This is a genomic window from Caballeronia sp. PC1 (assembly GCF_021353155.1).
Lineage (GTDB): Bacteria > Pseudomonadota > Gammaproteobacteria > Burkholderiales > Burkholderiaceae > Caballeronia > Caballeronia cordobensis.
The window spans coordinates 1-115,343 of the sequence record NZ_JAJUBH010000006.1; the positions used below are offsets into that span (position 1 = coordinate 1).

Sequence of the window (115,343 nt, forward strand, 5' to 3'; positions counted from 1 at the left end):
ATGGTGGCGGCCGATGCGTTTGAACGCGTGTACTGGCGTCAAAGCGCCAGCGAGCTCAAGCCTTTCCCTCCATTGCATGGTGATAGTCGATGCGACGTCACCATCATCGGTGGCGGCATCATGGGACTCGCTTGTGCAATTGCATTACGCGAACGTGGCGTCGCGGTGATATTGCTCGACGCTGCGCAGCCAGGCATGGGGGCGTCCGGCCGCAACGGCGGACTAGTCGTGCCGAGCTTGCCTCGACTGGGGCCTTTAGATGTCGTGCGCTTGTTGGGCGAACCGCATGGCTATCGCTTGAACGCGATGGTCGCCGGCAGTGCCCAGCGGGTCTTCGACACTGTTGCGCGATTTGGCATCGCATGCGAAGCAGAACAGGCGGGCTGGATCAATCCGGCGCACGGCGCCGGGCTTGTCGAGGGCTTACAGCGTCGCGTGGCGGACTGGCAAGCCGCAGGCGCACGATCGACCTGGCTCGATGCGGTACAGACTCGCGATATCACAGGTAGTCCACATTATTTCGGCGCATTGTTCGATGCCAGTGGCGGACATTTGAATCCGCTGGCGTACACACGCGGTCTGGCAAGCGTCGCCCAACGCCTTGGTGCAGAGGTCTATGGCGACAGTACCGTTGAAAATGTTGCTCGGCACGGCAACCGATGGCGGGTCGACACCGCATCTGGACGCGTGAGTTCCGACGTCATCCTGCAATGTACCAATGCCATGGAAAGCGCTGCGAAATCGTCACTTTCCGGCGACGTTCAACGCAGCTTCGTGCCATTGCACGTCTATCAACTTGCGTCCCGTAAACTTACGAAAGCCGAACGCGCCACCATCTTACGGACACGCTCCGCACTCTCTGACACACGCAACAACTTGTTCGCCTGTCGTTACACTGCCGATCATCGGCTGGTGACCGGTGGAATGGCACCGATGACCCATTGGCGCGCCACGCAATGGCTCAAACCCTTGCTGTCCGGTCGCATGGCAAAGATATTTCCGCAGCTCGACGGAATAGAGTTCGATTTTCTGTGGCGGGGCACCGCGGCACTGACGCCTGACTTTCTTCCCCGGCTGTTTCAGGTAGCCGAAGGATGGTTTGCACCGTTGGGCTGCAATGGTCGCGGCATTGCCATGTCAACGTCGATAGGCGCGACACTGGCTAATTATGTGGTCGACAACGACTCGGGATCCTTACCGCTTCCAATCACGCGCGCTGCGCCGATCGCGTACCATGAATTGGCCCGCTTTGCTCCGCAATGGCTCTTGGTGCCGGGCATGATTCAAGACTCAATTCGCGCGCGGGTGCCATAAGTCGACTGAGCAGGTTTGGTCAAACCCTTGACTTATCACGGGCCACGACCAACGGCAACGGCACGCTCGTTCGGCACGGACAAGTACGAAGGAATCGGAGGCCGTTTCGACTGGCAGCAGTTGAAGGCGCGGTACTCCGACGAGAAAAACTATAACTACATCGGCAAAAAGACGGGAAGCTATCGCATACCGTGATACTGCCCGCCATCAGCGGGCCTCGGCGTTTTCTACGACAGGCGCATCGGCGAGAATCTCTTGCACGGTTTCCCTAATGAGATGCGCCGCCCGCGAGCGCAACCGGCTCGCCTGACGACTGACGGACTGCGCCAGGGCAATCTGCGTCGTCAGCGCCGGCTCGACGATCCGGCTCACCGGCAACAGATCGGCATAACGCGTTTTGGCGATGATGGTCGCGCCCGCAATCGCCGAGCCGAAGCCTTCCAGCACGAGTTGCAGGATGGCGTCAATGCCGTCGATCTCGTAGCGGATATCGAGTGCGATACCGCGCAGCGCGGCCGCCTCTTCGACTGTGCGGCGGATCGGGTTCGGCGCGCACGGAAAGATCAGCGGCAAGGACCCGATGTCTTCGAAAGGCACGGCCGCCGGCGCGGCAAGCCGGCCATCGCGCGGAGAGATCAGACACAACGGCTCGGAGGCGATGACTTCGACTTCGATGGACGGAGCGGGCTTGCGGTCATGCAGCAGGACGATATCGATCTTGTCATTGAGGAGCGAGTCGTACAGCGTACGCGACAACCCTTCGACCATGACGGCCTGCGCATTCGGAAAGCGCGCCGCGAAGGCGCGAATGAACGGCACGGTCAAGACCCGCCCCAAGGAAGGCGGCATACCAATCACTACGCGGCCGCGCAGTTCCCCGTCCACGTCCGATACGTTGTTGGTGACCGCTTCGAGCTGCTGGAGGATATTGCGCGCGGTCGCCAGCAGCCGCGCGCCGGCATCGGTCGGCCGGACGCCGCGCCCGGTCCGCACGAGCAGGACCGTTCTCATCTCCGTTTCGAGGCGGCGAATCTGCCGGCTGAGCAAAGGCTGATTGACACCCAGAAATGAGGCCGCGCGCGTAAAACTGCCTCGTTCGACAACCTCGACGAAGTGCCGGAGCTGCTCCAGTTCCACGGTTCGATTCCTTCAGGAAGACGCCAGACCTCATTACACCATGGCCGCCATGCGCTGCACAGAGCACGCGGAGCAGGCTTAAGCGCGCTTCTGGTACGGAGGTAGGAACATCATCGTGAGCGCGGACACAACAGACATGCCTGCGGCGAACATGAAAACGTGTCCGTAGGAACCGAACATGGACCGCGCAGAACCGTACATAAGCGGGCCGATCGACACACCGCTGAGAAACAGGATGATGAGACAGCCGTAGATCGCGCCGAAGTGTTTCTTGCCGAAGTACTTGCTGGTGAGATAGCTGACCAGATCACTTTCCGTCCCATAGCCGATGCCAACGAACGCCACCCCGATCACCAGCGCGAACAATGGCAGCTTCACGTACACGCACGACGCCACCAGCGCGCAGCCTACGCCGGTCAGCAGAAACGCGAGCGCGCCGATGCGTGGCGCGAACGCGCGGTCGAGCAGCCATCCGATCGCCAGCCTGACGGTGAGCGTCACGACGCCGAACCCCGTCGAAATGAGCGTGACCGTCGTCGCCGGATAGCCCAGATCGCGGGTCAGCTTGGAGATTTGCGGCACCACTCCGGTGACGACCGCCGAGGTCACGAGAATGGCGAGCGCCAGCAGCCAGAATGCCGGCGTGCGCACCGCTGCGCTCAGCGTCATGCCTTCGATGCCCGTGCTGTTGCGGCCCGCGCGCTTCGTACCCGGACTGACCGCGCAGAAGAAGTTGACGCCGAACGGCAGCACGACGAGAATCGCCGCCATCACGTAGAAAGTGCCGCTCGCGCCGTAATGCCTCAGCGAAAGGCCGATGACGCCCGGCAACGTGACATACCCCAATCCCAGCCCGGCCGACGCCGCGCCGATGGCGAGCCCCCGTCGTTCGTCGAACCATTCGGTGATGAGTTTGTTATAGGTCAGCGACTGCGCGCCGTAGCCGAGAAAACCGAACAAGAAGCACACGGCATAGAAGCCTGCGAGCGTTGAGACCAGCAAGCCGAAGGCGGCCAGGCACGCAGCGGCGAGCAGAATGGATGGCAGCATGACGCGCCGCACGCCCAGGCGGTCGGTGAGCCGACCCGCCACGGGCGCCGCCACCAGCGACGCGATACCGAACAGCGTGAGCCCGAACATCACCTGGCCGATCGACCAGCCGTAAGTGCGCTCGAACTGCGGCGCGAGCGTGCCGATCAGCAGCAGGATCATCGGTCCGGGACTAAACAGCAGGCCGACGATCGCCGCTGCCACGATGCGCCAGCCGGCGTATCGCGGGCTGCTTTCGTTCGCCGCGCCGACGTGCACTGCATCGGTTCTATCGATGGCGTCCGGCGGCTTGTTGAACAACGCGCTTTTGGCGTCGATCGTCTTGTCTTTCATGTGCCACTCCGAAGGATTGGGATCGTCGACAGGCTAGAAGGAATGGTGGATGCCGATGCGCGCCGCCACCTGATTCGGCGTCGACGACAGACCGCCACCGTAGATGAACGCATCGGTGTTGCCGGTCGCGCGCTGATAGGCGACATTCGCGTAAAGCTGAGTCGATTTGGATAGCGAATAAATATCGCCAAGCATCGCCTGCGTCCAGCGATGTCCGGAAAGGGTCGTGGTGAACGCGCCGAACACGATACTGTTGTCCGGTGCCGTAGCGTAGTTGACGCCTCCATCGTAGGCCTGGTAGGTATCCGCGAAAGACAGGCGTTCGAGTCTCACATGCGTATAGAGCGCATGAAACAGGAACGCGCCAACCTGATAGCTTGCGCCCACGCCGAAGTTCTTCACCTTGTCGGCCACATACGTATTGCTGCCGGTTACGCCCTGAAACGGATAGACACCCAGCGTATTCACCGACATCGTCCGATTGTTTTCATCGGCATAGGTCACCGCCACCTTGAGCGCCTGATTGGCATAGCGCAGCGCGAAACCGTAATTGCGGCTCGTTGCGAAGTTGCTCGTGTTGCCGAACGCGAACTGCGCCGCGAACTGGAAGCCGTAGAGCACCGGCGAAACATAGCGGACGTTGTTATCAATCTGATCCGCCGATGTGTTCGACAGCTCGTCCACATTGCCCGGATGGAACGTGATGTAACTCGACGCCAACACTGCCGTATTCAGCGGCCCAAGCCATTCATAGCTGAAGGGCGTCTGATGGCCCGCCGTGAACGTGCCGAAAGTCTTCGACGCCAGGCCGACATAGGCCTGCCGGTTGAACATATAGCCATTGCGGACCATCTGCCCGGTGAGCGTGGAGAACCCGTTCTCCAGCCTAAAGATCACCGACATGCCGCCGCCGAGATCCTCCGTGCCCAGAAAGCCCCAGCGGTCCGGCTGGGAATTGCCCTGCTCCGCCGCCCACTGGGCGTGTCCGCCGACGTTGTTGATATAACTCAAACCGGCATCGAGGCTGCCGTACAGCGTGACGCTGCTCTGCGCCATGGCCAGACCCGCGTGCAAAGACGTCATTGCGACAAACCAGCCTGCTCGCTTCAGTGTGTTCATGGGGCGTTTGGAATTATCGTGGTTATCATCTTCGATGGCTGCCGCCTGCGACCCTGCGGCAGCCCAGCGTCGTCACCCCGCAACCGGCGCGTCGGTCCCCTCGACTTGCACCCGAAATCCCGAGCGCACATTCGGCCAGTAGTCCCAGATGGCTTTGTGATGCGTGCAGCGGTTGTCCCAGAAGGCGATCGAATGCGGCTCCCAGCGGAAACGGCAGGTCCACTCGGGCTTGTTGCAGTGATCGACGAGAAACGCGAGCAGGCGCTCGCTTTCGAGGCGCGGAAGGCCGTTGATGCGGCTGGTGAAATCCGTATTCACGAAGATGAGTTTGCGTCCAGTCTCCGGATGCCTGACGATGACGGGATGGGTCGAAACTGGCGTGCCGGGACCGAACACGCGCGTGCCGTCGTGCACGGCGGTGAGGCCTTCGAGATAGATTTTCATGCGCGGCGACAGCGCATCGTAGGCGCTATACATGCTGGCGAACATGGTGTCGCCGCCGCCATGCGGCGGGACCGTGTGGTTATAGAGCATGCTGCCGAGCGGTGGCACCTCGGCGCAGGACTGATCGCTGTGAAAGTTCTCGCCGGAGATCTGCTTCGACGTCTCGTCATAGTGGAAACGCCGCACGAGGTCATTATCCGTGGGCTTGCTAATGGTCTGCTTGCCAACATGCCGCCCTAGCGGTCCGAAATAACTGGCCACGCGAATCTGATCGTCAAAGCTGATTTTCTGATCGCGGAAAAATACAACCTGATACTGCAGGAAGGCGGCCTTCAGTTCGGTAACCTCCTGCGGCGACAGCGGCTTCGTCAGATCGACGTTGCCGATGATCGCGCCAACATGGGGCGAAAGCGGTGTTGCAGTGATGCAATCGAATTGCACGGCAATCTCCAAAAATCGATATCGGAACCGAATTTTCGATGGCGGCGGCTTTCGCTTGCCATCGAACGCGTTGGAGATCGTAGGATTAAACGTTTCCCGAAGGTAGTCGCTCAAAAATCAAGCAGATATACAGTACGGGTATATCGCGAGTCGGCACTGACCGTCCGAAATCGCCGACAGCGGGTGGCAACGGTGCGTGCGGCCGCCCTCGGCGAAAGCATTGAACCGGTGTCTTCGAGTGGATGATGGAGGACAACGGTGCGCGCAAGAGCGCGCTCCAAGAGAGGAAAATCAGTTGAGCACGCCCGGTTGTCATCCAAGACCATGGCTCTTGTGTGAGCAAAAAGCCTCATAAAAGAATGTTTACGCCGACCGAAAATTGAGCCACTTGTAGGGATCGCGCCGACTGAAAAATGAGCCGGGCAATCAACCTATCCTGCTAGTTTTTCAGGCAGGGTGTTTGGGGATGATCCCGATGACAATGATTGGAAAGGTGCGGCGGATGTTCCACCGCCAAAACAAGTCGGTACGCGAGATCGCGCGTCTCACAAGCCTGTCGCGCAACACGATTAGCAAATACCTGAACATGGATGTTCAGGAGGAGCCGAAGTATCAGCGACGTTCGCAGCCGACCCGACTAGCACCGTTTCATGAGACGCTGGTGCAGGCACTCTGCGTGGACGCACGGCGGCCGAAGAAGGAGCGACGCACGGCCTGGATGCTGTTCCAGGAGATCAAGGCAAGCGGCTACGACGGTTGCTATTCGCGGGTGACCGATTTCATCCGGGCTTGGCGGCAAGGCGAAGGCAAGGCGGCTTCGAAGTCGGCGTTCGTGCCGTTGCAATTCGAGCTGGGCGAAGCGTTTCAGTTTGACTGGTCCGAGGAAGGACTGGTTATCGGCGGCATTTACCGTAAGCTGCAGGTGTCGCACATGAAGCTGTGCGCGTCGCGGGCGTTCTGGCTCGTGGCCTATCCGAGTCAAGGTCACGAGATGCTGTTCGACGCCCATACACGCTCGTTCGCGGCCTTCGGCGGGGTGGCCCGCCGTGGCATCTATGACAATATGAAGACGGCGGTCGACAAGGTCCACAAAGGCAAGGGCCGCACCGTCAACTCGCGCTTTGCGGTGATGTGCGCGCACTACCTGTTTGACGCGGACTTCTGTAACGTGGCCAGCGGCTGGGAGAAAGGCGTCGTCGAGAAGAACGTGCAGGACAGCCGCCTACGTATCTGGATTGAAGCTCGCGAGCAGCGATTCGGCAGCTTCGCCGATTTGAATGCGTGGCTCGGGAGCCGGTGCCGGTCGTTGTGGGAGCAGGTGAAACATCCTGACTATCGCGACCTGAGCGTTGCCGACGTATTCGAGCAGGAGCGCGCCCATCTGATGCCGATGCCGACACCGTTTGACGGCTACGTTGAACGCGCGGCCCGCGTGTCGTCGACCTGCCTGGTGGTAGTCGGACGCAACCGCTACTCGGTACCATGCGAATTTGCAGGCCAGATGCTTAGCACGCGGCTCTATCCGGGGCGTGTCGTTGTGGTGGGCGATGATGCCGTGGTGGCCGAACACGAACGGCTAGCCGACGAGGGTCTGGTGCGATACGACTGGCAGCATTACATCCCACTGATCCAGCGCAAGCCCGGCGCACTGCGCAACGGTGCGCCGTTCCTGGATATGCCCGAGCCGCTGCAACGCCTGCGCCGGGCGCTGCTGCGCGAGATGGGCGGCGAACGCGTGATGGCGAAGGTCCTGGCGCTGGTGCCGGACAGCGGCCTGGACGCTGTGCTGATCGCGGTCGCGTTGGCACTCGAACAGGCACCTCCCTCCGGACGCGTCAGCGTCGAGCACGTGGTGAATGTGCTCTCGCGCATGCGAAGTGTGCAGATGCCGCCTACGATCGATACAGCGCTACAGCTGAGCACCCCGCCGCTTGCCGACACATCGCGCTACGACGGGCTGCGCCCGGCGCTGCAACAGCCGGAGGCCGGTCATGCGTGATCTGATCGTCGAACTCAAGCAGTTGCGGCTGCACGGCATGGCCGCCGGCTGGGCCGAACTGCTTGAGCAGAATAACGTGGAAGTGGCGTCGTCGCAGTGGCTGCTTGAGCGGTTGCTGCAGGCCGAGAGTGCCGATCGGGCCGTGCGTTCGGTCAGCCATCAGATGAACGCCGCGAAGTTCCCGGTGCATCGCGATATCGCCGGCTTCGACTTCGATGGCTCGCCGGTCGATCGCCAGCTCGTCATGCAACTGGCCAGCATGACATTCACGGAGGGCGCGCACAACCTGGTTCTGGTCGGCGGGCCGGGGTCCGGGAAAAGTCATCTTGCGACGGCCATCGGCGTATCCGGCATCATGCACCACGCCAAGCGCGTGCGCTTCTACTCGACCGTAGATCTGGCCAACGCATTGGAGCAGGAAAAGGCGCAGGGCCGCGCCGGACGAATCGCCGCGAGCTTGCTGCGTCTCGACTTGGTCATTCTGGATGAACTCGGATATTTGCCCTTCAGCCAAGCCGGCGGAGCACTGCTGTTCCATCTTCTAAGCCGCCTGTATGAGCACACGAGCGTTGCCATCACAACGAACCTGGACTTCGCTGAATGGTCCAGTGTGTTCGGCGACGCGAAGATGACCACGGCATTGCTGGATCGGCTGACGCACCACTGCCACATCGTGGAGACTGGAAACGAAAGCTATCGTTTCCGGCATAGCAGCGCCAGTGCAAAGAAACGCATCCGGTCGCGCGAAGCAGCGCGAAAAGGCGATGCCGCTGGCGTTTCCGAATCCGCCTGACCTCGTTCGCCGCGCAGGGGAAGCTGCTACGAGCTACGCCCTCCGCAGCTTCCCCTGCGCCACGCACTCTCATACGAAGGAGGACAACGACCACGGAAACCCATACACTTATCCACAACCGGTCCCACTTCAGACCGGTCTCCACCCCGGCTCAAAATTCAATCGGCGCGGTGGTTCAAAATTCAATCGGCGCGGACATCATGTTCAGCACGAACGCGTGTGTGTGCAGGTCGGGATCGACTTCCCGCGAGGTCTCATGCCGAAACGTCGCGGCGACGAGCTTGTTAGTCTGTTCGACATGTGTCTTGCCGTTCACCGTATGACGCGCCGCGGTGAGCATTTCGGCCTCGCGCAACGCTGCGGCCACCGCCCGATCGTGAGCCGCGATCATGCGCTCGTCACCGTGCACGAGCGCTTGCAAGGACACCCCCTTGGGCGCAGAAAACGTCAGGTCGTACCCGAGGCGCTCCCTACGCGCCTCAGACGGCTTCGTGCGACGCAGTTGCGTATACTCGTCGATCCGCCCATCCAGCAATTCGGCAAAACGAGCCTGCTCGACCGGACCGCTCAGCCCCAGGGCTTCTGCACCCTTGCCCTGCCATTGCATGGCGCTGCCGTCTTTCGCGTAATAGTCGTCGGCGCTGTCGGCGTAATAGCTCACTACCTTGCCGACATTCTGGCGCTTGATCGTCGTGATATTCAGCATCAGGACGCCCCCAGAATTTCGCCGTCGAGGGACACGATGCCCGGGACCCGGGACTTGCGCATGTAGGTGACGGATTCGGTCTTGAATTTCGCGATCGGCAAGTCACCGGGAAAGGCGAGATAGCCCTCAAGATTCGGCAGGCGCATCAATTCGGACGCGAGCACCACCGATTCAGGCTTGATTTCCTCGTTCTGGCTGTTGGTGCCCATGCCGCCAAAGGCCCTGCGGCTACGACCGGAGCGTTGCCGCATGATTTCGTGCTGACCGAGTGCGCGCGACATCTTCTCGGCGGTCTTCTCACCCATGCGGCCGACACCGAGTGCGACCATTGTTCGATGGTTACCAAGCATCGTCTCCGCGAGGTTCTCCCCGTACACATCCACCAGTTGCGTGTATGTCTGGTAGCCAGACACGACGCGCAGTCCCTTCTTGCGCCCCTTGGTCAGAGCGTCACCCAAAGTCGGCAGGCGTGCGAGGGATTCGAGTTCGTCGAGATACACCCAGAGCCGGCGGCTCAGATCGGCGCTCATACCGAGCACGCTACTGAAGATCGTGTCCGCAAAGCACGAGATCAGCGGCACCAGTGCCGCGCGCATGTTCTCGTCCCACGTAATGTAGAGATTCCCGCCGCGAGGATCGGCAATCCAGTCGCGCAGCGAGAAGTCACCGTGCGGCATCTCGAGGTGCGGCGGCAATTTGTTCGAGAGCACAAATCGGGCGCTTCCAGATGCCCGACTATTTCCTGTGAAAAGCGCCTGCGCGTTTGTCCCTTGAACATACGCTTCGAGTTCTTCCAGCGTTTTTCGGTTCGTCCATTCAAAGACCTCCTCCATCGTCGGATTTCTCGACGTTGAATAGACCTTGCGGGCAACTTCGGTGAAAAGCAGCCGCCCGTAGTCATTCCACTCTTCGGACTCAGCACTGCCCGAGCGCTGAATAATCGACGCCGAATAACGCTTAAAATCAAAATCGGCACGGATTTCGTTAAAAAACGACCAGCCCTCGGATCGCCCATCGTACGGATTGAGGATTTTGTCGCCTTGCCGGTAGAAGTTGGAAAGAAATTCGCCGTCTGGATCGAGCACCACCATACGATCACCGCGTGCCATACTACACACCATCATTTCTTTGAAAAGGGTCGATTTCCCGGTCCCGGTCGACCCGCCAATAGAGACGTGGGTATTTTCAGCTTCGGTTGGCATCGGCACACCTGCAATCGTGATTTGCTTTTTTTTGCTTTCTCTCGTCTTTCTTGCCAGTTCATCAGCCGTGACCACCTCCGTCCCGCGAAAGAACTTGGAGAATGCTGCCCCTTTGAATGGTCTCTTTCCCGCGTTTATCGCCGCTGCTATCCCAGCAATCGCCAACAACTCTCCGAGCAATAACGCGCCCCACAGGGGTAACAAATGAAATGTGTTTCGGATCAAGAGAGGAAGGACTTCGCGAACGGTCTGCGGCGTAAAACCATACACAAGCCTCGCCGTGACAAACCACGCGAAGAGCGGCACGAAAAGTATGGCAGCGATTCCTGCCTGCCGCTTTTGGATATCATCCACGGTAACCCTCCCGCGCCGGTTCCCAAGACGGGATGGCCAAGCGATCATGTTCTGCTCGCGCACTTCGAATCTTTTCGGGCGGCAAGGCCATCCTCAACAGCAACAAGACTTCCATCAACATAGTCGCTGCTGAATAGGAGTGTTCGGGCACCGCTTCATCTCGACCAGTGTTCGGAAATCTCAACATCGCGTCAGTCAACTCGTCCAGGCGTGCTAGAACCTCTTGACCGCTTTCGTGACCCTTCCCAAAGAGCGCATATTTGATGTACTCGGAGACGTTTCCATTGTGGCGAGCGGAGCGCTCTTCGAGCTCAATTCTCTGCGCATCATTGAGTCGAATGCTAATCGTCGGCATGGCTTAGCTCCGGTAGGACGGGTGTAATACACAATAAGCCTTATGCGATAGCACGTTCAATGGTCTCTGTCGGACCCCCGTTTTACATCACCCGAAAACATAAAAGGTAAATATTGCGCAAGATCAACCACTTAGCCAATGCGAAGCATTGCGTATGGTGTATAGCATTTAAGGGCCTAGGCCAGCCGCTGATTTAAGGGGAAATCGGGAATGTTTACAGCCCGTTTGTGCGTCTAAAACACGTTCTTTCCTATCCTTCACGCAGCGCGTGAAGGCGAATGCGCGAACGGACTGAAAGAGGACATAACGGAGACACTTTGACGACGACCCGAGGAATCACCAGATACCGAATGGAGACTTTTACGAGGCAAAATGCTTGCGTTCGATTGCATAGATCACTAGAGTGAAAACTAAGCTCACACGAAAGCGAATCATCGGGAGGGTCGACAATGCCGTTATCGCAACTCAAACCGAAAAGCGATTCGGCTGTCGTGCGCAACATGCTCGCCGAAATTGAAGCTGCGTTAAATTTCGGTGCATCACGTGAGTCAATCTGGAAAATGCTCTGCCAGGAACAAGGACTCAAGCTGACGTTTGATGGTTTTGTTAAAGCGTTATGGCGCGCTAGACGTATTCGGCCCCAGCCGACTCCGAAGCCCGGTCATAGGCGCGAGGCTGATGTCGGCGCGTTGGATTCGATAGGGAGGTCAGGTAATCGTCCCGATACGATCGAGCGGGATCGCGATGCGTCGATTGAATCGCAAGAAGTCGCGGCGAAGCGCAACCGCATTAGAACGACACGGGATTTTGAGCGCGTCCACAGCATGGACTTCAGTGAGTTTGACGATAAATTCAAGTGAGGTGCGAATTGAAGATCGCCGTCTTAAACTACAGTGGAAGCGTCGGCAAAACAGTCGCAGCGCATTACCTTCTCAAGCCGCGCATGCCTAACGCCGCATTCTTTTCCGTGGAGACGATTAACCAATCGGCAAGTGATCTTGGCGCTGATCAAGTCTCTCAACTGCAGGGGAAAAGGTTTGGCGAGTTGCTCGAAGCGCTGGTTTTAGAAGACGACGCCATTATCGATGTCGGCGCCTCCAATATCGAGCCGTTTTTCGAAGCCATGTCACGGTTTTCCGATGCCGAACAAGAATTTGATTTGTACGTGATTCCCGTCACACCGGATCAGAAAGCCTGGCAGGAAAGTTTGAAAACCGTTGAAGCACTGTCGAATGTCGGTGTGGAATCTGCCAAAATTCGCTTGCTGCCGAACAGAATCGCCGCGGAACCGATTGGGGAGATTCCGGCGGTATTTAATTACGTCGAAAAGACCAAAAAAGCATGGATCGATCCGAACGCGTACCTGTTTGAGAGCGACATTTACGGCTATTTGGCGGCAAAGCGGATAGGCTTTGACCAGTTGATCGATGACGGCGTCGATTATCGGGCGCTGGCCAAGTCCGAATCGGACCCGGACAAAGCCAAGGACTTCGCTCGCATGTACCGCTGGAAAAAGCTCGCTATTCCGGTTCGCAACAACCTCAACGACACATTTTCGTCTTTGGTGTCGTGATGGATCGGCCGCCGTCCAAGGAGGAGATTCTCCTCGAATGGTTTCTCGGCGACTCGAAGGAGATCGTCGCGGAATTGAAGGCGGCGGTGGCCGACGCTCAGAAGGTCCGTGAAGGGGTTGTCACGGCGAGGGGGGAACTGGATGCCATAGTCCAGACAGCGACACGGGAGTTGGTGACCGCTCATCGCGAACTCGCCCAAGCTTTTCGCGATGCCAAAGCGGGCAACGCTGATCTAGCGCGAACTGTGTTCGCATCGAGCGAACGGGCGGCAGCGGTGGGCGTGCGCCGGTCCCTGCCTCTGCTGATGGTCTGTTGCGGCCTGAGTTCAACAATCGGCGCCACGATCGGCGCGGCGACAGCCGTCCTGCTGATCCGCTATCTTTTATAGCGTGCCGCGGCAGCTTGGCGGCGACGCTGATTAGAAGACGTGTTCGCCAGAGCGCCGCGCCCGGAGGCACCACGGCGCGAAGTATTGCTCGGTTAGCTGGTTTGTTTAATGCGCGCCCGCGCCTCGTCGGCCATCCGCCTAACTTGCGCAGCGAGTTCCGGCGGTAGCCACACTTCGACCTGCTCCCAGTTCGCCGGAAGGTCTTGCGACACGGCCAGGACCGATTTGATCACCGCGCCCACGCGTTGCTTTGTCAGCCCGCTTTCATTCGCAGCCTCGGTCTGAGACACGCCATCGACCAGCACGCGGCGCGCAACTTCGACGTTGCCAACGGTCATTCGTTTAAGGCGGGGCATGAGCGACTTGAAGTCCTTCGCGGTCATCCTTTCTCCTGCCATGTTTGCGCCCCCATCTGAATGCGTGAAATCGGGGCTCGATTATCTGCTTGAAGTCAATAGCGGTCAACAGCACGCGCAAACACGTTGAGCGCTTGGCGTGCTGTCTTGCTGGGTCAGTGACGGTGCATCTTCTGAGCGATCAGAGGATGAGACAAAGTAGCGACGCCTCGAAATCGCCAGAAGCGCGACCCCTTTCGGGCGTAAATGAGGGTGACGTTTCCAGTTCCGAGTTCGTGACCCTTAAAAGATTCAGCCCCATCGCCCAACTGCCAGACGAGCGGTGGCCAAGGGCCAGACATGGCCGCGTGATATTCGGCCTCGGTGATTTCTTCGGCGGCGGTCGACAACGCCCGCTCCTGCTGCTCGATGAAGCGATCCTCCTCACCTATCACGACGCCCGGATGGCGCTGTGCGAGCTGTTCGAGCGTTTCCCGCGTCCAGTTGGTGACGAAGTGGCCGTCCGCCAGTTCTAACGCATAATCGATCGCGGTCGGCTCGCCAGGAATATAAAAGACCTTGCTCATGGTGTTCTCTCCATGTGTCCGAGGTAACTACCGGGCGAGGCCGGATGCCGCTCGTCCGGTAGCGCCTCCGCGTTAGCCGATCATCTTGCGCATCTCGTCAGCGAGCACCCAGAGCGCCCGGTTCAGTTTTACGTTCTGGTCGATGCCGCTGACCGCTCGGGTGGTCGTCGTGCGGCCGGTCGTGCTGCGTCCGTGAAGGCCACCTTTGACCATGTTTTCCTGCACACGGTTGAAGGTCGCCCACAAGTCGGAGCCCCCGTCCTCCATGCGACGGGGCCGAAGTATCTGCGTCTCGGTGACGGGCGCGGCGGCTTCTTCCGTGTCGTACTTCAATTCGAGGGCTGCGCGTGCAAAGGCGTTCTGTGCGCCTGCATCGAGCGTTACGCCCTGCATACCTTCACGCTGCTCGTCGACAACCTCGAAGTTATCGAGCACGCGGAACGCGCCTTCGATCACCTCCCCGACGACATCACCCTTGTGCGGAACTCGCACCTCGCCCACATTCGTGCCGCAAACCATCCCGTTGCAGCAGACAAAGCGGAACATGCCGGCTAGCATTTGATAGCTGCTCGTGCCGTCGTGGCTGTTCAGCAGGATGATTTCGTTGGCTTCCTTGCCGCTGATCTGGTCCGCATGGCGAAGGCGAATCATGTGCTTGGTGAAATCGCGCTTGTCTTCGTTGCGCACGCGGGTCTGCGCGACCATGAACGGCTGAAAGCCTTCGCGGCGCAGGCCTTGGAGCACATCGATCGTCGGAATGTAGGTGTAGCGCTTCGAGCGGCTGTCGTGCTTGTCAGCGGCGAAGATCGATGGCGCGACGCTTTGGATTTGCTCGTCCGTCAGAGGAACTTCCGAGCGGAGAACGGGCGCGTGGTAACCAAACTTAGATGCGAGTTGCATATTCGTACTCCTAAGTTGCGGTGTTGTAAAGACCCGGGAGCGGTTGCCGCCGCTTGATTCCCGGTATCGAGGCGCTGTGCTGATTAGCGTGTCGATGTATGTATGATAGGACGAATCACAGCAAAAGTCAATATCTGTAAATATAAATATCAATTCTGTTTACCTCTCACTCGCGATAACTTGGCATCTACGGTGCTGCCCCGAGGACGAGGGAGAGAGCGGATCGTTCGATTCAGACAGGCGCGCGAGCGTCTGTCTCATTTCAAGGGGCGTGGAGCACGCGTAGGCCTGTGCTCGGTCTGCTCGTCGGATTCGGTCGGTCGCGGTAAGCCCGTTCTGCCGCACGAACCGGCGCGGTCAAGGGAACGTGGAATACCGCAGGCCGCGCAGCGGTCGAGGATATGCCGCGAAAGTCCCTTGACCGGGAAAGCCGGGGCGTGTGGCAGATTCAAGGACGCGAGCGACTGACCGAATCCGGCGAGCAGACCACCCGACAGATCGTGCGAAACAATCGGCAAGCCCCGTTCGGGGCGCGCAGCGCCGCCAGGCGCGGAGGTCAGTTTGCTGCTTGGTGTTTCACTCCCGCACCGATATAATCGAACTAGTTGGATCCCCGTTCTACTCCTGCGGTGTTGGACGGTAAGGCTCGAAGCGTTGCCGCGCTCCGAGCCTTTGTTTTGTTCGCGACGAACCTGAGGACCGAGCGGTCATGCAACCGCCCTTCCTCGTTAAGCACTGCCTTTCACTGATTGCCTTCTTCGCCGATTTCTTCTCGGCTTTCCTCGTCGTCTAAACTCTGTTCCTCAGACTCGGCAGAAACAAAGCTGTGCTCTAGCGGAACGTCGCGATTGACCAGCACTTCCGGAAGCCAGCCGGTCTCCGACAGTAACCGCTCCGCCATCGACGCAGCTTGGTCCTTCTTGTTCGATGCGAGCGGAGCCGCTGCGTCTGCCGAGACTGCGGCAGTCACCACCTCGGCAATTCGGCCTTTCGAGACGTGATTCAGGTAACTTGCCTGCGTGGCCGTCCAGTACTTGGTCATATCGAGATTCAAGACATCGCACAGGGCGTTCACCGGATGTGCGCTATCGGTCCCGCTCACACTGTCGAGGGTCGCGGCGACGCAAAACGCGAAGAGATTCGACGTGACGTCATCGCTTTGCTGCAACAGCCAAGGCAGAAGCTCGGCACTTCTCGTCGGCAGCATCGCGGACCATTTTGCACGCTCGGCGTCGATCTGTTGCCATGCGCGACTGTCTGCCATATCGTCAGCCTCCCGCAGCAGCTTGTCGTGCGACAAGGCGAATTTCGCCTCCAGCGTCGTTCCATGGAATCCGTAACCGAACTGCTCGGGGAAAATCGTCGGAATCATATGGTGCATGAGCACGGCAAGTGCAACGCCCGGTTGTGCGGCAAGTTCAACTTGAACAGCGGCGGTGCGGTGCGCGGTCAAACGTCGGCAAAGCTTTTCGCTGTGAAGCGGCTTTTCCTTCTTCGTCGGCTCAAGCGTGCCAGTAAGCTCGCCCGTCGTGAAACCCTCGCGAGTGGGCTTGTCGTCCGGCTTCAGAAAACCGCGCTCGATCACGACCTCGCCGGCGATGTTTAGGAACACGAAAGCGCCGCCGCGCGCCAGTTGATCGGACGACCACGCTTCCATGCTGTCGACAAAAGCGTCACATGCATCGCTCGCGGTGTTTGCGGCTTCTTCCAACGCGTCGCGCTTTTCCTCGTCCTCTTCGCCGGACTCGTCATCGTAATAGGCGTTCAGTGCGTCACTGGCGGCATCGCGCGCCTTCTGGAGTTTTGCGAACTCGCGCTCTTCCTTTTTGCTCATATTGCGTGTGTGTGATGCCAGCCGACCATATGCGCTCAACTCACTATAGTCGCGTTTGATCCGCGTTTCGACCCACTTCCACCCTTCCGCGCTGATCGTCTGCGCAATCTCGATCAGGCGGCCCGTCGCAAGTTGCTGCAACAGGTCGGTGTTGCCGATGTATCCCGCATTGTCGTCGTCGCTGAACAGGTCGCGACGCACGAATCCACCGGCGGCCTCGTAGGCGTCGAGCGTGACAAATGCTACGAGCGGATTGTTGCGAACCTCGACTTCTTCCTTGGTGATCGCGGTTCGAAGCTGATGCGGATCGCGCAGCCACGACTGAGCGGCATCAAACCATAGTCGCTCCTGTAGAGCATGGTCATCGGTCAGGGCGAGCGCGACGACCTGCTCTATGCTCATGCCATCATGGCGGAACACTTCCAACAGCCGAGGCGAGACGTTGGCAATCTTGAGTCGGCGCTGTACCGTCAACACCGGGACGGAGAAGAGCGCGGCAATGTAGTCTTCGCTCTTGCCCTCCTCGATCAGCATCCGAAATGCCATCGCCTGATCCGCGCCGTGCATCGGCTCGCGAGCATGGTTTTCGATAAGCGACGCGGCGATGGCTTCAGCCTCGGTGACGACCCGGACCGGGATCAATTCGTCCGGGCCGATCACGCCACGCTCCGCGAGTAATTGAAGTGCGGCGAGTCGACGCTGGCCCGCGCACACGCAGAGCTTCGGCTTTTTGCCACGTGCAGCCTTCATCGGGTGCGCAACGAGATTTTGTAGCAGCCCCTTTGCGGCGATACTGTCTGCGAGGCCCTCGATGCCTGTAGCGGCCTTGCGGCGAACATTTCGCGGCGATGGGCTTAGACGCGATAGTGCGACTTGCTCGATAGTGCTGTCGCCGCCGAAAGTGCTTTCGAGTTCGGTGGGCGACGTTGCCGCACCGCCAAGCTCGACAACGTCGGTTTGAACTTCGATGGCGTCGTTGCGATCATCCATTTTCAAGCTCCCAGAGAGTGCCAGCGACTGAGTAACGCGGCGAAAGGTACCGCTGTGGTCACCGGCCGGTTTAGAACCAAGATTGATGAAGCGGGAGGCAATCGACAGGGCTCGCGATTGCCCTTGGCTTCTAGATCAGTCGATGTCAACGATGCCGACGGGGCCGATCGCTTTCACGGCGCAAAAGCCCTCGCCACAGACGCGGCTATGGCCATCGTCATGCGTCACGAACTTCCGCGATGCGGTGACACTGTGGGCCACTTTGAGGCGGTCGCTCTGCTTGGCGAGCGCCGCGTGGATCATCGTCTGTACGCTGCTCGCACCGTCCCGATGAAGTCCCGCGAGTTGAACGCGGTAGAGTTCGCCCGAGCGGAATTGATCCACGGTCGGCGCAGTGAGGCCGTTCTCGGTGAAGTTGCTTTTGTAGCGTCGATAGACGCGCTCAATAGCGGACTGGACGGCAGCGTCGCTATGCTCGCGGACTGTTGCGATATGGTCCGCACCAAAGCAGACTTGTTGGCCGTCCATCATGTGATAGATCGAACCTTGGTAGTCGATCAAGCTGTCGAAATACGCTGCCTTGAATCCGCCCGTAATGGCTTCCACTTGCGCGGCGTTCGGACCATCGGTCCAACTCACATAGATGGATGCGCCACCGCTATAGGTGCGGCTCCGGACCGAGAACTTCACACCCTTGAACGCCTCCGCGAGCGACTGCCGAATCAGCTTGGCGGTCTCAGCACAGGTAAAGTGTTTGATTGCCATGATCTGGTATCCTCAATATTGAATAGAAAATCAGAGCGTCGTCACCATCACGCTCAACCATCTGCCTTCGTGGTACTTCATCTGGATTCGCGAACGAGCGACGGTCACCACTCGAATGTCGCCCTCGATATATGATCTTTGGTGAGCCTCGGAGGGCGCGGGAGGAACGCCCGCTTCGTTGGTGGGGTCGCTTGTGCGGGTGGTCGTTGCGCTCATCATTACCTCCTTTGTCTGCCGTTCAGTTTCATCTGCTCTTCGGAGCCGCCTCGGCGCATGTTTTGCACGGACCGGATTCGGTGCAAGGGCGCGCCCGGAGGCCGCAGCGAAGCGCAGCCGCAGGCGAGCATCGAACGGGTGAGGACGCGGCGAAGCGAACCCTTGTACCGAATCTGGTTCGTGCTATGCGTCGATCACGGGGCGGCTTTGAAGGGCAGGTGAAACGCGCTTTGAACGGCTGACAAAGGATGGAGCGCAACGACGCGGTTCTCGCGCAAGCAGCCCCACGGCACGGGCACCGCCAGGTGTCGGTGCCCCTTCGGCGCATTGCGCCGCATTCTATTTTTGAGTTTGAAGGGCGCCGTCAGGCGCCCGCCTCGGTTGGCGGGTTTGCTGCTTTCAAGTTGGAAAGCGTTTTGGGTGGGTCGCGTTTTCGCGTCTATGCTGCGCCCGCTGACACTGGATTGGGTAGCTGCAGACGCAGCGTCAGTCGATGAGCGCGGGTTCTGCCTCTTCGGTTCCGCCGGGGTCGTCTTTGCGCGGCGGTGGCTTGAGCCCTGCGAGCGCACGCTGACGGAGGGCCTGTTCATTGAGCAACAGCCGGATCTTTTCAAGGGCCACGAGCTGACCGAGATTTTCCTCAATCCATACCTTGTGCAGGCAACTGAAGTATTCGCCGAGCTCGAGCATCACGGCGCGCGACTGTGCAATCTCAAGCAACATGCGCTCTACGTCGGCGTTGCCGCGATACTTCCGCCAAAGCGCACGCCCCTCGTCCAGTCCGACGGGCTCAAAGCGCGGCAGTTTGCGAGCCATCGAGCGCGGCAGCCGTGAGAATAAGCACGTATATGTACCGCACATGCGCGCGCGCAGGACCGACGGCACGAAGGCCGGTCAGCCCATAGTGAAGATGCACCCCATCGGCGTGTGCGCGATCGGCTGGTGTTGGCTTACGACAGATGCCCATCACGGCTCCCAAGATGTCTTTCGCGACATGCTATTGAGAATCAGGACAACCGGCGTCTGCTTTCGTGGCAAATTCAACAATTCGCGCAAGAAGGCAACATCTCTGGGCGGACAAGCATTGTTGCTCACGGTCGTATGACAGGGGTGTGGCCCGCCATTCTCGGAATTGAGGAGCGCCTGCCCTCTATATCGGACAATCACTCAAGCTGAGCTTCGCCTATGATGGACCTGTCTCCTCGCTCCGTCTCGACCATGAGAGCGATTCGGCGTCATGGGTGCGAGAGCCCATGACGCCTTTTTTCTTCGAGCCTCGCGCTGTCCCCGATGCCAGGCGCCGTCGCCATCAACGCGCTCGCTCATCCGATCGGCTGTTAGCAGATCAGCGAGGTGCGAGCATCGTCCCTCGGCACTTCCGCGCGTCGCATCGGCAAGCGTAGGCAGCCTTCAGCGCCGCGGTCCTGCGCCCTTCGACCTCAAGGCAATAGTCGATGAATATCTCCGTGCCGATAGGGATATCACGAAGCGCGCGAATGAACACGCGGCTCCCATCTTCTTCGGCTTCAGCATTGGGGCGGCAACTGTGGTTGATCCAGCGCGCGGAATTTCCACCGTGAGCGCCGTCGATCACGCTTCCGTCGGCCAGGCCAAAGAAAATGTGTGTCCGTCCTCTGCCGAGCTGCGCTCGAACCTGCGCTGCGCTTCCTTTCCTGATATGACCTGCCCGGCATACTCGATGATCAAGTCGCCTGCGCCGATGCTTTTGAGTGTGAAAACGCCTCGGCCATGAACCGGTGATGTACGAACTGCGATGCGGCGCATGAGAACCTTGAGACTGGAAGTCGGTTGAGTCGAAGTGAGGCCGTCGACGATCCTCTGATCGACGTTGCATCTTCTCATGGATCACGGCATCGCAATCACTTCGGAATGTCCGTTGCGACGGATATTGTTTTCGAGCAGAGGGAATTGTTACGTCGTCGAGGAGACATGAATGCCTTCGGCCGACGCGCCGCTGGTCGCGGTTGACGCCTATCAGTTTCTCGGCGGTCTCCGGCAGTCTCCGATGTGCCGGTCGATGCCCTTCAGCGCGCTGCTTGCGAGGGCCGCGCACATGAACACCGCGGACATAAAAAAGCCCAGTGCGCTGCACCGGGCAAGCCATCGATTCGATCGGTGGCGGAGGTTCCAAAATGCAAACTGGCCGTCTATCTCTCCCGACAGCGGCCAGCATGTTGTACTTGAAGACTAGGCCTTCTCAGGGAATGGATCGGCCCGGCGGCAACTGCTTCGCCAAATCACTGCAATCAGACCCCGACCGAGATTAATGACCGAAGTAGACCGGGGCCACGCTATTGCCCGTGTGTGCCGGAGCACCGCCCGAGGCCGATGAGCCGTCTGCCACACCGCCGTAGCTTTGGCCGTTTTGGGCGGCAACCTTAGCTTCCGCCGCTTGGATCTCGGCCGGATAAGTCGTCCGATCCATACTCGGGTTGTAGCCAGCGCGTTCAAGTTGCACGAGCTGCGCCTTCACTTCAGCGCGGGTCACGGGTTGGTTCGATTGTGCGAACGAGGAAACTGCCGGGATTGCGAGCGCAGCGGCGACGATGATGGATGCGAGTTTCATGATGCTTACCTCCAGGTCTTTGTTTTCGCAAACAGCCCTGTTTGCGTTTCAGTGATTCCAGTCTAAGCAAACTGACCTCTAGCGTTAACCACTAATGCGACAAAGAATTATTGTCGGTTCGCGCAATAAAGCCCCCGCCGGTCACGACGCTGTCGCGTACGCACCTCTCGGTCACGCGCTCAAGTACCCGACCGCCCCGGAAGCAGGACTCGCGCAAGATCGCGGACTCCGCGCGGTCCCGCGGTCCGTGCATCCCAACGCTGACGACGCGCGCGCCGAGCACTCACCGCGAGCGGAGCCGCCGAGCACATTGCACGCAGTCGCGACCCTTTCCATCCCGAAGCATGACGCCTCGTTAGGTTGTCTGGACCGGCCACCAACGGACGGCTTGATTCCAGATCAAGGTGATCAGTACGATGTCATGGATGCGAGCTGATGCTCGACCAAACTGGGGAGGAAGAGTCATGACGCCATCCGATACGGCAAGCGAATGGCGACGAGCGAACGGCTATGTCGGCCGCGGCGGCGTGGTCATTGTGTTTCGGGACAAGGTGCAGAGCTGGGTGAACAGTCTTCGCAATCCCGAACACTGGCAGCCGGGATGCATCGCAGTCGATGAAGAGGGTCACACGTGGACGACCGTCGCTGGCGACGAACGCGAAGGCGCGCTGTTGTGGCTGCCGAATAATCCGCTGTGACGCTGCATCGCGCGTGAAAGACTTCTATGAAGCGAGTCGATTTCGTCACACGGTCGGTCGCGAGCATTGCGACCAAGGCGGGTGCTTGCCAATGCCCGGCTATTCGTGATCGCGAAGGTTGGAGAGCGCATCTTCGAGGACTTCTGCTGCCTCGAAGTGAAGGTCGACGCCGGCATCATCGAGCGGTTCACCGGACGGCATACGGCGACATTCTGCCGAGTCGCGCAGAACGTTGATCGCCGCGCGTAGTGCAAGTGCGGTCGTCAGTTCAGTCATGCGATTTCCTCGTTGTTTCGTTCTGTGCGACCGGAGCACGATCACCTTCCGCGCATGCGCGTCTATGCAGCAAGTCGATGCTCGTAATATGGCCGGTCTCGATCATCGAGAATGGCGTACAAGGCATCTAGATTAAGCGCATCGGGGTTCAACCACGCTTCGACGTTGTCCGGCTTGATCGGAATGATGCAACGATCATGTCCTGCGGCCTCGATCTCTGGCGGAGGCTCGTCCGTGATCGCGGCGAAAGAAAGTAAGTCGGGTTGGCCGGACGTGTCAGAAATCTTGTGTGCTGAGGTCGATTAAAAAATCTCAGCTGATGGCGGAGGTGAAGCGCTCGCCGAACAGAATGGCGAACTGATTGACTGCTTGCCGCCAGGTTATAGGCGGCATCTTCCAGTCCTTCTCGATGTTGCGCAAGGCCAGATACAGCAGTTTGCTGGCAGCTTCGTCGCTCGGGAAGTGGCCGCGATTCTTGACGATCTTGCGCAACTGCATGTGCATGCTCTCGATGGCGTTTGTCGTATATACGATTCGACGCACCTCGGGCGGATAGGCGAAGAAGGGAATCACCTGTTCCCATTGGCGCTGCCACATCGCTGCCACGGTCGGGAATTTGCGGCCCCACTCGCTGCTTGCAAAGGCCTCGAGCGCCGCTGCGGCCGCCTCGGCGGTGGCGGCCTGGTAGATCGGCTTGATCGCGGCCGCCAGCGGCTTGCGGTCTTTCCAGCTCGCCAGATTCAGCGAATTGCGGATCAGATGCACGATGCAGGTCTGGATCTGGGCGGCCGGATAGACCGCCTCAATCGCTTCAGGGAAGCCGCGCAACCCGTCGACCACCGCGATCAGAATGTCGTTCAAGCCGCGGTTCTTCAGTTCGTTGAAAACCTTCAACCAGAACTTGGCGCCCTCGGTTTGCTCGATCCACAGTCCTAGCACTTCCTTGCGACCGTCGGCGCGGATGCCCAGCGCCAGATAGACAGCCTTGTTCTTGACAGTGCCTTCGTCGCGGATCTTCAGTCGCAGCGCGTTAAAGTACACGATCGGATACATCGCCTCGAGCGGGCGTTGCTGCCACTGCTCGACCTCAGCCAGCACCTCGTCGGTGACCGTCGAAATCAGATCGGGCGACACCTGCAGCCCGTACAACTCCAGCAGATGGCCTTGAATCTCACGCACGCTCATGCCGCGCGCATACATGCTGATGACGTGGTCGTCGAAACCCGGCAGCCGGCGTTGATACTTGCCAACCAGTTGCGGCTCAAACGTCGCCTGCCGGTCGCGCGGAATATCCAGCTTCAGTTCGCCGTTGGGCGTCAGGACCGTCTTCGAGCTCGTGCCGTTGCGGTGGTTGCCAGCCTTGCCTTGCTCGCTCTCGGCTTCCAGATGGTGGCTCAGCTCGGCCGCGAGCATGCGTTCGGCCAGCCGCTTCTTGAGTTGGCCGGCCAGACCCGATTCGCCCAGGACCGACTCGGCATCCTTGCCCTGAACTTGTGCAAGCAATTGGTCAATTAGCTCATCGGAAAACAGCTTCGGTGCCTTTGTGCTCTTGTTCTTCTTTGTCACGGTTGCTTCGGTCATAGGACGTTATTCCCGTTATCGTCTCATGACCTCGGCACACTAAAAATCTGACAGGCTCGGTTGGCCGGGCGCGCTCCAGTGCGACCACAGACAAGCGACGTACATTAGCTGACCGTTGCTTGGGCGAAACTCCAAGACGAGGTTTTCGTCTTGCTCGTGCGTCTCAAGAGGTGTGTTCTCGTAACGAGCTCGCTTGACGTTCTCGTAGAAGACGTCGACCAGCATCAAACCATGCGACACGCCAAAGCATGGCTTCCAAAAGCCCTCGAGATTGTCGCGTCGCGCGTTGTACGTGCCAGGAAACCGCGTGTCATAGTTGGCGGGCTTGCCTGCAATGCGACACTGATAGCGCATCGGCTTCACCATGTACTTGCCATCTTCAACGACAAGCACCGGCGCATAATGCCCAGGAAAGATCCGCGAGTCGCGATCCTTGGGTGCCGTTCGACGCAGATCGTCGAGTCGACGCAAAGCAGAGTCGATCTTGTCGGTGGCGATACGCCGACTTTCGGTCGCGGCTTTTGTCACCTTCGTCTGCAGCGCGCGCTCGGCGTCGGCGAGGCGCTTGCGCTGCTTAAAGAGATCCTGTTCGAGTGTGTTCGCCTGCTCGGCGTTGAACCGATCGATGAATTCCTTGATCTGACGATCATCGTCGTTTTGGGGCTCAAGGAACGGGGCGTCCATCGCCTTCGGAATCTTCGCCTTGCTGCCTTCTGCGCGCTCCCAGTACAGACGCGCGAATTCGCGAATGTCCATCTGTGCGCCGTACATTTTGACGTATTTCCGATAGTCCGCCTGGATCTGCGCCGAGTAACACACTGCCGCCTCCTTGCTTTGTGATCGTTCCGCTCAGTCGCCCGGATTTGTCACCCGAATCATCTCTGGTTTCGATCGCTCAGATCAGCAATTAGCTCGCCGTGCCGGTCGCCTCGCGACACAGCTTCATCATCTTCTGGACCACCGTGCTCGCATGGTTCAGTCCCATCTCGCCAGTGAAGAGCACCTGCACGTCCGACTGGCGTACGGCGATGCCCGCACGCTTCAGGTCGCGGCGCGCGATTTTGAGCGCCAACTGGCCGGTGAGAATGCGGTCGAGCCAGTCCATCGTCACGCGATTGCGTTCGATCCATATGCGGCAGCTCGCAACGACGTGATCGACGCGCCATTCCTGCGTGAGCGCGTAAGAAGCCGCCACCGTCGCCACGAGAAAGCACAGTAGATCGGCTCGCGCACCTGTCAGTTCGTCAATTTCCGGTTTCTCCATCTCGCTCCCTGCGTATTTCTCTTTTGCACCGATTCGTCGATCGTCGCATCACCAAAAGCCTTGCGCAACTTGGCGACGAAGGCGGCGACCTCGGACATTGGATGTCGTGGTGCAAGCTTATTGGTCAGATATTTGAGCTGCCAGCTAAAAGGGAGCAATTCACTGGTTCAGTTTTGCGCTAAGATGAGTACTGTATATTTATACAGTATTTGACGGAACCCCTTTCCCGGAATCTTTTCCCGACCATGGCCGCCCTGCCTCAACACATCGAGTCAATCCACCCGTCGATTTGGCGAGGGTCGGCCTTGGCTCGCCCGTACGGCAAGACAATCGACACCGGCTACGCGGCCTTGTCTGCGGAGTTGCCTGGTGGCGGCTGGCCGATTGGCGCGCTGGTCGAGCTACTCGTTCAGCAGCCGGGGATCGGTGAGATGCGTCTGCTCAAACCCGCGCTTCTTGCGGCGAGCAAACGGCCGGTTGCACTACTCCAGGCGCCGCACATGCCGAACAGCCTGGCGTTCGCCTACCTGGGCGTACCGCTGGACAAACTGATGCTACTGCGGGCTTCGAAGACAGCCGACGCGCTCTGGTGCGCCGAGCGCGTGCTCAACGCCCGAAGTTGCGGCGCGCTGCTCTTCTGGCAGCAGCACATCCGCTCTGAGGCGTTACGGCGATTGCATCTGGCGGCTCAAGCGACCGAAACATTGCTGATTTTGGTTCGACCGCTCGCTGCCGCTCAGGATTCGTCGCCTGCGACTTTACGGCTGGGCGTGCGGCCCGCCGACGGCGGAATCGTCGTCGATGTCGTCAAGCGACGAGGTCCAACCCGAACCGATCCACTGTCCATCCACCTCCAACCGACTCCCATTCTGCTCAGCCCTCATGGCCGTGTTCGTCGCCATCTTCCTGCCCCGGCTTTCGCTGGAGGTCTTCCGTCCGAGATGGTCATCTCCGACTGAACACGGCTGCGTGGTGCTTGAACGTGACAAGGTGATCGTGCTGGATCAGGCAGCAAGAGAGGCAGGGGTAATGGTGGGCATGAAGCGCGGTGGCGTCACGACACTGACAGCCGACGCATTGATGTATGACCGCAGCCCCGCGCGCGAGCTCGATGTGCAGCGCGAAGTCGCCTTCGCACTGCTGCGCTTCTCGCCTCAGGTCGCCGTGCGTGAGGAAGAAACCATCGTCGTTGATGTAACGGCGAGTCTTCGACTGTTCGGCGGCATCGTGCACGTCTGTCGACAGATCTGCGAGACGGTCAAAGCCATCGGCGTCACCGCCCGCATGAGCGTGGCCCCTACGGGACAAGGCGCGTGGCTGCTTGCCAAACGCGGTCGCCGGCGCGTGCTCAAAATGACATCGCTCGAACGCTTGCTGGGCGAGCTACCCTTCATGGTCGTCCCCGAAGTTCGCTCATTCGGCGACTGGTTCAACGGACTCGGTTGTCGAGTGCTCAACGATATTCGACGCCTGCCGCGCGCGGGTCTCAAAAAGAGGTGCGGTGTGGATTTACTGGATTCTCTTGACCGCGCCTACGGCCTGTCGCCCGAACTGTACGAATGGCTGGAGTTGCCGCCCTCCTTCAGCGCGCGCACCGAATTGCCGGATCGCGTCGAGCATGCTGAGGCGATCCTCTTTTCCGCACGGCGATTGATCGTGCAGCTGTGTGGCTGGTTGAGCGCACAGCAGCTCGCACTCACGCAGGCGACCATCACGCTCGAGCACGAGCGCGGCCGCCAGGCGATCGACCCGACGGTTATCGAGATTGCACTCGCCGAACCCACATGGCACGAGGAGCACCTTGTCCGCCTGCTCAAGGAGCGGCTCGGTCGGATCGAGCTCGAAGCGGCCGTCATCGCGGTTCGACTCACGGCGTCGAAAGTCCAGCCCGCCGAGCCGCCGAGCGATTCGCTCTTCCCCGATCCGGGCGGATCGGCACAGGATCACAACCGCCTGCTCGAACTGCTGGTCGCTCGCTTGGGTGCGGAAAATGTGCTGCGGCCGGCGCCGACATCCGATCATCGGCCCGAACACGCGAATCAGTGGGTGCCGGTGCAGGCCACGACCAAGGCATGCCCGCCTCCTGCCGAACTTCCACGTCCGACGTGGCTGCTCGACACGCCCGTGCGGCTCATGATCAAGAATCACCGACCGTTTTATGGCTCGCCGCTCAAGCTGGTCTCGACAGGCGAGCGGATCGAAGCGGGCTGGCACGACGGCGAACTGGTGACGCGCGACTATTACGTCGCGGAAGCCGCCGATAAAAGCTGCTACTGGATCTACCGTGAACGACCGAGCGTGAAGACCGAAGAAGTTCGCTGGTTCCTTCATGGGCTGTTCGGATAATCGGTGTCGCCGTGGATCTGTTCTCGTCGGCGCTGCCCGATTACGCTGAGCTCTTTGCGTTTACCAACTTTTCGTTTCTGCACGGCGCATCGCACGGTGAAGAGCTCGTGCTCCGCGCATCACAACTCGGCTACTCAGGTCTGGCGATCACGGACGAGTGCTCGCTGGCGGGTGTCGTACGCGCGCACGTCCAAGCGAAGGAAGAAAAGCTGCCGCTCATCATTGGCTCGTATTTCCGCCTCGTTCATGCCGACAAAAGTCCGGCGTTCGGCTTGATCCTGCTCGCGCAAAATCGCAACGGCTACGGCAACCTGTCCGAACTGATCACGCTCGGTCGCATGAGGGCAGCAAAAGGCTCGTACCTGCTCACGCCGCACGACCTGTCGAAACCCGAGAAAGAGTTCGCGCATCTGCGCGGTATGTCCGATTGCCTGGCGATCCTGGTACCGGATTTTCCTGCGAAGGAGGACGCGCTCTCCGCGCACGTCGAATGGCTCAACGAGGCGTTCCCGGCTCGTGCATGGGTAGGCCTCATCTTGCATCAACGCGCGATGGATGACATTCATCGCGGCAGCGTCGAATACATCGCCGAACAACACCGCGTGCCCGTTGTCGCTCTCGGCAATGTCGTGATGCATGTGCGGTCGAGAAAGCCGCTGCAGGACACCATGACGGCAATTCGCATAGGCAAGCCAGTGGCCGAATGCGGATACGATCTCGCGCCCAACGCCGAGCAGCACCTTCGTTCCCGGCTGCGGCTCGCCAATCTGTACCCCGCGCACGCGCTCACCCAGACACTCAATATCTTAGAGCGCTGCACGTTCTCGTTGGATGAACTGCGCTACGAATATCCCGATGAGCTCGTGCCCGACGGCTTCACGCATGAGGCATATCTGCGGCAGGAGACCTACGTCGGCGCCCACAAGCGTTTTCCCGCCGGCATCCCGCATGACGTGCAGCAGCAGATCGAGCATGAACTGCAGCTCATCCGCGAGATGCGCTATGAAGCGTACTTCCTCACCGTCTATGACATCGTGCGCTTCGCACGAAACCAACACATCCTGTGTCAGGGACGCGGGTCCGCGGCCAATAGCGCGGTCTGCTACTGCCTGGGCGTGACCGAGGTGGATCCGTCGCGAGGGAATATGTTGTTTGAGCGCTTCATCAGCAAGGAACGAGGCGAGCCGCCCGACATCGATGTTGACTTCGAGCATCAGCGGCGTGAGGAGGTGATCCAGTACATCTATCGCAAGTACGGCAGAGATCGCGCTGCCATCGCCGCTGCGGTGTCGACCTACCGGCCGCGAGGCGCGCTACGCGAGACAGGTAAAGCACTCGGCATCGATCCGCAGATCGTCGACAAGGTGGCCAAGTCGCACCAGTGGTTCGACCATTCTCAAGACCTGTTGCGTCGCTTCGAGGAGTCGGGGCTTGACCCGGCGAACCCGCTCATCACGATGTGGGCGAAGCTCGCTGCGGAGATATTGAACTTCCCCCGCCACTTGTCGCAGCACTCGGGTGGCTTCGTCATTAGCCGAGGCAAGCTCACGCGACTTGTACCGGTCGAGAATGCCGCGATGGCCGACCGCAGCGCGATCCAGTGGGACAAGGACGATCTCGAAGCGCTGGGGCTTCTGAAGATCGACGTGCTCGCGCTGGGCATGCTCTCGGCGATCCGCCGCACGCTCGATATCGTCTCTGAACAACGCGGCGAGCGCTTCGAGATGCAGGACATTCCGTCGGAAGACTCCGCAACGTACGAGATGATCTCCCAAGCCGATACGATCGGTGTTTTTCAGATCGAGTCACGTGCGCAAATGAGCATGTTGCCGCGCATGCAGCCGCGGACCTTCTATGACCTCGTGATCGAAGTCGCCATCGTGCGTCCCGGTCCGATTCAGGGCGGTGCTGTTCATCCGTATCTGCGGCGACGTCAGAAGATCGAACCCGTGAGCTATCCGAGTGCGGAACTGGAGACGGCGCTCGGTCGTACGCTCGGCGTGCCGATCTTTCAGGAGCAGGTGATGCAGGTGGCGATTCTCGCCGCGGGCTTCACCCCGGGCGAGGCCGATCAACTGCGACGCGCGATGGCGGCGTGGAAACGCAAGGGCGGACTGCAGCAGTATTACGATCGCATCGTCAACGGCATGCGAGAGCGCGGCTACGAACTAGCATTCGCCGAGGCGATCTTCGAGCAGATCAAGGGCTTCGGCGAATACGGCTTTCCGGAGAGTCACGCGGCGAGCTTTGCGCTGCTGGTGTACGCAAGCAGTTGGCTCAAATGTCACGAACCGTCCGCTTTCCTCGCGGCGATGCTCAATTCACAGCCGATGGGTTTCTATTCGCCTTCACAGTTGGTGCAGGATGCGAAGCGTCATGGCGTCGAAGTCGTGCCGATCGACGTCACCATCAGCGGCTGGGACTCGGTGCTTGAGCAACGTAATGATCGTGCGAAGCCGGTTGTTCGTCTCGGCCTGTCGCTGCTCAAAGGCATGCGTGACGGCGCCGCGGAGCGCATTGAGAACGCGCGCGCAGTAAAGCCTTTTGCGACCGTGAGTGATTTAGCGCGACGCGCTCAGCTCGACCGGCACGATTTGCAGGTATTGGCGGGTGCCAACGCGCTACAGTCACTTGCCGGCAATCGACGCGAAGCGCTTTGGCAATCTGTTGCGGCCGTGCCTGATCAAGACATTCTCGCCGACAGCCGGGTCGATGACGAGACGCCCGAACTCGGCGCGCCGTCTGCGGCCGAAGACATCGTCAGCGACTACAACGCCGCTGGACTGACGTTGGGCCGGCATCCGCTTTCCCTCTTACGCCCGACGCTACTCGGACAACGACTGATGCCCGCCGCTACCTTGCGCACCTATCGAAACGGACGACTCGCGCGCGGCTGTGGGCTCGTCACCGTGCGGCAAAGGCCGGGCACCGCCAAGGGCGTCATGTTCGTGACACTCGAGGACGAAACGGGGAACGTCAATGTGATCATCTGGCCGTCGCTCCTTGAGAAGCAACGAAAGGAAGCGCTAGGTGCCGCGCTGCTTGCCGTGTATGGCACATGGCAATGCGAAGGAGAGGTCCGCCACCTCGTCGCTCAGCGCCTCGTCGACATGTCGCATCTGCTGGGCGGCCTCACGACGGTGAGCCGGAACTTCTGTTGAAAGCAGGCTCCGGGCGTAACGCTCTACAGCGCTTGAAATCGATCGTCTATTCGGCGGAACGCTGCGTCGAGACCTTCGACTCCTCGGACGCTGTCTTGCGACGCTTCTTCGGTCGTGCGGGTACAGGCGGCGTCGTTCCGCTTTCGCTGACCTCACTCCCTTTCCTGGCAGTCTTCGATTTCTTCGCTGCAGTCTTGGGCTCAACGACGGCTTCAAGTGCTTGACCAGAGGTTTTCGTTGCGGCCTTCTTGCTGCCTTTCGCGCTGACTTTGGCCTTCGCTTTGTCGTCCGCCTCGGCGGTATTCTTTGCAACCTTCTTCGCTGCGCTCTTGCCCGCGTTCGACATCTTCTGGGTTTTTTCGACCGCGACTACTTCGGACTCCGCCGACGAACTCAGCGATGGCTGGATGCTTTCCGCCTCAAGCTGAGCGACGGCTTCGCACCAGTAGTGATCGTCGCGGCCGTGCGCGCGACCGCCGGCTTCCCACAAGAGATAGGCGCGAGTTCGAACGTTCTCTTCGGTGAAAGCGTGATTCGTGGCTGGCATTCCGACTCCATGGACTTAAGCATCAGCGCGACCTTATCAGGTTGGCACCGGACGCTCAACTCGCCATTTTCCGAATGACGCTGATCAGCTGCTCAGTCTTCGGTATGCGCTCAGATGTCGAATGAGGCCACGCCGGTCTCCGCGTTTGTCCAGAAGAATAGCCAAATTATGGTGCGCGTCGGCGTAGTCTGGATTGATGGCAAGGCATCGTTCGTAGCCTTGCTTGGCATCGTCGAACCGATCGAGCATGTCCAAGGCGACAGCCCGATTGAAGTGCAGAACAGCATCGTCCGGGAAATGCGACAGCGCTTCCTCGAAGACAGTCAACGCGTCCAGACATTGCCCTTCCATCTCGCACAGCAGCGCCCCCAGATCGACATACGCAGAGTAGAACGGCTCCGGCGACAACTCGATCGCGCGTCGATATCCGTGTTCCGCCCCTGTGGGATCGCTTTTTATCAACTGCTCAGCCAACTCGTACCACTCTTGCGCCTGTGCGGCCGCGGCACCCTTGCGTTCCGGCGTCGCGTCGAAGACAACGACATCGCCCCTCACCTCCGCGACCTCGAAATCCAGCAGCATCTGGCCCGTCACCGCATCCCAGCGCGATGGCCCGGTTTTGACCACAATCGAATCGCCTTCTGCCGCGACGCGGATTCCCGATAGCGGGAGCGTATCGGGCAACTCGCGCTTGAGTCGAGCGAGCGCCTCGCGGATCTTGCGAGGCGAGGCGCGCGACGATCGCAGTTGGAGCGCCGTGCGAAGCATCACGACGTCCTGAAACGAAAAGCGCATCTCATTGCGTGAGCCGCGAGCCGGGGTAACCAGCCCAGCTTCGATCAGCCCTTCGACGACGCGTCGGGACACGCCCAGCATGGATTGGAGCTTCGACAGCGTCACGTCGTGCGAAAGGGTTCGCTTCACTTGCGAGCGCGCACCTTGGCCGGTGCTTCTGTCGCAGCTACCTTGGGAGCACGCGCGGCAGGCTTTCTCGTCTTGGGAACGCTCACCACGTCTGCGACTTCTTCAGCGGGCTTGACGACGGCCTTTCGTTTGGCGGCCGCAGGCTTTGCCGCTTTCGCGCTGGTCTTGGTGAGACTCGCCCGCAGCGCTTCCATCAGGTCGATGACTTCGCCACCCGCTTCGGCTTCCGGCGCCTCAGGCGCAACGATTTCCTTGCCCTCGATCTTGCGGTCGATCGCCGCGAGAACGCGCTTCTTCTCTTCGTCCTCATAGGCCGATGCGTCGTAGTTGTCCTCCGCACCCTGCTCGATTATCTGAATCGCGAGCTTTAACTCGGAGTCCGAGACTGCCACATGCTCGATGTTGAGTTCCCTGAGCGAGCGCACCTCGTCAGCAAAGAGCAGTTGCTGAAAAACCATGCCGTCCTCGGCTGGCCGCACCTGAACGATCCGCGTACGCCCTTTGTACGACCACTTGGCAAGCGCACATCGTCCAGTCTGTGAAAGTGCTTCCTGCAGGAGGCTGTAGGGTTTCCCGCCTCGTTTGTCCGGCGCGATGAAGTAGGCCTTGTCATAGAAAACGGGGTCAACCGACTTCTCGGGCACGAAAGAGACGATCTCAACGACGTGGCTGGCGCTCTCCTCGAGCGCCTTCAGCTCGTCCGCGGTGAAGACGACGTACTTGTCCCGCTCGAACTGGTAGCCCTTCTGCATGGAGGCGCGCTCCACCACCTTGCCGGTAGCCTCCGACACATATTGCTGCTTGACGCGCGAGCCGTCAGGCCCAAGCAGGTTGAAGCGGACGTCAGAGGCGCTTTCGGTTGCCGAGTAGAGCTTGACCGGAATCGAGACCAATCCGAACGACAGCGAAAGCGAGGCGATTGAGCGGGCCGGCATGAGGCTTCTCCTTGGCGGCAACGACCGCAGCCAGTGAAATCAGCTTATCAATGCGTTCGCCCATCTAACCGACAAGCGACAGGGCCAGAGCGATCGACGAGCAAGATGCAGGATAGCACCGCGCGCGAACCGCGTAGTCGCCCGGCCGAAAGCAGATGGATTGCCTATTCTGGAGGATATCGGGCTGGTACGTGCTTTGCACGATGCCTTGACCTACGGAGGCCCTATGCCACTCGCTGCAATATTCGACATCGACGGGACGCTGATCGACTCGGTCGATCTTCATGCGTTGGCCTGGCATGAGGCCTTCGCTCACTTTGGGCATGACGTCAGCTTCGAACGGGCGCGTAGTCAAATCGGCAAGGGCGGGGATAACCTGATGCCGGCCTTTCTGTCCGAAGCCCAACTGCTAGACCATGGCGAACAGCTCGATTCTTGGAGGGGACAACACTTTAAGGCACATTACCTGCCGATGGTGCGGCCTTTCGCAGCGGTGCCGGAACTCCTAGGAAAACTACGCGGTGCGGGCGTGAAACTCGCCGTGGCATCGTCGGCCAAGAGGGAGGACCTCGAAATGTATCTCGATATCGCCGCGATCAAGGATTTACTCGATGCGACGGTCTCTTCTGAAGACGTCGAGCAGTCGAAACCTGCACCGGACGTGTTCGAAGTCGCCCTGCAAGAGCTCGAGGTGCCGCCCGACGCCGCGATCGTGATTGGCGACTCGCCCTACGATGCCCAGGCCGCAGGGAAAACCGGCTTACGCACAATCGGTCTTCTTTCCGGTGCCTTCACTGAGCAGTCGTTGCGAGATGCCGGTTGTATTGCAATTTATCCTGGGCCTGCCGGATTGCTCGCGAATCTCGTCCGTTCGCCGTTACTAGCTTGACCGACGCAGCTCGGACGGGACCCCGAACGTCTTCTCTATTCGACTTAAGTGCGCCCGGGAAGACAACCAATCAGCGCCAATCGCTTCGCGATATCGTGAACAAATCTTATAGACATCGGATAGCACTTTCCGTGTTGGTTCTTCTCAACGGCTGTGTCATCGGTGGTGGCATGCCAAATACTGCTGGCCATCTGAGTCCGACAGAGTGCCGTGATCTGGCTGCGCTCCGAAGCAACGCGTCTCCGACGATGGCGCAACACCAAAGCGAACTAGGAGCGCTGCGCAAAGCAGGCTACGACCCGTCACCGTGGTATGACGATCCGTACTATCCGGATGATTTACAAGCGGCGCAACGACTCGTTGACTATTGGTTCCAAACGGAATGCCCGCAAATACTGTCGAAGTAACAGAAGGGATATTAGCTGGACGTTTTCAGTCTGCACGGAAGTCGCTTTAATCTGCGCCATCCGAGCTTTCTCGAGTTCGACGCAGCTTGCGACGGACCTGCGAAGATTCGCTACCGGACACCGCGACGGCAGGATACTATCGCTCGGGTCGCTACCCATACCCGTTCCCTGTGTAGCTCTATTTCGATAGTCGATCTTATCGAAATAGCGGTTCGGAATGCTAAAACTGCGGCGCTTTAAGCGGCGTCGACGGCCCGAATCGTGGTGTAACAGCTTAAAAGGTTACGGTTACACCGCATGAGGTCAATATCGACGTTCGACCGGCCGTTGCTGATAAGGTAGCGAACGGCGCGATGGGCGTCCTTGGAGAGCCCCCATGCCAACGATCGCCGCCTAACGACCTCTTAAGCGTTACTCGAATGCCGCTGCCGCGACGACTGCTTTTCGAGCGGCACCTGCTGCTTGCCGCGCCAGTTGATCGGCGGATATCCGTTCTGCTGCGCACCCTTTTTCAACAACTGATTCGCCTGCGCTGATGCGCTCGGCGCCTCGCAGCATGACTACGGCGCATTTACTCGGGCAGCACCGGATCAGCAGCCTTACTGGACTGTGCGGGAGTATTGAGCCTGCTGAGCAAGTCGATCGCTTCGTCCTCGACCAGTTCGGGGAACAGAGGAGGCAGATATTTTACTTGCGTCTGTAGTTCTCCATCGCCGGTGACTTCGGCAAGGACGACCCGAACGTTATCGAGCACCTGTTCCAGGCCACGGTCTAGGCTGAGAAAGCGAACCTTGAGTTGAATTGGCAAGTCTCTTGCCACAGCTTTCACAAGCGCGATCCGCGGAATGAGGTGGACGTCGCTCAGCACGTTGTACGTTGCGTCCGGCTTTGTGGGTTTCAGGACCTTGCGTGCATCAAGGTTGCCATACAGGCAGGCGACAAACAGAACCACGATGCCGTCTGTCTTTTCCAGGCCACCCGATATCGCAAGTTCGGCGAGTTTATCTTCGACAGCCCTGCGCGCAGCGGGTGCGACCGGATCAATGAGCAAAGGTGCCGCCTGCGTCCGGAACGCTGCGCGCGCGTCCCAGTCGGCTTCGCGAAGTCCCGTAAAGATTTGAGCGAACATATCCTTTGCAGACTTGAGGTACTCGGAGTCTGTACGTGCAGACCTAAAAAAGCGGGCGACTGCTTCCGTTTCCTTCTCAAGCTGTTTTGCTTTCTCCGCCAAGTTGTCTTCGCGTCCGTGTTCGCCCTCCATAAGCGATGGTAATGGACTGATGGCGTATTGAGGTGCGTCGATTTCTCGAAGAAAATCGAGCATGCGTTGCTCTTTTTCCCCTTTTTGTTCGTTGCCGGCGATCGCGACTTTGATGACGGACACTACGTTGCGATCCAGAAGAAAAAGCGTGTCGGTCTGTATGTTGGTTGAGTTCATGCTTTTTTCATTTAGGTTGGATGGGTAGCTCTTTGATTGTTTACCTACCCCGACTGTATCCTTTTGGGTGTCTGCGAATCCACTCCGGCAAGCAGCCGAAATTGGCAGACTACCGCCTCATGCGTTTCGCATGGATCGCAGCGTGCTTTGTAGCGAACGGCGACCGGCTGAGAACGACCCGTCGCAGCCCCCAAACGGGGGTCAGCAAATGTTTCAATATGCTTGGAAGACGGCCACTGACCGTCCGGAATGCGAAGAGCCGGCCCAGCCTTTGCCTATCTGTCGTTGCTCCTCTCTGGAACAGGGCGCGCACCTAAGTGTTCAGAAAGCCGGAAAGTGAATGCGCGAATGCACGCGCCTGTTCATCATATGTTTCGCACAAGTGTAAGAACATTTCGTCTTCTGACACGATCCTGTTTCGAATCAATGCGGCGTACAAGTTCTTTCCATTTTGATTATTGATCCCTGGATTTTCTTCTATAGACAAACGAGGGCAGTAATTTTTATCAGTGTATTCGATGAAAATTTGCTTTTCGATACTCTCCCATGGAAGAAACTCAATATTGTGTCGATCTCTCGCGTAACGGTGTGGGCGCTGATCGCCGTCGAGAACGGAAATAACATTTTCTTCGGTAGAAAAGAAGTTTTGATCGGCATTTCTGTCCATCAATCTGACGGTATTCGTCCCACCACCAATAAATATAATCTTGTACTTATAAAATGTCCTCGGGAGATATCGTTTAATGACAAATTCTATAAAATTTTCGAGTACGTCATCCTCAGTGAGGATATACTTGTCCCAGCCTGCAAAACCAAATAGCAAGCTCTTTGCATAATTGAAAGAAACGGGCTGAATTTCGAGCGCCCCATCCTTCGATTCGATGTAGTGTAATTCTTCGGCTTGCAGTGTTCCCATCATCGCGAGAGAGTGCGTTGTGAACACGATGTTTACCGCGTACTTTTGGCAATACATCCTTAGCTGCGCGACAAGTTTTGCCTGCGCAGCGGCGTCAAGGGAAATATCAATCTCATCGATAACGATTAACTTTCTTCCGGCAACTATATTGCGGTAGAGAGATATCAAAAAATACTCGCCAGAACTAAAATAATCCTCTCGAATATATCTACTTTCGTTAAGAATTTGACAATAATAAGATTTTTTCTTGATGACAATGCAACGCAAATTATCAAACTTATTATTACCGTAAATTGTGTGAAGAAAATCGATCAACTCGTCGGGGCGCGTGTAATTTTCTAAAACGATGTTACGCCTGATTTCATGGTCTGCATCACTGATACTCTGAAAAAAATTGAATCGATCACCATACGGCATGGGTAGCTCGACTTCGAGGCTGTCGCGGACTTGCTGAGCGACGACTGTCTTACAATTTAGGCTCTGAAGTTTAGGATCGAACGTAAATACATATTCGTATGGATCGCACAAGTAAATAATTTTGCTCGAATTCGAGAAGATGCTATCAACGGCTGTCTTCTTGAACGTGTCTGCTATGCGAAGGTTACGCAGCGCCTTAACGAGGGTCGTCTTCCCAACCCCGTTGCGTCCAACGAGACAGGTAATTCCATTTGCCTCGAGATCGAGAGTCAGCTCTGCGGAGCGGACATGTTGCACGTTCTCAATTTTCAGGATCAGGTTCATCTCGATCCTTGGTGAATAAGTGTGTCGATTACGGTGACGCCGTATTTCTTCTTGAGCTTATCAAGGTATCCGGGATCGACAGTATTCACGTAATTCACATAGCCGGAAAGTTGCTCCGTGGCCTTGGAAAGATCCGTCTCTAAAAAGTCACGGAGTTTCGCCCTATCTGTTATGTAAAAATGAAGCATCGTTTCGATTTGTTGCTTCAACTTAATATCGACAGACACGGTACCGTTCGGCAATATAACTAGGCCGAGAAGCTTGATTTTTCGACCAATGCTGGTAATCTTTGTCTTTTCTGGATTGAGTGTTAGGTGACCTAGGTCGACAGATTTTAGCGTGTTTTCGATGGCAGTCGCGAGGTTGTTAAGGCCATCCCTATTTTGAGACGAGACGATGATATCATCTGAGTATCGCGTGTAGACCATTCCACGATTGACGCAATATTCCTCGAAGCTATCGTCGAAGCGATGCAAAACCGCATTACTTATGAGCGGCGAGGACGGAAAGCCAATTGGCAAGGCCCCGTCGATAGTAACCAGTTCGATAATACGATCAACGTGATCCATGAGGTCGGCGATCGGTGTGCGCGTCGCTGCGCTTTCGATGACCAAGCGAACCATCATTGAATCAATACTGGGAAAAAAGTCCTGAATATCGGCTTGGAAAAAGTGCTTGTTATGGGCGTGCTTCTTCACGGCCTCGACAACATTAACACCCTTTCGGTAGGAAAATACGACCCGCTCATTGACATCAAGGTACTCGAACAGAAACAGTTTGAGGAAGCTGTGATATATCTTCATCGTCTTGTCTGGTGCGTAGACAAGACGTTCCTTCGACGTTTGGGTTCTGCCAACGTTGATCGGTTTATATCGCGCATCCAAGGCTTCGCATATGAAGTCACGATATTCGTATTTACCGTGGTACATCGCCCGAAACAGCTCTGCGAGTGGCTTCTTGGTCATAGAGACGCGTGAATTAAGGTCGATGGGCCCGTTTCGCGACGCGCGAAACCAGCATCCTGATGCATTATGCCGTCAGATGGAAGAGCCGGGGGAGCAGAACAGATAGAGCGAGAAGGGGGTTGCCGGCAGCAGTTACAATTTGGGCGGCGGCCTCGAAGAAGCGCACCGCCCAATCGTAAAGTGGATGCAGAGCCGGGAGAGGCCAGACTTGAGACCGGAGATGCTCCTAGTCGCTGGCATGCAAAGAGCATAACGCAACTCACCTTGAAGTGCAAACGCATAGGCAGATCGTGGGGTCCGACTTCGTGGACTGTTTTGCCACCGCAGAGTCTGCATTCAAATTGTCGGTCCGCGAACGATCACGCCGTCGGTGTGGACGGCTTAGAACCCTTAACAAAATGAACGAAGGGGCTGTTAACCCTCGATGAATCCTGTTAACCTTTTCATTGTTTCGACGGTGAAAAGGACATGGCCAAGCCGCTACTCGACGACGACCTTTGGGCACTCATCGAACAGTTGCTGCCCCCTCCGAAGCCACGCCGGGCCCGTTATCCGGGGCGCAAGCCGCTCGACAATCGTGCGGTGCTCACCGGCATTCTCTTCGTCTTACAGACAGGCCTGCGTTGGGACCTACTCCCTCGCGAGATGGGCTGCGGCAGCGGCATGAGTTGCTGGCGTCGCCTGCGGGACTGGCAGGCGGCAGGCGTCTGGGAGCAACTGCACGAGGTGCTGCTTGGGCGACTGCGTGCAGCTGACCGAATCGACTGGTCTCGCGTCATCGTCGATTCCTCTTCAATCCGCGCTGTGGGCTCAGGTCAAAAACAGGACCGAATCCCACAGACCGCGCGCGACCCGGTTCAAAGCACCACCTCATCACCGAAGCGCAGGGCATCCCGCTCGCGGTGATACTGACCGGCGCCAACCGCAACGACGTCACTCAACTTCAAGCGCTGGTCGAGGCCATCCCGCCTATCAGCGGCAAGCGTGGCAGACCACTGTCAAAGCCTCGGGTCGTTCAAGGCGACAGAGGCTACGACCACGACAAATATCGACGTCCACTGCATGCCGCCGGCATTGCAACCGAAATCGCTCGGCGCGGTCAGCCCCACGGTAGCGGATTAGGCAAAACACGCTGGGTTGTGGAGCGGACCATCTCGTGGCTTCACAACTTCCGCAGACTGCGCATCCGCTTCGAACGGCTCGCTTTCATCCACGAGGCCTTCATGAAAATCGCTTGCTGCATCATATGCTGGCGACACCTGCAAAAGTCATTCTGTTAACGCCTCTTAGACGTGAATACGACCGATCGCGGCTGCGTCAGTTTGCCGGAGTTGTCGACCGTCCGCGGGCGACTGAGCCTGCCTATCGAGCGCGATTTGCACTTTCGTGGGGAGGGACGCCTGATCACCTACGCGAACGATGCGCGGCTGGCAGAGCGGATCTTCGTCGATCGTTCCTCATGGACCTGTTCGTTGCCCACGTTCATGCCTCCATTCAAGATTCTCCATTTTTACCCGAGGGATTCAAATAGGGCATACGCGGTATGCTTGTGAGTCGCCGTCTCTGTCAAGATGGCCTTGGAGATACGCTTACATTGCGGACACATACTCGCTCCCAATAGCGGGACTTTCCTGTCAATGCTGGCTATCGCACTCGGTATCGCCGTGATCCCAACATCCTAGATCCAGTCGGTCGGCACTAGGCCTTGTCCGCGCCACTCTTCAACACGATGGACGTTGGCTAGTCGCCCCCAGACCTCTTCCGCAGCGTGATCAAGTACGACAATCTGCAACCGGCCTGTAGTTTTTGTGATGATGCTATCGAAAAGTGTGAATACCTTCCGCACCGCAGCTATGTCCTCGTTGCCCCATTCTGGGTCTGGGTTCTCATCTAACGCCTTTCCTGCCCGGAGGGTTGGAAAGTAGACTTGGCTTGGTTGATCATAGATTAGCAATCCTGGCACTGGATGATTCAGCTTGCTCAGAAAGTAGCCTTGCAGGGCAAGAGTCAGCGCCACATGGTATGCAAGCCAATTTGCACCGCTACCAATCTCCCAAAGGAAATCATCGCGCGTACCACGAATAACCTTTACCGTCAGGTCTTGGATATTCAGTCGAATAGGGGCATCTGGCCACTCCCCGTCGAGTTGTGGAACTAGCCGCGAACAAATGGACTGAATCGTATCGAGAGCGTTTTCCGTTTTCCGACCAATTTCGTGTTCAGATATCAGCTTGTTCAGGTCCTCAACCTGCATCCTCAGCGCAAATATCTCTTCGTTAAGCGCTGAAGAGGTATCGAGGGTTTCATACAACCTCATAGCTTCTTGCAGGCGGCCTAGGAAACGCGAGATTTCCTCTCCACGAGTTCTCACCTTGCGCGCTTCTTCCGATTGGCCTTCCAGTGTTCGAATTTCTTGGCGCACTGCAGCAAGATCCGCAAGAATCGTATCCACTGCTTCGCGTTGACGAAGCGTCTCTCTTCCCAACGATTCCGTAACCCCCGGGTGCGATCGCAGTCGAAGTTCTATGCCTTCAAGCGCCTCGCAAAGTTGATCTATCCGTGCTCGTCCAGCGTCGCTCGGTTGAAGCACCGCCGCCGGACGTTCAGTCGCTAGTTCGCGAATCCATCTCGACAGTTCTAATCGGTCTCGTTGAACGTGAAGGCCATCCCGAAAAGTGTCACTGCTTTCATCAAGGCGCCGCAATTCGTGCAGCCGACTACGAGACTGATTGAGATCCATCCCAAGCTTGGACTCAGCCGCCCGCAGCTCGGTGAGCCGACCCATTGCGACATCCATGGACGCGAGAGTTGGGGTCGCAGATTGAGCGTCGCTTTGCATTGCGGCTCGCAGAAGGTCAACGATCGCAGGCCAGTCGTTCGGCACAATCGTGTGCGCTGGCAGTAGTCCGTACTCAATCGCAAGACGTACCCAAGCGAAACCCTCTCGCTGCCAGGATGCGCCAGATGCCTTCCGGGCCCTTAACTCGCCTTCCTTTCGGCGAAGCAGCCGTGCGATGCGATCCAACTCGTGGCGTGCCTGCAGAAGCTCTGGGCTAATTGCACCAAGCACATAGGGGAAGATGATTTTTAGCTTTTCGCGATGCTCCGTAGTATCAGCCTTGAAGAACATGACATCGGGATTCGCAACGATGTTCTGAGGCTGAAAAATGAAAGCCATCAAATCTCGAAAGCTTGGCCGTGACTTGAACCGATCCTCGGCGCCTGGCTCAAATTGCAAGTTTGACAGGCCCGCTAGGCGGTTCAAGACTGTTTTGACGTAGTCAACCGTTTGGTTCTTCTCCTGGATGACAGGAGGTGGGTCAACCTCCGTTCCCTCCAAAAGCAGCATGTCGCCGGAGGCTTTCAAATCGCCGGGCTCCCGACGGGCAATCAACTTTTGTCCTTCGAGGGTATCCACCAGCACACCAAACCAGGAACAACTCTCGCGAATCACCCCCACCGGAATAGCGCATTTCTCTGATCCCAGGCAGTAGTCAATTATCGGTATCACCGAAGATTTGCCGGTCTTCGATGCCCCGGTGATGACGTTTACCACACCGGGTTCAAACTTCACTACGCGCGGTGCGCCACCGCGTCGTGGCCACAGAATGACTTGTCGCAGCTGGAAATACATCAAAACTCCACTTTCAGTGTGTGCACTACCTGCTGATCGGTGAGGCCCGCAAACCAGTAGCCGATCCTTCCACACGCCGCTGCCAGACGTCGAATTCGCTCTGGCAGCACAGGTATGCGCAAATCGTCGTACAGACCATTTGACCAGATCGCGGCCGTCATCGGATCGATTCGGATGAGACCGGACTGCTCCGCGGAAACTAGTGAGTCCAAGGTCAGTCGTCTTAACGCAATCGCCCGACTGTGAATCGCAATGAGATCTTCCCGCTTTTCTCCGAGCTTGCCGGCGAACAGATGCAGCCCCGATGCTCTACGTGTGCTCAGAACCATCGCCAAAGTTGGGCTATGCAGGATCAGCGGAAGGACAAGAAATGTGAGGGGCAGCGTCGCCGCGTGGCCGTCACGATCCTGGTATCCAAGGCCGAACTGCCAAAGCGCGTAGGCACCCAGCGCCTCGTTCTGAACCAGTGCCGCCTCACTAAGGCGCCGTGGACGGACGCCCCCGTTCATGCTTCGCCCTCCTCGTCTAGAAGGTCGTCGTGTTCGGGATGCCAGCCAAGCTCTCGCCTGTCGGCCAAATCATTGAACGCCCCATGCGTAAAATAGTTCGGTACGGTCCGGTTGCCTATGGGCACCTCCAAAACCGAACATCGGCCGTAGACGAGTCGGCCTCGCACAACTTCCGGCTTGTCTGAATGGAGATCCGTGATCTCACTGGCAAACGCTTCATACCGACGCAGCAACGATTCCTCCCAATCCTTAAAGCTATCGTCGTAGATGAATCCGGCCTCGGCCCACTTCACCTTGTCCCCGGACGTTCGCATGAGATCACTTGCCGCCCTAAGTTGCTGCGTCTCCGTGGCTTCGATTAACTGCAGTTGCCGAACGAAGATCGGTCTACTCGTGAGCACTGCCTTGGTGTCAGCTGTCGTAGGAACCACGGATAGCGAGGCAAGGTAGCCGGGCATGTTGTTTTGCTGAACGAAGGCGTGAAAGCTTTTCCGAAAGTCTCGGACACCAATCAGAGCCGGCATACCATCACGGATGAGCCGGTCTGCTCTCGCCTGTGCCATACCGATGGCGGCTTCGCAAATGACGTCAATCGCCCCGTCCGGAACAGTAGGCGCCAGCAGAGCTCGCAGAGGTTGTATCGGATCTGCATCGCCACTTACAACCGAGGTCTTGCAAATCACCTGATTGCGAACAGCAATGGTCACATCAAGAAATTTCTGCACGTGCGGCATGCACTTTGGCGGTTCGGCCCTTTTGCTGAGCTTGTCTGCAACCTGTTGAAGCAACAGATCTACGGCATCCGCAGACGTTGCGGCATGAATGGCAGAACTCAACTTACCGGACTTCGGGGGTGTCACGTACAGGCGAAACGCTGCTTTGCTCCCATTCACCTTTTCGGACTCGACCGCAGTAAGCCAATTCCCAATTGTCTTCCAAAGATCCTCGGACCAATCAGAGAGAGCGTTGTGGGACAGTGCGCTCTTGCACTGCTCCAAAAGGACGTTCCCGTCGGAGTAGTGAACGGCGACATCATCCAGAAGCTCTAAGGAAACGCTCGAATCCAGTGGACCACTCAGGAGGTGGTAGCAAAGCCGGACTGGCTGCAATGAGAAGCCCAGATAAGGACCAGGCGCACTGTGCTTGACTAAGGCTGTCATCCATTTTGCCCCAGGTCTGCGCGACTATAGAAAGCTACCCATCCGCAATTCGTAAACTCCATGGTGTCCCCCGATTGTCAGCATAATTCAACGTAAGGCTGCTCTACACGTTTTGTTACGCATAGGGTAGTGGTAACGAAGAATTAAGGCTATATGGCTGGTCATAGGCAACCTGAGCAATCCGTCGACAATCAAACTCGGTCATGGTGCCCCGCAACTGTCGCTGATGACTGTAATCGGCATGTGGTCGATTTCCTGATCAAGGGGCCAAGCGCGGTGTCGTCGGAGCGCCGGCGATCGAAACCCGGAATCCACGTTGGGTGAGGTTTTCGAAGGCCTTCGAGAGGTTGACCTTGCTGAAAAACGGTAAGTTTTCCTTGAGCGTGGCACTATCCTCGCCCAGTATCAGGAAAACAATCTCATAATCCGCGCTCCTGAGGTTGTCCAAGGGCACGAGATCGCGTGCGGCCAAATCTACACCGCGCAGCACCGTTCGCGCCTTCTTGCGGAACGCTTTATCGCCGAGCATGATTTCAGCAGCGACACCGCCCTGAGCAAAGAGATGGCTCAGCCCGGCCGAACCGCCCTTGCGATGCTTTACGTGCACCAGTTGCTTGGCGGGAGTCAGGAGGTCGCAGAGTTCTATTGGCGATGTGGTCCGGTCGGTCTTGACGAGCTTCTTGTCCAGTAGGAAATATCCATGCGCTACGGCTGCTCGGATGTTGTAGTCGCCCTCGGACTCGATTTTTGATTTTCCTCCGTCGTCCCACACTTCAACTTCCGGGAATGCAAGCGTGGAGGTCTGAATCAAGTTCAATGTCGCGGCTATACGACCAATGAATGCTGTATCGACCTCGTACCACTTGCCATCGAAAATGATCTTCGTTTTGTCCCCGTCGACTATCTCGAAGTAGATGCAGCGATACACTGAGTGTTCGTCGATGTCGCCATCGACGTCGTGGACAAAAAGTCGGTCGCGCTTCAAGGCTTCGATGGTTAGGCGCGCTAAATCAGGAATTGTGTCGATGTAGTCGGCCGAATCGATCACGGGACGCACGCCGTCTTTATTCCGCGTAAAGCTGAAGCCTAGGATTGTGTCCCATGCACCGATCTCCGGGAGCGTGACCATAATTCCAGGATTACGCGCGGAAACGGCTTTAACCAACTGCGCGTTCAGCGAATCGATCGAGGCGTCGTCCTTTATCTTGCGGACGTTGTCCACCCACGAGAATGACGTCTTGTAGTCGTCGTTGACATAGTAGCTTTTGACGCGGCGGGCCAACCCGGGCAAATCCGCAGCTTCCATTTCGGCGCCGAAGGAAAACATCGCGTCTCCACCAGCGATATGCCTAAGGTCAACCCCGCGTTTGGGGACACCAGTCACAGCACGAAGAACATCTCGTAGGATGTCGATCCCGAAGACGCCTACTTCCGAGTCGCGAGCAGCCTGAGATTTCTTCTGAACAGGTTGGTCTTCGAGGGTGTGCAGGTCGACGCTACGCAGCGATTTTTCGTCGAGCGTGTTGAGCGCTGTGCGAAGGCCAAAGTCCTGAACGAATCGCGATTGCTCGATCAGATACCGGCCGTAACCGAATGTAAATGCGAAGATGTCGTCGTCCACTCGAAGCAGCAGTACCGCAGAACTCGATCGATTTGCGAGATCTGGTATGACTCGGCCTGCAACTTCGTCGAGCATCGAACCCCAGCTAGGCCTCTTTTCCTCACTCCGCTTTACATAAAGGACCCCGTCTATGCCCAAGTTGTTTGCCATGGGATAGTCGTTCACTGGTGCGTCAGCGAGCAGATCCGCGAACATTTGGCCCTTGTCTGAGGGCTTAGCCATAAAAAGGTTCAGGCGGCGGTAGGTTTTCGCCATCTCATTTCCCTGCTATGTTCTACTCAGGCGCGCTTCCGCATGCTAGGGAGCGTTGCCCATCTTTCAATCATGAGATTCGGAAACCGTTCGCAAATCCAAACACGATTGAATCTGTGGAGGATACGTCTCTGTTATCCGGACGGCTCTGACCGGTTCATGTGCCCGTGCCTAAATTGAACTGCTAAGCGTCAACGCTGGCCGTCTTCGGGACTCCATTCAGGCCCAGTTGGGCGCACACACCGGGACGCAAGGGTCAAGACTGACCCCGGCAGCGTCGCGTTGATCGCGGTTGCAACTTGGTACTGTTTTGTCGATTGCTCAGTTCGCTGAAGTATTCGAGCGCCACATGAACGGCGGCCGTTGCGGAAGGGCATCAGCCGCAAAATCATGACCGATGACCTCCGACAACGGTTTCCGGTTCCATCGAGGGCGAGCCTGTCTCCCCGGACTTTCGACTTGAGGCCTTATTCTCGCGCAGATGTTGCAATGATTGAATCGAGCGCGCCCGTGTTGATCACCTTGTCAACAAAGCTTTCCATCGCGTTTGCGATCGCCTTCTGAGCGGCTAAGCTTAAGGCATCGGCGCCTACCGGGCAGTTTCCGTCTTCACTTGCATGGCCTTGACCGCGGAACGTCGTGGTGATCAGTTCTTTCCCCTGCTTATCGGAAACACGAGCGCGAATTGCGATATCGACGTTTGCATCGGCGGAAGGCACCCAAAATCCGGGCGTGAAGCGAATTCGCGGGTCAAACTCGGAGAGGTCGAACTTGAAGATGATCCCATCCCGCGCGGACGGCACCGCTCCTCCATTGTTCACTACCTGAGGGAAGGCGGCTTCGACCGTCTTCGAAATGGAGCCTTGCAGCGCGTCACCAATGTACATCGGATACTTATGTGCGCCACAGGCAAATCCGGACTTGACATCTTTGCCGGCCGTAACAAGGTTTTCACTGAAAACCACGTAGGCCTTGTCCTGTCTGATCTTCGTGCTCATGACTTCGGAAGCACCCGATTGCGATGCAACTTGGACGTTATACGCACACCCCGAGAACACCGTTACTGCTGACATCACCGCGACTGCTCTAACCCACGCCATAATTCTCCCTCTTGCCTTTGGCTGATTCTTCTTATCCGGGTCACTTTCTCACAGCATGCCGTGAATGATCCCCGATGCACTTAACGGCACTGGGTGAGAATTCTTTAGAGAAGGCTTTTGGGCAGACCTTGCTGACTATCCGACTTCAACCGCCGGCATAATAGGTACCGCGTGCTCAGCCGGCAGATGCGCTTGACCAGGTTGGCGAAGGGGCTCGGCTTTTCGTGGAAGAGTCTGTGAATTGGGCGGCAGATGCGACTTGCATCGCTTTGCTCGCAACTCGGATCTAGGACGAAACTGAGAGAAGTTGCGAAGCTGTGTGCGTAGGTGCCGTTTAGATAAAGCCGCTTAGGAGGCGCGGCGGCTCCGATTGACCGCGGCGGGTCGGGAGTAAGAGTTGGCCGATGGCGGATGCGATCGCTCGGCGACTTTGGTGCCGCCAACTTCCGCAACCCGACATACTGCTGACCTAGAAGTGGGCGTCGTCGACCGTCAGCAACGGCCGAAACGAGGCCGAGAGTTCACGGCCGCCGGGATTTCACCAGCACTTGGTAACATGGTCGCAGAGCAAACTTTCCCTCTCGTCATGATCCAACATCATCCCGACCGCCTCGCCAGTCTCGTACGTGAACTTGCACGTTTGCCCAATGAAACGGAGTGGCTCGAGTTCAAGCGCAACAACGAAAAACCAGAGGCAATTGGTGAGTATATCTCTGCGCTTTCCAATTCCGCAGCTCTTGCGGACAAGGCTCATGGTTATCTGGTCTGGGGGGTGGCGGACGATACTCACGAGATAGTCGGGACCGCGTTCGAGCCACGATCAGCTAAGGTCGGTAACGAGCAACTTGAAAATTGGCTGCTGCGTCTCATCAGCCCAAAAATTCCTTTCCAGTTTCTTGAAGTGACCGTGAACGAGTTGCCCGTCGTTGTGCTCGAGGTCGGCCGCGCCTATCGGCATCCGGTCCAATTTCAGAACAACGAATTCGTCCGCATTGGTTCTTATCGGAAGAAGCTCAAAGATTTTCCTGAGAAGGAACGCGCGCTATGGCGGATCTTTGATGAGATTCCGTTTGAGGCGTTGGTTGCCGCAGGCGATGTGTCCGAAGAGGAAATCACGTCGCTGCTCGACTATCCCGCGTATTTCGACCTCGCCGAGATCCCGCTTCCTGAGAACCGATCGCTCATCGTTCAACGATTGCAGGCTGAGGGGCTGGTCATAAAAAACGCGGCGGGGAAGTGGGACATCACGAATCTCGGTGCAGTTCTCTTTGCCAAGCGCCTGGAAGACTTCCCTCACCTCAAGCGCAAGGCAGTGCGCGTGATCGCGTACGACGGTAACAGCCGAATCAGGACGTTGCGTGAGCAGATTGGCGGCAAGGGATACGGTGCGGGGTTCGAGGGCCTCATCGGTTTCGTCAATAATCTGCTGCCCTCCAATGAAGTCATTGGCCGAGCACTGCGACGTACCGTTCCGATGTACCCGGAACTGGCGATACGGGAGCTGGTCGCGAACGCGCTGATTCATCAAGATTTCTCCGTCGGCGGCGCCGGTCCCATGATCGAGATTTTCGCTGACCGCATGGAGATATCGAACCCCGGGGTCCCACTTGTAGATGTTGATCGATTTCTAGATACGCCTCCTCGCTCACGGAACGAGGCTCTTGCCTCGCTCATGCGTCGATTCGGCATTTGTGAGGAGCGAGGGAGTGGCGTCGATAAGGTGGTGTCCGAGACAGAGGCTTATCAGCTACCCGCGCCCGAGTTCGCGATCGCGCTCGAGAACACCCGTGCTTCCCTCTTCGCCCATCGTCCTCTCGCGCAGATGGATAAATCTGACCGGATTCGCGCGTGTTACCTGCACGCCTGTTTGCGCTATGTCTCGCGCGACTACATGACGAACACATCGTTGCGAGAGCGCTTCGGGATTGAGCAGCAAAATAGCGCGACGGCGTCTCGCTACATCAAAGAAGCGGTCGAGCACGGGGTCATTCGCCCCTACGATGAAGCGGCCGGCCGGAAGTATATGAAGTACGTCCCGCATTGGGCGTGAGCCACTGTCGATCTGTTACTCGCTTATTTGATCCGATATCGCAACAGCGACGCCAAATCGCTCGATCAGCGCCGCAATCCCCTTTTCAATCAACGACTTACGGTTCGACGGTTTATTTGATGGTCATTTGATCGCGGGTGTCTGAAGCAGCTTGACCATCACCCGCAGGGTCGACCAATTAGAAGAGGCCACGCTAGGTCGTGCCCGAGTCCAAACGGGCATAATAGCCTGCCACTTGTTCAAGCATCCGCTTTTTCTCCGCGGGACGTAGATCGTCGTCGTCTGAAGCGACGCGTGACCCAGCACCTTCTGCACGACATCCACCGGCACGTCATCGGCCACCGATTGGGTGCCGAAGGTGTGGCGAAAGGCGTGCGCATTCATCTGTCCAAGGCGCACCCGATCATCTAGATCCAGCGCGTCCATCGTCTCGACCAGTTCTTTCAGCATTCGACCAATCAGCCGGTTCAGCCCGTCGGCCGTGTACCCCGCATTTAGGGCGAGAAGGAGGCGTTCGCCGGTACCGCCTCGATGCCGACGTCGGGAAGCATCAGTCCAGGGAATGATGACGGGCGCGAGGAGTGGTCCGCTCGGTGCGCCGTCTACTTCGCTCGCATCGAACGCTTTGCGTCGATCGGCCCAGTGCGCGCGAAGGGCCGTCAGCGCTGCCGCACTCACCGGTACCGTGCGCTCGCGCTGTCCCTTGCCCACGATAGTCAGTTCCCACACCGGCCGCTCGAGCGTGCCGTAGAACGACGGGTTCAAGTCTTCGCGGCGGGCGATCGCTGCCTCTTCACGCCGTAGACCTGAGTCGCCCATCAACAGAATCGCAGCGCGAACCGCTCGCCACTGTCGCGCTTCGTCGGCCGCTGAACGTGCATCAAGTTCCGCGCGCAACTTGCGCCACAGCTTCGCCGGCAGGGCGCGCTCGATCTTCATCGGGCTGTGCCGTTTGACCACCACCGGATCGTTGACCGCCTTCCATGGGTTGCCGCCCAGGTACCGTACATCGACCCACCAACTGAACGCCGTGCGGAGCACTCGAACCGTGTAGCGTTGGGAATCTGAAGACAGCGCGGCCTTCCCATACGCACCAGCAGCGAAGGGCCGCCACCGCGGCGAGTGCCGCGCAAATCGCTCGCCCACAAAACGTGGGTCCGGGTTTTTCAGGAAATCCTTGTAGGCCTCACAGTCGTCCACGCGCAGATCGCTCAGCGCCTTGCCGCGCAACACGACCGCCCACAACAAAAACCGCTCGAGCTCCTTGGTGTAGGCGCGCAGCGTTTTCGGCTGAATCCCGAAAGCGGTTCAGATAGGCGCGCACCGCATCGAGGTCATGGTTCGCCTGGATGTAGCAGAAGGCTGTCGAGCGGTTTTCGCCGTGAGCGCCCGACAGCGCGCGCGGCACGACTAGCCGCTCCAGGGGAGCCAAGGTAAGTCGCCCGCCCTTCTGCTCCGACGCAAAATCCGGCACCACCTCGACGAGCTCGTCCGCGACCAGCGGCACGCCATCGTGCTCTGCCGAGTCGACGTCGAGGTCGACCGTCAGCTGCAGGGCCGCCTGCTGCTTGCGCAGCCAGCTGACGATCGCGCGCGCCCGACCGCGACCGATGCGCGGGATCGAGCGCCACCAACTGGGCCCTCGCCGGTTGCAGAATGCGATCAGCTCACCGAGCGTCGTGATCCCCTCCCCTTTCAGGCGCCGCGCAATGCGCGGACGCAACCACGCACCGATCGCGTGATCGGCGTGCGGCGCGGCGGCGGCGAGCTGCGCGGCCTCGGTGACCATGCGGAACGTGACCGCGGTGAGCTTCGGCTGGCCGTGCTGTTTGATCGACGCGCGCAGGTGCTCGGCGAGCGCGGTCGAGCCGTGGGCTAGCGCGAGCTGCACCAGCGTGTCGAGCATGTCGGTGAGATAGCGCTCCATCGCCGCGGGCGTCGCCGCATGCGGATCCTCGTCCGGGTCGTAGTAGGTGCGCGCGATGATCGCCGGCGCGATGCGCTGCACGTACGCGCGTAGCGCCGTGAAATCCTTGGTCGTGAAGCCGCGCGGGATCGCGATGTCGGCGACGTCGGTGACGGCGTTGCCGGAGGGAGTGCCTTTTCCGGAGGAGGCGCGACGCTCAGCCATGTCTGCCCTCCCCGCCTTCATCGGGCTCGTCATCGTCATCATCATCGTGGTCGCCGGGACCCGCATCAGTGTCGGCGTCGGAATCGGCGTCGTCAGCCCCGCCCCTCGGCGGCATCCGATCGGCATCCGGCGGACGGACGTGCACGCCAAGCTCGGCGAGCACGGCATGCGCCTGCGCCAGAAACACCTCGGGCCACGTGGCGCACAGAAACTCGAAGGCCACGCGCGCGTCGCGCAGCACGTCGGCCAGTCGCGTGTTCCCCGCCGTGCGCGCAGTGACGTCGAAGTCGGCGCTGTTATCCGAGTCGGCGCGCGCGCCATACATCACCCGCTGCACCAGCGCGACCGCCCCGTCGTCGGCGATGCAGTCGAGCACCGGGAGAAAGCGGGTCTCTTTATATACAGCAGCGCCGTAAGTCTCGGCGAGCGCGATCACGACCGCGAGCTCCATGCGCGTTGGCCTGAGCGGCAAGCCTCGCGGCAGCGACGGCACCGCGTGGTGGTGGGCCGTGAGCCCGGCAGCCGCAGCGGTGCGTTTCAACGCGATCACCTCGTCGACTTTCAGCACGACGTGTGCGACTTCGACGCTCGGCGCCTCGGTCTGCCAGCGATGGGAATCGTCGTGATTCGGGTCGTAATCGGGATGACGATCGGCACCGGGCGAACCGTGCGGCACGCGCTCGCCGTTTTCCTCGTCATCGTCTGCAAACCCTTGTGCCACGGGCCCTCCCCTGTCACGCGTTTTGGAATAGGGCCGATTCTACCCCTAAAACGCTATCCCGATAATATTACATTATCAGGCTTGATTCGTCATAGCTAAATTCTATTTTTGCACAATGATAGGGACCTCCCCTATTACCCGATTTGCCCTGCTTTGGCATGGCCGCTTTAAACGCCCCACGGAAAGCATAGAAAGCGACGCTCCAACTTCGAAGACGCGCTTGATCGCCTCGCGAGTTTTTCCTGGAGACCGTCGTTACGACAAATTCGCGGCCGCCCGCGACTGACCAGAACATCATTCAGCAAGATTTGCCTTCTCCAGGCTGCTTCGTAGGTATGGCGGTTGCGATGCAAGCGTTCGCCGATCCAATAATTTTTTAGGGGACAGGTAACGGACACGACCGAGGCAAACGGAATGCTGAAAGAGGCGACGGGCAAGGTACAAGAAGCCGTTGGAAGCGGCGTAGCCGATGCGATGACGCAGACCAAAGGCAAGGCTGGCCAATTGGCCGGCGCGACGCAGGAATTTGCAGGCAGCATGACGGCCATGGTTCGCGACAAAACCGAGGAAAACCCGCTGGTAGTGCTCGGTATCGTCGCTGTCTCGAGCTTTCTACTGGGCGTTCTTATTGGCAGAGTCGGCCCCAGCAGAAATTTTCTCCAATACGCAACTTCGTCAGCGACTAGCTGACTCAAGAGCGGGTCGCGGCGCTCTGGGACCATTAGACGCACGGCCGAGCGACATATGTAGGATTCATCGCTCGGTTTACCTGGCTTCCTAATCGGCAGCGGACGAGCTCAGGCCACAACTCCCGGTTCAACGTAGGCTCAAACAGTTTCTTTGACCAGAGGAAGAAGGCTGGCGGCGAATGGCGATGGAAGTCACTATATCTCGCTGGGCTCTGTGATGAAGACGGCTACATCCACGTCGTCTCGCAGTTACGAAGGCCTTGGCCTGCCGTACATGTGCTCAACTTTGATGCGAGTGATGCCCTCAAGCTTGCCAACGGCGTCACGCAGAGCGCGTACGCACACATCGCCAAGACCTTCGACGATTATCTGATGGTCGAGGATGCTGCCACAACGAACGATGGTCCATTTATGAACAACTGCACCGAAGCTTGCAAGGGCGATCGATACTGAACCGGGCACGTTACCACTTGCAGTGGTGACAAGACGAATAGTATGCGTCAACTGCAAGTCGGGCAAAACGACTGACTGACGACAGGATATTGATACCTCGTTGGCGTTCATGACTTGCTTGTCTTGGTCTAAATCCAACTAAACCGGTGCAAGCTTCGCCGCACCCGCTTCGTTGCCGTTGAATGGCCGCATCGCCTGATTGAAAGGCTTCCACCTTGCCCGGGTAGGCAGGTTGGCGTCGTGTGACCGACTCTTGATGCATGCACTACTGTTGAGGTTCGATATATCGAAAACCGTTCCATTATATCGACCTTTGCACGCGCGGACAACGCCCGAAGGCAGTCCATTCTTTTCAAGCCGGTTAAGAACTTACCCTGAGGAACTCACGCAGCACATCACAGAGCAACGAAGCTTCTCGCACTGGCCGTCCGTGATGGGTCACACGTTTGTGGCCTGCGCCGTCAGCCGCCAACGTACCAATTCCCTTCGCAAAGCGAAATGAGTTGGTCGCATGTCAAGTCTTGTCGGTTCAAGCTTGAAAGCAGACCGTTTTTGCGAATCTTATCTGCGCCAAAAATCATTTCGGCCATCGTTATGCATGCGTTCGTCGCCGGCATTGATAGATTGACCAGCGTTCCGAGATACGCGAAGAATCCAAGCCCAAAAGGAACGTCCTCGGTAAGGAAGCGTGTTGCAGTGGTCGTCGGTCCGGCCGGGCCACCATTGCGCAATTTTGCTATCTCCGCAGCGGCGTTTGCCAGACCGGTTTTCTGCGCACCGAACGATGTGCAGAAGTGGTCTTCAATGTCATTTAGTAAGTAACCAAAAGCGTCCGCAAGGCGCAGCCGCTCTTCGTCCACCGACATGATCATCTTCGAGACGTTCTCCGTCATCTGCTCGTAATGCAACCAAGCCTCTCCGTGCTCAATACGCGACATGTTCATCAACGCCAAAGGAACATGTACAACCGGGCCAGTGTTTGCAAGCGTCGAAGTCAGTATGGTTGACTGAGGAGTGAATATTGAGCCGAAAATGACCGTTAGCCTGGCGATGGCCTCGTTTATTCGATTTGCCGGAAAACTCGATACGGCGAGCTGTGGGCGAAGCGTCAGCACATCCACGCTTCTCCGATCTTTCTTCCGTGCTGTGACGAACGTTGTCGGGGATGCGCAGATAAGGGGTCTCGCAGACGTTTCCGCTACAAGACGTGCCAAAATCAACGCACTCAAAGAGACGATGGGCGTTATGACGATCATCTGGTCGTCTCGAGCATGATCTGCGATGGCACGAATTACGCTCTCGTGCCCATATCCGGGGATTGCGAAGACGACCAAGTCGGCGTTCTTCATTCCTTCGGCCAAACTAGTGCATTCCTCCACCTCGTATGAACCGTAGACCTTTCCTGATGAATGGATGACCGAAGTGGAGGATGTGAGATCCGTAGCCCCTTCGCCGGAACGCGACCAAATACTGATGCCGTGCCCCAAAGAAGCTAGATAAGAGGCGTAACCGAGCCCTAGAGACCCAGCTCCGAGAATAAGAGACGGAATCAAAAAGACACCGCTGGGGGCTGTTAAGGAAGCTCTGCAAAACTCCTTTTTGCATGGAGGATTAGGAGTACTATTAGATGGTAATGACTTGGAGGCATTGCAATGACGCAACTTCATCTCGGCTTGAACCTATCAACCAAACGTACGCGTAAGCGGGAGTTTCTGGACGAGATGAGACGAGTTGTGCCATGGTCGAGGCTGATCGCATTGATCGAGCCGCATTATCCGAAGGCGAAGACTGGTCGTCCGCCATTTCCGGTGGCGACGATGTTGCAGATTCATTTCCTCCAACAATGGTTCGGTCTGTCGGATCCAGCGATGGAAGAAGCCCTCTACGATGTACCGCTGTATCGCGAATTTGCAGGCCTCGATGGCGGGATGACCCGTCTTCCAGATGAAACGACTATCTTGCGGTTTCGGCACCTGCTCGAAGCGCATGGCATCGCTGCGCAGATCCTGGCGGTCGTCAATGGATTATTGAAGGAGAAGGGATTGATGCTTAAGGCGGGCTCGGCTGTCGACGCTACGTTGATCGCAGCGCCGAGTTCGACCAAGAACGGCTCGGGCACACGTGACCCCGAGATGCAGTCGACCCAGAAAGGCAGGAATTGGTACTTTGGCATGAAGGCGCATATAGGCGTGGACGCGGATTCAGGCATCGTTCACACGGTCATCGGCACGGCGGCTAACGAGCACGACATCAATCCGGCCCTTGCGTTGTTGCACGGTGAAGAAACGGATGTTTATGCTGACGCCGGATACCAAGGCATCGAAAAGCGTAAGCAAACGTGCTCAGCGCGATGGCATGTCGCGATGCGGCCCAGCAAGCGAAGAAAATTGAACTTGAAGGATCCCCTCGATGCCATATACGACAAGATCGAACGACTGAAAGCCGGAATTCGTGCAAAGGTCGAACATCCATTCCGAATTCTCAAGCGACAGTTTGGTTACTTGAAGACGCGATACCGGGGGCTGGCGAAGAACACGGCTCAGATCACCACATTGTTTGCGTTGGGAAATTTATGGATGATGCGCAAGGCGCTGCGCGAAGCGTAAAACACACAACTGAATGAACTCGCTCCCGTACTCTCGATGAGAGGTCACAAAGTGTGGGCCCATCGCCTCTGCCATACACAGCCCTGCTGAGCGAGAACAATCTGCCCAACGCCTATATGGTGCGCAGGCTTTTGAAACCACATTCTGCAGAGCTTCCTTAACCTTTTCGGCAAGCTGTTAACCTTTGGCCATCTGAACAACTGGAGCCAAGGATGGGCGCGCCGATTGTTGAGGACGAACTGTGGGCACTGATCGAGCCATTGCTGCCGATGCCAAAACCACGGCGCAAGAAGTATCCGGGACGGTTGCCGGTTGCGAACAGGGCTGCACTGAACGGCATCCTGTTCGTGCTCAAGACCGGTATTCGCTGGCGCGACCTGTCGACAAAATTAGGATTTGGCTCGGGCTCAACCTGCTGGAGACGGTTGCGAGACTGGCAGAAGGCGGGTGTGTGGAAGCGATTGCACGAACTACTGCTGGCGAAGTTACGCGAGGCAGGCGAACTGGACTTCTCGCGAGCAGCCGTCGACTCTTCATCTGTGCGAGCCGTTGGGGCGGGCGAAAAACTGGCCCGAACCCCACGGATCGCGCGCGACCAGGTTCCAAGCACCACATCCTGGTAGACGCCAACGGCGTTCCAGTCAGCGCGATCCTGACAGGCGCGAATCGCAACGACGTCACCCAATTGCTGCCACTCGTTGACGCCATTCCGCCGATACGCGGCGTACGTGGCCGACCTCTTCAGAAGCCCAAAGTCATCTACGCAGACCGTGGCTATGACTCCGAGACACATCGCCAGAAGCTTCGCAAGCGCGGCATCAACCCGGTGATTGCCAAGCGCCGGACAGAGCACGGGAGTGGTCTGGGCAAATTCCGATGGGTTGTCGAACGTACTCATGCGTGGCTTCACAATTTCCGTCGTCTTCGTATTCGCTTCGAACATCGCGCCGACATTCACGAAGCATTTCTAAAACTCGGTTGCTCCCTCGTCTGCTGGAACATCTTCAGACGGACGGAGCAGCCTTTTTGAATCCGTCTCTAAGAACCCGCATACGGTGAACCGGAATGAAATGCTGCTGGCAAGGGAGAGGTAACGCATCAGAGCCTCAGGGCAACGAGGCCTCTGATGAATCGGGAGCAGAAGAGACCCGCTTGAGGAACGTTTCTACGGTTTGACTGCAGCAGTCACGATGATTTCGACTAGAACCTCCGGCGCGCCCATCTCGCATTGCGCAGTCGCACGAGTCGAAGCAGCGCCCGGTGTCACCCATGCATCCCAGATTTCATTCATAGCCGCAAAGTCTGCCTTAATGTCCTTGAGCCAGATTTGCGCCGTCAGAAGGCGACTTTTGTCGGTGCCCGCCTCGGCGAGGAACTTGTCGATACGCGCCAGCGTCTGACGCGTCTGACCGCCGATATCCTGACCGCGATCTTCGGCGGTCTGGCCGCCAAGAAAAACGATTCCGTTGTACACCACGGCACTGCTGCGTCGGGCGTTCGTGTTGACGCGAACGATGTCGCTCATATTTCTGTTCCTCTCAGAAAAGGTCAAACAGCATTCAAACTGCAAGAAGGTTTCGCTATGCAGGCGAAGACAAACGAAGGCGGCTATTACTGCCTCAGGCCGTGCCGAGCGGCAGGTCCGATCGACGTAGTGTCTCGTCGACCAGCGGATAAAAACACGCCACCGACCGCGATTCGCCCATCTGAACGAGCGGAGGCAGTTGCGACGAGCATTCGGGCTTTGCCCTTGCACATCGAGGATGGAAAGTGCATCCGGATGGCAGGTTCGTCGGCGCCGGAATTTCTCCCTGTATCCGCGTCAGGCTGATCCGGGCTCGCGGATCGGGCACCGGCGAGGAATCCCGCAATATACGGCTATAGGGATGCAGCGGCCGGTCCAGCACTTGCCCCGTCGGGCCTTGCTCGATGATGCGTCCGAGGTACATCACACACACGGTGTCACAGAAGTGGCGCACGACGCCGAGGTCATGCGAGACAAAGACGAACGACAGTCCCCGATCTCGCTTCAGCCGTTCGAGAAGCTGCAGAATCTGCGCCTGGACCGAGACGTCCAGCGCTGAAACCGGTTCGTCGGCGACGATGATCTCCGGGTCCAAAACCAGCGCACGCGCGATGCCGATACGCTGGCGTTGCCCGCCCGAAAACTCGTGAGGGAACCGGTCGAGCGCGGAATGAGGCAGGCCGACTTCGTCGATGGCCTGCTCGACTTTTCTTGCGATCGTTTTGGCGTCGCCGGCCTTATGGACGATTAGCGGCTCCGAGAGCGCCTGGCGAACCGTTCGACGTGGATTCAGCGATGCATAAGGGTCCTGAAAGACGATCTGCATGCGGCGGCGCAAAGCCCGCAGCCGGGAACCCGTCGCTTTCCGGATATCTTCGCCGTCGAACAGCAGACTGCCCTCGTTCGGTTCGATGAGCCGCAAGAGCGTCCGTGCGACTGTCGACTTCCCGCATCCCGACTCGCCGACTAGCCCGATCGACTGTCCGCGTCCCACGCTGAAGGAGACGTCGTTCACGGCGCGAACGATCTGAGCCGGTCCGCCCAGCCAGCCGCCGCCGCTTTCGAAGCGCTTGACCAGGTTCTTCACTTCCAGAAGCGTACTCATACGTTCTCCGCCATCTGTTCGACCCGCACGAGGCATCGGACCTGATGTCCGGCGCCGATGTCGTCAAGCGACGGCCGCTCGATTTCGCAGCGCGGCTCCTTCAGCCGACAACGCGGCGCGAACGCGCAACCGGCAGGTCGTGCCGTGATCGCGGGAACGCCACCCGGAATTGCCTCCAGGCTCTGATGATCCGCATCGACACGCGGCATCGCACGCAAAAGCGCCTCCGTGTACGGATGGGTCGGCGAAGCAAATAACGTCTGCACGTCCGCAGTCTCCACGACTTCTCCCGCATACATGACCGCGACCTTGTCGGCGATCTGCGCGACGACGCCCAGGTTGTGCGTGATGAACACCACTGCCATGCCATGCGCCGTCTTGAGATCGCTCAGGAGACTGAGAATCTGCGCCTGGATGGTGACGTCGAGCGCGGTTGTCGGTTCGTCGGCCAGCAAAACACGCGGCTTGCACGCGAGCGCCATCGCGATCATGACGCGCTGGCGCATGCCGCCAGAAAATTGATGCGGATAGTGATCGAAGCGCTCTTCGGCTGCCGGAATCTTGACTTCGTTGAGTACATCGAGTGCAAGACGGCGTGCTTCCGCTTTGGAGACATCGCGGTGCTGCCGGATCGCCTCGGCGATTTGCTCGCCCACGGTCATCGTGGGATTCAGCGAAGTCATGGGCTCCTGGAAGATCATCGCGATCGCATCGCCGCGAAGCTTGTTCATCTGCTTCTCGGAGAGCGATTCGAGATGCTGGCCTTCGAACAGGATCTGCCCGCCGCCGTGGCGCGTCATGGTCTGCGGCAAGAGGCGCAGAACCGAGAGCGCCGTGACGCTCTTTCCGCTGCCCGATTCACCGACGACCGCGAGTGTCTCGTTGCGCATGACCTTGAGCGAGACATCGTTGACCGCCGCGTGCCATGAACCGCCGACGCGAAACTCGGTGCGCAGGTTGCGCAGCTCAAGCACCGGAATTTGAGAATTGCCTTCTGCTTTCATGACCGCTCCGAGCGCATTTTCGGGTCTATTGCGTCGCGCAAGGCGTCGCCGAGCAAGTTGAGCGCGAGAACCGTGAGCAGGATCCCAACGCTGGGAAACACCGTGAGCCACCACGCATCGAGAATGTTTTCGAAGCCGTCACGGATCATGCTGCCCCAGGTGGCCGCCGGCGGCGGCACGCCCATGCCGATGAAGCTGAGCGATGCTTCAGTGCGGATGGCCGTCGCCATCCACATCGAGCCGAGGACGACCACGTCGGAGATCATGTTCGGCAGAATATGAACCCCCATCAGCCTGATGTGCCCGAAACCCAGCGCCCGCCCCGCTTCGACGAAGTCACGCTGCTTCAGCGCGATCGTCGGCGCACGCGCGACACGAATGAACGGCGCGACTTCGGTGATCGCGATCGCGATGACGAGGTTTTCGAGGCTGGCCCCGAGCATCGCGGCGACCATGAGACCGAGCAACAGCGCCGGGAACGAGAGCAGTACATCGACCAAGCCCGTGACGAACTGATCGACGATCCCGCCGAAATAGCCGGCGAGAATACCGAGCGCCGAGCCGACGGACATCGCGATCAGAATGGCGACGAAGCTGACTAGCAGCGAGATTCTCGCGCCAAAAATCAAACGCGAAAGCACGTCGCGGCCGAAGCTGTCCGTGCCGAGCCAGAAGTGTGCCGACGGCGGGTCAAGCCGGAAATTGATGTGCTGCTGCAGGGGGTCGTATGGCGCGATCCAGGGCGCGAACACCGCGACGAAGACGATCAGCGCGAGAAGACCGATTCCCAGCCACGACAGGCGATTCTTCCTCAGCGCCTGCCATACGGGATTGGATTTGGAGGACGGCTTCGCCGCCATGGATGCCGCAAGGTTGCTCATTTGTATTTCACCCGAGGATCGATCAATCCATAGACAAGATCGGTCAGCAAATTGACGACGACCACACAGGCCGCGAAGACGACCATCAAACCCTGAAGCAGCGTGTAATCACGCGTATTCAGGGCGCTCAGAATGAGCTTGCCGAGTCCGGGCCGGTTGAAGATGATTTCAGTCAGCACCGAGTTGCCGATGAGCGTGCCGAAGTACAGACCGACCACGGTTACGATGGGGATCAGTGCGTTGTGCAAGCCGTGCCGCAGGACGAGACGCGCGGTGCCCACACCCTTCGCACGCGCGGTGCGGATAAAGTCTTCACTCATCACGTTCAGCATCGAGGAGCGCGTGACGCGCATGACATAGGCCGCCATGATCAGGCCCAGATTGAACGCGGGTAACGCGAGGTTACGCAACTGCACGCCGACACCCTGATCCATGCTCGTGATGACCGGCAGCCAGCGCAGATGAACGGCGAAGACGAGCAGAAGCAGGATCGCGGAAACGAACGACGGAAACGAAAGGCCGACGAGCGAGAGCAGGCGGCCCAGATAGTCCGGCCACGCATTGCGGCGCAGCGCCGCCCATATGCCGAGAGGAAGCCCGATCACGAGCCCGATGGCAATCGATGCAAGCGATAGCTGGAGCGTCCATGGCAAGACGAGCGCGACCTCGTGCAAGACGGTTCTGCCGCTCGCCATCGACGCGCCGAAGTTCCCGGACATCATGTCGCCCATGAAGTGCAGGTATTGCAAGTACATGGGCAAATCGAGGCCCATCTGCTTGCGCAGCGCGTTGAGCGCCTGCGCGCTCGCCTGATCACCGAGCATCGCCGCGGCGGGATCGCCCGGCACGAGCCGGACCAGTACGAATACCGCGGTCAGCATCGCCAGCAGCGTAGGGACCGCCAACAGAAGGCGCTTGATCGCATAGCGGATCATGAGTAATGCTCCTTGGATTGCGCCGTTTTCAACGACGCGGAGATAGAGGCGCCGTTGCCAAAGCGCGTGCATTGCCGGGGTGCGTCTTCATGTTTCGCTCTCCGTTTCGAGCGTGGCCAACTCGCCGAGGGTCAGGGGCTTTAGCGGTGGTCTGATCCGGTAAAAACCGACTTCAGTCACCGGACGCCGCTGCTCCGCCGCGATGATGTGCGCGATCGTGTAGCCGCATTGCCTGCCCTGACACGGCCCCATCCCCGCACGAGTGAACGCCTTGAGTTGGTTCGGTCCCGGCTGGCCGAGCGCGGCGGCTTTGCGAATGTCGCCCGCGGTGAGTTCTTCGCAACGACAGACGATGGTCTCGTTATCCGGCTCGAGGATGCCGGGACGCGGCGGATACAGCGCATCGAGCATCGGCCGCAACTTGAGCAAGCTGCGCAACTGCTTTCTGAGCGCCGATGCCTGCGACTGCGCGACCTCGTCGGACAGCCGGTCCGCACGATGCGCGACGCCGATCGCGGCCAGTTCACCGCGCACGGCCGCTGCCTTCGCGCCACCGATACCTGCGCCATCGCCCACGACGAAGATGCCCTGCTGGCTTGTCTCGCCCCATTCGTCGACGTCGGGAACGAGGCACGATTGCTGTTCGCTCCAGGTGTGGCGGCAATCTAGCGCCCGCGTCATGTGGATGGAAGGCACGATGCCTTCGTGCGAAAGAAGCACTTCGGCGGGCTCGCAGCGCGTTGTGCCGTCGCGCAGTGTGTACTCGACTTCCTGCAACCGTCCGTCGCCCAGTGCGCGCACGTTCACCACGCCTCGGATATGCATGACGCCAGCTTTCTTGATTTCGCTCGTCCATTGCAGGCCTTTGCGAATGTCCTTCCAGCCCGCCAGCATCGCGCCAGCCCACGGCAACGCGCGGCGGAACGTGTCCGTAGGAGCGGTATCCAGCCAGCCCGCGATCTTTCCGCCCGCTCGGATCAACTGCGCCATGTACAGCAGCGGCAAAGGACCGGTTCCCGAAATCCACACAGGCTGAGACGGCACCTGACGCGATGTCTTGAGCAGAATCTGTCCCGCACCGACGGTCAGGACGCCGGGCAGCGTCCAGCCGGGAAAAGGTGCGGGACGTTCCTGCGCGCCCAGCGCGAGGACCACACGCTTCGCGCGTACCGCTTCGGCACGCCCGCCGTGCGTCAGGAATACGCGCCAGCCCGGCTCGATCTGCCAGACCTGCGTCAGCGGTTCATAGACGGCCCCGCTACGACGAAACGATTCGGCCAGACTCGCGCCCGCAAGATACTCTTCGCCCAACATCCGGCCGATGCGCGTTGGCGCGACAGCTTCCACCGCACGATAGATCTGACCACCGGGAGCGGGCTGCTCATCGACCACCAGAACGGATAGACCGCTGCTTCGCAAGCGAACCGCTGCGCTCATGCCCGCCGGTCCGGCCCCTACGACCACTACATCGAATTCGCGCATCATTGCGTCACCTTCTTTCGGCCAAGTTGTCGCTCGACGCGCATGCCTTCTTCCACGGTCATCAGACAGGTCTGCGTCGACGCGACGCCATCCACGACGGCCAGGCACTCGAAGCAAACGCCCATCATGCAGAAAGGAGCGCGCGGCGAACCGTGCACGGGCGTCGTTCGGCTCGCGGCGTTGCTTTCGCGCAGGAGGACGGCTGCAATTGTTTCCCCGCGTTCAGCCGTGACGGCATGACCGTCGACATACAGCGTCAACGTCGGCGCGACGAGGTCAGGCAACTTTTTGAACATCGAAACGGCCATGATGGAAATGATCGAAAGTGTTTGCGCGCGTGCCGTGGGCCAGCGCGCGTGCGTAAGCGCCCGCGTGAAAGGAAGCCAGCGTGACGCCGGAATGGCAGATGGCGATATCGGCGCCGGGACAGGCTTGCGAACTCGCATAGATCGGCGCGCCGTCCGGCGTCATGATCCGCAGACAGGCCCATTGCCGCACCAGACGCGCCTTCGCCAGATCCGGAAGGATTTGCACGGCCTTGCGCGCAAGGCGGACGGCCGCATCGGATGTGGTGTGGAGGTCGAATCCGACTTCTTCCTGAGTGACGCCGATCATCACCGTCCCTTCGCCCGTCTGACGAAGACCGCTCGCGGGCAGTGGAAGCAGTGGCGCGAGTCTTTCGGTCACGAGCAACTGACCACGCTGGGGCCGGATAGGCACGTCCAGGCCGACCATCGGACCCAATGCGGCCGAGCCCAGACCGGCCGAGACAAGCACTCTTTCCGCTCGCGCGGCCCGCGCTCCGGCGATGACCTCGAACCCGCCGCCCGCGAGCAGCTTGATCGACGTCACTTTCTGCCCGCTTCGCAGCGTGCCACCGCGCCGAAGGAAAGCCGCTTGCATGGCGGCGAGAAGACGCAACGGATTGACGTGTCCATCGAGCGATCCAAGGCTCGCGCCGAACACGTCCTTGCCGAGACGCGCATTGGGAAGAAGACGCTCGAGTTCGTTCCTGCCGATCATGCGTGTCGACACGGGAAACTCAGGGAGCTGAGCGTGCCACGCGCCGATTCGGGCAGCGCGGTCGGAGAACTCCTTTTCGCTCAGGCAAAAATAAAGTCCGCCCTTCTGTTCGTAGGCGACCGGCATGCCGCTTTCCGCCTCCAGTTGCGCAGCGAATTGCGGCCAGTCGTTCGCCGCTTCCAGTGACAGACGCTGATATTGCGGCTGGCCCTGACCTTTGCCATGCGCCCACACCAAGCCGAAATTGGCCTTCGCCGCGCGGAAGTCGGTGTCTTCACCGTCCAGCATCAACACGCGCCGGCCTTCCCGAATCAGCCCATATCCAACGGCGGCACCGACCATGCCGGCCCCTACAACGATGACATCAAACTCTTGAGACATAACAGACATCCTTGCGAAAACACGTGAACGCATCGCGTTCCCTGGCTGCAGGCCGGGCCCCCGATCGAGTGCGCACCTGCGGCGGCTGGCATCAAAACCGGGACGGTCAGGGCTTATTCCTCGAAAGCGTCGTGAGCTCGGTCACGGGAGGCTGCAGACTCAAAGCTCCTTTGAGCTGATAACCGAGATTGACGCTGTTGCTCTGCACCCAGACTTGTTTTAGGCCGAACAGCGGCACTGCGCAGACGTCGTTATGAATTTTCTGTTGCGCCTGTTTCCAGAGATCGAGCTGTCGTTGAGCATCGGGCTCGACGGCCGCTGCGCGGATTTCGCGGTCGGCGGCCGAGCAATGCCCAAAATTGGACATGGCGCCCGGCGCGCCGATGGACGCCGCCGAATCATAGAACTCTCTTAGCCAGTTTCCGGCAGTCGGGAAGCGAGCCGCACCGTAGAATACGAGCGCGCTCTCGTCCTTGCGGCTTTTCGCCTGATACGTGGCGTGATCCACCACTTCCATGTCAAGCTTGATGCCCGCACGGGCGAGCTGCGCCTGAATGATCTCCATGATCGGCTGCTGCGCGGAAACGTTCGACACGACCGAGTGAAGCGTTAGGCCGTTCGGAAATCCTGCCTCGGCAAGAAGCTGCTTCGCGCGAGCGGGATCGTACGTATAGCCACCGCTGCTGCAATCAGCCCCGAGATAGCCGTTCGGGACGGCGGAACAACCCTTGTCCGCGACGTCTTTACCGGCATAACGAACGATTTCATCGACGTCGATGGCTGCGGCGATCGCCTGACGAACCTTCAGGTTATCGAGAGGTTTGATATTGCGATTGATGAAGATGGTTCGAAATTCAGCGGGATCCATGATGTCCACGTTCATGCCGCGGCTTCTCGCCCTTTCAACCCAGCGTTGCTCCCGCTTCGCGCCCATCAGATCAATTTCGTTCGTCGTGACAGCCAGTTCGCGCGCGCTGTCTGAAAGGATCATGCGATACATGATTCCCGAGAGCTTCGGCGCGCCCCGGAAATAGGCATCGTTGGCAACGAGCTTCACGTACTGCTGCGTCACAAGTGAACTAAATGCGAACGGGCCGGTGCCGATCGGCGCCTGACCGAACTTCTTGCCCAGCTTCTCGGCGGCGGCCTTGCTGATGACGCTCCCGCCGTGGTAGTTCGCAACCAGTCCGAGAAACGCCGCGGACGGATGCTTGAGCGTGAAGCGCACCGTGTAGTCGTCGAGCGCCTCGACCTTGTCGATGACCGCGAAGTCTCCGGCGAAGCTGGAGCGTTTGGGATCGGCCGCGCGGCGCACTGAATAGACGACGTCGTCGGCTTTCATTTCGCCGTAGTTGCCGTGGAACTGCACGCCTTTGCGCAACTGGAAAGTCCAGACCGTCTTGTCGGCAGACGCTAGCCATGTGGTGGCCAGATCTGGCTCGACGAGTTTCGGATCGGCGCTGCCGGGTGCAAACTTGACCAGTCCATTGAAGATTTCCGACACGACACCGAGATCGCCGAAATTTGTCGCCCGGTCGGGATCCAGTGTCGCTACATCAGCGGAGCTAGCACTGATGATCATCAGCGGTCGCACGTCGACCGGCGAAGCTGCCGAACGAGCAGCAACGCTCAGCGTCCCCAAAAGTAACGCAAGCGCAATCGCTTTGGCGGCAAGGATCGTTTGCTTCATCGGATGTGGGGCTACTAAAAGAATGGGGCTGTGCTCGGCTTCAATGAATCCGCCGTCTAACCCCTATGCTAGCGACGAATGATCCACCCGATAACCGGTAAACACCCTAGTCAATGCTATTTTGCGATGAAACCTAAACGACGCCGTAACCTATTGTTTTATCGACGTATTCATCACATCGCAACGCGCGTATAATAGCCTTTTACGATCCACCTATGTCTTTATGCTATGGATAAGAGAATAACGTTGCGGCACCTGGAAGCCTTTCGGGCGATCATGGTGCGAAAATCCGTTACGGGGGCTGCTGAGATGCTGGAGATCACGCAGCCGGTCGTGACTCGACTCATAGCGGATCTCGAAGAGAGAATCGGCCTTACGCTTTTCGCCCGTGACAAAGGTCGATTGGTGCCGACGGCGGAAGCGGCGCTACTGTTCGAGGATGTGCACCAGTCCTTGGTTGGAATTGAACGCATCGCGAACGCTGCCGCTAATATCAAAACGCTGAAACTCGGACATATTGAAATCGCTACTGCTCCGAACATGGCGCACTCTTTCCTTCCGCGAGCGATAGCAAGCTTCACGCGAGAGCACCCGGACGCCCTAGTTACAATGCATGTGCATAGCTCGGCGACAGTCCTCAATATGGTTGCGGGCGATCGATGCGACCTCGGCTTCGCCATGGTCCCGTTGAAGGCGACGAGACACGGAAACACTGAGATTCTTGTCTCAGCGCGAATGGTCGGCGTCGTTCCGGCGACTCATCATCTAGCCGGCCGACATGTCCTCCATCCAGAAGACTTTGAAGGGGAAGCATTCATCTCCTTCTCTCCCCTGATGGAAGCGCGGACCAGGATCGATTCCATCATGCTGTCTCATGGGGTGAGTCGACGCATCAACGTGGAGACGCAAGTTTCGTCCGTGATTATTAAACTGGTCGAAGCAGGAGCGGGACTCTCCATCATCGATCCGCTGACGGCCGCGGGTTACACTGGAGGACAGCTAAGGTTCATTCCATTCGAACCAGACGTCATAAGCGATTATTCGATCGTCATTTCACAGCGCAACGCATCAACCCTTATCCTGAAACCGTTCATCGATCACGCGCGCCGGGAGATCCGCGCGATGTTGTCACCGCAACTGATAGTCGAAAGTTGAATCTCTAGGAGGCGACCCGAAAACGGCTTATGCTGGAACCGTCTCCTTGCAAGCACTCGGCATCAGTCACTCCGTTGACCGGACGCTTTGCCTGCGCCGTGGCTTGCTAGCGAGCTGGCGTGGCCGATTAGATTGTCTTTTAGGAAAGCAAGCAAGGAGGCAGCCGTACGGTTGCCACCGTCCGTCTCGGGCATGATGGCAGCTACCTCGACGCCCTCAATCGACTCGACAGCGATAGTTGTGAGGTGATCGTCGTACATTCCAATTTGCGATGCTGCGCTAATGCGCGAGACGACAGCGACGCCGAGTCCCGCACGCACGAGCTCGATAGCGGCCCATGCATCGCGCACTTCATACTCGAAGATCGGGTGAAGACCCGCGGCAGTAAACCAGCGCTCGAGAATAGGACGGATGACGCCGCCTGGTTTCATCGCGATCAGTGGTAGCGAGGCAAGGTCATCCGGTGTGACCGCAGCCCGATCAGCAAGCGGATGAATGCGAGGCAGGACGCAAACCAACTCACTCGTGAAAAGCGGCTCGACGATGATTCGACTGACATTCACCGGAAGCGAGACAATCCCGATGTCGGCGAGACCGTTGGCGACATTGCGAACCACGGCGGGACGATGAGCAGCATCCAAATCCATACGGAGACCCGGATGAGTGGCTGCGAACCGCCCAATGGCCCCGACAATCAAGGTGTTGGAAAACGCCGATGTCAGCAGGACTCGCAAAATAGCGCGGTGATGTCCTGCAATTTCCACGGCGGCCGCTTCGATTCCAGAGAGCCCATCGTAAAGACGGTCTACCTCAGCGAGCAGCTGATACGCCTCTGCGGTCGGGGTGAGCTTTCCTTTCGCCCGATTGAAGAGCGCAAAGCCAACCGCAGTCTCAAGTGTCGAAATCTGATAGCTGACGGCTGGCTGGCCGATGGAAAGAATCTCTGCGGCGGCTGTCATCGAGCCAGCACGCATCACTGCTCGAAACGCCTCGATCTGCCTAAGTTTGAGACCCATGATGGGGCGCGCCTTCGTCGTTGGTACGTTCATTCCTTGAACCGTCAAACGAGAACGGGAAGGTAAATCGGAATTGCCTTCCCGTGAGAACGTCGTTCTCAACGACCGCACGCCACTAAACAACCCAAGCTTACGCAGCGACCGGACGTTCTCCTTCCACCGTCGTGCGATGCATCAGACGCGTCGTCGCCGGATCGAACGAGTCGCGATAGTGCATCAGGCAACGATTGTCCCACATCATCATGTCGCCCGGCTGCCACTGCTGAATCCAGACGTGACGCTTGTCCGTCGCGCGTTCCCAAAGTTCGGCGAGCAACTCCTTCGCTTCGGCTTGCGGCATTCCCACGATCGCTTGACGGTGCGGTTCGCCGCCAAGATAGATACAAGGCTTCTTCGAATCGCCGTGCAGGCGAACGATCGGATGGTCAATACCCGACCACGTCGCATAGTCTTCATTATCCGGCTTCGTCTTATTCAGACGCACTTCACCGCGACCATCGATGACGTTCTGGTGATGAATTTCCAGTCCCTTCAGGCGTTGCTTCAACGCTTCCGGCAGTGCAGCGTACGCCGAGTACATGTTCGCAAAATACGTATTGCCACCTTCCGGCGGAATCTCGATGGAGCGCAGGATGGCGGCCGAAGGCGGGCGCTCGACAAACCACGTATCGGTGTGCCAGTTCACTTCACCGTCGCCCAAGTCGCCTGCTGCCGTACCGTCTACCTTCTTCTTGTTGCTGATGACGAGGATTTCGGGAAACTCCGCGTTCTTGCCCTGTTGCAGTTGGCGCGGATGAATGACCGGCGGCCCGAGACGCTTGCTAAACGCCACCTGCGTCGCATCGTCAATTTTCACGTTACGGAAGCGGATGAGCGGGTACTGCTTCCAGACGGAACGGAACTGCTCGATGGTCTCGTCATCGAGGGACTCGAAAGGAAAGTCGGGAATCTCGGCGACGAAGTCTTCCACGAGCGGCGTGACGGTGAATTTCATGTCGGGGTCTCTTCAATGTTTGATATGGACAACACAGGCTTCGTTAGCGCTGCATCGTGAAATTATTGTGTCGCGACAAAACGCACTTGCCCAATAGAGCGTCAGGCATGCCCTATCGAAAAATTTGATACCCAGCCCTCCCGCGCTCAACCCGAATAGCTTGATAGGGTGAACTGGCATTCGACCAACCGGATGGACTCCTGGCTCATCTGTAATGCGCGCATCTAAAGTCGGTTACACCAACGCCAACTTGCCTACCATGATTGGCTGCGGCAACCTCCTTGATCACAAGGTAGTCCCGGACGATGTCGACGAGCGCCGCATTTCCGAGCTGCGAGCCGAGACCTGCAAGCTCGAAGACATCTCGAATCAAGGTCGAACATATCTATGCTCAATCCCGCGGGCGCATTGACAAGAGACGGCCTACGTGTCGTCTGGTATCAGCACATCGATGATGTTGACCGCTAAACCTCCACGCGAAGTCTCTTTGTACTTCGTTTTCATATCCGCGCCCGTTTGCATCATTGTCTTGATGACAGAGTCAAGCGACACGTAGTGGCTGCCGTCGCCGTTCAGCGCCATGCGCGCTGCGTTGACGGCTTTGACTGCACCCATCGCGTTTCTCTCGATGCACGGGATTTGCACCATACCCCCGACGGGGTCGCACGTCAGACCCAGGTTGTGTTCCATGCCAATCTCAGCTGCATGTTCAACTTGTTCCGGCGTCCCACCCATCGCAGCGCACAATCCGCCAGCTGCCATCGAGCAAGCCACTCCGACTTCGCCCTGGCATCCGACTTCGGCGCCAGAAATCGATGCGTTCAACTTGTAGAGCGTGCCGATCGCTGCAGAGGTCAGGAGGAAGGCGAAGATGCCTTCCTCGTTAGCCATGCCGATAAACTTCATGTAGTAATGCATCACGGCGGGGATGATGCCGGCCGCACCGTTGGTTGGTGCAGTCACGACTCGGCCGCCGCTGGCATTCTCCTCGTTGACTGCAAGCGCAAAGAGGTTGAGCCAATCCATCGCGGCCAAAGACTGGTCGCCTCCACCATCCTTGCGCAACAACTGTTGATGCAGTGCCTTTGCTCGTCGCTTTGACCCCCAATGGACCCGTGAGGTTGCCTTCGTTCCTGCAGCCGCGGTCCACACATGCTTGCATAACCCCCCAGATGCGGCGAAGTCCCTCGACTATCTCAGCTTCGGTCCGCCACACGAGCTCGTTCTGCATCATCAGCTCGGCAATCGACAGCTCGTTCTCGCGGCATAGATTCAGAAGCTCTTTGCCGCTCGAGAATCGGTAAGGCAACTGGAGCGGCGCATCGAGCATCCGCGAGTTGTCTGCGCCAGCGGTCACGACGAACCCTCCACCGACGGATAAGTACGTAGACTCACGAACAATACTTCCGTCCTCTCGGTACGCCAGAAGCCTTAAACCGTTGGGGTGTTCCGGAAGTGCTTGCCGATAGAAGGCCACATCGCGACGGGCATTGAACGGAACGTCGTGATGACCGGCGAGGGCGAGTTGACCGGAAGCGGTCACTTCCAGAAGACGCGGTTCAATAGTGTCCGCGTCGATGGTGTCGGGTGCCTCTCCAAGCAGCCCGAGAATCACACCTTTGTCGGTCCCGTGCCCCTTTCCGGTGGCACCCAAAGACCCATAGAGCTCGGCACGGACTCGCGCTACAAAAGGCAACATCTCGCACCTTTCCAAGGCCCGCACGAACATCAGTGCTGCGCGCATTGGGCCAACTGTATGTGAGCTTGACGGCCCGATGCCAATCTTAAAGAGGTCAAACACGCTCACGGCCATTGATTTTCCTTTCCCTAATAGAAAAAAGCGGGCACCTAATGGGGCCCGCTTAAGACCATGCCCCATGGAGAATGTAAATTAGTGGGCGTTGAGTGGGATTGCGCTGCGGCGCCAAACTGGCAGTGTGCAAATCACAAGACCGGAGATGATTGCTGCCGGAACAATCAACAGCGACGGTGCTGCGGGCATGTGCAGAGTGGAAATGAGCCACGTCGACACGAGCGGGGAGAATCCGCCGAAGATCGAAACGGAGAGGGTGAAGCCCACACTCATCCACGTTGTGCGAAGCTTCGTTGGGAAAATCTCGCAAATCGTGGCGGGCGCCGGGCCCGAGAACAAAGCGAACAGCGCTCCTAGGCAGCACTGCAACAACAGGACCTGCTGGAAGCTCGCACCGCTCGACATCATGTGCAGAATCGGATATCCCGCGATTGCCGTGAGAAGGCAGCTCCCTAGAAGCAGCGGCTTACGACCAACACGATCCGACATAGCACCTGCGACCGGAAGCAGCAACGTCTGAACAAGTAGCGCGATGTTGCTCGCCAGAAGCGCCTGTTCGCGCGTCAAGCCTGCCTCACGCTGGGTGTAGGTCACCATGTACGCGTTCACGAGGTAAGACAGCACCGTCCAGAAAATCGTGAAGCCAAACGCCTTGAGGCCAAGCTTGAACGCAGCGCTGCCTGCAACGGGAATCGGCGGCGCTTCCTTCTTGCTTTTCTCGTACTCTGGCGTCTCTTCAGTCTTGGCTCTCAGGAAAATGCTGAACAGCGAAATGGCAATGCCGCCAGCGACAAACGGCACGCGCCATGCCCAAGCATGCACGACATCCGCTGGCACCAGCGACAGCAACGAAGCAACAACCGAAGCCAGCAGCGCGGCACATGAAGCGCTGACCGTCTGGAAGCTACCGAAAAATCCGCGATGTTCGGGGGGCGAGGACTCGACGATGAAAGCGGTCGACGTACCATATTCGCCGCCGGCTGCAAAGCCTTGAAGTGCCCGCAACGAAACCAAGAGAATCGGAGCTGCCACACCAATCGACTCATAGCTCGGCACCAGACCAATCCCGATGCTGCCAATTGCCATACACGTCACGGTCAAAATCATCGCCGGCTTGCGACCTTTGATGTCGCCAATGCGGCCGATAATGAGGCTTCCGAAAGGGCGCGCAATGAAGCCAATACCGTAGGCTGCGAAGGTTTGCAGCAGCGACACGACCGGGTCTTGATTCGGGAAGAACAGCTTGGCGATCGTCGCGACAAAGTAGGCGTACACCGCAAAATCATAGAATTCGAGGAGGTTGCCGCTTGCTGCTGCAATCACGGCAATCCACGTCTTCCGGTTTGAATTGTAGGGGTTCATAGACCTTCCTTATGTCTCGCTAACGAAGCTTCCGGGTTAAGCGGCGACTGTCGCACCGGCTTCTGTCTTGTTGAGTTCAGGCGCAGCGAAGCGCCGATTAGCCAGAACCGGCAGGACTGCACGAGCGTGGTCGATGCGAGCGCGGTCGATCTCAGCGTAAAGAAGCGTCTCGGCTTCTCCCGCTCGGGCGATTGCGACACCGAGTGGGTCGACAACCACGCTTGCTCCGATGTTGCGCGGACCGCATTCGCCACTTGCGATCACATAGCAAGTGTTGTCGAGTGCCCGCGCTGTCGTGAGAACTTCCCAGTGCCACTCTTTCATCGGACCCTTGACCCATGCTGCTGGGAGCACAAGAGCGTCGGCGCCATCGAGCGCGAGTCGGCGTGCAAGTTCCGGGAAGCGAACGTCGTAGCAGGTCATCATGCCAAAACGCAGCCCGTCCACCTCGACCAGGGGAGGCACTTCATTGCCTGGTGCGACGCGGACCGATTCCTGCATCGAGAATGCGTCGTAAAGATGTAGCTTTTCGTATTTTGCAATCACTTCGCCATTACGAATAACCACGAAGACGTTCTTGACTCGTTCAGCGCCAGTGGTGATGTGAATGGTCAGCATCGTGGTCATGTCGTTGGCTTTGCTCGCTTCGAGCAAAGCCGTCAAGAACGGACCGTCGAGCGGCTGTGCAGCGCTCAAGACAAGGTCCGGATCGGCAATATCGCGCGCCAGAATCCCCTCGGGAAGGACGAAGAGCCGAACGCCATTATTGGCAGCGGTGTGCATCAACTCGACGCACTTCTGCTGATTCCTTTCGACTTCACGGTCTACAGCGATTTGTCCGATTGCGATTTTCATAGAAACTCCTGCTATTACCTAGATAGGATTCAGATCCGAAAGAGCGTCTTCGCGTCGAGGCGCGTCTCGATAATGCGCTGCTCGTAAAGCTCGACCGCGAAGTCGTCAATCATCTTTTCATTGCTTGCGAGGCCGTTGGTATTCCAGGTCGCCGGTAGATCACGGCTGGTTCGCGCAATGTCGTCGAGCAACCAAGGGGTTGTGTCCTGATACTTGGTTCGCTTTTCCGACCAGACACGCGACGACTCCTCGATGACTTCGCCTATCTCGGCGGCTAGCCAGGGATACTGTTTGCAAAGGTCCGGCTTGACACCAAGGATGTGAATTCCAGGGACGTATCCAACCTCCTTGAAATATCGCACCTCTTCGGCACGAAAATCTGACAGTAAGAACCGAAGTCCGGATCCGTCGCTAAAGAACGCGGGCGGCAGAAACGGTGAGAACAACGCATCGAGCTCGCCAGCTTTGACCATGTCGACAAGCGGCTTCTCGTTCGGCGTTGCCTCAATGCGACCGGGCCGTGCAAATCGGCCAAGGCGGTCAATGATCGGATAGGACTCCGTTAGACGTCCGGCGTACCACCGCACATCCTCGATTCCGATTCCCGCCCGGCGCAGCAGTGTGCGAGTCCACGTGTTGCCCGAGTCGGACCAACCAGTTACGCCGATACGCTTTCCGGCAAGGTCTTCGACTCGGGTGATGTCGCTGCCGGTGCTGGTGAGAATGCACCGCTGGCGGAAGCCTCTCATCAGGAAATGGGGCAGGCACCGGAGCGGATAGCCGCCCGTAGCCATACCCTGCAGGTACTTACTGAAGGAGACTTCTCCCGCGTCGTAGTCGTTTTCCTGAGTCCAGTCCTGGACGGCTTGGACGCGAACCACTTCGATATTCAACTTGCCCGACTTCACGTCGCCCAATGCCAGCGGGGTTAGATAGTCCCAGTCACGCACTGCCAACTTCACTTTCAACTGCATGTTGTACCTCAACTTGTAGCCGTCGTGAGCGGTTCCGCTCAGTGACGAATCCAGTGTATAAATGCGTTAAAAAATGTACAATCGGTTTTTTGTACTTGCACAAAACTTACTTCTATGCCTGACGAAGATCGCATCGTTGCGCTTGTCTCCCGCATCCAGGACCGCAGTCCGGCCGGTATTGCGGTCGAAATCGCTAACCTGATCCGCAGCGGTGAGTTGCCCGTTGGCACGCAACTGCCAGCCGTCCGCGATCTCGCCGCCGCACTGGGTGTCAGTCCTTCGACGGTCTCAAGCGCATGGCGACAATTACGTTCGCACCGAATGGTTTCCGGCTCACGTCGCAATGGCGTCTGGGTTCAAGGCGACCAAACATCGCTTCGCCCTGTTCGTTACGAGGGACGAGGTAACTTTGGTCCTTTCGCGGTCACCGACTTGCGCCTGGCGACACCCGATCCCGCACTGCTCCCCGACTTGTCACAGGCTCTGGTGCACGCAACCAAAGTCAAAAACCTAAACAGCTACGTGAGAGAGATCATCACTCCCTCATTGCGCGAGGCCGTTATGCGTGTGTGGCCCTACGAAGCGCCAGCCTTCATCGCTACAAATGGCGGATACGATGCTCTCTACTTAGCCTTGGTCTCGTCTGTCCTTCCGGGCGCGTATGTGGCGGTCGAGACTCCCGCAACGGTTCGGATCCTCGACATCGTCGACAAGGTCGGTGCTCGCTCGCTCCCCATCGAATGCGACGACGAAGGCCCATTACCTGAATCGCTTGCCGCTGCTCTGAAACGGAAGCCCTCAGCGTTTCTCTTCCAGCCCGGCTCGCACGCAACAACGGGTCGGGTACTGAGTAAAAAGCGCATTGCCGCGCTCACCGGCCTGCTCAAGAAGAGCGACATGCTCATCATTGAAGACGACGGACTTGGCCTTATCTCTCCGGAGCCAGCGGCAAGCTTTGGCAAGTCGTTCTCGGAGCGCACCGTCCACATCAAATCCTTCTCCAAATCACACGGTCCGGACTTACGCCTGGCCGTCATGTCTGGCTCCGCAAACTTCATTGACCAGGTTCGTGGGTACCGAAACTTCCGCGAAGGCTGGACCTCTCGAATCCTTCAGGAGGCCGTCGCATGGCTCCTGCAAGACAAAGCGTCCATCGCTTGTGTCGAGTGTGCGCGAGCGAGATATGCGCAGAGAAACGCCGCCTTCTCCCGGGCCCTCACTGCGCGCAACATTCCCCACAGCGCCGGCGGACTCGTGGTCTGGGTTGCCGTTCCATCGGAGCAACATGCCTTGGTCACGCTAGCCTCTCGTGGCATCGCGGTGAATCCTGGCAGCTCGTCTGGACTGACCAGAACATCACACTTGCGCATCGCAACCGGTCAGTTGGTCGACGACTTTGAAAGAGTCGCCGACGCGGTTCTTGCCGGCCTTCATAACCCCGGCCTGCAAGGACCAGCTGACGCTTACTACTAAAAGCGCGGTGTTCGCGGCACCGCGGGCATCAAAACTTGTGGTTGATACCCAACGTCGCCACGAACTGATGATTCGTCGAAGACGGCGTTGCTTGATTAATGGCTGCGACCGCTTTGTTGCCAAGCGAGTTGGTACCGCTGGCGGTTTGATACAGACCAACCAAGTAGAGAGTCGTGCGCTTGGAAAGTGAGTAAAGCGCACCCAAGTCGTATTGGTTGTAATGCGCGCCCGAGTCGCTCGTCGCACCGCTATCACGCGTGTAGTTGTAGGCGGCGCCCAGCAATAGGGAAGGCGTTACGTTGTACTTAACGCTAACTTCACCAATATTGAAGGTTGCGGAGCCACGATATGCACTCGTTATCGGACTCAGCCCTGCAACCGGCGTCGCACCAAGGCTGTCAAACTTCACGTTGCTGTAGACCACGCCCAGGGTTGCCGCACCCACTTTGTATGCAGCGCCAGCTGTCACAATTTGTTGTGAGCCCGCCGAGGCGTATCCAGCAACAGCTGGACTGGTGATGTTGACGCCGGTTGTGCTGTCGTTGGCCCGGTTGCCGTAGAACGAGAAATTCGGGTTCTTCGCATACAGGTACGCGACCGCTGCTGAGAGCGGGCCGTTTGCGTATGTGACGTCGATATCGTAGATGTTGTTCTGCGTGAAATTCCCGGCACGGCCGCCGAAGCTATAGAGACCCCCGAAGGTCACACCGTGATAGTCGGCACTCTGGAACTTCACAGCGTTGTTGATGCGCCAAGAACTATCGAGGTTATCAATATCGCCAACGTGGGCGCCATATGCAGCACCACCTGCTGCCCAGTTCGATGCCTGGAACGGACCGACTTTGACCGATACATCCGAATACTGGCGGCCTAGCGTAACAGTGCCGTATTGATTTGCGAGGCCGACGTAGGCTTGACGGCCAAACTCCGTGCCGTTCTGACCTATCGTGCCGTTGGTCACGCTGTATCCAGCTTCCAACTGGAAGATTGCCTTCAATCCGGCGCCGAGGTCCTCAGTACCCGTCAGGCCCCAACGAGCGCCATTCATGTTGCCCGATGTCATCGCAATCTGATTTTTGCCGCCCGCATTCGAATTGAAGCTCATGCCTGCATCCACGAGGCCGTAAAGCGTCACGCTGCTTTGAGCACTTGCCGCGCTGGCGAAGACCAGAAGAGCGGCGGCGGTGGTCACCGTCAGAGTGAGAGTTAGGCCCCTGTCTTTGCCCGCACGGGTTCTCAAGTTCATCAATACGTAAGCGGTCCGTTGTCGGCGTCCTTCCCGCGCGATGAGTGATAGGCGATGCTGGTGTCCACTTCAACTTTCAAGTGGACACTACCCATGGCAGAGGACAGGAATCTGAAGGAGCGGCTGGTAAGGGGCTTTGAGCGTGATGGCAAGCGCCGTTGCTTTGACGAACAGGCCAAGCGTGAGCTGGTGCTGGCCTGTCTGCGACCAGGGGTGTCCGTCGCCGGGATGGCGCTGGAATACGGCCTGAACGCCAACCTGTTGCGTAAATGGATTCGTCAGTATCAAAGCGATGCTACCAGTGAGGGGGCGCCGAACGGCGTGGCCAAGGCAATGCCGACGTTCATCCCGGTTGTTCAGCCGGGACATGCCGATGTTACGGCATGCGAGGCTCATGCGGCACCGGTTGCGCTCGCACGGCAGGCGCAACGCGTCACGCTGCCGTCGCAACTGATTGCCGAACTGCCTAACGGTGTCAAGCTCATCCTTGAATGTGCCGGCGACGATTCAAGCCTGGTGATGACGATGATCGAGACGCTGGGAAGGTGCCATGTTCCGGTTCGACGCTGATCTGAAGGTTTACGTTCACCGCGATGCCGTCGATTTCCGCAAGGGCATTACGGGCCTTTCGACGATCGTGGAGCAGGCACTGGGACTCGATCCGTTCGCACGGGCGGTCTACGTGTTCCGCAACCGGCGTGCCGATCGCCTGAAGCTTCTGCTATGGGAGCGTAACGGGTTCTGGTTGATGCTGCGCCGCCTGGAGGCTGACCGCTTTGCCTGGCCGCGCAGCGAACCAGTACTGGAACTGAGCGTCGAGCAACTGCATTGGCTGCTGGAGGGCATTGATCTGACAGCGATGCGCAAGCACCCGGCGCGATACTATGCACGCGTGAGCTGAGGAGGATGTATCGCTGTCGCGCGAGCGCGGCGCGCGCACAACAATTTGCGCGGTGACGTAAACCCATTTCGCAGCGCAAGCCGGTATGGTTGTGGCATGAACCGCATTTTGATCACCGCCGCAGAACTCGCTGCCCTCATCGCCGAACGCGATGCGATGCTCGCCGAGCGCGACGCGCTGCGTGGCGAACTGCGGGTCACGAAGGTCGAGCGTGATTTGCTCAAGGAACAGCTGAAGGCATTCGAGCGACGGCTGTTCGGGGCGAAGAGCGAAGCACGCAGCGAGGCCCAGCGGGACCTGTTCCTCAATGAAGCGGAAGCGCTGGCTCCGACGACCGCCACGTTACCCGCCCAGGAAGACGACACAGACAGTACGTCGGTGGCAGGCCACAAGCGCGGCAAGCCCGGGCGCAAGCCGCTGGACCCGGCATTGCCACGCAAGGTGATCCGTTACGAGCTCACTGAAGAAGAACGGGTGTGCCAGAACGACGGCAGTGTGCTCGTGGAGATCGGCGTCGAGGTCAGCGAACAGCTGGACATCATCCCGCAGCAGGTTCAGGTGATCCGTCACGAGCGCGTGAAGTACGCATGCCAGCAGTGCGACCAGGGCATGAAGGTGACGCCGGCGCGAGCACGCATCATCCCCAGGGGCCTGTTCACCGAAGCGGCGCTGGCGTGGTTCGTCGTCTCGAAGTATATCGACGGCCTGCCGCTGTACCGGATCGCTGCGCTGCTGCGCCGCTTTGGCGGCGACATCTCGCGAAACACGCTGGCTGCAAGCGTAGTGCGCCTGGGACATTCGGTACAGCCCGTCATCAACCTGATGCGTGATGTGATGCTCGACAGCGAGATCGGGTTCGGCGACGAAACCACCGTGCAGGTTCTCAAGGAGCCAGGGCGCGCACCGCAGACAAAGAGTTACGTCTGGGTCCAGATGAACGGCAGTGGTCCACCCGTGCGCCTGTTTACCTATGCGCCGGGGCGCTCCCAACAGCTTGGTGCGGACGTGTGGGCCGGCATGCGCCATGGCGCCGTGCTGATGACCGACGGGTACAAACCGTATGACACGATCGCGAAGGCTAATGCACTCGTGCATCTTGGTTGCTGGGCGCACTGCAGGAGGTATTTTGTGGAAGCCGAGGCGGCATTGCCCAAAGATGCCCGTGGCCGCCATCAGCCGTCCACCCAGTTTATCTACCTGATCGGCAAGCTCTATGCGGCCGAATCGCATGCCAACAAGAAACCGCACTGGCGAGCGCGCCTGCGCCGCCGCTATAGCCGTGCGGTGCTCACGAAGATCAGGACCCTGCTCGATGAGTACCTGGAAACAACCGCGCCCACAGGGCTGCTGGGCAAGGCCTTGAACTACACGGCGGGACAGTGGCCCAAGCTGATCCGTTACGTCGAGAATCCGGCATGGCCCGTTGACAATAATTTATGTGAGAACATGATCCGCCCGTTTGTCCTGGGGAGAAAGGCATGGCTTTTTTCGGACACCGTAGGAGGTGCAAAGGCCTCGGCAAACCTGTATTCACTCGTCCAGACCTGCGTCGCGAATCGCATCGATATCTACGCGTATCTTGTCGACCTGTTCAAGGCTCTGCCGCTCGCGAAGACCGCAGAGGATTACGAAGCTCTACTTCCTTGGAGACTGGGCAAGGTCCTTTTAGAAAAAAATCGATAGGTCAAGTTGGCGGGCAGGACGTGCTTCACTGACCGCTTACATCAATACACCTTTATCTAGTTTGAAGGGGGCGATAGAGCTCACGTGCTCCTCAACGGCCGAAGTGCACCGGTCGAAGGTTTGCCGCGGGAGTTTGTCAACGACCTGCAAGCCCACGAAACGGAGAATAGTGAAGAAAAAAATGTTGCACAATAACGTTTTTGTACTTGCACAAAAAATCTTTGCGTTTTCAGGGTTTGCCCTAACCTATTGGTTGAAAAGAGCTTTTCGATTAACAAGGTGGCCTTCCACGCGCGCGGACGTTGCTCGAAGCTTCGCAGCACAGCGCGAAGTCGGCGGCAGACGAGGTTGGGTATGGGAGTTCGACGCAGTTCAGTAGGTGTATGCACGCGAGTTCGGCATGCCGCGAGTAGAAGATGCCGTTCGCCTGCCGCGGAACAAGATGCGACAGTCAAGCCCGATGCATTAAGTAGGTCGTCTGCGGGCCGCGCTAGAACACGCAACAAGGCAGAAAGGTCTGAAGACGGCTGTGTACGAGGCGTTCGAAAAGCCAAAGACCACTGGAGGGAAGACTGCTTATGGCCGAACCCGGCAGTTCAGATCAAGACCCAACGAAGCAGAGATCGTCGACTAGCGCGAAAACAGGATCGCCCAAGATCCACTCAAGTTCGGCGATTTTCCTCACAATCGTTCCAGTAGCGCAGCGGGTCGCAATGGTCCGGGTAATGTAAGTCAAGCCACGCTGCGAGTTTTGGCCAATCCGGACGGTGGGTTCCTGTTCGCGCCGACCAGGTCGACGATCGCTCGAGAATTCGACCATTCCCGCGGTCGCGAACAATCACGCTTCCGAGACCGCTCGACGTGTTTGCCTGTGATTCGATCAGGTAACGTGGCAGGAGCCGGAGTTCAGCATCCTTGGCCCATCCGAATAACCCGCATACCACAGCATAAGATAGTCACGATGTCACGCTGGCCGTGCTGCAGATCTTGTCGCCAACCGACTCGGGCGCGCGAAAATGCCAGCGACACGTTGCCAGCAACGGTGACGATCACGATTCTTCCCTCCGACGGTCCATTCGCCTAGCTCACGACCGTGATCTGGTTCATCGCCGCAAGGTCCGGGAAGCGTCCCGCTTTCAATATCCGATCCAGCCGTCCCTTGGCGACCTCGATTCGGTGAAGGGGCGTGGAGGCGAGTTGGGTGTCGTGCGCGCATAGGACCGTCTCGATCGCCTCGCACTGATCGTCGGCGATAGCCCACGGGTGATCCGTCTCCGAATCGTGAATGCACGCCCTCAGGACCGCTTCCGCCTTGAGGTAGGTCTCGATCGGCGGATCAAGCCGATCCCTCTCGCAGACGAAGTAGGTCAGGTAGAGGGTTTTGACGAGTTCGCTCGCAAGGTCAGCGTTGCCACGTCCGTTGCGCAACGCAACCAGGGCCAGGTGGTATCTCAGCGAGAAAGCCCGCGTCGTAGCCGGCGCAATCGGCAACAGCTGCGCCCGGGTCAGCGGCGCACGGCGCATGGTCTTCGCGTTTTTCGGTTTATTCGACATGTTGGCGATGGTCAGCGACCGCCCCCGCTTCGACGGTCTGGGATGCCGGAGACGTCATGTATGAGGGAGTCGGCGCAGTATTTGGAGCAGGAGCACTGTGCTGCAGACTACGCCTTCTCAGCAGAGGACTCCGTGCGCGGAGCGAAGTAGCGAACAAATGGCCTCCGGCTCGCCGACGCCGATCGGTCCTTCGTTGGTACAAACAAAACCGCACATGCTATTTCCGTAATGGCAGATCTCTGCTCTCGTCCCGTTCATGCGCTGTATGAATGGGCGAGTCATTAGGTTGGTCGACTGACGCACCGACGCGTGCGATCTTGATACTGCGCGCCCGAAACGGCCGAGCGCGTCGAACGCGCGTCCGCGCTGCAACAAAAATCACCCCTATGCCTCGTCGTCGGCGTAGTAACGCGCCGCAGCGTCGAGCATGCGGCGCCGTTCAGCCCGCACATAAATTGACGTCGTCTGCAACGACGCGTGGCCCAGGATCGACTGGACGACGTCTGTCGGCATATCGCGCGCAACCGCGCGCGTCCCAAATGTGTGTCGAAAAGCGTGAGCCGAGGTGTTGGCTAACTGCACCAGGTCCTCCGCGCTGAAGTCGGCCAACGCCGCAGTCTGCGCGCTCAGTCGTTGCATCGCCATGCGAACGATGCGGCCGAGCGCATCGACGGTATAGGGCATCGAGTGAGCTCTACCCTTTTCATTAGGTTCGTCCAAACCCGCTTCATGTCGTTCGATCGCCGCAGGCGTGGCCGGGATCCAGGTTGGCGCGATGAGCGGTCCATCAGCGTGCACCTCATCAAAATCGCTGCCGCGATCTCGCCAGTGCGCTCGCAACGCGTCAACCGTCGCGCGACTGACCGGCACCGTGCGTTGCTTGCGACGCTTCCCCACGATGGTCAAGGTCCAGACCGCGCGGGCGGCCCGAGCGGCACCGGCGTTTGCATCCGGTAACGATTTCTGTGCCGCAGCGGTCATGTTAGTCGATGGATTGTTTGTCGATGCCGCGCTCGAGGCAGGTCCGCCCGTCGATGGCCGAACGGCAGTTCTTCTGCGTTCCGCTAGCCCGCGGTCGTCGCGATCTTCGGCGGGACGCAGATCTTCACGTCGCGCCGAGGCAGCTTCCGCACGGCGCAAACCGGAGTCCCCCATCAGCAAGATCGCCGCGCGGGCGGCACGCCATTGACGCCCATCCTCGTCGGCTGGTAGATGGGCCTCGGTCATGAAGGTGCGGTCACATCGTTCATCCAGTGCTGCGCGTACCTGCGCCCACAGTTTGGCCGGCAGCGCCCGTTGTACCTGCACGGCGAGTTCACGCGTGATAGTGGCCGGCTCATGCACGGCGCTCCAGGGGTTACCCGCCAGATAGCGCACCTCGACGAGCCACGCAAATGCCGCGCGCAGCACGCGCACCGCATACGCCTGACTGTCGGCCGACAGACCTTCGGTTGAAAACGGCCGCCACCTTCCACTGCTGCGCGGCCGCTTCGGTCCCGTGAACGAGGCCAACGGCGCCTTCAAGAAATCCTTGTAGGCCTCGCAATCCTCGACCGCGAGCGACGACAGCGCCTTTTGCCGAACGACGACGCTCCATAGAATGAGGCGTTCGAGTTCGCGCGTGTAGGCGCGCAAGGTCGTGGGTCGATCGCGATACCGGTGCAAGTAGGCGTGGACTGCGGCCAGATCGTGCTCCGCGCGGATGAACGCGAATGTGGTCGCCCGGTTGAGACCGCGGTACGTCCCCTCGCCGCCTGATAGTGCAGCCGGTACGGCGAGGTGTTCGAAGGCGGCCAGGCGCGGTTCGGCCGGGTCACCGCCAATGACAACCGGCCCTCGATCGGATTCCTGTTTGGGGTCGGCGTGCGCGCCCGGTTGAAGCGATGGCACCAACGACGTCGTGTCGACGTCCGCTGCAACCTGGACGCCGAGTGTCGCTTGATGGCGTCGCAGCCACGCGACAAGTGTGCGGGCGCGCAACGCGCCCACGCGCGGAACTGATCGCCACCAGCTGCCGCCGCGCGCATTGCAATAGTCGATCAGCGCGCCGAGTGTGCCGATGCCCTCCCCGCTCAGGCGCTGCGCGATGAGCGGACGAAACCACAGGTGAACCGGGTGCATCGTGAGCGGTGCGGCCGCGGCGAGCGTCGACGCGTGCTCGACCATGCGCAGGGTGACGGCAGTCAGCTTCGCGCTGCCGTGCTGCTTGATCGATGCCTTCAGATGATCCGCCAAGGCCTGAGAGCCATGCAGCAGCGCGAGGTGAACCAGATCGTCGCGCATCGTGCTCAGATAACGCTCAGTCGCCTCGGCACTGGCCGCGTGCGGCGAACGCTCGGGATCATAGTAGAGACGCGCGATCGTCGATGCCGGCAAGCGCTGCACAAACGCACGTAAGGCGGTGAAGTCCGTGCGCGTATAGGTCCGCGGGGGCGGCAAGATCAGTTGTTGCGGTTTGTTGGCCATGATCGGTCAGCGCACCTCGTCTCTCACTTCATCCATTTCACACGATCCGCTTCGCACCCGACCTTGCTCGGTTCCTGGACCGACGATGACGGCCTGTTAGCCCGCTCGACTCGACCACCCTCGGTGAGCTTATTCGGGGGTCGGCTTCTCATCGCTTTGGTGCCCGCGCGGATTCGGATCCCGCTCGCCGTCACTCACAAAGAACCGCTGATCCCACACCACGGGCTGCGGCGCCGACACCACCAGGCGCGCCGCGTCCGGATGCGCGGGATTGATTACGGCATTGCATTCCGCCCTTGCCACTACCGACGGCACCACCAGGGCTGCGGATCTCGCTTCCTCGATCCACTGGTCGCCGAAGCGTCGCGCGATCTGCGCGTCGGGCGCGTCCCACCCCGCCGACAAGTCCTCGACGGTCACGCGCTCGATCGACACATCCTCGGGCACGTCGACCTCGACCCACACGTGATGTTTCGGCACCTTGCCGATCCGCGCATGGACCAGCACTTCCAGCATCGCGCCCGCGAAATTCAGCGCCCCGTAGATGACCGGACGGCCCGGGCTATTGAACCGGCCGCCCACGAGCATCGCGCCGGTGCCGCTCCAGACGGGATGACGGCGATCCGCAATTCTAAAAATCCGCATCAGGCCCGTACCTCGCCCTCTGCCTCAATTTCAACCTCGACGCCATCTATGTAGGAGGTCATGCCGGCAGCCCATAGAACAACTTCCACAGCAACTCTTCGACGCGCCGCGCACCCAGCTCGGTCAATGCCACCTCCACCGGCGTGCGCCCTTCGAGCAACGGATGCGGGGTGTTCAGGAATTCCCGCGCGTCCGCCTCGTCGTCCCAGACGTAACGCGCGGTCGCGACGATCCGCGCCAGCCGCTCGGTCTTCTCCGACTCGTCGGGACTGAGCTTGTCGCGGCGACGCTTGAAGGTCGCCTCCGGCACGATGCGCGCGAGCAGCGCACGCCGTTCCTCGGCGCTACGCGTCGCGTGCTCGACGCCTTCCTTCAACGCCGATTTCGGCAGTCCCTCGCGCACCTGCGCGTCGAGTTCGGCCACCGAGTGCGGGATACGCGCCAAGGCCATCACCGCGGCGATCTGTTCAGGCGACACCAGCAACATGGCGGTCTCCATGGAATCATTTGAACCTTCATTATAGGCCAAATGATACCTCCGCCCCACTCCGCAGCGACGTAGAAGCGAAGATGCCCTATTCTAGCCATTAAATCATTCACTGCTAATAATAATTAGCAGACAAGCGCGGTTTTGGTAGTTGGTGTTTTTTGCCGCCAAAACCCTGCCTTCGGGCCTCCACCCTCGTCTTCCGATGCCCTGGCGACCCCTCGATCGCCAGGGCCGCCGCCGTTACGCCGGCTTGATGTTCGACGCCTGCTTGCCCTTCGGACCCATCTTCTCGTCGAAGGTCACCTTCTGCCCTTCCGCGAGTGATTTGAAACCGTTGGTTTGAATCTCCGAGAAGTGCGCGAACAGATCATCGCCGCCATTGTCCGGCGTGATGAAGCCGAAACCCTTTGCATCGTTGAACCACTTGACTGTACCTGTTGCCATGTTTGTTTTTGCCTATGAGATTGAAGATCGCGTCGCCACCGCGGCGCCAGGCGCTATCTTGACTTGCTGAGAAGGACGAGGCAATAAGATCAATCCACATCGTCCGAGTTGTGACTGGTGGCGCAGGCCGGTGTACTTCGACGCTCGAATCGGCGTTTTGAACGACCGTTCGTTCGAAATTTCAAAGGGGTGTACCCGTGTCTGATAATCCCGACGCTATTACATTATCAGGCTTGACCAAGATTGCGCGAGCGCGGATTTTCCTGGCCGAGTTCGGATAAAGCTACGCAGTTGGCGCCGTGCGCGGCGCCCGAGTCGCGCATCAAACGGTGGCATCGCCGCGCGAGATTGGCGCACGCCGCCGGGCCGCGGACCGCTCCCCTCCCCTGCCGATGGGTCGATGGCCCCGCGGGAACGGCGTCGCGGGCGGGCTGCGCGCATCGACTTGTGTTGCTGGATTTCACCGAGCGCTCCGCGTACTGCGACTGCTTTCCCGAGCTCGGCCGCCCGGCGCGTCCGAGCTCGGCTGGAGTCAGATTGGCCTGATTGATCCCATTGCCGCGGCCGAGATATCGGCAGGCATCCATGTTGCCCCCTGCCACCCCTGGCGATTGGTCCGCTGCAGCCCTGTCACATGCCTCGGCAGCCCGTTGACGCCGAGGCCCACCCCGAACTCGAACGGCGACGGTGGGCCGCCGCGGCGCGCGTCGGCGCCCATCGGCAAAAGACCGGTTCCCGCTCCGCATCCTCCCGCGCCGCGCGCGTCACAGACAAGACGCGGCCTCGCGGCGGGACGCTCCGGGTTGGCTGCAAATCCACCGAACGCCCCACGGCATGCGAACGTTACGGGCATCGGGCTGAGCGAGCTGGCACCGGTCAAGGACGGCAACGGTTTCCGTCACCGGCCGGTTGCCGCTCTGCCATGCGCTGCCTCCGCGCCTGGCTGGACGACTTGAGAGACGCCTCGAGGAGCATCTCGCGGACCGCGTCGCCGAACGGGGAAATCGCCCCGCAGTTTGCAGCGATGGTGCCGATATCGCTCACCTTGAACGCCCGCGCGCAGCCCGCCGTCGTTGCGGAAAGCGTCAAACTGGATCGGTTCGAGCGGCTCAGACGCCGCGAGCCGCTTGAGCCACTTGATCCGCCGCCCGATCGCCTCGCCGTGGGCGGCTGGTTGCTTGGCTCGACGAGGCAGCAACACCGCACGCACGGCGGGACCGACGCGTCGATGGACGCCAGCTTGAGGTCTCTCTTCCCACCCAGGATTCGGTCGACGGCAACCGTGTCGTCGCGCTGCAGGGACGGCTGAGGATTCGTTCCGCTTCGTCGAGCCTGGCCGACCGACACTCGGATCGACAGTCGGTGCCAAAGGTCCAGGTGAGGCGCGGTTCGTTGCGGGCCGAGATGCCCACGCGCGTCGTGACGGCACCGCTCACGCGGGCAGCTTCTAGGCGTGGATGAAAACCGATCGGTAGTTGCGTTTCGCACTCTCGCCGGGACGGCTCATTGATCGCGTCGGACGCGGGGTCTCGACGCGCTTGGCACGCCCACTCCGGCGATGAAGTCACACCTACCACGCCGTCAGCCGCCCTGCGGCCCGGCGAGGGCTAAGCCGTCACCGTGCGAACCTTCAGCAACTGGCGCAGGCCGGCAATGTGCTCGCGCACCGCCAACGTCACGGGCGGCTTCGCGGGTGCCATCGACTCCCTGCGCGGCGAGTTGGCGGCGACCGCCGTTCGTTGGGCGTCGGCGAAGCGCTCGAGGTCGATCGCGGTGGCCGGACGCAGGGTTCCGGTCTTCAGGGCGTGCGCGAACGATTGGGTCCAACCCGTCGCCTGGCGTCCGATGCCCTCCGTGAGCCTGCAGATCGTCATCGACTCGCCGCTTGCACCGATCACGTACTGACACTTTCCATCAGCGTCGATGAACGTACGGCCGGCGTTTTGCAGGGCGACGGCGGTGGCCTCGACGTGCTGCTGCGTGCGCGCCTGATTGGCGGTCTTATCGCGGTCGCGACGTCGCACGAGGTGGGCAAAGTCGACCGGATTGCGCAGCAGGGCGCGCAGGTAGTTGATGGGGGCCTTGGCCAGCTTCAGGTGGTCCCACGTCGCCTCGACGACATCGGAGAGGCGCTTACCGTGCTCACGCGCTTCGCGCATGAGTTTGAAAATCAAAAAATCAAAAAACCCCAGGGTGCGCAGGCGCTGGAGGTCCGCAGGCAGTGACCCTGGTTGTCTCTTTTGAAAAACGGAAGGGCTTAGATCCTTATATATTCCACCGTCTGCCATCTTGGCAGACGGTGCTGGAAATGAGGATGCTGCGTCGTTAGATGCGGCGGGCGAGACCGATTGCGGCGCGGGTTCGTCCTGCGTGCGCGTAGACTCAATGAGGCCGAGGAGGGCGACAGCGTGTTCGGTCAGGTGCAGGTAGGCACGGCCGAACAGACCAGCTTCGACGTAGCGAGCTTGAGGGCGACGATCGATAAGTCCCGCCGCTTCGAGATCATCGAGGCTGCGATAGAACGTCCGCATCGATTGTAGCGCACGCCCGGTCAGCAATTCGCGCCGTGCAAAGATCGCTGCGAACGGCTTGGCGGCGTCGACCGTGCGGGCGAGGGCGGAGAGTAGCGCGCGAGCGCGCGGCGGAATCTGTTCGATGTGCGCGGCTCGGAACGCCGCCCGGAAGATGATCCAGGGCAGGTTGGTCGAGTCGCAGCGAAAAGCGGTGAGGGCAGCCGAATCTTCGGGATGTGTTTCACCCTCGCCAGCAACCAAGCGTTGCGCGATAGACATGTCGAGCGGTCCATTTGCAAAAATGGATTGAATTCGCTTGACTGCAGATCGCGTTTCGCTACACTCGGGGTCTGTGAGCAGTGACCACTTCCGGTTCCCGCCGGTGAGTGCGCGGTTAGGCTCTCGCAGCCAAACCTTCAAAAGCCCTCGGTTCCCGCCGGGGGCTTTTGTTTTTGGGTCTCGAAAGACCTAGATTCTTGATATTTCCATCAATTAGAGTCTCATATCGTTTGAAATCAACGTGTTACGGTTACGCGTCGTTCATCTCATTTGATCTAGCGCCTGCCAAAGTTTCCAGCGTGCGTCTGATAGCATCTTGGACAGCTTCTGCAACTTCTTCAGACTGAAACTCGATTCGCATGACGTTCTTGGCGCGACGCACGTCGCACCATGTGTTTTTTCCAGCCTTGACCTTGTAAGTCGTCGCTGCCGGCTTCGCTGTTTTCGTTCTGTCCCCATCACGAGCAAAACGAACAGCTTGCGACTGATCCAGCTTGCGTGTGGAAACTTGAAGCACTGCCTCCACCACGCGATCACTCTTCCCGAGCTCAGAAATGCTGGCTAATTCCGCTGCAGCCGAAGCGCCCACGATCCCCACATTTGCGTCGAGAATCTCACGCGCCGCATTCGGCAATCGATCATATGAAAGCAACAGACTCACGAACGATTGGCTAATGCCAATCTGCTCCGCAATCTCTGCTTGCTTCAACTTTGAGTGCTTTTGTTGAAACCTTTTCAGCCCGACATATTTCTCATAGTCGGTTAAGTCCGACTGCATCAAGTTGGCGAAGAACGCTCCTTCATCGGCCTCCTCAATCGTGGTGTCGCCGACAACGCAGCGAATGCTTTCACGGCCAAGCTCGCGGAACGCGTCCGTGCGATGGTGGCCGGAAAGTATTTCGAAGCCTCCTTCCAATCGAGGAAGCACCACAATCGGATGAATAAGCTTGTTATGACGCAAATTCTCTCGAAGCTCTGCGTACTTCTCCGCCGGCATGTGCCGACGTCGACCGGGCACCTCGTGCAGTTCGATCAACGGGATGTCGATCGCACCCCTGGACTGTTGAGCCTCAGCAAGTTTGCTCTTTAAGAGCTCAATTTCCTCCGCCGATCCGGCAGTTACCCCCGCTTCCAACTCTTCAATGCGCTGGCGCAACACGTCGAGCTCCCTCTCCTTTTCTGCGAGAAGAGGGAGCGAAGCCATGAGCTGTCCAGGTGCTGTTTTCGGCCTCACGGGGATATCGGACTCAGGCCGTGGCGGACGTGGGTTCGAGCCAATTCCGGCAGCTTTCGCTGCGAGTCGATCCTTAATACTCATTTGACCTCCGATTCGGCATGCCACAGCGTCACGATCTGTTGATCCACGATTTCTGCAAACCGGTCGTACGCTTCTCTTGCCCGCTGGTAGGTTTTCAGGCTTCCTTGATACTTCGATATGTCGTACACCGTTCCGAATTCAGCCGCTGCAGATTGAGTCACCGCGGTCGTGGGGATCTCAACAGGAAGTACCAGACCTTCGTAGGTCTTGTTGATCCAATCTCGGACAATCGGTGTCGCTGCTTGGCTCTGGTCTACTTTCGCAAGTAGCACGTTGATGAAGTCGAAGCTCTTGTTCAGTTGCGGCGCTACTTCTTGCATGCTCTGCGACAAATCGGAGAACAAACTCCAGAACTGGGTCGACGAGGCATAATCGAGTGCACTTGGCGGCGTCGGCACAACAAGACCGTCCGCTGCCATGAATGCATTGATCGTCAGGTAGGACAGGGCAGGGGGCGTGTCGATGATTACAACGTCGTATTGGTCCAAAAGAGACCGAAGACCGCTGTTCAGCACGTTCCAGAATTGAAAGCTCTTTTCTTTGGACTGTTTGAACGGCAGGAAGAATTCCGCTCCGAACAATGCCGCACTCGCTGGAATTAGGTCGATGCCGTCCCAATATGTGGATTGAACAGCATATTGAAGGCTATCGGTCTCGCCATAAATCAAGGGGAGAACCGTATGTTCGTCCGCAACCTCGCTATCGGCGAGGATTCCGTGCAGTGCAGAGAGCGAAGCTTGAGGATCAAGGTCAACCAGAAGCACGCGACGGCCAAACAGCGTCAGGCCTTGAGCCAGCGTCATCGCGGTTGTGGTTTTGCTAACGCCACCCTTGAAGTTCCCGATGGCGATCGTTTTCCCCTTTACCCCGGTGGGGCGCTTGGCGAAGGGAGCGATGCGGTCGATCCAGATTCGTGTCTCGGCAAGCGTAAATTCCCTACTACGGCTATGCCGAAGGGTGCCCTGAGGAAGATCGGACTCCGTGCGAGCCAGATAATGCATACGTTGGCGATCAACACGGCAGAGATCGCCGACTTGAGCAGTCGTAAAAACCGGCGGGTTCTTCCGCGGATGTGGCGCAAGCATGCTCTCGCGCACATCGACGAGCATGTCGCTGGCGCTCCGGGCAATGTCTTTGATCCCGTTCAAAGGAATACGCTTCGGAGCGTGCTTGACTTGAAGTTGCATCGTCGGCGAGGACTTATCAGGGCGTGCCCGAACGGCGGTGGTCATCAACTGCTCCCGTTGTTGGATTCAACACTCGAATGAGAAAAAAACGATACGTGTTGAATTTCCGACAGCATAGTGGGAAACGCGCCGCGTCGCAAGTTTACGTTACTCGGCGAAGGCCACTGGTCGAGGGTTTGAAGCCGGATTTTCGAAAAAGCTTTAAGTGTCGCGCGCAGACACCCGGCCGCACCGATCAGAGGCGGACGCCTGTACGGAAGGCGGCGCGTCGCGGTGCTGCTAGCTGCTCCGTTGGGGATCAGCCCGTCCCGGACGACGGCGAATAAATGAAGCCGCGTTGGGCTTGCATAGCGCCTCCGTGCGCGGCCTCAATAAGGTTGAGGCTCCGGTCGGACCTCCTAGTGATAGGAATTAGACGGACCGTTCCTTTCGGCCCAAGCATCTTCGTCCTCTTCATCCACGTCCGGCTCCCACCAAGGTAATCCCGCAGCAGCACATTCCTCCCGAGACGCGCTCGTCGCAAAACAGTGAACATCGACTCGCCTGAATTCGAGTTCGCCTTTCTGGTTCGGCATCACGTCATCAACCAGTTCGTTGGCTGCGGCGATGTCGTCGAATATCTGGGCTTCCTCGAGGGGTCCTGGAAACAACTTGGAAAAGGCCGGGCACGCTCCGTCCGCTCGTAGGAAAACCCCGTGTTTAGGGCTGTACAGCACGTACGCAACTTTCCGATCTGAGACCAGCGGGAGCAGGCCCAAGTCACTGGCCACTTGTATCGAGCTCCGGATGGTCTTCGCGCCGAGCTTTTCATTGATCGATGGCACATGGTTGCGTTTCAACGACGTCGGCGAAATATTGAGCACTTCGGCGATTGCATCGAGCTGGAAGCCACGTTTCCAGGCATTGAGGATTTGAAGTTCGAGGGTTGTTAAACCGGTGTTTCTGAACGCGATCGCGACTTCCTTTCGCATGTACCACTCAAACACTTGGGCGGATAGTGCTCGAAACAATGCCAGATTGGCGCGCAGACGCTCTTCGCCGTTCTCCTCGGGCAATGTATCCGTCGCTGCGTAGAGAACGCCAAAGTGATTGCTTCCGCGATGATGCGCCGGAACGACAGCGAGGCTTTTCATCCCGAAACCACGCGCCCGCTCGGCGATCTTGCGACCGCCGCCGCTCATTCTTTGAATCTTGCCGAAGTCTGACGAAAAAAATGGCTCGGGATGTCCGCGCGCGCGCTCAAGGGCAGGATCGCCCGCGTACATGCGCAAGGACACGTAGGTCTGCAGTGCCTCGGCATGCGAGGTCAGAATTCGATAAGAGGCCGGTTGACCACTCGAGTCATCTTGCGCCAAGAAAAACATGAAGCTCGTCGCACCCAACCCACGAATGACGGCGTTGACGCAATGCAACAACTCGATCTCATCAGTGGCCCGGCTTAGACGATTGAGCATCGCCAACTGCTCCTCAATCGAGCCCGGCGCGCTCGATTCCGGAGCCACGTACATTGCTTCGCGAAGTAGGTGCTCAAGAACCGGTCCAACCCGATCAGAGTGCGGCTCACTCTTCATAAATTCGGAGATGCTCGCGTCGTTTGCAAGCAAAACCTGAGTGATCTTTGGGCCTACCTTCCCGGCAGGCGCGGTCGAAAACGACTCGCGCTCGATGAGAAATCCAGCTGCAGCCGGTGTCACATTCAGCCGCACAGTCTCATGCCCAAGGTTTAGCGAGATTGGTTGCAGAGCTGCCATGATTTTGTCCGACCAAAAAATTGGATTGAACTGTACGAATGCGATTCAATCACGCTTCGTTACAAATAGTCACATTATCCCCGGCCTATCATCAAACCGGCAGCATAGTCAATACGGTGAACATGCTGCTTAGTTTTTATAAGATGGACAGCAAGACGTAAATCGCTGAAGGATTTAGAGATGAGTGACAGATCCAAATGCCGAGATAATGGAGTCGATGCTCGACGTGTCGTGATTGGATCCCGGACACGAGTTCAGATAATTCCTTCGGGCATTTGGCGTGGCGTTCAAGTCGACGTGTCCGTGCCGGTACTCAACAATCGACAGGAAATCTTTGATTGGCTTGTCGCAGCTGGATCCGCCGCCCACACCAGCGGCGTCGCCCGCCATGCACAGTAGCGAGGCGCACGCGTCTTTCGCGAAAACGGGCGGTGTCACAACTGCAGCGGCAATCGAAACGAACAGGGCAATAGTGCGATGGTGTTTCATATTCACAGTCCTCTCGAGTGGGATTACGTATGGTTTGAATCCGCGAGCGCGCGCTTAAAGCATGCATTTAAAGCTGAGATAAATGCAAGCACACCCATGGATGCAAACAGAAACTGTAAGTGCTTCCAATGATCGAGAAATGCGAACAGGGCCGCGAAAAGCACAGTGATAGCAATAAGCTTCGTCAGTATGCGAAGCGGTTTGATGAATAACGCAAGCAAGGTGATCAGTATGTCAATCGACGTGAGCAAAGCGATACGACCGATCAACGCAGCACAGCGCCGTGCGACCTGGCACGTTGCCTTTAATGCACCTCGAGCGAATCCGGTGATGGTTCGGGAAGCGCGCGACCGAGGGGAAGCGGATCGATTTTGCCTGGGTGCATCTAGCCGTATCACCTTGCCCATCTCAGTCCTCCGGATCGCGTACCTCGAAGTCGGTCAAGAGACGCCCCTGATCCAGGTAGTCCCTCAACCAATGCGGCCGCTTGCCACGACCGCTCCACGTGTTGAAGGGATTGGCCGGGTCGCGATATCGCGCCGGTCCCTTCGGGGCTTTCTCTCCTCCGACCATTACGAACTGAATCTGTTCAGCCGGTGCGGCCGGACGCTTCGCAGCACGTCTGTTCGGTTTGCTCTTGTCGCTTGACACAGCCTCGTTACTCACTAAGATAGACGTTAAGCATTGAAAATGCAATTTCAAGGACTAACGATGAGCCGCATCATTCTGCTCGCTGCGTTGTCTGCTGCCATGGTTGCAGTGGCAGGGCAGGCTAATGCCCACGCCGGAACGTCGGCCGACGTGATGGAGATAGCGAAGCAGTGCGCGCCCAATGTCAGTCCTATCACCATGGGCTCCCTGGTTGCCCACGAATCGAAGAACAATCCGATCGCGATCAACGTGAACGGAAATTATCGCCTGTCTTCGCAACCCGACACGAAAGAAGAGGCGGCCCAGATCATCGCGAAGTTGGAAGCAAGTGGCGCGAACTTTGACGTCGGGTACGGGCAGGTCAATTCGGCAAATTTTTTGAATCTGGGTGTCAGCGGCAGCGATTTGCTGGATCCATGCGTCAACCTGCGCGCTTCAGCTGCGGTCTTGACGGCTTGCTATTCACGCGCGGCGCAAACCTACGGCGAAGGCCAGACGGCACTGTTGCACGCGCTTTCCTGCTACAACACGGGTTCGCAGTCGCGCGGCATCGCCAACGGATACGTCTCCAAGGTCGTTGCGCATGTGCGAGCCCTACAAATCCCTGCCCTGACGGATGACGCTGGCGGTGTGACGCGTGGAGCGCAATCTAATTCCAGTTCCATGCAGCAGGGTAGGGCAGCCGTCGAAAGGCTCCCCATGAAAGCCACCGCGGCGGTGATGCGGGATCCCCAGGACCTGGAAAACCAAGGCGCGTTCTCGCGAGACGACCCCGGTGCATTCGGCTCGGTGATGCCGGAGCCGTAACCCATGCAAGTGTTCTTGATCCCGCAAAAGCAGATCGAGGAAGAAATTCGGCGCGGCCGACTACAGGCCGTGAAGATTCAGAGAGTGGCGACCAAACAGTGGTTTCCACTGTTTGAAGTCGGCGATGACGCCGCGAATGTCGTCGTCTGTTCGATTCGCGTTCAAGCGAAAGAAGAGGTGCGCTATTGGGCCGACCTCAGATTGCTAGTGGAGTGGCTTCGCGAGCGATGCGGAGTCGAAAGCTGTGTGTTGCTGTTGTCCGAATTTAACCCGAAAACCGGAGAACCTTGATGACACTCGTCGTTTCCCGAAAAATCGGTCGTCCCGCCGCTACCTTCCGGTTTATCACCGACCACGTCTATCGCTCCCGGGGCGTCCCGCTTTTTGCATGGACGCTTGCCATCACTTCCTTCTTCTCGTCAGGCGCCTATGCCGCAGGCACCGACACTGGATCATCCGCCATGAGTTCGTTGCAGGCGTGGATGATGACCTGGATTCCCATCGGCGCCGCACTGCTGATCATCGCATGCGCTCTTGGCTGGATCGCGCACCTCGTTCGAGCTGACTTCGCCGTGCGCTGCGTGGTCGGACTGATTGTCGTGGGCTCTGCGTCTTATCTGGTCGCGCTTTTCGGAATCAGCTAAGGCTTGACGGTCGAGACCGAGAGCAGAGTTCTCGGACCCGTGTCTACGACGCCACGGCCATCGATCCCCCATCTGAGAGGTGCCATCAATGAAGACAGGCGAGTTTCCCCTGTTCAAAGGCGCAACGCGCCTCCCGACCTACATGGGCATCCCGCGCACCCCGTTCCTGCTTGTTTTCATGGTGTGTGGCGCGCTGTTCATGGTGATTCACTTTTGGACATTCCTCCTCTTCGCCTTCCTTTGGTTCGTTTGCTTTTGCATCACTAAGCACGACGACCGCATGTTCCGCGTGATCGGCTTGGCGTTCAGTACAAAGTTCGTGAATCTCGTGGACTCGCCGTTCTCAGGCCGATGGGGCGGGTCAAGCTATGCGCCGGTGAGCTACAAGGAGAAGATGTGATGACCGTCTCCATGCGTCGACTGCAAGCCGATGCCGGGTACAGGAAGGAACCGTCGGCGGTGAAGTTCGTGCCCTATTCCTATCACGTCACTGACTCGATCGTGAGCGCCGTGTCGAATGAGTACCTGATGACGTTCCGCATTCGGGGACGCTCGCACGAGTGCGCGTCCGACGCGGAGCACATCAACTGGCGTCGCGACTTGAATCAACTGTTCAAAACAGTAGGCAATGAACACGTCCGGTTCTGGACGCATTTGCATCATCACCAGAGTGATCGCTATCCCGAGACCGAATTCAACGCGATATTCCCACGCGAGCTGGATCGCAAATATCGCGAACGCTTTGAAGATGTGCCGTTGATGACCAACGATTGGTACCTGACGATCGTGTACAACCCCGTCGGGGATCTGACACAAAAGTTTCTGGCTCGGTTCGAACGCCCGTCGCGCGAAGAGTTGCTCGAGATCCAGGCAGAGGCGATAGCGAGCCTCGAAGACATAGCGTCGCAGATCACTGGCGCGATGCGCGCTTACGGCATTGAAGCGCTCGGCATCTACTACCGCGATGCCAGAGGGAATCGCATCGAGGATCGCCACGCCGCCGAGGCCGATGATGTGGCAGATCCCGACGACATTTTGAGCGAGGAAGGTGAGCTTTCACGAGCGCCGACGCCCGCTTTGCAGATCGTTGCGTCGACTGGGCGCCAGTTCGCCTTTTCAAGCGCGTTGGAGTTCTTCTCGTTCCTGGCAAATGACGAATGGCAGCCGTTTCCGGTCACGCGGGATCGAGCGCGTGAGTCGATGCTCTATAACCGGATCGTGAGCTCGGTGTTCGGCGACGTGATGCAAAGCCGTCGAATCGATGCCGACAAATACGTCGCGGGCGTAGAGATAGTGGATTATCCAGAGGCGACCGAGCCGGGGCAGCTCAATATCCTGATGGAGGCGGACTTCGAGTTCGTGTTGTCCCAGCAGTATTGCTGCATGTCGAGCATTGCGGCCAGCGTGTTCCTGTCAAACCAGGAAAAAGCGATGCTCGAAACGAAGGACAAGAGCCGGTCCCAGATCGCTCAGATGGCCGATGCCGCAGACGATGTTGTCTCGCGTCGCGTGACGATGGGGTGGTACTACGGTTGTCTGCATGTCACTGCTGATACGCCGAAGGAGGCGCAACGGCGAGCGCGAGCCGCGCGGGTGATGCTTAACTCGTGCTCGGTTGTCGCACGGTCAATCGGCCTTGCGTCGGACGCAGCATGGTGGTCACGGCTGCCGGCCAACCACGCGCTGGCGCCGCGCCCCGTGCCGATCAACAGCATGAATTTCCTGTCGTTCTCGCCGTTCCACAATTTTATGGTTGGAAAGCCGGACGGAAATCCCTGGGGTCCCGCCGTCGCATTGCTCAAGACCGTCACAGGCACGCCACTGTTCTTCAATTGGCATTCGTCGCCACTCAACGAAAGCTCTTTCGGTAAACGTCCACCCGGCCACGCGATCATGCTGGGCAAGACAGGCTCGGGAAAGACCACGTTGTTGAGCACACTCTTGTCTTTCTCGACGAAGTTCCGTCCTCGCCAATTTATCTATGACGTGGGGCAGGGCATGTATCCCTTGGTTGCGGCCCTCGGCGGACTGTACACCGTGCTGCGCGACGGCCACCCCACAGGATGGCAACCCGCGCAGCTTGCACCGACAGAAACAAACATCCGACTGGTCAAGCGGCTTATCAGGTTGTGCGCCGAAACCTCGTTGGAAAGCCCGATCACACACGATGAGGTGAAGCAAGTCAACGAGGCAGTTGATGCTGTCATGGGGTCGAGTTCACTCATGCCACTGGCGACTCGCACCTTCACCGCTATCGTGCAACATCTTCCGCGGCCCTATCAGGTAGGCGCAGGCGAGCGGCCGTCCCTCGCATCGCTGCTTGAGCCGTGGTGCCGTGGGGGAGAGCACGGGTGGTTATTCGATAACGACGCCGACGAGTTGGATCTAAATCAGCATGACGTGTTCGGATTCGACCTTACTGATTTCATCGTCGGACCAGGGCAAAAAGCGCCGGTCGCCCGCACGCCATTGCTGATGTATCTGCTGTATCGGGTGCGCTCCTCGATCGACGGAACGCGGCGCGTCATTCAAACGTTTGACGAGTTCGCGCAGTATCTCGACGATCCGACCATCACGCTTGAAGTAAAGCGTGGACTCAAGACGGATCGGAAAAAGGACTGCATTTACGTGTTCGCCACCCAAGAGGCGAACGACGCGCTGGATAGCGCAATCGGAAAGACGATCACTCAGGCGTGCGTGACCAAAGTGATGCTGTACAACCCTGAGGCCACTCCCTCGGACTACCTCGAGTATCTCAAGCTCACGCCCGCGGAACTAGACGCGATGCTGTCGATCCCCGAGGACAGTCGGCAATTTCTCGTCAAGCAAGGCAACCAGTCGGCAGTCGCCGTGATGGATCTTTCCGGCATGGACGATGAGATCGCGATCCTCTCGGGGACCCCGGACAACGCCGAGCGACTTGATCAGGTCATGAAACGACTCGGGTCAGAAGACCCTGATGCGTGGCTGCCGGCATATTTCGACGCGGTTCGCCGCAAAGCATAAAGGAGGTGGTTCATGAAACGCTCCCTATGTGGTGTTGCGTTCGCCTTGAACGCGATCTTCATGCCGATGACGGCGCAATCCCAGGTTCTCGTTGAAGATCCGATGGCCATAGTGCAGCTAGTGAACCAGGTGACAACGCTGAAAAGCCAGCTCGATCAACAGGTAGCCCAATATCGAGCGCTGACGGGCAGTACTGGCCTGGGAACGCTCATACCGGGAGACGCCTCGTTGTTGCGCACGAACCTTCCATCTAACTGGTCCCAAGTGTATGGCGACGCGCTCAATGGCGGAACCTCAGGCTACAACACCCGCACAACACAGATCATTAATGCCGTCAAATCGCGAATCGATAGTATGGGACGCAGCGATGCGCTTGACTATGCAAATAGCCAAGTCGAAGCTAAGGGCGCGACTGATCGAGCGATGGGGGAGCAGGCCTACAACAATGAGATGGCCGAGCTTAACAATATTCAATCTCTGACGAATCAGATCGATGCGACCAGCACGCCGAAGCAGATTGCAGATCTGCAGGCGCGCATTTCGACCGCGCGTGGTGCGATCGAAGCTGAGCAGACGAAGCTCAACCTCATGTCGTCGCTGCAGAAATCGCAAGACAAAATCCTTGAACAGCAGCAAACCGAAGCTGTGCGGCGATATACCATCGGCACGGCCTCCGATGACAATACCGCTCCGACGATCACACCTTAAGCTTCAACACTGGAGTTCACGATGAATAAAGCAGGGTTTTTGTTCCTGGCGATCTCCATGCTCGCTGCATGCGGCAAAGACGCCGATCACCCTCCGCAAACGAAGGACTGGTATGTGCAGCATGACAAGGAGCGTCATGCTCGTGTGGACGAATGCAACAACGATGCGGCGCAGAAGGTCACTCCTGACTGTCAGAACGCTTTAGAAGCTGAGAGCCAGGTCTACGTGTTCGGGAAATAGGAGAGACGTGATGGCGGCTTTCAACGCTACCTCGCAAATTTTCACTTACATGGATACGGTCGTATCCCAGTTCGTGGCGACAAATCTGTCGAACGTCATCGGCTTCGCTGCGCCGCTTGTGGGACTTGGCCTGACGATGGCCTTAATGCTCGAAGGACTGTTTCTGATGGGGCGACCGAACGGCGAGCCTCTTAGTTCTCTAGTCAACAGGTTCGTGAGATATGCCATCATCATCAGCATCGCGAGTGCGGGCGGCTGGTATCAGACAAAGCTTGCCGAGACTGCCATGCATCTCCCCGACGATTTCGCATCGGCACTTGTGATCAACGGAGAATCTGGCGCAAGCGCACAAACTTCGATCGCAAATTCGATCGACCAAGCCTTGGACAATGGTTTAACTGTCGGGAAGACCGCATTCGAGCACGCCGGTGTGCTCAGTGGGCCACACCTAGCGAGCCTTGTTCTCGGCATTACAGTGCTGCTCGTAACGGCCCTGATGTGCGGCATTGGCGCTGGCATGATCTTGATGGCGAAGGTAATGCTAGGCATCACTGTTTGCTTCGGCCCAATCTTTATCTTCTTGCTGCTCTTCGAGAGCATGAAAACGCTTTTCACAAAGTGGATGGGGTCAGTCATCAACTATGGCCTGGTTTCCGTTCTGTTTTCTGCGGTCTTCGGCTTGTTGCTGCATTTCTTCAAAGCTGCGATCGGAGCGGCGGCGGCTAATAACCCCACATCTCCTATCATGGCAGCGATCCTCACCTGTGCGTTAGTGCTTTTGATTTCATGGTTCGTGTTGAAAGAAATCCCTCACTTGGCATCATCCTGGGGACAGGGCGTCGCGGCGGACATATTCCGGCACGTGCGACAAAGCAAGGACGGGATGGAGGGCAGTGCGGCCGCGAGTCGCGGAGGAAGTTCCGCTTCATCGGGTCAGTCCGGTCGCGGCGGCTCAGGGTCCTCCAGCTCTGCAGCAACATCGTCAGCAGCGACTCAAGCGTCCCAATCTGCTACTAACGGTCTAGCCCGCGGATCCCGCCGATCAGCTTAGCGAGCGGAGTTTGTCGCATATAGATCATTGAAACTGTAATTTCAATGATCTGCTATCGTTTTGCAAGATAACCACCAAGAGCGCGATTATGAAGTCACTCTTATCTTCTATATTTTATGTACTACTAACACTATGCGGTTGCGCAAGTAAGCCGAAGCCGCCGCCTGAGCCAGATATGGCGCATCTTGTTTCGGTCAATAAGGCAACGCCTGTTGAGCTCGAAGGTAAGGTGATTCTTCCACCTAAAACGGCCGTTCAGCAATGGAAGGCCGGGGACGCAAACTGATGAACGCCGCAGATCAAAAAATCACGCGGGCCGAACGTAAGGCGATCACGCGCGCTGACATGGACACTTATCGAAAAGAGCGAGGGAGTGCAGAGATCGATCTGCTCGATGAGGTCCTGATGTCGCGTAAGCGCGCCTGGCAAGTCGCCAGTGGCTTCGCAGGGTTTGCGCTGATGGCGTGGATTGTGGCCGGTGGGACGATGCTACGCTACGCGCAGCCATTACCGCAGTACTTGCTCACGTTGAACAAGTCGACCGGTGAACTGTCGCAGGTGTCGATCGTCCCTCAGAACATGGGAATGGACGAAGCAACGGACCAATATTGGGTGTCACAGTTTGTGATTCATCGCGAAGCCTACGACTTCTATGCGGGGCAAACCGATTTCGACTTTATGCGGCTCACGGCCGTCGGTCAGGTGGCCGACGACTATATGCAGCAATACCGTGGATCTAAACCTAAGGATAAGGTGCTCGGTGACTCGGAAAGCACGTCGGTCCATATCAACTCCGTGATTGTCGACACCAAACATCGCGTCGCTACGATTCGGTACACGACGACGAAGCGTATGCGGGATCGGCCGGTCGCCGAGCCTCCGCAGTACTGGATTGCGACCCTGGCTTATGACTACGTGCATCGCCCGATGACCGCTGCAGAACGATTCATCAACCCCGCCGGGTTTCAGGTCACTAGTTTCAGGCCCAATCTCGAAAATCCCACTAATGTCGGCAGGGTAGGAGGTTGATGATGATCCGATACGCGCTGACTGCCTTTGCGTCCGCTGCTGTGCTCGCGTCTTCGTCGGCCTTTGCAGTCGCACCGAAGAAGAACTCGCCTGACGACTATCGGATCAAGTCCGTGGTCTACAACGCTCGGGATACGGTTCAATTGAACGCCGTGCTTGGCCTGCAAATCCACATCACAGTCGGACCCGAAGAAAAGTACGTGACGCACGCTTTTGGCGACACGAAGGCATGGCAGTTCACCCACAGCGGCAATAACTTCTTTGTGCGCCCAACTGCAGACCTCAGCGATACCAACCTAACCATCATAACTGACAAGCACACCTACAACATCCTGCTCCATTTCATCGGCCATGCCGTGAAGAAAGGGGCGGACGGTCAACCGGTTCAGGCGTTCATTAACAACCCGTGGTCCATGAAACAGGCGACCATCGAGTTGAACTACCTGTATCCCGCTCAGGAGTTGGCGAAAGCGAAAGCGGCGATCGCACAGGCCGCACGACAGCAGGCAATGAACCGGGGTGACCCGTACGCAGCTTACAACGTCGACTACGAGATGTCTGCCGACCCTGCGTCGTCGTCGATCGCGCCGATGAATGCATGGGATAACTTTCGGTTCACCTACTTCAAATTTCCTGCTAACGCTGAGCTTCCTGAGATCTTTGTCGTGAGCTCGGATGGCAAAGAAAGCACCGTCAACACGCACGTTGAGGGTGTCGACCACAACATCATCGTTGCCGAGACAACCGCCAAGCAATGGCGCGTGCGTTACGGACAGCAGAAGGTGGTTGGCATCGTCAATGGCGGATTCGACCCGGCGCGCGGAGCAACTTCCAGCGGGACGACCTTGCCGGGCTACACGCGGACAATGAAAGGGGAGAGGGAATGAGCCGACGTGAGCAAAACATTGATGAGCTCGTCGATCCGAGCGAACAGATCGATGGCGGTCGGGAGTCCTTCAGCCGGGTTGTGCCGTCGCGGAATCGCGTCCAAGGCATGCGCGCGTTCGTGGCGCTGATGGTCATCATCGGAATCGTCCTGGTCGGGTGGATCATTTTTCGAAAGCTGCACCCTTCCCCGACACCGGATGCTCCGGCGAATCAGCAGACTTCGGGAATGCTGCCGCAGTACAGCTTCTCGACCGATCCAAGCGGTGCTGCCTCGGCACCTGTAGCCGCGAGTCCGATCGCCGCATCCGACCCACTGCCGCAGCATTCACTGCCGGCGCGTCAGGCAGGCGCCAAGCGCGAGTTGACGCCAGAAGAAAAGGCGTATCAGCGTCGTCTTGATGCGAACGCTGCCGGAGTTCAGGACGCTCCACAAAGCACAGGAAGCCCTCTGCAAAAGACCTCGGCAGGAACGAGTTCCACTGCTGTAAGCGCCGACAGCTCAGCCTTCGCATCAAAAATGACCGGGGTCACCGTCGGACGAGTCATGGCGAGCACCTTCGAGCACCCGAGCATGACCGTGCCGGCAGGCACGATGATCCAGTGTGGGACTGCGACCGAGCTGGATACAACCGTTCCCGGACAGATCAAGTGCCATGTCAGTCAGGATGTGTATTCCTTCAACCACAAAGTGCGTTTGATCGACAAAGGTGCGACCGTCGTTGGAGAGGCGAGCGGGGGAATCAAGAGCGGGCAAGCGCGTGTGTTTGCATTATGGACCCGCCTTGTGAACCCAGACGGAGCGGTGATCAATCTGAATAGTCCCGGCACCAACGCCCTCGGTAGCGCAGGCATTCCTGGACAGGTCGACGCGCATTTTTGGGAGCGATTCGGTCCAGCAATTCTGATATCGGTGATCTCGGATTTTGGCGACGCCGGCGTTCAGTACGCAGCGAACAAAGCCAGCAACGGCGGCACGAACCTCAACTTTGACAACACCTCGCAGACATCAGACTCTCTCGCGCGAGAAGCGCTTGCTGCGACGATCAACATCCCGCCAACGCTGTACGACCAGCAGGGCGACCATGTCGCAATCTTCGTGCGTCAAGACCTCGATTTCAGCAACGTGTACGAGTTGAACAGCGATGCCACTCCATAAAGCACAGTCCTTTATTGCCTCGGACCATGCGGTGAACATGACGCTGGCCCCGCTGCTCCCATATCTTGAGGACCCAGCGGTTTTCGAAGTTCGAATCAACAGATTCGGGCAGGTCGTCGCTGCACGGACTGACGGCCGTGAAATCTTCCATGAGCCGGCAATCACCCCCGCCTACGTCAACAATCTGACGAACACGCTTCTGTCTTATAACGGCCTGGGTCCGTCACCGATCATGGACGTGATGTTGCCCAACGGCACCCGCGGCGTGATCGTGCGGCCACCGGCTGTCCTTGAGGGTACCGTGCTGATTTGCTTCCGAAAGCACCTTCAGCTTCGAAAGGGGCTTGAAGAGCTGCAAGACGAAGGTCGCTTTTCAAATGCAAGGCGACGCACCATCGAGGACATGCTGAAACTTGATGCCGTTGAAGAAAAGCTGCTTGCGCTTCTTGAGCGTCGAGATGTTGTCGGCTTTATGCGCGAGGCGGTTCGAAACCGGAAAAACATCTGCGTGTCAGGCAAGACCGGATCCGGGAAATCAACGCTCACTCGGACGCTGCTGGCCGAAGTTGCGTCGACCGAGCGCGTGCTGTTGTTAGAAGACGTCCACGAGGTCGAGGCCGACAATCAGTACGAGGTCGGTTACATGATGTATGGCAAGCAAGAGGGAAGGGTGTCCGCCAAAGAATGCCTGACGGCCGCAATGAGACTTTCGCCCGATCGGATTTTTTTGACGGAGTTGCGTGACGATGCCGCATGGGATTACCTGACGGGCGCGAATACCGGGCATCCGGGCGGTATTTTCTCGACGCATGCTGACAATGCCGCGACAACATTTGCGCGAATCGCAACTTTGGTAAAGGCCTCGGACGTTGGGCGCACTGTTGATCACGACGTCATTCTTAAGACTGTGATCACTACAGTCGACGTCGTCATCTACATGGCAGATCGTGAAGTGAAAGAGATCTACTATGATCCACTGTATCGAAGACGCCAACTGATAGGGTAGAAAGAGGCTCGGGGAGCGGCGCTATTTTGTGCGCTCGATTCCCATCCATGATGGTGTCGGCGCATAAGCGCAATTTGAGGGACGCGATCCTTCGACTGTGATCGGCCGGCCACACTCGGCCATTCGCACGCTGCCAAAGACTGACGTTCGAGCGACCGCTTACCTCTGAATATCGCCGATCACCTAGATCGTTGCTGCGGTGCGGTGAATGCACGACCTATAGGGTGTTCGTCGTGCTCGTATGCTCGTACATGCGGCGGTCCTGGCGCTCGGGTCATTCCGTAAGTACAAGTCAAATCCATAGGCAGATGAGGTACACCACGAGGAGCCAGCCCGCGGTAAAGGCGGTGAGCGAACTCCACGTAAAACGCCAATCAACAAGGGCGAAGTGCGAACTCAACGGCACTGCCCACATGGGCATTAGCGCAAATGCGATAACGGCGAAGGCGAAAACCATGCAGAACTTCCCCGCCCAGACTGCCGGACTGGCTTGGCCTTGTATGAGCAGTGGCTGCGTTGGGGCCGCTGCTTCGTCGCCTAGAACGAATCTACTGATCGTTTCGAAGTTTTCGGGGACTACTGCCGCACCGTGTCCTCCTCGCATATAGGTGACTTCGTACACAGGCGGATCTCTTTCGGCGAATCCTGTGTGCCCGGCACTGCCCAGGTCGGACTTCGATTTACGCAGTCGCTCGAAGATAGCGGGGAAAATTGCGACTACCAAGTCCGCCGACGCCACAAAGTTCTGGATGGCGGTCAGGCGATTTTCGCCGATATGTTTGCTCCAAGGAAAGTTTCGGTTCACAACACTCCCAGCAAAAACCGCGCGTTCAAATGCGCACGCCGGATACCTCGCCAATGCGCTCGCAAGCAAGTACGTGCCGTTGCTATGCCCGACAAAAGACATCGCGGCTTGAGGGTACTTGGCGAGTGCCTCCGTGTATTGGTCCATAAACCAACGCACGTTTTTTTGGCGTTCGGGTTGAAGCATGAAGCGGGCGATCGGAAAATAGCCATACCCAGAACTGACGACGCGGACATTCGCGGACATCCGTTTAGCCGTCTCATATATGACGGGTGCAAGTCTTTGCGTCCAGTTTCCATAGTCGCGAATCCCGTGCATGACAAATACGACATGTGCGACATCCGGCTCTGAACTGAAGTCGACAAGCATGTCGCTTTCGATTTGCGCTGCGTCCGTCAGTAGTGCATCGAGGAATATCTGCTTGCGAACTGCGCCGGCCGCTCCGGAGAAGTCAATGACGTTCGCGTGACCAGTTTCGGGCACCGACCGATACACGAAGGACGCGCCGCACTGAATGTCGACGTTGTCGCGTTCGTCGACAATATCGTCGACCGTCCCGAGAAGTTGCACTGTCATTGGGACCGGAGGCGACAACGAGCGATTCCGCAGGAGACTGATCCATTGGATTCTCAAATTCGCCACGAAAGGCGCGCCTTCGCGAACACTATTGATTAGACGGGCAAGCCGTAACCAATGCCAAAGTTGCGAGCATGTATTGAAGGCAAGCCACTTCGGCCAGGACAGATCCCTTGCCTTTTGACGTAGTTCCCACCCTCGGTTGGTTCCTGCCAAGAGAATGATCCTCGATACCGACGCTCCCCATGCCTGCGGCGCTAAACGCAGATAGCCCGAGTGATCCTGATTTTCACCCCTTGCAAATACATACGCCTTACGCACTAACAATGCACCAAGGCTATGGCCGATCAAAACAATTGCCTCGTATCGAGCGCCCCTAGTTTCGCGGGCCTTAACGGCATCGCCTATACATCGGACGAGGGCCTCGGTAATCTCGATCGGGTCCGCGCTCGAGAACAAACCAGCTGGGTAATCCGGGAACAATAGATCCGCATTCGGCATGGCATCCCTTACCGCCGATCGGACATCCTGCATCTTTGTTGAGGACGCAGTCCAGCCATGAACAGCCACGACGAGTGATGTAGACTCGCCGGCGATTTCTGGGACTGCATTTTCCAGTCGCATGGATGCCCCCGTCCTGGATTTTGTAAAACTAAACGAGACTTACACATGTCGTTATAGATGCTTTGCGACAAGCTTTCAAATGGCTCCTTTTTGACAGGCTTTGGCCGGATGAACCTGAGAAGGAGGCCTGAAAGGCAGATCGGCCTGACCGAAAGGAAGCGTCATACCCCCCGCTTTTTCTACTTTCCGTTCGCTAACGAACAATTACAAAAACATTTCGCACGAATATTCGAGCCATAGATGGCCGTAGGAGCGAGTACGCTAATCCAGTCGGGCGTAGAAGACCAAAAATTCACCGGACTCTTGAGGAAATCATGATGACCTCAGTGAGGAAGACGGCAATCAGGTTTGCGTCATTGCTATGGGGATTGTTCGCGCCGCTCATCGCGCTAGCGTGTCCCGACTGCCAGTATGAGTTTTGCATCGTCACCGCTTGCTGGTGTCAGCCGAAAGACCAGTGCGTTCTTCCTCCCGCAGTCAAGGACTTCGGCAAAGCGGTGGGAGACGCGCCAAGACTTGTCGCGACGACGATCGAGAAAGCAGTTTCGGATATAGGCAGGACCATCGAAAAAGCTTTCGACGACACGTCAAATACGCTGGATATCGCTATTCGGGACGGGGTCGCGAACGTAGAAAAAGCTGGCAACGACGCGAACGCCGAACTTGGCCGGTTCGGGCGTGAGTTGGGTAATACTGCCCACGCGATCGAGCATGCGGTAGAAAACGAGGCAAAAGGTCTCGCCGACGGCGCGTGATGCTGAACGGCGAATTCGGGAGGGCAAAGTGGTAGATGCGATCTGGCATGCGGCCTTGAGTCCCGTGCAGGTCGCTGAGCACAGCGCGTCAGAGGCGGTGCTTGAGAGCGCCTATCTGCGAGGTGTCGGACAAATCGCGGCCAGCACTTATGGCCCCGGCGGGGCGGCAGCATACGCCACTTGGCTCGCGTACCATCAAACAGGAGATCCAAGTCTCGCACTTCGTGTGGGCATTCTTTCAGGGGCTACCGCTATGGCCTACGGTGGGGCCGCAGCAATTCCCGACAGCGCGAAAAAGGCAGTGGTAACAGCGGCAATTGGCGGTCTAGCCGTCGCGGCTGCGGGTGGCGACGAAAAAGCAGTCAAGGAAGCGTTCTTGCTTGCGGGCGCGATGGTTGTCGTCCAGGACGGCTTCAAGGAGTACACGCAGCATAAGTTAGATCCGAGAGCGTCCGAGGGGACTGAAGCCTATTGCATCAGCGCCACCGCAACCCACTGCGTACCGCTGCCCGAGGGCGCGGTCCTCGGAACGGATGAAAAAGGGAATTTTGTAGTCGATATGGCCAAGGTTGATCCGAGGATTCCTGCGGTTGGTCTCAAGGACAACACTGCATTCTTCAACGAATCAAATCCAGCAATGGTGGGTGTCTCAAAGATTCCCGGCATGCAAGCCATGGCCATTTTCCACGACACCTGGACGGTGGGATGGAAGTCAGACGCGCTAATAAAAACGTCTATCATTCCGGCCATTGTCTTGACCTACGTCGGGACGACGGCGCCGGTTTTCGAGAGGCTTGATAAAACCGTCGTCGAGAAATCGCTTAACGGAACTTTAGCCGAGCAATGCTGTGAACGGCCTGCAAGTCCGCAAGAAGTTTCTGTCAACGCCCAGAGAGTCGTTGATAGCGCCGTCAGCCTCTCCCCACAAAGCGACTACACCGTTATCGCACTCGAGCGCCGGTATGGGCCGCCATGGTGCAGCGATGGATACATACTCAAGGCAAAATCAAAGTTTGTCGAGGACCGTTGTCTTCGCATGGAGCGCGGGCAAATCACTGGGAATCCGCCGAACTTGAATACCGACTACGCTTGCCGTGTGCTAGTGACGCACGCCGGTAAGACCGAACTCATCAAACGCTCGTTGTTCGACCGAGATGGCTGTGATTCTGACTTCCTAGCGCGGCTTAATTCCCCTCCACCGGATGGAGCCGCCCGGTGGTATCGGGCGGATGCTCGAGTAACAACCGCACAATAGCCGTTGACGGCAGAACCGAGGAGGGAGCCGCTAGTCCGCCGCCGTGGACGCCTCAAACAGGATGCCGCGATAGCCGGTTTCTCTAGCTCGCTGAATGTGCCGCGTCTCTTCCGGTGCAGAGCATCGCGGTCTTCCTATAGGCATGACAGCCACCGTTACACATGGCGGGACCGATCCCCGCCGCGACAAGGACGGCGGCCGGCCCATCGAGAGAGCGGGGCCGTCGTTATCACGCGCACCGTTCTCTCCGGTGCCGTCTACTGCCACGAAGCATAGGCCGTCTTCGCGGCTTCGCGGCTTCGGGCCTTCGGGCCTTCGGGCTCGCGGATGAAGATGCTACGCGTCTAAAAACGACGGAGCCTGGCCGGCCGATATGGCTGATCGAATGGCCGTTCCTGTTGGGAAGCTGCCGCAGCGCTCGCGCCAGGTCGAAGGACGGGTGTGGGTCGACATGACTCATTCGTTAACTCAAGATCCGGGACGTGACTTCCGGTCGAAGGCCGCGGCGAAGCGGCACCGTAAGTCAGCATAGGAGCTGAGGGTTAAGTTACGTCGAGGCCGAAAGCGACCCCGACGATCAATCGCACCTGGAAGACATTAGGATGTCTAACAAATATCGCTAATTCAGAGCGCCTATCTGCGAGGTGTCGGACAAATCGCGGCCAGCACTTATGGCCCCGGCGGGGCGGCAGCATACGCCACTTGGCTCGCGTACCATCAAACAGGAGATCCAAGTCTCGCACTTCGTGTGGGCATTCTTTCAGGGGCTACCGCTATGGCCTACGGTGGGGCCGCAGCAATTCCCGACAGCGCGAAAAAGGCAGTGGTAACAGCGGCAATTGGCGGTCTAGCCGTCGCGGCTGCGGGTGGCGACGAAAAAGCAGTCAAGGAAGCGTTCTTGCTTGCGGGCGCGATGGTTGTCGTCCAGGACGGCTTCAAGGAGTACACGCAGCATAAGTTAGATCCGAGAGCGTCCGAGGGGACTGAAGCCTATTGCATCAGCGCCACCGCAACCCACTGCGTACCGCTGCCCGAGGGCGCGGTCCTCGGAACGGATGAAAAAGGGAATTTTGTAGTCGATATGGCCAAGGTTGATCCGAGGATTCCTGCGGTTGGTCTCAAGGACAACACTGCATTCTTCAACGAATCAAATCCAGCAATGGTGGGTGTCTCAAAGATTCCCGGCATGCAAGCCATGGCCATTTTCCACGACACCTGGACGGTGGGATGGAAGTCAGACGCGCTAATAAAAACGTCTATCATTCCGGCCATTGTCTTGACCTACGTCGGGACGACGGCGCCGGTTTTCGAGAGGCTTGATAAAACCGTCGTCGAGAAATCGCTTAACGGAACTTTAGCCGAGCAATGCTGTGAACGGCCTGCAAGTCCGCAAGAAGTTTCTGTCAACGCCCAGAGAGTCGTTGATAGCGCCGTCAGCCTCTCCCCACAAAGCGACTACACCGTTATCGCACTCGAGCGCCGGTATGGGCCGCCATGGTGCAGCGATGGATACATACTCAAGGCAAAATCAAAGTTTGTCGAGGACCGTTGTCTTCGCATGGAGCGCGGGCAAATCACTGGGAATCCGCCGAACTTGAATACCGACTACGCTTGCCGTGTGCTAGTGACGCACGCCGGTAAGACCGAACTCATCAAACGCTCGTTGTTCGACCGAGATGGCTGTGATTCTGACTTCCTAGCGCGGCTTAATTCCCCTCCACCGGATGGAGCCGCCCGGTGGTATCGGGCGGATGCTCGAGTAACAACCGCACAATAGCCGTTGACGGCAGAACCGAGGAGGGAGCCGCTAGTCCGCCGCCGTGGACGCCTCAAACAGGATGCCGCGATAGCCGGTTTCTCTAGCTCGCTGAATGTGCCGCGTCTCTTCCGGTGCAGAGCATCGCGGTCTTCCTATAGGCATGACAGCCACCGTTACACATGGCGGGACCGATCCCCGCCGCGACAAGGACGGCGGCCGGCCCATCGAGAGAGCGGGGACGTCGTAAGGCAGTGGTAACAGCGGCAATTGGCGGTCTAGCCGTCGCGGCTGCGGGTGGCGACGAAAAAGCAGTCAAGGAAGCGTTCTTGCTTGCGGGCGCGATGGTTGTCGTCCAGGACGGCTTCAAGGAGTACACGCAGCATAAGTTAGATCCGAGAGCGTCCGAGGGGACTGAAGCCTATTGCATCAGCGCCACCGCAACCCACTGCGTACCGCTGCCCGAGGGCGCGGTCCTCGGAACGGATGAAAAAGGGAATTTTGTAGTCGATATGGCCAAGGTTGATCCGAGGATTCCTGCGGTTGGTCTCAAGGACAACACTGCATTCTTCAACGAATCAAATCCAGCAATGGTGGGTGTCTCAAAGATTCCCGGCATGCAAGCCATGGCCATTTTCCACGACACCTGGACGGTGGGATGGAAGTCAGACGCGCTAATAAAAACGTCTATCATTCCGGCCATTGTCTTGACCTACGTCGGGACGACGGCGCCGGTTTTCGAGAGGCTTGATAAAACCGTCGTCGAGAAATCGCTTAACGGAACTTTAGCCGAGCAATGCTGTGAACGGCCTGCAAGTCCGCAAGAAGTTTCTGTCAACGCCCAGAGAGTCGTTGATAGCGCCGTCAGCCTCTCCCCACAAAGCGACTATACCGTTATCGCACTCGAGCGCCGGTATGGGCCGCCATGGTGCAGCGATGGATACATACTCAAGGCAAAATCAAAGTTTGTCGAGGACCGTTGTCTTCGCATGGAGCGCGGGCAAATCACTGGGAATCCGCCGAACTTGAATACCGACTACGCTTGCCGTGTGCTAGTGACGCACGCCGGTAAGACCGAACTCATCAAACGCTCGTTGTTCGACCGAGATGGCTGTGATTCTGACTTCCTAGCGCGGCTTAATTCCCCTCCACCGGATGGAGCCGCCCGGTGGTATCGGGCGGATGCTCGAGTAACAACCGCACAATAGCCGTTGACGGCAGAACCGAGGAGGGAGCCGCTAGTCCGCCGCCGTGGACGCCTCAAACAGGATGCCGCGATAGCCGGTTTCTCTAGCTCGCTGAATGTGCCGCGTCTCTTCCGGTGCAGAGCATCGCGGTCTTCCTATAGGCATGACAGCCACCGTTACACATGGCGGGACCGATCCCCGCCGCGACAAGGACGGCGGCCGGCCCATCGAGAGAGCGGGGCCGTCGTTATCACGCGCACCGTTCTCTCCGGTGCCGTCTACTGCCACGAAGCATAGGCCGTCTTCGCGGCTTCGCGGCTTCGGGCCTTCGGGCCTTCGGGCTCGCGGATGAAGATGCTACGCGTCTAAAAACGACGGAGCCTGGCCGGCCGATATGGCTGATCGAATGGCCGTTCCTGTTGGGAAGCTGCCGCAGCGCTCGCGCCAGGTCGAAGGACGGGTGTGGGTCGACATGACTCATTCGTTAACTCAAGATCCGGGACGTGACTTCCGGTCGAAGGCCGCGGCGAAGCGGCACCGTAAGTCAGCATAGGAGCTGAGGGTTAAGTTACGTCGAGGCCGAAAGCGACCCCGACGATCAATCGCACCTGGAAGACATTAGGATGTCTAACAAATATCGCTAATTCCTTTTATGTCAAACAGCGGTCGTACGGCACCCGGGCTTGGGGTGCCCTTGATTTCCGTGCAATTTCCGGGTTAGAACGCTCTAGGCGCGGCGGGACTTTGCGGTCCGGCCCCATAAACATTTGTCATTGAATCAAATAGTTGCTGTCTGCCGTCCTGGAAGTGATCCATTCCAAACACGAGGGCGTGTTCAAGGTCTCCAACCCGCGTAATGACGTGAAAATTCATGGCTAGCGTGATGATGGGCGACACCGCCTTATTCCAGGACGAAGTCAATCCGGTGATGAGCACTGCACTCGATGCCGGCCTCCAAGTGACCGCATTTCACAATCACTTCTTTTTGATCAGCCAAAGGTGTTATTCATGCATATCGGCGGTCACGGCGACGCCACCAAGCTCGCACAGGGCGTCAAAAAGGTCTACGACCGAATCGCGGAGGTCCGATCCGCGCACGCCGGTCCCGAAAGCGTCTTTCCCGGTCAGATCGCCAATCCGGGCAGCATCAGCTCCGAGCTGCTCGAAGTCAACCGGCCCGTCTGTCAGGCCGTGGAAGGCATCAAATTTACTCAATAAAAGCAAACAGTTCATCGGTTGTTGACGCCGGCCTCAGCGAATAGTCCCGATTCCCTGATCGCCCGAATCATCGCGTGGACTCGGGTGGGACAAGTACAACGTCACGGACCACCCGATCGACAGTGGTCGAGCGCATGACAGTCTGCCGCCGAAGACCGAGCAACGCGATGATGATCGATGGATCTAATACATTTTTTGTTTCCTCGATCGTGACTACGTGCGCCGGGCGATAAAGAGTCTCCCGATACAGAGCACCGTACCACAGCGGCGCGCGGTCACTTGCGTCGCGAATGATGAAGTGTGAACGCCAAAGGCGTAGCACCAGACGGCTGCGCGATGAGTCGGGATCGGTCCGCACGAGAGCAAGCTGCGAGGGTTCGCCCGCCGAGTATTTGGGCAGCACCGGCAACTGGTCGACTTGTGGCTGTGACAGCAACCAGCCGAGTGCCGAGCGCGCCGTCCAGGCGACAGCGGGCTGCCAGCCGGCCTGCTTTAGTGCGCCGATGATTGCATCATTGCTTGCCGCCCACTGTAGCGGTAACGGTTCTTCCTCATCACCGCCGACTTCCATGCGCCGTGCCGGCAGTAGTTGCCAGCCATTGTCGAGCCATTGCCCGACGGACAAACTCAGGGCAAGCCGCGCGATCGGTGAACCACCCGCCTTAACGGGTTGCGTGTGGCCGGAAAGATACCCCGCTCCGGCAACCGCGAGCGTTCCGGTGATCAGCAGCGCCATCGCCTTGGGAGACAGATCGTCGTCCACATGCCAGGAGGTGTAGGTGCCGGCAAACAGTGAAAGCCACGCGAGCCCGAGCGCCCAGCCGCCGAGAAGTCCGGAAAGCCAGGCCCGGCCGAGATAGAGATCGGCTATGGAGCCCATGACGATCCATAGTGCAACCGCCGTGGCGACGCCTGCACGCCAGCGCAAGGTTTGCTGGCGACATAACAGCCAGCCGGCGAAGGCAAAGATCAGCAGACTGAACGCTGCGCGGCCGTCGGGCAGCGGGGTGTGAGGGGTACCGGGAATCCAGTCGACAGGCCGCGTGGACTTGAAATTGAACCCGAGAAACGGCGACAGCACGACCCCCGCACCAACCACGGCGATCCACCAAACCGCGGACTTCCAGCTTCGCTTCCATATCAGCCAAACAAGCACGACAGCTGAAACTGCGTAGACCACCGAGCGGTCATTCAACGCGGACAGACCGGTCATCAGCGAGTCGATCGGCGCGATGTGGAGTGACTGCAGGAAAGCGTAGAGCGCTGTGTCGGCCCGCATCAGTGGATCATTGGCGACTACGTCCTGAAGCACACCGCCAAAGAGCCACACGCTTCCGATAAAAAGCAGCACCAGCGCCGCCAACGTGGGGAACTCGGGCGAATCGAGATCGACGATCTTCCGCAACTGTGTTCCCAACCACGGAAGGCGGCGGGCCCAGTGCCGCGTCACTCGCGCCGCGACGCGTTTTGTCATCGGAAGGCCTCGCTCGACCATCAGCCTGACGAGACGCACGATGAGCCAGAGAAGCAGAGCCAAAATAACGAAGATCGCGGCTAGGCGCGCGCTCACGGCTTCGGCCAGGGACGCGGATGCGCCGAACAGGATCCACCGGGCGATATGCGTGGGCGCCCAGGCGAGCGCCGAGACCACATTGATCGGATAGAACTTCGCGCGAGCCATCCGGGCCGTGCCTACCACCAACGGCACGATCGCCCGCACCGGAGCGAAGAATCGGGCGAACACGATGCTCTTGCCACCGTGCCGCGCGACGAACTGTTCGCCGCGTAACCAGGCGGCCTCATGGCCGTGCGATCGCGACCAGGCGCCGACCTGGGTGTGATAACGCCGCCCCAGTTCGTAGCTCAGGCCGTCGCCGGCGATGGCGCCCAGCGTAGCCACGCCGATCATGATCCAGCCGTCCACCGCGCCGGCGCCGATCAGCGCGCCCGCGGCGAACATCACGACCCCGGCCGGCACGAACGTCCCTATCGCTGCAATCGACTCCGTGCATGCCGCAGCGAACACCACGGCGAGCACCAGATGCGGACGTTCACCGAACGACATGAGCAATGCGTGGATGGACATGGCCGCTCTCCGATCAGGCAGCTGCAGGGCCGGGTTCGGTCAAGGCATCCCGCGCGAAGCGGCCGTAACGCAATGCCAGCGTCGGCAGCACGATCAGGTTCAGCGCCGTGGAGGTGATGAGCCCGCCCAGGATCACGATCGCCATCGGCCCCTCGATCTCATTGCCGGCCGCGCCGCTCGTAACTGCAAGCGGCAGTAGTGCCAGCGCGGTCACGAGTGCGGTCATCAGGATCGGCACGAGCCGCTCCGAGGCGCCTCGGACGGCCGTATCGGCGCTCCACGGGAGTTCATCGACATGCACGAGGTGCTCGTAGTGGCTGATCAGCATGATCGAGTTGCGCAACGAAATGCCAAACAGCGTGACGAAGCCCACCATGCTCCCGAGCGACAGGTTCGCTCCCGCGAGCATCACGCCCAGCACGCCACCCACGAGTGCAAAGGGCAGGTTGACCATGACCAGCAGCACCCCCCGACTGCTCCTGAGTGCAAGGAAGAGCAGCAGTGCGATGCCGATGAGCGACATCGCGCCGTACACCAGCAGATCATGCTGCGATTGCGCGCGCGCCTCGCTTTCGCCGGCGAATACTGCGTAAGTCCCCGGGGGCATGTTGATCTCATGGTTCACACGTGCCTTGGCTTCCCTAACGAAGTCGCTGACCGGGCGGCTCCCGAGACTGACCGACACTGTCTGCATGCGCCGTCCGCCATCGTGGGTGATCTGATAGCGGCCGGAGATCTGGCGAATGGACGCAAGATCGTGCAGCGGCACGGCAAGCCCGTCCGGGTTGCGCAGCATCAACGCGCCGACGCCATTGAGCGTAGCGCGTTCGCGAGGCGAGAGCACCGCCACGACGTCGTACGTGCGGCTACCCTGATAGATCTGTGAAACGGTGGCGCCCTGATAGGCGGACTGGATCGCATCGAGCACTTCCACTGGCCTGAAACCCCAACGGTTCAACTGGTCGAGCTTGAGCCTGACATCGAGTTCGGGAATGCCGGGGGGCGATTCCACCCGCACGCTTGCGGCGCCACGGATTGATCCAAGCACGTGGGCGATCTCCTGCACCTTGCGATCAATCACATCGAGGTTGTCGCCGAATACGTTGACGACGACCGGCGCGGTCACGCCTGAGATTGTCTCGTCGATGCGCTCGACCAGAAAGGTGTTCACGGAGGTGGTGAGCCCGGGGAAGTCCGCAAGCGCCTGCTTGATGCGATACAGCGCCCAGCTCTGATCGGACGCGCTCATCGGCTTGAGATCGACCTCGAACTCAGAGAGCTGAACTCCGACCGGGTCAACGACCTCGTTGGCGCGGCCCGCCCGCTGCGCGACAAGCCGCACGCCGGGCACCTGCATGAGGGCGTGGGAAACCTGCGTGCCAATGCGCATCGATTCGGCGAGTGACGTGCCGGGAGCCAAGCCCATGTGCACGATGTAATGTCCCTCGCGCAACTCAGGAATGAAGTTGCCGCTCATGAACGGCACCGATACGAGTGCTGCCACGCACATCAATGTGACGACGATGACTACTGTCTTCACCCGTTGCTCGACACTCAGCAACAGTGCGACGTAGCGAGCCTTCAGGCGCGCGATCATCCGTGGTTCGTGCTCCGGCAGCGGACCGCGCGCGAGCAGGGCGAGTGCCATTGCAGGGGTGAGCGTCAGCGCCACGCAGAGCGAAGCGAGCACGGCGAGGATATAGGCGACGCCAAGCGGTGCAAACAGCTTGCCGGCGACACCTGAAAGCGTCAGCACGGGCAAAAAGATCAGCATCACGATGAAGGTGGCGAACACCACGGCGCTGCGGACCTCGAGCGACGCGC

At 58.6% G+C, this 115,343-nt stretch carries 102 protein-coding genes, 8 pseudogenes and 1 riboswitch (1 of these 111 running past the window's edge); of the genes and pseudogenes, 42 read left to right on the top strand and 68 right to left on the bottom strand.

Going from position 1 to position 115,343, the window contains the following annotated elements; genetic code table 11:
- Positions 1–1,314 (top strand): FAD-binding oxidoreductase (locus tag LY284_RS37615; RefSeq protein WP_233392264.1); only part of this gene is annotated, 1,314 nt, incomplete at its 5' end.
- A gap of 207 nt (positions 1,315–1,521) precedes the next feature.
- On the opposite strand, the gene LY284_RS37620 is transcribed toward LY284_RS37615, so the two are convergent.
- The 4 genes from LY284_RS37620 to LY284_RS37635 all read right to left on the bottom strand — a co-directional run bounded on the left by LY284_RS37620 (position 1,522) and on the right by LY284_RS37635 (position 5,838).
- Positions 1,522–2,451: a LysR family transcriptional regulator gene (locus LY284_RS37620; RefSeq protein WP_233392266.1), complete on the bottom strand. Its 930-nt coding sequence runs from the start codon at positions 2,449–2,451 to the stop codon at positions 1,522–1,524.
- Positions 2,452–2,529: 78 nt separating this feature from the next.
- The gene (locus LY284_RS37625; protein ID WP_233392268.1) at positions 2,530–3,834 is read right to left on the bottom strand and encodes an MFS transporter; all 1,305 of its coding nucleotides are present in this window, start codon (positions 3,832–3,834) and stop codon (positions 2,530–2,532) included.
- Between the two features lie 33 nt (positions 3,835–3,867).
- Positions 3,868–4,917 carry a porin gene (locus LY284_RS37630; protein ID WP_233392271.1) on the bottom strand — a complete coding sequence of 350 codons (1,050 nt, stop codon included), beginning with the start codon at positions 4,915–4,917 and terminating at the stop codon, positions 3,868–3,870.
- A gap of 108 nt (positions 4,918–5,025) precedes the next feature.
- Positions 5,026–5,838, bottom strand: a complete 813-nt coding sequence (locus LY284_RS37635) for a TauD/TfdA family dioxygenase (protein WP_233392273.1) — start codon at positions 5,836–5,838, stop codon at positions 5,026–5,028.
- A 475-nt stretch (positions 5,839–6,313) separates the two neighbouring features.
- Here LY284_RS37635 and istA point away from each other — a divergent pair, with 475 nt between their 5' ends.
- Together istA and istB are read left to right on the top strand one after the other, a co-directional pair.
- Positions 6,314–7,837 carry an IS21 family transposase gene (istA, locus tag LY284_RS37640; RefSeq protein ID WP_233387171.1) on the top strand — a complete coding sequence of 508 codons (1,524 nt, stop codon included), beginning with the start codon at positions 6,314–6,316 and terminating at the stop codon, positions 7,835–7,837.
- A complete protein-coding gene (gene istB, locus LY284_RS37645; protein WP_233392274.1) occupies positions 7,830–8,630 on the top strand; it encodes an IS21-like element helper ATPase IstB in 801 nt (266 codons plus the stop codon). The genes istA and istB overlap by 8 nt, the downstream gene beginning before the upstream one ends.
- Before the next feature lie 175 nt (positions 8,631–8,805).
- On the opposite strand, the gene mobF is transcribed toward istB, so the two are convergent.
- Genes mobF through LY284_RS37660 form a run of 3 tightly spaced genes read right to left on the bottom strand, consistent with a single transcriptional unit; the run spans position 8,806 to position 11,247 of the window.
- A complete protein-coding gene (gene mobF / locus LY284_RS37650) occupies positions 8,806–9,336 on the bottom strand; it encodes a MobF family relaxase (RefSeq protein WP_233392276.1) in 531 nt (176 codons plus the stop codon).
- Entirely contained in the window at positions 9,336–10,892 is a 1,557-nt protein-coding gene (locus LY284_RS37655) for a type IV secretion system DNA-binding domain-containing protein (RefSeq protein ID WP_233392278.1), read from the bottom strand. The genes mobF and LY284_RS37655 overlap by 1 nt, the downstream gene beginning before the upstream one ends.
- On the bottom strand, positions 10,885–11,247 hold the full coding sequence (locus LY284_RS37660; protein WP_233392280.1) for a hypothetical protein: 363 nt from the start codon (positions 11,245–11,247) through the stop codon (positions 10,885–10,887). Before LY284_RS37660 ends, LY284_RS37655 begins: the two co-directional genes overlap by 8 nt.
- A 449-nt stretch (positions 11,248–11,696) precedes the next feature.
- Here LY284_RS37660 and LY284_RS37665 point away from each other — a divergent pair, with 449 nt between their 5' ends.
- From LY284_RS37665 to stbC, 3 genes are read left to right on the top strand one after another with little or no spacing between them, the layout of a single operon-like run.
- Positions 11,697–12,107, top strand: a complete 411-nt coding sequence (locus LY284_RS37665; RefSeq protein ID WP_233392282.1) for a hypothetical protein — start codon at positions 11,697–11,699, stop codon at positions 12,105–12,107.
- A gap of 8 nt (positions 12,108–12,115) precedes the next feature.
- On the top strand, positions 12,116–12,820 hold the full coding sequence (stbB, locus tag LY284_RS37670; RefSeq protein ID WP_233392284.1) for a StbB family protein: 705 nt from the start codon (positions 12,116–12,118) through the stop codon (positions 12,818–12,820).
- The gene (gene stbC / locus LY284_RS37675; protein WP_233392286.1) at positions 12,820–13,209 is read left to right on the top strand and encodes a plasmid stabilization protein StbC; all 390 of its coding nucleotides are present in this window, start codon (positions 12,820–12,822) and stop codon (positions 13,207–13,209) included. The genes stbB and stbC overlap by 1 nt, the downstream gene beginning before the upstream one ends.
- Positions 13,210–13,301: 92 nt before the next feature.
- Here stbC and LY284_RS37680 read toward each other — a convergent pair whose 3' ends face one another.
- From LY284_RS37680 to LY284_RS37715, 8 genes and pseudogenes are all read right to left on the bottom strand, one after another.
- Positions 13,302–13,592, bottom strand: a complete 291-nt coding sequence (locus LY284_RS37680) for a TrfB-related DNA-binding protein (protein ID WP_233392288.1) — start codon at positions 13,590–13,592, stop codon at positions 13,302–13,304.
- Positions 13,593–13,720: 128 nt separating this feature from the next.
- Positions 13,721–14,131, bottom strand: coding sequence for a hypothetical protein (locus LY284_RS37685; protein WP_233392290.1), 411 nt, complete (start codon positions 14,129–14,131; stop codon positions 13,721–13,723).
- 72 nt (positions 14,132–14,203) lie between these two features.
- Positions 14,204–15,031, bottom strand: a complete 828-nt coding sequence (locus LY284_RS37690) for a DUF932 domain-containing protein (RefSeq protein WP_233392292.1) — start codon at positions 15,029–15,031, stop codon at positions 14,204–14,206.
- Positions 15,032–15,773: 742 nt separating this feature from the next.
- A complete protein-coding gene (locus tag LY284_RS37695; RefSeq protein ID WP_233392294.1) occupies positions 15,774–17,855 on the bottom strand; it encodes a ParB/RepB/Spo0J family partition protein in 2,082 nt (693 codons plus the stop codon).
- 135 nt (positions 17,856–17,990) lie between these two features.
- Complete coding sequence (locus tag LY284_RS37700; protein WP_233392297.1) at positions 17,991–18,620, bottom strand: LPD29 domain-containing protein; 630 nt, start codon at positions 18,618–18,620, stop codon at positions 17,991–17,993.
- 702 nt (positions 18,621–19,322) lie between these two features.
- On the bottom strand, positions 19,323–19,652 hold the full coding sequence (locus LY284_RS37705; protein ID WP_233392299.1) for a hypothetical protein: 330 nt from the start codon (positions 19,650–19,652) through the stop codon (positions 19,323–19,325).
- Between the two features lie 529 nt (positions 19,653–20,181).
- A pseudogene (locus tag LY284_RS37710) lies at positions 20,182–20,621 on the bottom strand (SET domain-containing protein).
- 499 nt (positions 20,622–21,120) lie between these two features.
- Positions 21,121–21,423 (bottom strand): DUF4148 domain-containing protein, encoded by a 303-nt coding sequence (locus LY284_RS37715; RefSeq protein ID WP_233392301.1) that lies wholly within the window; start codon positions 21,421–21,423, stop codon positions 21,121–21,123.
- A gap of 464 nt (positions 21,424–21,887) precedes the next feature.
- Here LY284_RS37715 and LY284_RS37720 point away from each other — a divergent pair, with 464 nt between their 5' ends.
- Positions 21,888–22,121: a hypothetical protein gene (locus tag LY284_RS37720; RefSeq protein ID WP_233392303.1), complete on the top strand. Its 234-nt coding sequence runs from the start codon at positions 21,888–21,890 to the stop codon at positions 22,119–22,121.
- A gap of 99 nt (positions 22,122–22,220) precedes the next feature.
- Here LY284_RS37720 and LY284_RS37725 read toward each other — a convergent pair whose 3' ends face one another.
- The 5 genes and pseudogenes from LY284_RS37725 to LY284_RS37745 form a co-directional block, all read right to left on the bottom strand.
- Positions 22,221–22,397: a hypothetical protein gene (locus LY284_RS37725; RefSeq protein WP_233392305.1), complete on the bottom strand. Its 177-nt coding sequence runs from the start codon at positions 22,395–22,397 to the stop codon at positions 22,221–22,223.
- Positions 22,398–22,459: 62 nt separating this feature from the next.
- Positions 22,460–22,666: pseudogene (locus LY284_RS37730) on the bottom strand (hypothetical protein); the annotation flags it as partial.
- Positions 22,667–22,709: 43 nt separating this feature from the next.
- A complete protein-coding gene (locus tag LY284_RS37735; RefSeq protein WP_233392307.1) occupies positions 22,710–23,978 on the bottom strand; it encodes an IS256 family transposase in 1,269 nt (422 codons plus the stop codon).
- A 42-nt stretch (positions 23,979–24,020) separates the two neighbouring features.
- A pseudogene (locus LY284_RS37740) lies at positions 24,021–24,797 on the bottom strand (SOS response-associated peptidase family protein); the annotation flags it as partial.
- 88 nt (positions 24,798–24,885) lie between these two features.
- Positions 24,886–25,242 (bottom strand): hypothetical protein, encoded by a 357-nt coding sequence (locus tag LY284_RS37745; RefSeq protein ID WP_233392309.1) that lies wholly within the window; start codon positions 25,240–25,242, stop codon positions 24,886–24,888.
- Positions 25,243–25,487: 245 nt separating this feature from the next.
- Here LY284_RS37745 and imuA point away from each other — a divergent pair, with 245 nt between their 5' ends.
- From imuA to LY284_RS37760, 3 genes are read left to right on the top strand one after another with little or no spacing between them, the layout of a single operon-like run.
- Positions 25,488–26,201, top strand: a complete 714-nt coding sequence (gene imuA, locus LY284_RS37750; RefSeq protein ID WP_233392311.1) for a translesion DNA synthesis-associated protein ImuA — start codon at positions 25,488–25,490, stop codon at positions 26,199–26,201.
- On the top strand, positions 26,125–27,588 hold the full coding sequence (locus LY284_RS37755) for a DNA polymerase Y family protein (protein ID WP_233392312.1): 1,464 nt from the start codon (positions 26,125–26,127) through the stop codon (positions 27,586–27,588). The genes imuA and LY284_RS37755 overlap by 77 nt, the downstream gene beginning before the upstream one ends.
- Before the next feature lie 11 nt (positions 27,589–27,599).
- Entirely contained in the window at positions 27,600–30,749 is a 3,150-nt protein-coding gene (locus tag LY284_RS37760) for an error-prone DNA polymerase (RefSeq protein WP_233392314.1), read from the top strand.
- Between the two features lie 46 nt (positions 30,750–30,795).
- On the opposite strand, the gene LY284_RS37765 is transcribed toward LY284_RS37760, so the two are convergent.
- From LY284_RS37765 to LY284_RS37775, 3 genes are all read right to left on the bottom strand, one after another.
- Positions 30,796–31,296, bottom strand: a complete 501-nt coding sequence (locus LY284_RS37765; RefSeq protein WP_233409900.1) for a DUF2934 domain-containing protein — start codon at positions 31,294–31,296, stop codon at positions 30,796–30,798.
- Positions 31,297–31,380: 84 nt separating this feature from the next.
- Complete coding sequence (locus LY284_RS37770; RefSeq protein ID WP_233392319.1) at positions 31,381–32,220, bottom strand: tetratricopeptide repeat protein; 840 nt, start codon at positions 32,218–32,220, stop codon at positions 31,381–31,383.
- The gene (locus LY284_RS37775; protein ID WP_233392321.1) at positions 32,217–33,155 is read right to left on the bottom strand and encodes a Ku protein; all 939 of its coding nucleotides are present in this window, start codon (positions 33,153–33,155) and stop codon (positions 32,217–32,219) included. Before LY284_RS37775 ends, LY284_RS37770 begins: the two co-directional genes overlap by 4 nt.
- 226 nt (positions 33,156–33,381) lie before the next feature.
- Here LY284_RS37775 and LY284_RS37780 point away from each other — a divergent pair, with 226 nt between their 5' ends.
- A complete protein-coding gene (locus LY284_RS37780) occupies positions 33,382–34,044 on the top strand; it encodes an HAD family hydrolase (RefSeq protein ID WP_233392323.1) in 663 nt (220 codons plus the stop codon).
- 170 nt (positions 34,045–34,214) lie between these two features.
- Complete coding sequence (locus tag LY284_RS37785) at positions 34,215–34,451, top strand: DUF4148 domain-containing protein (protein ID WP_233392520.1); 237 nt, start codon at positions 34,215–34,217, stop codon at positions 34,449–34,451.
- Positions 34,452–35,022: 571 nt separating this feature from the next.
- Here LY284_RS37785 and LY284_RS37790 read toward each other — a convergent pair.
- The 3 genes from LY284_RS37790 to LY284_RS37800 all read right to left on the bottom strand — a co-directional run bounded on the left by LY284_RS37790 (position 35,023) and on the right by LY284_RS37800 (position 38,511).
- Positions 35,023–35,889 (bottom strand): hypothetical protein, encoded by an 867-nt coding sequence (locus LY284_RS37790; RefSeq protein WP_233392325.1) that lies wholly within the window; start codon positions 35,887–35,889, stop codon positions 35,023–35,025.
- Between the two features lie 313 nt (positions 35,890–36,202).
- Entirely contained in the window at positions 36,203–37,546 is a 1,344-nt protein-coding gene (locus LY284_RS37795; protein ID WP_233392328.1) for an AAA family ATPase, read from the bottom strand.
- Complete coding sequence (locus LY284_RS37800; RefSeq protein ID WP_233392330.1) at positions 37,543–38,511, bottom strand: reverse transcriptase domain-containing protein; 969 nt, start codon at positions 38,509–38,511, stop codon at positions 37,543–37,545. Before LY284_RS37800 ends, LY284_RS37795 begins: the two co-directional genes overlap by 4 nt.
- Before the next feature lie 468 nt (positions 38,512–38,979).
- Between LY284_RS37800 and LY284_RS37805 the strand changes: the two genes are divergently transcribed.
- Both LY284_RS37805 and LY284_RS37810 read left to right on the top strand, forming a co-directional pair.
- A protein-coding gene (locus tag LY284_RS37805; protein ID WP_233387403.1) for an IS5 family transposase occupies positions 38,980–39,791 on the top strand; the annotation gives its coding sequence in 2 pieces (ribosomal slippage) (positions 38,980–39,328 and positions 39,328–39,791; 813 coding nt in all).
- Positions 39,792–39,803: 12 nt separating this feature from the next.
- Positions 39,804–39,959, top strand: a pseudogene (locus LY284_RS37810) (DUF2958 domain-containing protein); the annotation flags it as partial.
- A gap of 230 nt (positions 39,960–40,189) precedes the next feature.
- Here the strand turns inward: LY284_RS37810 and LY284_RS37815 are convergent.
- The 5 genes from LY284_RS37815 to LY284_RS37835 all read right to left on the bottom strand — a co-directional run bounded on the left by LY284_RS37815 (position 40,190) and on the right by LY284_RS37835 (position 46,685).
- Positions 40,190–42,145: a DUF3732 domain-containing protein gene (locus tag LY284_RS37815; RefSeq protein WP_233392332.1), complete on the bottom strand. Its 1,956-nt coding sequence runs from the start codon at positions 42,143–42,145 to the stop codon at positions 40,190–40,192.
- A complete protein-coding gene (locus LY284_RS37820) occupies positions 42,145–42,654 on the bottom strand; it encodes a three component ABC system middle component (protein ID WP_233392335.1) in 510 nt (169 codons plus the stop codon). The genes LY284_RS37815 and LY284_RS37820 overlap by 1 nt, the downstream gene beginning before the upstream one ends.
- The gene (locus tag LY284_RS37825) at positions 42,651–43,814 is read right to left on the bottom strand and encodes an ABC-three component system protein (RefSeq protein WP_233392337.1); all 1,164 of its coding nucleotides are present in this window, start codon (positions 43,812–43,814) and stop codon (positions 42,651–42,653) included. Before LY284_RS37825 ends, LY284_RS37820 begins: the two co-directional genes overlap by 4 nt.
- Before the next feature lie 259 nt (positions 43,815–44,073).
- On the bottom strand, positions 44,074–45,690 hold the full coding sequence (locus LY284_RS37830; RefSeq protein ID WP_233392339.1) for a TIGR04141 family sporadically distributed protein: 1,617 nt from the start codon (positions 45,688–45,690) through the stop codon (positions 44,074–44,076).
- Between the two features lie 464 nt (positions 45,691–46,154).
- A complete protein-coding gene (locus LY284_RS37835) occupies positions 46,155–46,685 on the bottom strand; it encodes a hypothetical protein (RefSeq protein ID WP_233392342.1) in 531 nt (176 codons plus the stop codon).
- A gap of 499 nt (positions 46,686–47,184) precedes the next feature.
- Here LY284_RS37835 and LY284_RS37840 point away from each other — a divergent pair, with 499 nt between their 5' ends.
- Positions 47,185–48,837 (top strand): ATP-binding protein, encoded by a 1,653-nt coding sequence (locus tag LY284_RS37840; RefSeq protein ID WP_233392344.1) that lies wholly within the window; start codon positions 47,185–47,187, stop codon positions 48,835–48,837.
- Between the two features lie 123 nt (positions 48,838–48,960).
- Here the strand turns inward: LY284_RS37840 and LY284_RS37845 are convergent, their stop codons facing one another.
- Genes LY284_RS37845 through LY284_RS37855 form a run of 3 tightly spaced genes read right to left on the bottom strand, consistent with a single transcriptional unit; the run spans position 48,961 to position 51,689 of the window.
- The gene (locus tag LY284_RS37845) at positions 48,961–50,085 is read right to left on the bottom strand and encodes a tyrosine-type recombinase/integrase (protein WP_233392346.1); all 1,125 of its coding nucleotides are present in this window, start codon (positions 50,083–50,085) and stop codon (positions 48,961–48,963) included.
- Positions 50,024–51,013, bottom strand: a complete 990-nt coding sequence (locus LY284_RS37850) for a phage integrase family protein (protein ID WP_233392348.1) — start codon at positions 51,011–51,013, stop codon at positions 50,024–50,026. The genes LY284_RS37845 and LY284_RS37850 overlap by 62 nt, the downstream gene beginning before the upstream one ends.
- The gene (locus tag LY284_RS37855) at positions 50,961–51,689 is read right to left on the bottom strand and encodes a hypothetical protein (RefSeq protein ID WP_233392350.1); all 729 of its coding nucleotides are present in this window, start codon (positions 51,687–51,689) and stop codon (positions 50,961–50,963) included. Before LY284_RS37855 ends, LY284_RS37850 begins: the two co-directional genes overlap by 53 nt.
- 414 nt (positions 51,690–52,103) lie before the next feature.
- Here LY284_RS37855 and LY284_RS37860 point away from each other — a divergent pair, with 414 nt between their 5' ends.
- Positions 52,104–52,379: a CsbD family protein gene (locus LY284_RS37860; RefSeq protein WP_008343732.1), complete on the top strand. Its 276-nt coding sequence runs from the start codon at positions 52,104–52,106 to the stop codon at positions 52,377–52,379.
- A gap of 248 nt (positions 52,380–52,627) precedes the next feature.
- Here LY284_RS37860 and LY284_RS37865 read toward each other — a convergent pair whose 3' ends face one another.
- Entirely contained in the window at positions 52,628–52,942 is a 315-nt protein-coding gene (locus LY284_RS37865) for a hypothetical protein (RefSeq protein ID WP_144403568.1), read from the bottom strand.
- A 47-nt stretch (positions 52,943–52,989) separates the two neighbouring features.
- A riboswitch (SAM-I-IV-variant riboswitch) is annotated at positions 52,990–53,096 on the bottom strand.
- 196 nt (positions 53,097–53,292) lie between these two features.
- Positions 53,293–54,498: an NAD/NADP octopine/nopaline dehydrogenase family protein gene (locus tag LY284_RS37870; RefSeq protein WP_233392353.1), complete on the bottom strand. Its 1,206-nt coding sequence runs from the start codon at positions 54,496–54,498 to the stop codon at positions 53,293–53,295.
- Between LY284_RS37870 and LY284_RS37875 the strand changes: the two genes are divergently transcribed.
- The 3 genes and pseudogenes from LY284_RS37875 to LY284_RS37880 all read left to right on the top strand — a co-directional run bounded on the left by LY284_RS37875 (position 54,484) and on the right by LY284_RS37880 (position 56,467).
- Positions 54,484–55,437 (top strand): IS5 family transposase, encoded by a 954-nt coding sequence (locus LY284_RS37875; RefSeq protein WP_233392355.1) that lies wholly within the window; start codon positions 54,484–54,486, stop codon positions 55,435–55,437. The two genes, LY284_RS37870 and LY284_RS37875, sit on opposite strands and share 15 nt — an antisense overlap.
- A 269-nt stretch (positions 55,438–55,706) precedes the next feature.
- Positions 55,707–55,844: pseudogene (locus LY284_RS39485) on the top strand (transposase); the annotation flags it as partial.
- Between the two features lie 44 nt (positions 55,845–55,888).
- On the top strand, positions 55,889–56,467 hold the full coding sequence (locus LY284_RS37880; RefSeq protein WP_309885782.1) for an IS5 family transposase: 579 nt from the start codon (positions 55,889–55,891) through the stop codon (positions 56,465–56,467).
- 135 nt (positions 56,468–56,602) lie between these two features.
- On the opposite strand, the gene LY284_RS37885 is transcribed toward LY284_RS37880, so the two are convergent.
- The 9 genes from LY284_RS37885 to LY284_RS37925 all read right to left on the bottom strand — a co-directional run bounded on the left by LY284_RS37885 (position 56,603) and on the right by LY284_RS37925 (position 65,463).
- Positions 56,603–56,962, bottom strand: a complete 360-nt coding sequence (locus LY284_RS37885; RefSeq protein ID WP_008343736.1) for a RidA family protein — start codon at positions 56,960–56,962, stop codon at positions 56,603–56,605.
- Positions 56,963–57,056: 94 nt separating this feature from the next.
- Complete coding sequence (locus LY284_RS37890) at positions 57,057–58,067, bottom strand: ABC transporter ATP-binding protein (protein WP_008343738.1); 1,011 nt, start codon at positions 58,065–58,067, stop codon at positions 57,057–57,059.
- Positions 58,064–59,071, bottom strand: coding sequence for an ABC transporter ATP-binding protein (locus LY284_RS37895; RefSeq protein ID WP_008343740.1), 1,008 nt, complete (start codon positions 59,069–59,071; stop codon positions 58,064–58,066). Before LY284_RS37895 ends, LY284_RS37890 begins: the two co-directional genes overlap by 4 nt.
- Positions 59,068–59,952 (bottom strand): ABC transporter permease, encoded by an 885-nt coding sequence (locus LY284_RS37900; protein ID WP_051078912.1) that lies wholly within the window; start codon positions 59,950–59,952, stop codon positions 59,068–59,070. The genes LY284_RS37895 and LY284_RS37900 overlap by 4 nt, the downstream gene beginning before the upstream one ends.
- Positions 59,949–60,887, bottom strand: a complete 939-nt coding sequence (locus tag LY284_RS37905; RefSeq protein ID WP_008343744.1) for an ABC transporter permease — start codon at positions 60,885–60,887, stop codon at positions 59,949–59,951. The genes LY284_RS37900 and LY284_RS37905 overlap by 4 nt, the downstream gene beginning before the upstream one ends.
- A gap of 87 nt (positions 60,888–60,974) precedes the next feature.
- A complete protein-coding gene (locus tag LY284_RS37910; RefSeq protein ID WP_008343745.1) occupies positions 60,975–62,372 on the bottom strand; it encodes an NAD(P)/FAD-dependent oxidoreductase in 1,398 nt (465 codons plus the stop codon).
- The gene (locus tag LY284_RS37915; RefSeq protein WP_008343747.1) at positions 62,369–62,677 is read right to left on the bottom strand and encodes a (2Fe-2S)-binding protein; all 309 of its coding nucleotides are present in this window, start codon (positions 62,675–62,677) and stop codon (positions 62,369–62,371) included. The genes LY284_RS37910 and LY284_RS37915 overlap by 4 nt, the downstream gene beginning before the upstream one ends.
- Positions 62,646–63,773 carry an FAD-binding oxidoreductase gene (locus LY284_RS37920; RefSeq protein WP_033535730.1) on the bottom strand — a complete coding sequence of 376 codons (1,128 nt, stop codon included), beginning with the start codon at positions 63,771–63,773 and terminating at the stop codon, positions 62,646–62,648. Before LY284_RS37920 ends, LY284_RS37915 begins: the two co-directional genes overlap by 32 nt.
- Positions 63,774–63,879: 106 nt before the next feature.
- Positions 63,880–65,463 carry an ABC transporter substrate-binding protein gene (locus LY284_RS37925; RefSeq protein WP_233392359.1) on the bottom strand — a complete coding sequence of 528 codons (1,584 nt, stop codon included), beginning with the start codon at positions 65,461–65,463 and terminating at the stop codon, positions 63,880–63,882.
- A gap of 246 nt (positions 65,464–65,709) precedes the next feature.
- Here LY284_RS37925 and LY284_RS37930 point away from each other — a divergent pair, with 246 nt between their 5' ends.
- Positions 65,710–66,618: a LysR substrate-binding domain-containing protein gene (locus tag LY284_RS37930; protein WP_233392361.1), complete on the top strand. Its 909-nt coding sequence runs from the start codon at positions 65,710–65,712 to the stop codon at positions 66,616–66,618.
- A 62-nt stretch (positions 66,619–66,680) separates the two neighbouring features.
- Here LY284_RS37930 and LY284_RS37935 read toward each other — a convergent pair whose 3' ends face one another.
- The 6 genes and pseudogenes from LY284_RS37935 to LY284_RS37960 all read right to left on the bottom strand — a co-directional run bounded on the left by LY284_RS37935 (position 66,681) and on the right by LY284_RS37960 (position 73,632).
- Positions 66,681–67,634: a LysR family transcriptional regulator gene (locus LY284_RS37935; protein ID WP_008343754.1), complete on the bottom strand. Its 954-nt coding sequence runs from the start codon at positions 67,632–67,634 to the stop codon at positions 66,681–66,683.
- A 130-nt stretch (positions 67,635–67,764) separates the two neighbouring features.
- Entirely contained in the window at positions 67,765–68,628 is an 864-nt protein-coding gene (locus LY284_RS37940; protein WP_033535731.1) for a TauD/TfdA family dioxygenase, read from the bottom strand.
- 423 nt (positions 68,629–69,051) lie between these two features.
- Positions 69,052–70,441: pseudogene (locus LY284_RS37945) on the bottom strand (L-serine ammonia-lyase).
- A 78-nt stretch (positions 70,442–70,519) separates the two neighbouring features.
- Positions 70,520–71,803 carry an MFS transporter gene (locus tag LY284_RS37950; RefSeq protein WP_008343762.1) on the bottom strand — a complete coding sequence of 428 codons (1,284 nt, stop codon included), beginning with the start codon at positions 71,801–71,803 and terminating at the stop codon, positions 70,520–70,522.
- Between the two features lie 36 nt (positions 71,804–71,839).
- A complete protein-coding gene (locus tag LY284_RS37955; protein WP_035504547.1) occupies positions 71,840–72,658 on the bottom strand; it encodes a deaminated glutathione amidase in 819 nt (272 codons plus the stop codon).
- Between the two features lie 29 nt (positions 72,659–72,687).
- Positions 72,688–73,632 (bottom strand): ABC transporter substrate-binding protein, encoded by a 945-nt coding sequence (locus LY284_RS37960; protein WP_008343766.1) that lies wholly within the window; start codon positions 73,630–73,632, stop codon positions 72,688–72,690.
- A gap of 114 nt (positions 73,633–73,746) precedes the next feature.
- On the opposite strand from LY284_RS37960, the gene LY284_RS37965 reads away from it, so the two are divergent.
- Complete coding sequence (locus LY284_RS37965) at positions 73,747–75,105, top strand: aminotransferase class I/II-fold pyridoxal phosphate-dependent enzyme (protein WP_233392363.1); 1,359 nt, start codon at positions 73,747–73,749, stop codon at positions 75,103–75,105.
- Positions 75,106–75,133: 28 nt separating this feature from the next.
- Here LY284_RS37965 and LY284_RS37970 read toward each other — a convergent pair whose 3' ends face one another.
- On the bottom strand, positions 75,134–76,351 hold the full coding sequence (locus LY284_RS37970) for a porin (protein WP_051078916.1): 1,218 nt from the start codon (positions 76,349–76,351) through the stop codon (positions 75,134–75,136).
- A 54-nt stretch (positions 76,352–76,405) separates the two neighbouring features.
- Between LY284_RS37970 and LY284_RS37975 the strand changes: the two genes are divergently transcribed.
- The 3 genes from LY284_RS37975 (at position 76,406) to LY284_RS37985 (ending at position 78,935) form a co-directional block, all read left to right on the top strand.
- Entirely contained in the window at positions 76,406–76,921 is a 516-nt protein-coding gene (locus LY284_RS37975) for a transposase (RefSeq protein WP_080443120.1), read from the top strand.
- Positions 76,902–77,252, top strand: a complete 351-nt coding sequence (gene tnpB, locus LY284_RS37980) for an IS66 family insertion sequence element accessory protein TnpB (RefSeq protein WP_012250655.1) — start codon at positions 76,902–76,904, stop codon at positions 77,250–77,252. The genes LY284_RS37975 and tnpB overlap by 20 nt, the downstream gene beginning before the upstream one ends.
- A 96-nt stretch (positions 77,253–77,348) precedes the next feature.
- Positions 77,349–78,935 (top strand): IS66 family transposase, encoded by a 1,587-nt coding sequence (locus LY284_RS37985; protein ID WP_060734303.1) that lies wholly within the window; start codon positions 77,349–77,351, stop codon positions 78,933–78,935.
- Between the two features lie 662 nt (positions 78,936–79,597).
- Here the strand turns inward: LY284_RS37985 and LY284_RS37990 are convergent.
- The 13 genes and pseudogenes from LY284_RS37990 to LY284_RS39490 form a co-directional block, all read right to left on the bottom strand.
- Positions 79,598–79,879: pseudogene (locus LY284_RS37990) on the bottom strand (hypothetical protein); the annotation flags it as partial.
- 136 nt (positions 79,880–80,015) lie between these two features.
- Positions 80,016–80,489: a hypothetical protein gene (locus tag LY284_RS37995; RefSeq protein WP_233392365.1), complete on the bottom strand. Its 474-nt coding sequence runs from the start codon at positions 80,487–80,489 to the stop codon at positions 80,016–80,018.
- Between the two features lie 384 nt (positions 80,490–80,873).
- Entirely contained in the window at positions 80,874–82,955 is a 2,082-nt protein-coding gene (locus LY284_RS38000) for a phage integrase family protein (protein ID WP_008343778.1), read from the bottom strand.
- Between the two features lie 129 nt (positions 82,956–83,084).
- Entirely contained in the window at positions 83,085–83,600 is a 516-nt protein-coding gene (locus tag LY284_RS38005) for an RES family NAD+ phosphorylase (RefSeq protein ID WP_233392367.1), read from the bottom strand.
- Between the two features lie 58 nt (positions 83,601–83,658).
- Positions 83,659–84,087, bottom strand: a complete 429-nt coding sequence (locus LY284_RS38010; RefSeq protein ID WP_008343626.1) for an antitoxin Xre/MbcA/ParS toxin-binding domain-containing protein — start codon at positions 84,085–84,087, stop codon at positions 83,659–83,661.
- A 243-nt stretch (positions 84,088–84,330) separates the two neighbouring features.
- The gene (locus tag LY284_RS38015; protein WP_233392369.1) at positions 84,331–84,534 is read right to left on the bottom strand and encodes a cold-shock protein; all 204 of its coding nucleotides are present in this window, start codon (positions 84,532–84,534) and stop codon (positions 84,331–84,333) included.
- Between the two features lie 876 nt (positions 84,535–85,410).
- On the bottom strand, positions 85,411–85,623 hold the full coding sequence (locus tag LY284_RS38020) for a hypothetical protein (protein WP_233392371.1): 213 nt from the start codon (positions 85,621–85,623) through the stop codon (positions 85,411–85,413).
- Between the two features lie 518 nt (positions 85,624–86,141).
- Positions 86,142–87,326 (bottom strand): Replication protein O, encoded by a 1,185-nt coding sequence (locus LY284_RS38025; RefSeq protein ID WP_233392373.1) that lies wholly within the window; start codon positions 87,324–87,326, stop codon positions 86,142–86,144.
- Positions 87,327–87,576: 250 nt separating this feature from the next.
- Positions 87,577–88,530: a ParB/RepB/Spo0J family partition protein gene (locus tag LY284_RS38030; protein ID WP_233392374.1), complete on the bottom strand. Its 954-nt coding sequence runs from the start codon at positions 88,528–88,530 to the stop codon at positions 87,577–87,579.
- Positions 88,531–88,640: 110 nt separating this feature from the next.
- Entirely contained in the window at positions 88,641–89,876 is a 1,236-nt protein-coding gene (locus tag LY284_RS38035; RefSeq protein WP_233392376.1) for a ParA family protein, read from the bottom strand.
- 353 nt (positions 89,877–90,229) lie between these two features.
- Positions 90,230–91,582, bottom strand: coding sequence for an autoinducer binding domain-containing protein (locus LY284_RS38040; protein ID WP_233392378.1), 1,353 nt, complete (start codon positions 91,580–91,582; stop codon positions 90,230–90,232).
- 174 nt (positions 91,583–91,756) lie between these two features.
- Positions 91,757–92,071 carry a TrbM/KikA/MpfK family conjugal transfer protein gene (locus tag LY284_RS38045; RefSeq protein ID WP_233392381.1) on the bottom strand — a complete coding sequence of 105 codons (315 nt, stop codon included), beginning with the start codon at positions 92,069–92,071 and terminating at the stop codon, positions 91,757–91,759.
- A 408-nt stretch (positions 92,072–92,479) separates the two neighbouring features.
- Positions 92,480–92,644: an H-NS family nucleoid-associated regulatory protein gene (locus LY284_RS39490; RefSeq protein ID WP_370652302.1), complete on the bottom strand. Its 165-nt coding sequence runs from the start codon at positions 92,642–92,644 to the stop codon at positions 92,480–92,482.
- A 138-nt stretch (positions 92,645–92,782) separates the two neighbouring features.
- Between LY284_RS39490 and LY284_RS38055 the strand changes: the two genes are divergently transcribed.
- From LY284_RS38055 to LY284_RS38110, 13 genes are all read left to right on the top strand, one after another.
- Complete coding sequence (locus LY284_RS38055; protein WP_233392386.1) at positions 92,783–93,529, top strand: lytic transglycosylase domain-containing protein; 747 nt, start codon at positions 92,783–92,785, stop codon at positions 93,527–93,529.
- Between the two features lie 3 nt (positions 93,530–93,532).
- Complete coding sequence (gene korA, locus LY284_RS38060) at positions 93,533–93,820, top strand: KorA family transcriptional regulator (RefSeq protein ID WP_233392387.1); 288 nt, start codon at positions 93,533–93,535, stop codon at positions 93,818–93,820.
- Entirely contained in the window at positions 93,820–94,173 is a 354-nt protein-coding gene (locus LY284_RS38065) for a TrbC/VirB2 family protein (RefSeq protein ID WP_233392390.1), read from the top strand. Before korA ends, LY284_RS38065 begins: the two co-directional genes overlap by 1 nt.
- A gap of 88 nt (positions 94,174–94,261) precedes the next feature.
- Positions 94,262–94,573: a type IV secretion system protein VirB3 gene (locus LY284_RS38070; RefSeq protein WP_233392393.1), complete on the top strand. Its 312-nt coding sequence runs from the start codon at positions 94,262–94,264 to the stop codon at positions 94,571–94,573.
- Complete coding sequence (locus tag LY284_RS38075; protein ID WP_233392394.1) at positions 94,573–97,179, top strand: conjugal transfer protein TraB; 2,607 nt, start codon at positions 94,573–94,575, stop codon at positions 97,177–97,179. The genes LY284_RS38070 and LY284_RS38075 overlap by 1 nt, the downstream gene beginning before the upstream one ends.
- Positions 97,180–97,191: 12 nt before the next feature.
- Positions 97,192–97,887, top strand: a complete 696-nt coding sequence (locus LY284_RS38080; RefSeq protein WP_233392396.1) for a type IV secretion system protein — start codon at positions 97,192–97,194, stop codon at positions 97,885–97,887.
- A gap of 21 nt (positions 97,888–97,908) precedes the next feature.
- Entirely contained in the window at positions 97,909–98,127 is a 219-nt protein-coding gene (locus tag LY284_RS38085) for an EexN family lipoprotein (RefSeq protein ID WP_233392398.1), read from the top strand.
- Positions 98,128–98,137: 10 nt separating this feature from the next.
- On the top strand, positions 98,138–99,178 hold the full coding sequence (locus tag LY284_RS38090; RefSeq protein WP_233392400.1) for a type IV secretion system protein: 1,041 nt from the start codon (positions 98,138–98,140) through the stop codon (positions 99,176–99,178).
- An 88-nt stretch (positions 99,179–99,266) separates the two neighbouring features.
- Positions 99,267–99,464, top strand: coding sequence for a hypothetical protein (locus LY284_RS39495; RefSeq protein WP_375294358.1), 198 nt, complete (start codon positions 99,267–99,269; stop codon positions 99,462–99,464).
- Positions 99,464–100,207, top strand: a complete 744-nt coding sequence (locus LY284_RS38095; RefSeq protein WP_233392402.1) for a virB8 family protein — start codon at positions 99,464–99,466, stop codon at positions 100,205–100,207. The genes LY284_RS39495 and LY284_RS38095 overlap by 1 nt, the downstream gene beginning before the upstream one ends.
- Positions 100,207–101,094 (top strand): TrbG/VirB9 family P-type conjugative transfer protein, encoded by an 888-nt coding sequence (locus LY284_RS38100; RefSeq protein ID WP_233392403.1) that lies wholly within the window; start codon positions 100,207–100,209, stop codon positions 101,092–101,094. Before LY284_RS38095 ends, LY284_RS38100 begins: the two co-directional genes overlap by 1 nt.
- Positions 101,091–102,251: a type IV secretion system protein VirB10 gene (virB10, locus tag LY284_RS38105; RefSeq protein WP_233392406.1), complete on the top strand. Its 1,161-nt coding sequence runs from the start codon at positions 101,091–101,093 to the stop codon at positions 102,249–102,251. The genes LY284_RS38100 and virB10 overlap by 4 nt, the downstream gene beginning before the upstream one ends.
- Positions 102,238–103,257 (top strand): ATPase, T2SS/T4P/T4SS family, encoded by a 1,020-nt coding sequence (locus tag LY284_RS38110; RefSeq protein ID WP_233392408.1) that lies wholly within the window; start codon positions 102,238–102,240, stop codon positions 103,255–103,257. The genes virB10 and LY284_RS38110 overlap by 14 nt, the downstream gene beginning before the upstream one ends.
- 292 nt (positions 103,258–103,549) lie before the next feature.
- On the opposite strand, the gene LY284_RS38115 is transcribed toward LY284_RS38110, so the two are convergent.
- Positions 103,550–105,262 carry an alpha/beta fold hydrolase gene (locus LY284_RS38115; RefSeq protein WP_233392410.1) on the bottom strand — a complete coding sequence of 571 codons (1,713 nt, stop codon included), beginning with the start codon at positions 105,260–105,262 and terminating at the stop codon, positions 103,550–103,552.
- Between the two features lie 314 nt (positions 105,263–105,576).
- Here LY284_RS38115 and LY284_RS38120 point away from each other — a divergent pair, with 314 nt between their 5' ends.
- The 5 genes and pseudogenes from LY284_RS38120 to LY284_RS38140 all read left to right on the top strand — a co-directional run.
- Positions 105,577–106,017: a hypothetical protein gene (locus tag LY284_RS38120; protein ID WP_233392413.1), complete on the top strand. Its 441-nt coding sequence runs from the start codon at positions 105,577–105,579 to the stop codon at positions 106,015–106,017.
- A gap of 28 nt (positions 106,018–106,045) precedes the next feature.
- Positions 106,046–107,272, top strand: a complete 1,227-nt coding sequence (locus tag LY284_RS38125) for a hypothetical protein (RefSeq protein WP_233392415.1) — start codon at positions 106,046–106,048, stop codon at positions 107,270–107,272.
- 775 nt (positions 107,273–108,047) lie between these two features.
- Entirely contained in the window at positions 108,048–109,049 is a 1,002-nt protein-coding gene (locus LY284_RS38130; protein ID WP_233392417.1) for a hypothetical protein, read from the top strand.
- A 161-nt stretch (positions 109,050–109,210) separates the two neighbouring features.
- Positions 109,211–110,236, top strand: coding sequence for a hypothetical protein (locus LY284_RS38135; RefSeq protein WP_233392418.1), 1,026 nt, complete (start codon positions 109,211–109,213; stop codon positions 110,234–110,236).
- Between the two features lie 780 nt (positions 110,237–111,016).
- Positions 111,017–111,382: pseudogene (locus LY284_RS38140) on the top strand (DUF1259 domain-containing protein); the annotation flags it as partial.
- A 118-nt stretch (positions 111,383–111,500) separates the two neighbouring features.
- On the opposite strand, the gene LY284_RS38145 reads toward LY284_RS38140, so the two are convergent.
- Both LY284_RS38145 and LY284_RS38150 read right to left on the bottom strand, forming a co-directional pair.
- Entirely contained in the window at positions 111,501–113,519 is a 2,019-nt protein-coding gene (locus LY284_RS38145; protein ID WP_233392420.1) for an LssY C-terminal domain-containing protein, read from the bottom strand.
- A 13-nt stretch (positions 113,520–113,532) separates the two neighbouring features.
- A protein-coding gene (locus tag LY284_RS38150) for an efflux RND transporter permease subunit (protein ID WP_233392422.1) crosses the window boundary here: on the bottom strand, positions 113,533–115,343 show its 3' portion. The gene runs 1,303 nt beyond the window's last position; only the last 1,811 of its 3,114 coding nucleotides appear in the window; the start codon falls outside the window, past its right edge; the stop codon is at positions 113,533–113,535.

Excerpts from the sequence above, each read along its gene's own strand:
- LY284_RS37820 (WP_233392335.1), bottom strand. The coding sequence starts at position 42,654 with ATGAACGGGGGCGTCCGTCCACGGCGCCTTAGTGAGGCGGCACTGGTT.
- LY284_RS38100 (WP_233392403.1), top strand. The coding sequence starts at position 100,207 with ATGATGATCCGATACGCGCTGACTGCCTTTGCGTCCGCTGCTGTGCTC.
- LY284_RS38045 (WP_233392381.1), bottom strand. The coding sequence starts at position 92,071 with ATGAAACACCATCGCACTATTGCCCTGTTCGTTTCGATTGCCGCTGCA.
- LY284_RS37865 (WP_144403568.1), bottom strand. The coding sequence starts at position 52,942 with ATGAACGCCAACGAGGTATCAATATCCTGTCGTCAGTCAGTCGTTTTG.
- LY284_RS38120 (WP_233392413.1), top strand. The coding sequence starts at position 105,577 with ATGATGACCTCAGTGAGGAAGACGGCAATCAGGTTTGCGTCATTGCTA.
- LY284_RS38030 (WP_233392374.1), bottom strand. The coding sequence starts at position 88,530 with ATGGCTTCGCTCCCTCTTCTCGCAGAAAAGGAGAGGGAGCTCGACGTG.
- LY284_RS38025 (WP_233392373.1), bottom strand. The coding sequence starts at position 87,326 with ATGTCTATCGCGCAACGCTTGGTTGCTGGCGAGGGTGAAACACATCCC.
- imuA (WP_233392311.1), top strand. The coding sequence starts at position 25,488 with ATGGCCGCCCTGCCTCAACACATCGAGTCAATCCACCCGTCGATTTGG.
- LY284_RS38000 (WP_008343778.1), bottom strand. The coding sequence starts at position 82,955 with ATGGCCAACAAACCGCAACAACTGATCTTGCCGCCCCCGCGGACCTAT.
- LY284_RS37870 (WP_233392353.1), bottom strand. The coding sequence starts at position 54,498 with ATGAAGTTGCGTCATTGCAATGCCTCCAAGTCATTACCATCTAATAGT.
- LY284_RS37975 (WP_080443120.1), top strand. The coding sequence starts at position 76,406 with ATGCTGGTGTCCACTTCAACTTTCAAGTGGACACTACCCATGGCAGAG.
- LY284_RS38015 (WP_233392369.1), bottom strand. The coding sequence starts at position 84,534 with ATGGCAACAGGTACAGTCAAGTGGTTCAACGATGCAAAGGGTTTCGGC.
- LY284_RS37715 (WP_233392301.1), bottom strand. The coding sequence starts at position 21,423 with ATGAAACTCGCATCCATCATCGTCGCCGCTGCGCTCGCAATCCCGGCA.
- LY284_RS37960 (WP_008343766.1), bottom strand. The coding sequence starts at position 73,632 with ATGCAGTTGAAAGTGAAGTTGGCAGTGCGTGACTGGGACTATCTAACC.
- LY284_RS37835 (WP_233392342.1), bottom strand. The coding sequence starts at position 46,685 with ATGAGCACGAAGATCAGACAGGACAAGGCCTACGTGGTTTTCAGTGAA.
- LY284_RS38075 (WP_233392394.1), top strand. The coding sequence starts at position 94,573 with ATGACCGTCTCCATGCGTCGACTGCAAGCCGATGCCGGGTACAGGAAG.
- LY284_RS38090 (WP_233392400.1), top strand. The coding sequence starts at position 98,138 with ATGGCGGCTTTCAACGCTACCTCGCAAATTTTCACTTACATGGATACG.
- LY284_RS37690 (WP_233392292.1), bottom strand. The coding sequence starts at position 15,031 with ATGCAACTCGCATCTAAGTTTGGTTACCACGCGCCCGTTCTCCGCTCG.
- LY284_RS39490 (WP_370652302.1), bottom strand. The coding sequence starts at position 92,644 with ATGGTCGGAGGAGAGAAAGCCCCGAAGGGACCGGCGCGATATCGCGAC.
- LY284_RS37890 (WP_008343738.1), bottom strand. The coding sequence starts at position 58,067 with ATGAGTACGCTTCTGGAAGTGAAGAACCTGGTCAAGCGCTTCGAAAGC.
- LY284_RS38135 (WP_233392418.1), top strand. The coding sequence starts at position 109,211 with ATGGCGGGACCGATCCCCGCCGCGACAAGGACGGCGGCCGGCCCATCG.
- LY284_RS37625 (WP_233392268.1), bottom strand. The coding sequence starts at position 3,834 with ATGAAAGACAAGACGATCGACGCCAAAAGCGCGTTGTTCAACAAGCCG.
- LY284_RS37995 (WP_233392365.1), bottom strand. The coding sequence starts at position 80,489 with ATGTCGAATAAACCGAAAAACGCGAAGACCATGCGCCGTGCGCCGCTG.
- LY284_RS38070 (WP_233392393.1), top strand. The coding sequence starts at position 94,262 with ATGAAGACAGGCGAGTTTCCCCTGTTCAAAGGCGCAACGCGCCTCCCG.
- LY284_RS37825 (WP_233392337.1), bottom strand. The coding sequence starts at position 43,814 with ATGACAGCCTTAGTCAAGCACAGTGCGCCTGGTCCTTATCTGGGCTTC.
- LY284_RS37790 (WP_233392325.1), bottom strand. The coding sequence starts at position 35,889 with ATGAACTCAACCAACATACAGACCGACACGCTTTTTCTTCTGGATCGC.
- LY284_RS38005 (WP_233392367.1), bottom strand. The coding sequence starts at position 83,600 with ATGCGGATTTTTAGAATTGCGGATCGCCGTCATCCCGTCTGGAGCGGC.
- virB10 (WP_233392406.1), top strand. The coding sequence starts at position 101,091 with ATGAGCCGACGTGAGCAAAACATTGATGAGCTCGTCGATCCGAGCGAA.
- LY284_RS37860 (WP_008343732.1), top strand. The coding sequence starts at position 52,104 with ATGCTGAAAGAGGCGACGGGCAAGGTACAAGAAGCCGTTGGAAGCGGC.
- LY284_RS37895 (WP_008343740.1), bottom strand. The coding sequence starts at position 59,071 with ATGAAAGCAGAAGGCAATTCTCAAATTCCGGTGCTTGAGCTGCGCAAC.
- LY284_RS38145 (WP_233392420.1), bottom strand. The coding sequence starts at position 113,519 with ATGTCCATCCACGCATTGCTCATGTCGTTCGGTGAACGTCCGCATCTG.
- LY284_RS37725 (WP_233392305.1), bottom strand. The coding sequence starts at position 22,397 with ATGACTGAACTGACGACCGCACTTGCACTACGCGCGGCGATCAACGTT.
- LY284_RS37775 (WP_233392321.1), bottom strand. The coding sequence starts at position 33,155 with ATGCCGGCCCGCTCAATCGCCTCGCTTTCGCTGTCGTTCGGATTGGTC.
- LY284_RS37910 (WP_008343745.1), bottom strand. The coding sequence starts at position 62,372 with ATGATGCGCGAATTCGATGTAGTGGTCGTAGGGGCCGGACCGGCGGGC.
- LY284_RS38040 (WP_233392378.1), bottom strand. The coding sequence starts at position 91,582 with ATGGCAGCTCTGCAACCAATCTCGCTAAACCTTGGGCATGAGACTGTG.
- istB (WP_233392274.1), top strand. The coding sequence starts at position 7,830 with ATGCGTGATCTGATCGTCGAACTCAAGCAGTTGCGGCTGCACGGCATG.
- LY284_RS37850 (WP_233392348.1), bottom strand. The coding sequence starts at position 51,013 with ATGATGATGACGATGACGAGCCCGATGAAGGCGGGGAGGGCAGACATG.
- LY284_RS37915 (WP_008343747.1), bottom strand. The coding sequence starts at position 62,677 with ATGGCCGTTTCGATGTTCAAAAAGTTGCCTGACCTCGTCGCGCCGACG.
- LY284_RS38085 (WP_233392398.1), top strand. The coding sequence starts at position 97,909 with ATGAATAAAGCAGGGTTTTTGTTCCTGGCGATCTCCATGCTCGCTGCA.
- LY284_RS37940 (WP_033535731.1), bottom strand. The coding sequence starts at position 68,628 with ATGAAATTCACCGTCACGCCGCTCGTGGAAGACTTCGTCGCCGAGATT.
- LY284_RS37965 (WP_233392363.1), top strand. The coding sequence starts at position 73,747 with ATGCCTGACGAAGATCGCATCGTTGCGCTTGTCTCCCGCATCCAGGAC.
- LY284_RS37955 (WP_035504547.1), bottom strand. The coding sequence starts at position 72,658 with ATGAAAATCGCAATCGGACAAATCGCTGTAGACCGTGAAGTCGAAAGG.
- LY284_RS37745 (WP_233392309.1), bottom strand. The coding sequence starts at position 25,242 with ATGGAGAAACCGGAAATTGACGAACTGACAGGTGCGCGAGCCGATCTA.
- LY284_RS38010 (WP_008343626.1), bottom strand. The coding sequence starts at position 84,087 with ATGTTGCTGGTGTCGCCTGAACAGATCGCCGCGGTGATGGCCTTGGCG.
- LY284_RS37630 (WP_233392271.1), bottom strand. The coding sequence starts at position 4,917 with ATGACGTCTTTGCACGCGGGTCTGGCCATGGCGCAGAGCAGCGTCACG.
- LY284_RS37905 (WP_008343744.1), bottom strand. The coding sequence starts at position 60,887 with ATGATCCGCTATGCGATCAAGCGCCTTCTGTTGGCGGTCCCTACGCTG.
- LY284_RS37765 (WP_233409900.1), bottom strand. The coding sequence starts at position 31,296 with ATGCCAGCCACGAATCACGCTTTCACCGAAGAGAACGTTCGAACTCGC.
- LY284_RS37700 (WP_233392297.1), bottom strand. The coding sequence starts at position 18,620 with ATGGCAATCAAACACTTTACCTGTGCTGAGACCGCCAAGCTGATTCGG.
- LY284_RS37795 (WP_233392328.1), bottom strand. The coding sequence starts at position 37,546 with ATGAACCTGATCCTGAAAATTGAGAACGTGCAACATGTCCGCTCCGCA.
- LY284_RS37950 (WP_008343762.1), bottom strand. The coding sequence starts at position 71,803 with ATGAACCCCTACAATTCAAACCGGAAGACGTGGATTGCCGTGATTGCA.
- LY284_RS37755 (WP_233392312.1), top strand. The coding sequence starts at position 26,125 with ATGGCCGTGTTCGTCGCCATCTTCCTGCCCCGGCTTTCGCTGGAGGTC.
- LY284_RS37985 (WP_060734303.1), top strand. The coding sequence starts at position 77,349 with ATGAACCGCATTTTGATCACCGCCGCAGAACTCGCTGCCCTCATCGCC.
- LY284_RS38065 (WP_233392390.1), top strand. The coding sequence starts at position 93,820 with ATGACACTCGTCGTTTCCCGAAAAATCGGTCGTCCCGCCGCTACCTTC.
- LY284_RS37830 (WP_233392339.1), bottom strand. The coding sequence starts at position 45,690 with ATGGCGAAAACCTACCGCCGCCTGAACCTTTTTATGGCTAAGCCCTCA.
- LY284_RS37785 (WP_233392520.1), top strand. The coding sequence starts at position 34,215 with ATGCCAAATACTGCTGGCCATCTGAGTCCGACAGAGTGCCGTGATCTG.
- LY284_RS37685 (WP_233392290.1), bottom strand. The coding sequence starts at position 14,131 with ATGAGCAAGGTCTTTTATATTCCTGGCGAGCCGACCGCGATCGATTAT.
- LY284_RS37875 (WP_233392355.1), top strand. The coding sequence starts at position 54,484 with ATGACGCAACTTCATCTCGGCTTGAACCTATCAACCAAACGTACGCGT.
- istA (WP_233387171.1), top strand. The coding sequence starts at position 6,314 with ATGACAATGATTGGAAAGGTGCGGCGGATGTTCCACCGCCAAAACAAG.
- LY284_RS37885 (WP_008343736.1), bottom strand. The coding sequence starts at position 56,962 with ATGAGCGACATCGTTCGCGTCAACACGAACGCCCGACGCAGCAGTGCC.
- LY284_RS37705 (WP_233392299.1), bottom strand. The coding sequence starts at position 19,652 with ATGGCTCGCAAACTGCCGCGCTTTGAGCCCGTCGGACTGGACGAGGGG.
- LY284_RS37970 (WP_051078916.1), bottom strand. The coding sequence starts at position 76,351 with ATGAACTTGAGAACCCGTGCGGGCAAAGACAGGGGCCTAACTCTCACT.
- LY284_RS37695 (WP_233392294.1), bottom strand. The coding sequence starts at position 17,855 with ATGGATGATCGCAACGACGCCATCGAAGTTCAAACCGACGTTGTCGAG.
- LY284_RS38095 (WP_233392402.1), top strand. The coding sequence starts at position 99,464 with ATGAACGCCGCAGATCAAAAAATCACGCGGGCCGAACGTAAGGCGATC.
- LY284_RS37920 (WP_033535730.1), bottom strand. The coding sequence starts at position 63,773 with ATGTCTCAAGAGTTTGATGTCATCGTTGTAGGGGCCGGCATGGTCGGT.
- LY284_RS37720 (WP_233392303.1), top strand. The coding sequence starts at position 21,888 with ATGACGCCATCCGATACGGCAAGCGAATGGCGACGAGCGAACGGCTAT.
- LY284_RS38055 (WP_233392386.1), top strand. The coding sequence starts at position 92,783 with ATGAGCCGCATCATTCTGCTCGCTGCGTTGTCTGCTGCCATGGTTGCA.
- LY284_RS38080 (WP_233392396.1), top strand. The coding sequence starts at position 97,192 with ATGAAACGCTCCCTATGTGGTGTTGCGTTCGCCTTGAACGCGATCTTC.
- LY284_RS38035 (WP_233392376.1), bottom strand. The coding sequence starts at position 89,876 with ATGACCACCGCCGTTCGGGCACGCCCTGATAAGTCCTCGCCGACGATG.
- LY284_RS39495 (WP_375294358.1), top strand. The coding sequence starts at position 99,267 with ATGAAGTCACTCTTATCTTCTATATTTTATGTACTACTAACACTATGC.
- LY284_RS37660 (WP_233392280.1), bottom strand. The coding sequence starts at position 11,247 with ATGCCGACGATTAGCATTCGACTCAATGATGCGCAGAGAATTGAGCTC.
- LY284_RS37680 (WP_233392288.1), bottom strand. The coding sequence starts at position 13,592 with ATGACCGCGAAGGACTTCAAGTCGCTCATGCCCCGCCTTAAACGAATG.
- tnpB (WP_012250655.1), top strand. The coding sequence starts at position 76,902 with ATGTTCCGGTTCGACGCTGATCTGAAGGTTTACGTTCACCGCGATGCC.
- LY284_RS37780 (WP_233392323.1), top strand. The coding sequence starts at position 33,382 with ATGCCACTCGCTGCAATATTCGACATCGACGGGACGCTGATCGACTCG.
- stbC (WP_233392286.1), top strand. The coding sequence starts at position 12,820 with ATGGATCGGCCGCCGTCCAAGGAGGAGATTCTCCTCGAATGGTTTCTC.
- LY284_RS37800 (WP_233392330.1), bottom strand. The coding sequence starts at position 38,511 with ATGACCAAGAAGCCACTCGCAGAGCTGTTTCGGGCGATGTACCACGGT.
- LY284_RS38115 (WP_233392410.1), bottom strand. The coding sequence starts at position 105,262 with ATGCGACTGGAAAATGCAGTCCCAGAAATCGCCGGCGAGTCTACATCA.
- mobF (WP_233392276.1), bottom strand. The coding sequence starts at position 9,336 with ATGCTGAATATCACGACGATCAAGCGCCAGAATGTCGGCAAGGTAGTG.
- LY284_RS37925 (WP_233392359.1), bottom strand. The coding sequence starts at position 65,463 with ATGAAGCAAACGATCCTTGCCGCCAAAGCGATTGCGCTTGCGTTACTT.
- LY284_RS37935 (WP_008343754.1), bottom strand. The coding sequence starts at position 67,634 with ATGGGTCTCAAACTTAGGCAGATCGAGGCGTTTCGAGCAGTGATGCGT.
- korA (WP_233392387.1), top strand. The coding sequence starts at position 93,533 with ATGCAAGTGTTCTTGATCCCGCAAAAGCAGATCGAGGAAGAAATTCGG.
- LY284_RS37900 (WP_051078912.1), bottom strand. The coding sequence starts at position 59,952 with ATGAGCAACCTTGCGGCATCCATGGCGGCGAAGCCGTCCTCCAAATCC.
- LY284_RS38130 (WP_233392417.1), top strand. The coding sequence starts at position 108,048 with ATGGCCTACGGTGGGGCCGCAGCAATTCCCGACAGCGCGAAAAAGGCA.
- LY284_RS37815 (WP_233392332.1), bottom strand. The coding sequence starts at position 42,145 with ATGTATTTCCAGCTGCGACAAGTCATTCTGTGGCCACGACGCGGTGGC.
- LY284_RS37665 (WP_233392282.1), top strand. The coding sequence starts at position 11,697 with ATGCCGTTATCGCAACTCAAACCGAAAAGCGATTCGGCTGTCGTGCGC.
- LY284_RS37735 (WP_233392307.1), bottom strand. The coding sequence starts at position 23,978 with ATGACCGAAGCAACCGTGACAAAGAAGAACAAGAGCACAAAGGCACCG.
- LY284_RS38110 (WP_233392408.1), top strand. The coding sequence starts at position 102,238 with ATGCCACTCCATAAAGCACAGTCCTTTATTGCCTCGGACCATGCGGTG.